Here is a 97,833-nt window from a genome sequence, read left to right on the forward strand (position 1 = left end):
AGTTCGACTGCCCGTCGTGACCGGTGACGGTGATCACGACGTTGCCGGTCTTGCGGCCCGAGTCGACGTAACGGCTGGTGGACCACCGCTCGCATACCGGTGATCCTGCGACGCCCCTGCTGTGACGGTGCTGAGCGGCGACTTATGCTGGCGCGGCAACAGAACACTGCGTGAGGAGCCGGGTTGGTGCGCACGACCGTGCAGGATGTCGCGCGTGCGGCCGGCGTCTCGGTCTCGACGGTGTCCCGCGCCCTGACCGGCGGCAGTGTCAGCCCGTCGACCCGCGAGGCGGTGGTGGCGGTCGCGCACCGGCTCGGCTACCAGCCCAACCGGGCCGCGCGGGGGCTCATCACCGGGCGTACCGGAAACCTGGGGTTGATCGTCCCCGACCTGCGTAATCCGTTCTTCGCCGACGTCGCCAAGGGGGTCACGGCGCGGGCCCGGGCGGTCGACTGCGGCGTGTTCATCAGCGACACCGACGAGGACCCGGTCGCCGAGCTGGAGGCGATCGCCACGCTGCGGCACAACACCGACGGCATCCTGCTGTGCTCGCCGCGGGCGAAGGACGCCGAGCTGCTGAAGGCGGCCGACCCGCAGAACACGGTGCTGCTGCACCGGCGGGTTCCCGGCCTGTCGTCGGTGGTGGCCGACATCGTCGACGGCACCCGGCAGGCGGTCCGGCACCTGCGGGCGCTCGGGCACCGGCGGATCGCGTACGTGTCCGGCCCCGAGGACTCGTGGGCGGCCCGGCAACGGCTGGCCGGTCTGGCCGAGTTCGCCTCCGACGGCGACCTGGAGATCCTGCCGGTCGGTTCGGTCGCACCCACCTTCGACGGCGGTGTGCTCGCCGGCGATCTGGTGCTGGCCGGCCCGGCGACGGCGGTGCTCGCCTACAACGACCTGGTCGCGATGGGCCTGCTGCACCGGCTGGCGGCCCGCGGCGCGGTCGTCCCGGAGCGGATGAGCGTGGTCGGCTACGACGACATCAGCCTCGCCGCGATGAGCCACCCGCCGCTGACCAGCGTCGCCGTGCCGAAGGACCGGGCCGGCGCGATCGCCCTCGACCTGCTGCTGGGCCGCGGCAGCATGACCGCAGCCCAGGGTGCCGAGGTCATCCTCCCCACCACCCTGGTCGTCCGGGCGTCCTCGGGTGTCACGGCCTAGGTGACCGCCCCGAGTTGCCACGGGATGAACTCGTCGCGGCCCAGGTCGAGGTCCTCGCTGCAGGTGACCTGGCCGGACGCGACTGCCAGGACGGCCTCGAAGATCTGCTCGCCGGCCCCGTCGATGGTCAGGGCGCCGGTGACGATGCCGCCGGTGTCGAGGTCCATGTCCTCGCGCATCCGCTGGAAGACGTCGGAGTTGGTGGCCACCTTCAGCACCGGCGCCGGTTTGCCGCCGAGGACCGAGCCGCGGCCGGTGGTGAACACGACGACTGTGGCACCACCCGCGACCAGGCCGGTCACCGACACCGGGTCGTAGCCGGGGGTGTCCATGAACGTGAAACCCGGGTCGGTGATCCTCTCGGCGTACTCGTAGACGGCGGTCAGCGGCGCCGAACCGCCCTTGGCGACGGCGCCCAGCGACTTCTCCAGGATCGTGGTGAGGCCGCCGGCCTTGTTGCCGGGGGAGGGGTTGTTGTCGAGGGTGCCGCCGCCGGCCTCCACATAGCGATGCCACCAGGCGATCCGGTCGAGCAGCCGCTGCCCGACCTCCTTGCTGACGGCCCGCCGGGTGAGCAGGTGCTCGGCGCCGAACACTTCGGGCGTCTCGGCCAGTACGGTCGTCGCGCCCTGCGCCACGAGCAGGTCGGAGGCGTGGCCGAGCGCCGGGTTGGCGGTGATGCCGGAGTAACCGTCGGAGCCGCCGCAGTTGAGGCCGACCACCAGTTTCGAGGCGGGGAACGTCTCGCGGCGGCGTTCGTTCAACCGCTCCAGCAGGGTACGGACGACGTCCGCCCCGGCCCGGACGGTGGCCCGCACCCCGCCGGTCTCCTGGATGGTGAGCCGCTCGACGATCGTGTCCGAGTCGTCCGGCAGTCCGGCGAGCAGCGTGTCGACGCCGATCATCTCGCAGCCCAGCCCGAGGACGAGGATCCCGCCGATGTTCGGGTGGCTCGCGTAGCCGCGCAGCGTGCGCAGCAGTATCTGCCCGCCCTCGCTGGCCGGCACCATGCCGCAGCCGGAGTCGTGGGCGAGCGCGACGACACCGTCCACGTTCGGGTAGACGTCCATGATCGGGCCGCGGAACTGGTCGGCGATCATCCGGGCCGTCGACGCGGAGCAGTTCACCGAGGTCACGATGCCGACGAAGTTGCGGGTGCCGACACTGCCGCCGGAGCGCCGGTAGCCCTGGAAGGTGCGCCCGTACGCGGCCGGCGGGATCTCGGTGACCGCGGTGCCGAACTCGTACTCGTGGTCGACCGCGGCCATCCCCAGGTTGTGCGCGTGCACGTGCTCGCCGGCCGTCACGGTGGTGGTGGTCCGCCCGATGACCTGCCCGTACTTGTGGATGGGCGCGCCCTCCGGCAGGTCCCGCAGCGCGATCTTGTGGCCGCGCGGCACCGCACCGGCGACGGTCAGCTCCCGTCCGTCGTGCCGCAGCACCTCCCCGGCGGCGAGGTCCCGGGTCGCGACGGCGACATCGTCGTGCTCACGCAGCAGCAGGGCCACTTCGCGCAGGTCGGATTGCGGCATGGGGATTCCTTGACGTTTTGTGGGAACGTTTGCACGCCATCCTGACACGCCTGCCGCGCCGGGTCGAGGGCGCCGGATGCCGCCGTCAGCCCAGCTGCCAGCTGACCTCGGGGTCGGCCGGGTCGGTGCCGACGATCAGCCGGTCGTAGCCGTCCGCGGCGAAGACCAGGGTGCGCGCCTGCGCGGTGCCGCCGAAGCCGGTCGAGCAGGCCACCACCGGTGGTGTCGGGCCGGCCGGGGTGAGCAGGAGGAAGGCGCTCATCGGCAGGGTGTCGGCGCCGGCGACCGTCTCCACGGTCAGGTCGACGGTCACGTGCGGGCCGGTGTCGCAGGGTGCGGCGGCGCCCGGGCCGGCCTTCGACGGGGTCACCAGCCACTCGGTGGTGTCCTTGTGGAGGTGGGTGCCCTGGCCGGCGGACTTGTTGAGTGGGTTCGCGTCGCGGGCGTAGATGCCCGGATCGGCGAGGAGGGCCCGGAGCGCCTCGGCCTGGCGTTCGGTTGCCGTGCCGTCGGCCCGTGCGTCCTCGCGCCGCTCCCGGGCCTCCATGCCCATCTGGATCATGAACGCCAGGAAGAAGGCTCCGGCGATCAGCAGTGAGACGACCTGTCGTGGTGTGGGCGACCCGCCCTGCTCGTTCATGATCACGAATGTTAGGGGTTTCCGGGCCCTCGCATACGCCCCGGCGGTCGCGCTGTCGGCCGGGACCGGCCGGCCGCGTCGCGGTGTAGCCCGGGAACTCGGCGTGGCTCGTACCAAAGGAAGGTCTTTGCCCTATCCTCATGCAAATGAAAATCGCTTTCACTGGCAAGGGTGGCAGTGGGAAGAGCACGCTCGCGGCCCTGTTCGTGCAGCACCTGCGGGCGGCCGGTCATCGGGTCCTGGCCGTCGACGCGGACGTCAACGTGCATCTCGCGCCGCTGCTGGGGGTGACCGCGCGTGCCGAGGACGCGCTGTCGCATCCGGAGAACGTCCGGCGGGTGCGCACCCATCTGCTCGGGGAGAACACGCGCATCGCGGGGGTCGAGCACTTCGTGGCGACGACACCGCCGGGGCCGGGGTCGCGGCTGGTGACGCTGGACGCCGGTGACCCGGTGCTGGCCGGGCACGCGACCGCGCTGGACGAGCACGCGCACGTCATGCACGTCGGGACCTACGAGGCGAAGGACATCGGGTCCGGCTGCTACCACGGGCATCTGGCGATCCTGGAGAACCTGCTGTCGCACCTCGACCCGGCCGGTGACGGCTGGGTGGTCTGCGACATGGTCGCCGGGACCGATGCGTTCGCGAACTCGCTGCACGCCCAGTTCGACACGATCGTGGTGGTCGCCGAGCCGACGCCCGAGTCGGTCTCGGTGGCCCGCCGCTACCGGGAGCTGGCCGAGGCGGCCGGCGTGCTGGACGCGGTCGCGATCGTCGGCAACAAGGTGTCCGACGCCGCCGACCTGGAGTATCTGGAGCGTGAGCTGGGTGCCGCGCCGATCGCGGTGCTCGGCGCGCAGACCGGTCTGCGCCGGGCGCGGCAGGCGGGGCGGTCACCGCTGCCGGAGGATCTCGACGACGCTTCCGCGCTGGCGCGCATCGCGGAGCACGCCGCGGTCCGGTCACTGTCCGCCGAGGATCAGGCTGCTCTGATGCGTACGCTCCACCTGCGCCTGGCCGGCAAGGGCTGGGTGCGGGCCGCCCACGGCGACGTGTCGACCCAGCTGGCGTGACCGCTCGCGGGGCGGGCGCCGCCCTCCGGGTAGGGAGAGCGGCGCCCGCCCGCGCTCAGTTGCCGCTGAGCGTCTCGATCACGCCACCGGACAGCAGGCCCTGGTAATAGGCACCGCCCGGGTAGTAGGAGGGGTCGCCCGCACCGGACGCCCAGTTCACCGCGAGTGTCTGCAGCGCCGTCACGTTGGCCGCCTGCGAGGTTCCGGCGGTCAGCGTGCACAGCGCGTTGGTGCTGGCGCCCTCGGCGTCGCAGTGCGAACCGGTGGTGAGCCGGACGCCGAGGAAGTCCCGGTCGAGGGTGCCGGTCAGCGCGACGGTGCCGCTGGCGTCGCTGTTGGCCAGGTAGGGCGGCGACGAGATGGTGAGGATCGGCAGGGAGGTGCCGGCCAGCCCGTTCAGCCCGGTCGCCATGTTGCTGCCGAAGATCGACTTCACCGGGTCGAGCAGCTGGAGGTGTTTCAGGTTCGCGAAGGCGGCCGGGAATGTGGTGCGCAGCCGGTTCGCGATGTAGGTGACCGCCTCGCCGCCGGCCGAGTGCCCGGCCAGCACGTAGCTGGTGGGCAGGGTGCTGCCGGACCGGCCGGCCTTGGCGGCGGCCGCGGCGTAGCTGGTGGCCAGGGCCCCGGACGGGCTGGTGGCGTTACCGATCCAGGCGGCCACGCTGTTCAGGAAGACGGTGTTGTTGCCGAGGTTGTTGACGGTGCAGCCGTAGATGTCGGCGGACGGCAGGGTCGGCGCGAAGACCAGGTAGCCGGCGGCCTGATACCTGCGGGCCAGGTCGGCGACGTTGTCGTTGGCGCGGGAGAAGCCGTGCTGCAGGTAGACGAGGGCCTTCGGGCTGGTGGTGGCCGGGAAGTACCAGTCGGCGTCGGGCTTGTAGGTGTAGATCCAGCAGGGCACCGAGATCTCACCGTCCACCTCGGCGGCGGTGGCGGCGTTCGCGGCCGTGGGTGCGGCGAAGAGGACGCTCGCGGACATCACGAGCGTGGCGAGGGCATGGCGAAGGGACAGAGACACGGGACCTCCAGAAGGTGGGTCGTAACGCTCTCCGAAACGGTGTTTCCCATTAGCGTGCCTCGAATGTGAACTGTCAACCCGCACCGCCGGTGAAATATGAACAGCCCGGACGAACTACCATGTGGCGCGATCTTCTTGGCGGCTGAGACGAGGCGACATGCGGTGGTTCCGGTTCGGGGCGGGTAGGCGACAGGCCGAGCAGGACCCCGGCCGCCAGCAGGAGATCTACCGTGAGCTGCTGCAACGGTTCGGGGCGCAGGTGCCGGCCCGGTTCGCCGACCAGGCCGCCGAGGCCGCCCGGGTCCTCGACGGTGACGACGGGATCATCGTGGCGGCGGTGGTGCTGCGCGAGTTCGCCGACGCCGCCTTCGCCGTCACCGCGGGGCAGGGCTTCCAGGCGGATCGCCGTGACTACCGATGGACCTGGCAGGGCGCCGGGCCGCGGTTGCGGTCACCGCTGGCCGGTGGTCCGGGAACGTCGCTTCATCCGTACGTGCATGTCGCGGCCGCCGCCACCGTGGCCGCCACCCGCGCCAGACAGTTCGTCAGGGTGACCTCGGCCGAGCCCGTCCTGACCCACGTCCTGGAGATCCTCGACCTGGTCACCGCCGCCTGGGAGTACGGCGGTGTCGCCCCGGACGCCGATGCCGCGAACCTGGCCGCCACCCTGATCGCCGCGGCCAAGGAGATCCGCAACGCGATGCCCGACGCGCCGCCGCTGCCGTCCGGCATCCGCGAGCAGATGCGCCGCAACAACACCGTCGACGTGTGGGACCCGGCCGCCAACCGGATCGTCGGCGGCTTCAACCCCGGCCGGGCGATGCGCGAGGCACTGCTGGCCTGACTCTCTGCTTGCCTATCCCAGCCGGAGCTTCTTCGCCGCCACGCCGATCCGGATCCGCTGACCCCAGGACAGTTCCAGGGCGTCGGACTCCAGGCCGTCGGCGAACACCACCAGACGCTCCGACTCGCTGGTCAACTCCAGCTCGGCACCGGCCGTGAGCAGGCCGGACGTCTGGCCGACACCGGTCGCGGGGGAGGGCCACGCCTCCCGGACGAACCAGCACAGCGCCGGATCGTCCGGAGCCGGCAGCGCGGGCGTCGCAGCCCGCTCCCGGGCGATCGACGCGCACCAGCCGGTCGCCCCGGTGCCGGTGCCGACGATCAGGCCGGACGACGACTGGCGCTCCCTCGCCCCCTCCGGAGTGGACAGCACGTACCGGGCCGACTGGTGACCGGCGTGACCGATGTAGACCTCGTTCAGCCCGTACAGCTCCTGGCCGTCGTCGAGCCGGGCCACCACCATGGTCCGCTCCCGGCTGCCGCCCAGCGGATCCCGCAGCCGCGCCGCCACCCCGCCGGCCCGGTGCCGGGCCAGCACCCCCGGATTGCGGCCCGGCTCCGGGTCGACGCCGATCACCGGCTGACCGTCCAGATACTTCGCCACGTTCGCCACCAGGCCGTCCTGGCCGACCGCCACGATCACGTCCTCCGGCGCGAACAGGAACCGCGGCAGATCACCGCGCTCCACGTGACCGCGCCGCCAGTCGGCCGGGACGGCCGCGCCCACCTCGGTGAGCGCGGCCTTCAGTGCCTCGTGCCGGGCCGTCACCTCGTCCAGATCGCGGCCCCGCTGGCGCAGGAAGTACGCCGCGGCGCCGAGCGTGCCGTGCCGGGCGAGCAGCTCGTCGAGCTCGCTGCGCCGCGACACGATCACGATCCTCGGGGTGAGGGTGCTCATTGGCCGAGCCGCCCGACCAGCTTGGTGAGCACGTCCGGGGTGATGGTGAGCTCGTTGACCGACGGCAGGTGACCGGCCAGCTCCTTGAGGGCCAGCGCCTGCAGGACGGCCGGCGGCAGGTCCTGGTAGGCGGCCAGGCGCGCGGCCTCGGCCTCCGCCTCGGCCAGACCGACGATCCGGGCACCGGCCGCGCGGGCCTCGTCGCGGACCCGGGTGCCCTCGGCCTCGCTCGCCGCGATCCGCTTCGCCCGCTCGGCGGCCGCGATGCTCGCCACCTCCTTGCGGCCGGCCTCCGCCTTCGCCGCGACCAGCTGCGTCTCGGCGTCCAGCTCGGCCTCCCGCCGGGTGTTGGCGCCGTGCTGCTCCACCAGCTCCTGCTGACGGCGGGCCAGCTCGATCTTGGACTGCAGCTCGTTCTCGGCGATCTGCCGCTCCTGCTGGACGGCGTGGGCGCGGCGGGCGTAGGTCGCCTTGTCGGCGTCCTGCTGCACCTGCTCCCGCGTCGGTGTCTGCAGCGCCCGCTCCAGGTCGGGCTCCGGGCGGATCGCCACCACGCGGGCGCTCACCACCGACACCCCCGTCTCGGTCAGCCGCGGATCGGTGGCCAGCGCGTCGGCGACCGACTGCCGGATCCCGGCGATCCCGGTGGTCAGCGCCTCGGCCAGCGGCACCCGGGCCAGCAGGTCCAGGGCCGGCTGCTGGGCCAGCCCGGCGAGCAGCGTGGCGACCTGGTCGAGCGGCTGGCCGCGCCACTTGCCCCGGTAGGGGTCGATGGAGAAGTCGAGGCGCCCCGCGGCCGCCGCCGGGTCGCTGAACCGGTAGGTGACGGTGGCCTGCACGGTCACATCGGCGAAGTCCTCGGTGCGGGCGTGGAACAGCAGCGGCAGCTCACGGTCGTCGACCGGAACCTCGGACAGGACCGCGGTGAGCGGCCGGTACCAGAACGAGAGCCCGGTGCCCGAGCGCTTCACCCTGCCCTTGAGGGTGTGGCTGACCCAGCTCGTCGGAGCGCCGCGCAGGTGCCGCAGGTGGAGGCGTCGCGTCACGTCGGCCATGGTGGGGGTCCCTTCGTTTTGTCGTCACCATGACGATAAAGGGGTGTGGGTATTATCGTCAACATGACGACAACCGTGGTGTCGGTCACCGTGGACCTGGTTCTGCTCACCATCCGGCAGGGCGAGCTGCAGGTCCTGCTGATCCGGCGCGGCATCGAGCCGTACCTCGGGAAGTGGGCCCTGCCCGGCGGTTTCGTCCTCGCCGACGAGAGCCTCGAGGAGGCCGCGGCGCGGGAGCTGCGCGAGGAGACCGGGCTCGATCCCCGAACCGGTCACTTCGAGCAACTCGCGACGTACGGGCAACCCGGCCGCGATCCACGCGGGCGCGTCATCACCGTCGCCTACCTGGCACTGCTCCCCGACCTGCCGTCACCGGTGGCCGGCAGCGACGCGGCCGGGGCGTCGTGGCAGCCGGTCGAGGGCCTGTCACTCGCCTTCGACCACGACCGGATCCTCGCCGACGGCGTCGAGCGGGCCCGCGCCAAGCTGGAGTATTCACCGCTGGCCACCGCGTTCTGCCCGCCCGAGTTCACCGTCGCCGACCTGCGGGCCGTCTACGAGACGGTGTGGCGGACCCGCCTCGACCCCCGCAACTTCCACCGCAAGGTCACCGGCGCCGAGGGTTTCGTCGAGCCGACCGGAGGCACGGTGATCCGCGATCGGGGCCGCCCGGCCCAGCTCTACCGCCGGGGACCGGCCACCCTCCTGCACCCACCGTTGCTGCGCTCCGCGGCCACTTGATCCCCGGTGAGCCGTCGACCCGCCGGCGGCCCGTACCCCTCAGTCTCGGCCCGTTCGGGCCGATGCGTGTGATGAAGGCCGTATTCAACCTGCCGGGAAGTGTTTCATGCCTCGTCTTGCTGACCTCAGCGTCGCCCAGCGACTCTCGTCGATCGTGGTGACCGGTGTGCTCGTCGCCGGTGCCCTGACCGGTATCGGGCTCTGGTCGCAGGATCAGCTCAGCGACAAGCAGGAGGCGCTCACCAGCTACACCCTCACCAAGGCCGCGCTCAACCACCTGGACACCCGGGAGGCGGAGCTGAAGGTGGACGCCTACCGTTCGACGCACGGTGACGACGTGACCGGGGACGCGGCCGACGACGTGGTGTCGGCGAACGAGGCCCTGGCGGCGGCCAGTGCCTCCGAGATCGGCGAGATCAGCGATGCGATCGATGCGCTGGGCAGCAAGGTGGAGGCGTTCAACGTCTTCGTCACCGACTTCGTGGCCGCCGCGGTGAAGGATCCGCGGAGCGTGACGCCGGCGGCGTACGAGTCGATCGCCGAGCAGAACGGGGTGGTGGACGACGCGATCAGTGCGATCCACGAGACGCTGGACGCCCAGATCATGGAGCGGCAGGCGGAGATGGAGTCGACGAAGTCGTCGGCGATGTGGTGGATGCTGGTGGTCGCGGCGGTCGGCCTGGTGCTGCTGGTGTTGCTGTCGGTGCCGTTGGTACGGTCGATCCTGGGTCCGGTGCGCCGGGTCGGCGCGGTCGTCGCGTCGCTGGCGCACGGTGATCTGACGCAGCGCACCGGGATCGTGGCCCGTGACGAGCTGGGCGTGATGGCCGCCGAGCTGGACGCCGCGGTGGAGAGTATCGGCACGACGATGCAGCGGATCGCGGAGAACGCCGGCACGCTCGCCGGTGCGGCCACCGAGCTGGCGGCGACGAGTCAGGAGATCGCCGGGGCGGCGGACCAGACCGACCAGCAGACGTCGACCGCGTCGACCGAGGCCGAGGAGATCTCCCGCAACGTGCAGACGGTAGCGGCCGGCAGTGAGGAGATGGGCGTCTCGATCCGGGAGATCTCGGAGAACACGAACCGGGCCGCGCAGATCGCCGGGGAGGCGGTGTCGGAGGCGGCGCTGGCCACGAAGCAGATCGAGCAGCTGGGCGCGTCGTCGGAGGAGATCGGGAACGTCGTCAAGCTGATCACGCAGATCGCCGAGCAGACGAACCTGCTGGCCCTGAACGCGACGATCGAGGCGGCCCGCGCGGGTGAGATGGGCAAGGGCTTCGCGGTGGTGGCCAGCGAGGTCAAGGATCTGGCGCAGGAGACGGCCCGGGCGACCGAGGACATCAGCAGCCGGGTGACGGCGATCCAGCAGGAGACCGGCGGTGTGGTCGAGGTGATCAGCCGGATCAGCGAGGTCATCGCGAAGATCAACGACTATCAGACGACGATTGCCAGCGCGGTCGAGGAGCAGACGGCGACGACGGCGGAGATGAGCCGGAGCATCAGCGAGGTGGCGGCGGGTAGCGGCCGGATCGCGGTGAGCATCGCCGAGGTGGCGCGGGCCAGTTCGATCTCGGTGGCCGGTACGAGCCAGACGAACCTGGCGAGCAACGAGGTGGCCCGTACGGCCGAGGAGTTGCGGGCCCTGGTGAGTTTGTTCCGCCTCTCCTGATCTCGGTGTCTGATTACTGTCGGACGTCCGTACCGTCGCGCGGTGTTGACATTGAACGGACGTTCGCGTCTACTTCCTGACGTCGATCGGACCGCACTCCACCAGGCCCGGCAGCCGGCTTTCCGGGCACTGTGGGAACGTGCACAGTCCGCCCGTCCGAGCCGCCCGGGAAGGTAGTAGGTACTCGATGTCTCTCACCGCAGCGCAGGTCGGCAGCATCGGGTTCGGCGAGCCGGCCGAGGGCGCGCGTGGCTACCACGAGGGACAGGTCGACGCGTTCATGGCCGAGGTGGCCGAGGAGATGCGGCGGCTGGAGGCGGAGAACCAGGGGCTGGCCGAGCAGCTGCAGCACTCCGACCTGGCCGGGCACCTGCGCCGGCTGGAGCGTGACCGGGACCGGGCCCTGGAGCGCGTCGAGGTGCTGCGGGCCGAGCTGGAGAAGGTCCGTTTCGACCGGCCGGCGCCATCCGCCGCGAGCGAGGCGCCCCGCCTGCTGGAACTGGCCGAGCAGACGGCCGAGGAACACATGACCGAGGCCCGGCGGGTGGCCGGGGACCTGCTCTACAAGGCGTCGGTCGAGGCGGCCCGCCTGACCAGCGACGCCGAGCTGCGGGCGTCGACCGTCGTCGCCGACGCCCGGCACGCCCACGCCGAGCGGCTCGCCGGTCTGGTCGTCAAGCGCCGGGAGACCCTGGCCCGGATCGACGCCCTCTGCGCCGAGGCCCGGGAGCGCCGGGCCGCGCTCATCGACGAGCTGGGGGTGCGCCTCCGGGGGATGGACCCGAAACCGGCCCCTCGATGACGGCGGCGATCAGCTCCTCCAGGACTCGCTGATCACTTGCGGACAAGTGGCCGACGATGGCGGGAAGCCTCACGGCCACCTCGGCATACAGCGCGTCACCGATCGTCTTGCCCAGCGGGGTGCTGGAGATCGTGCAGGCGCGGCGGTCGTGCTCGGAGGTGCACCGCTGCACCAGGCCGCGCTGCTCGGCCCGGTCGACCAGGCCGCTCATGCCCGGCTTGGCCAGGCCGAGGATCTGGCCCAGCTCGGACATGCCGCGCGGCTGGTCCTTGACCGAGCAGAGCAGCTGGGCCTGCGCGGTGGTCAGGTCGTGGTCGGCGCAGATCTGCGCGTAGTGCCGCTGGATCAGGACGGACAGGCACACCAGGGTGTTGCCGAATCCTGGGCCCTCTGTCATGGCGCCATCCTACCTTGCGTAAGTTCGTGCCGCGAACTACTTTGGTTCGTGCCGCGAACATTGATGGAGGGGCACTCTCATGGCTGACGCCTTCGACTCGTACGACCTGGCCGGCGCGAAGCTGACCAACCGCATCGCGATGGCGCCGATGACCCGCAGCCGTGCGTACGGCGCGGGCAACACCCCGACCGACCTGATGGCGACCTACTACGCCCAGCGTGCCTCGGCCGGCCTGATCATCACCGAGGGCACCCAGCCGTCGGTGGTCGGCCAGGGCTACACCAACACCCCGGGCCTGCACTCGGCCGAGCAGGTCGAGGCCTGGCGCAAGGTCACCGACGCGGTCCACGCCGAGGGGGGCGTGATCTTCGCCCAGATCATGCACAGCGGCCGGATCGGGCACCCGAGCCTGCTGCCGGACGGCCTGATCCCGGTCGCCCCGTCCAGCGTCAAGGCCGCCGGGCAGCTGCACACCCACGACGGCATGCAGGACTTCGTCGAGCCCAAGGAGCTCACCGACGAGGAGATCCGGGCGACCGTCGCCGACTTCGCCACCGCCGCCCGCAACGCCGTCGCGGCCGGTTTCGACGGCGTGGAGATCCACGGTGCCAACGGCTACCTGGTCCACCAGTTCCTCTCCGACAACGTCAACCAGCGCACCGACGCGTGGGGCGGCTCGGTCGAGGGCCGGATCCGCTTCGCCGTCGAGGTGGCCACCGCGATCGCCGAGGCCATCGGCGCCGAGCGCACCGGCATCCGGCTGTCCCCGGCCAACCCGTACAACGACATCACCGAGACCGGCGCCGAGGAGGTCTACCCGGCCCTGGTCGCCGCGCTGGCCCCGCTCGGCCTCGCCTACCTCCACCTGGTCGAGGGGGACCGGGAGCTGACCCGCAAGCTGCGTGCCGCCTGGCCCGGCACGTTCATCCTCAACCCGGCCACCCACCCGCAGCCGACCGGCCCGGACGCGCTCGCCCTGATCGAGGACGGCACCGCCGACCTCGTCTCCTACGGCGCGCTCTTCCTGGCCAACCCGGATCTGCCGGCCCGCCTCGCCACCGCCGGCCCGTTCAACACCCCGGACTTCTCCGCGGCGTTCGGCGGCGACCACCGCGGCTACACCGACTACCCGACCCTGGCCGGCTGACCTCCGAGGTTGGTCCCGCTGACGACAGTCGGCGGGACCGTCGGGTAATAGTGGTCTTTATGACCACATATACCCTCCCCACCTTCCTGGACTGGCTGGCCGAGCAACGCTCCCGCGGCCTCGTCCACTACGACGACCGGCAACAGGTCTGGCAGGTCCTCGGCCATCCCGAGGTCAGCGCCGTCCTCTCCGACCCGGCCCTGTTCTCCTCCGACCTGAGCAGCGTCATGCCCGCCCAGGACGAGTACCTGCTGTTCCAGAAGGGCAACTTCGTCCGGATGGACCCGCCCCGCCACCGCAAACTGCGCGGCCTGGTCAGCCAGGTGTTCACCCCGCGCATGGTGGCCGGCCTGGAGCCACGGATCGCCGCGATCACCACGGAACTCCTCGACGCCACCGGCGGCAGCGGCCGGCTCGACCTGATCGAGGCGCTCGCGTACCCCCTGCCGGTGATCGTGATCGCCGAGCTCCTCGGCATCCCCGCGGCCGACCGCCCGATCTTCCGCCGCTGGGCGGACGTGCTCTTCGACCAGGCCGACGTCGACCCGTCCGACCCGGTGCTGGAGGCCGGCCGCGCGACCATGAACCGGGTCGCCCCCACCATCCGGGAGATGAACTCCTACCTGCTCGACCACATCCGCTCCCGCCGCGCCGCACCCGGCGACGACCTGACCAGCCGGCTGCTGGCCGCCGAGGTCGACGGCGAACACCTCGACGACCAGGAGATCGTCGGCTTCGTCGGACTCCTGCTGCTGGCCGGGCACATCACCACCACGGCGACGCTCGGCAACACGGTCCTCAGCCTCGACGAACATCCCGGCGCGGCTGCGGAGGTCCGGGCCGACCCGGGCCTCCTGCCCGGCGCCATCGAGGAGGGCATCCGATGCCGTACGCCGTTCCCGCGCCTGGCCAGGAGGGCTACCATCGCCACTCGCGTGGGTACGACGATGGTCCCGTCCGGCGCGATCCTGCAACTCTGGGTGACCGCCGCGAACCGTGACAGCCGGGTCTTCGAGCACCCCGACCGGTTCGACATCCATCGCAGCCCGAACCCGCATCTCAGCTTCGGCCACGGCATCCACTTCTGCCTCGGCGCGCCACTGGCCCGGCTCGAAGCGCGGGTGGCACTGCGCATCCTGCTCGACCGCTACCGCGACATCGCCGTCGCCGAGCCGATCGAGGAGCGCAACCCGTGGATCATGGTGAGCATCAACCGGCTGCCGCTGGAGGTACGCGCCGCCTGAGCAAGATCGATGAACTCCACCGTGTCGATGTGTCGCACGTCCGCCTCGCCGGCAAGCAGCTGTTCCAGCTGCTCGACGCGACGTCCGGCCGGGTGCCGCACGAGGGCTCGGCCGCCGGTTCGATCGGCTACATCACCGTCTGCGTGTACGACGAGGCCGCTGTCACCGTCTGCGTGTACGACGAGGCCGCTGTCACCGTCTGCGTGTACGACGAGGCCGCTGTCACCGTCTGCGTGTACGACGAGGCCGCCGTCACCGTCTGCGTGTACGACGAGGCCGCTGTCACCGTCTGCCGGGCCGACCGGCCCAGCCAGTGGGCGGGAGCGTTCGACGACACCGGCAGGTGGCTGTGGGAACTGCCCGCCGAGGGCCGCCGTCCGGCCCGTTGCCGGTTCGCCCGTTGCTGGTTCGCCAGCGGCCGTCCCGTCTGCTGGCCGCTCGCCCGCTGCCGTCCCGCCTGAAGTCGCCACGCCGCTTGCTTGATCCAGACGTGGCTGCCCGCAGGTGGCGAAACTTGAGGGTGGCGAATCGGTCAAGATCGGCAGGCGGCGAGGGTTGCCGTGTACGCGGGAGCTCTACGCCGTTTCCGACCGTGACTGCGAGGAGGAATACGGTTTCCAGGTCGGCGACCCCGGGGGCTCCTCAGGGGTCTGCGTCGTTGCTGGTCAGCGCGGCGGGGTGCTGTCGCGCAGAACCACCTCGACCGGCACCTCGATGACGCCCGGCTCACCGGCCAGTGCCAGCTCGACGGCCCGGCGGCCTAGATCTCGCAGCGGCACCCGCACCGAAGTCAGCGTCGGGGTGACGTCACGGGCCGCGTCGATGTCGTCGAAACCGGCCACCGCCACATCCCGCCCCGGCCGGAGCCCGGCCTCCCGGAGGGCGGTCATCGCGCCGATGGCCATCACGTCGTTCACCGCGAAGATCGCCTCCAGCCCTCCGGTGCTGCCGAGCCGACCGCCGAGCCCGGCTGAGGAGTGGTCGCTGAGGTAGGCGGAGGCAGGGCCGGTGGGGGCGTGGCTGCTGTGTCCGGAGGAGGTATGGCTGCTGTGCTCGGGGGAGGTTTGGTTGCTGTGTCCGGGCGGGGTATGACTGCTGCGCTGAGGGGAGACGTGGTTGCCGGGTCCGTCGAAGGCGTGGCCGTTCAGCAGGGCAGTCGTCGCGCGGTGGCCGCCGTCGCGGTTCAGGTCGGCGGCGATCACGTGCTGGGGGCCGACCTCGATGCCGCCCCGGCGCAGCCCGTCGATGAACCCGCGCCGACGCTCGTGGGACATGCGGATCCGGTCATCGCCGTGCAGGACCGCGAACCGCCGGTACCCGAGGCCGGCCAGCGCCTGTGCCAGCCGGAACGCGCCACCGTAGTGATCGACGGCCAGGGTCGGGAACGACAGGTCGTTGCTGCTCAGCAGGGCTACCCGGCCGCCGGCCCGACGGTACTGGTCGAGTTCTTCGGCCAGTGCGGCGTAGACACCGTCGTCGTCTGCCCGGCTGCCGGCGATCAGGATCACTCTCGGACGGCGGCCGCGCAGGGTTCGTACGATATGAAGGCCCATGTCGGGAGAGCGGTCGGTGACCGCCGCGGTCAGGGTGAGGCCCGCCGCGGCCGCGCCCTCGGCGACCCCGTCGGCGATCGACGCGAAGTAGGGGTCGTCGACCGCGCCGACGACCAGTGCGACCGTGTTGCTGGAGCCGCGGGCGATGGCCTGCGCGGACACGTGCGGGGTGTAGCCGAGACGCGCGGCCGCTTCCCGGACCCGAGCGACGTTCTCGGCGCGGACGCTGCGGTCGCTCCCGTTGAGCGCACGGGAAGCGGTCGCGTAGGAGACACCCGCCTCACGGGCCACGTCGTGCAGGGTGACGGTCACGCCGTGATTCTGGCACGACGGGATACGGTTTCCGTCGCCCGCGTTATCCTTTCGCGGCGCCAACGATCACCGGAGCCGGCGCGAGGAACCGCACGGAACCGGCGCGAGGAACCGCGAGGAACCGCACGGAACCCCCGCGAACGATCGCACGGAGTGATCACCTGAAGGACCGCGCGACGCTCACGCGGCGTGCCCGACGCAGCTGGAGAGGACGCCTGGATGCCGCACCGCGCCCGAGACACCGTGACCCTCCGTGACGTCGCCGCGGAGGCGGGGGTGTCGCTGGCGACCGCGTCGCGGGCGCTCGGCGGGGGCCGTTCGGTCGCGCCGGAGAACGCGCGGAAGGTTCTGGAGGCGGCGACCCGCCTGCGTTACACGGTGGACGCCTCGGCCCGGGCGATGAACCGGGGCAGCGACGCGATCGCCCTGATCGCCGACGACCTGGCGACGCCCGCGGTGGCGGCTGTCGTCGCGGCGATGGAGCGCCAGGCCCGTACGGTCGACGCGTTCGTGACGGTCTCGTCCACCCGCGGTCTGCCCGAGTTGCAGGCCGCGACGATCCGTAATCTGGCCGGGTTCCGCCCGCGCGCGCTGGTGCTGACCAGTACCCGGATCAGTCAGGATCCGGCGGAGACCCGGGTGCTCGACGAGTTGCTGGCGTTCGAGCGCAACGGCGGCCGGGTGATCCTCTACGGCAGCGGGAGTGTGCATCTGCCGTTCGATGCGATCGCCGTCGACGACCGCGGGTCGGCCCGGCTGATGGGTGAGTATCTGGCGCGGACCGGGCACCGGCGGGTGATCATCCTGGCCGGGACCAGGGAGCGGGCGTACGCGGCGGCCCGCACCTCCGGCTATGTGGAGGGCCTGCTGGCCGCGGGCGCCGACGTGCAGGACATCCGGATCGTGAACTGTGCGGTCAGCCGGCAGGGCGGGTTCGACGCGACGGCCCAGCTGATCCGCGAGGGTCTGGGCGGCACGGACGTGCTGGTGGCGATCAACGACACGGTGGCGATCGGTGTGTTGTCGGCGTGCCGGGCGGCCGGGATCGACGTGCCGGGGCAGGTGTCGGTGACCGGGTTCGACGATGTGCCGCTGGCGCGTGACCTGACGCCGCGGCTGACCACTGTCGCGTTGCCGTTCACCGAGATCGGGATACGGGCGATCGAGATGGCGATGCGGGAGCGGCCGTCCGAGCCGGTGCGGGAGACGTTCCGGGGCACGCTCACCGTGCGGGGCAGCACCTCGGGGTAAGCGCTTTCCCAGAAGACGAATTCATCGACGCGAAACACTTGACCACCTCGTCGTAACGCCGCAGACTCCGGAATACGGTTTCCAACGCCACGAAGGGGGGTCGGGTGAGCGCCATCGGCGAACTCCAACGGCTCAACACCTCCACCGGCGGCCCGCCGCGTCAGCGGGACACCAAGGCCGCCCTGCTGTTCCTCCTGCCCTGGTTCGCCGGGATTCTGCTGATCACCGCCGGCCCCGTGGCCGCGTCGTTCGTCCTGGGCTTCACCGACTACAACCTGATCCAGCCGCCGGAGTTCAACGGCCTGGAGAACATCCAGCGGATGTTCACCGACGAGCGGCTGCACCACTCGCTCGGCGTCACCTTCACGTACGTCTTCGTCTCCGTGCCGCTCCAGCTCGCCGCCGCGCTGGGCCTGGCCATGCTGCTCGACCGGGGGATGCGCGGCCTGGCGTTCTACCGGTCGGCGTTCTACCTGCCGTCGCTGCTCGGCTCCAGCGTCGCCATCGCGGTGCTGTGGCGGCAGATCTTCGGCGCCGAGGGCCTGATCAACCAGATGCTCGGCTTCTTCGGCATCGAGGGCACCGGCTGGATCTCCGACCCGGACACCGCACTGTCGACACTGATCGTGCTGAACGTGTGGACCTTCGGCGCCCCGATGGTGATCTTCCTGGCCGGGCTGCGGCAGATCCCGGTGATGTACTACGAGGCGGCCCAGATCGACGGCGCCGGACGGTGGACCCAGTTCCGCCGGATCACCGTGCCGCTGCTGTCACCGATCATCTTCTTCAACCTGGTGCTGCAGATCATCCACGCCTTCCAGTCGTTCACCCAGGCGTTCGTGGTCTCCGGTGGCACCGGCGGTCCGTCCGACTCGACCATGTTCTACACGCTCTACCTCTACCAGCGGGGGTTCCACAGCTTCGACATGGGTTACGCCTCGGCGCTGGCCTGGCTGCTCCTGCTGATCATCGCCGCGTTCACCGCGGTCAACTTCTGGGCCGCCAAGCGATGGGTCTTCTACGATGACTGACCCGCGCGCAGTGACGCGCAGCGCCGCCAAGCACACCGGCCTGATCCTGCTCACCCTGGTGATGCTCTACCCGGTGATCTGGATGGTGGTCAGCTCCCTGCGCCCCAACGAGGAGATCTTCCGTTCCCCGGGCGTCATCCCGGACAGCTTCCGGTTCGCGAACTACAGCGAGGGCTGGACCGCGCTGTCCTCCCCGTTCGGCCACTACCTGATCAACTCGGCGATCGTCGTGATCGGCTGCATCGTCGGCAACCTGGTCTCCTGCTCGATGGCCGCCTACGCCTTCGCCCGCCTGGAGTTCACCGGCAAGAAGCTGTGGTTCGCGATCATGCTCGGGACCATCATGCTGCCGATCCACGTGATCATCGTCCCGCAGTACGTGATGTTCTCCCAGTTCGGATGGGTCAACACGTTCCTGCCGCTGATCGTGCCGAAACTGCTGGCCACCGACGCGTTCTTCGTCTTCCTGATGGTCCAGTTCATCCGCGGTCTGCCCCGCGAGCTGGACGAGGCGGCCCGCATCGACGGTGCCGGCCACCCGCGCATCTTCCTGCGGGTCATCCTGCCGCTGATGCTGCCGGCCCTGGCCACCACCACGATCTTCACGTTCATCTGGACCTGGAACGACTTCTTCAGCCAGCTCATCTACCTCACCGACCCGGAGATGTACACCGTCCCGGTCGCCCTGCGCTCCTATGTCGACGCCACGGTCTCGACGTCGTGGGGATCGATGTTCGCCATGAGCGTCGTGTCGTTGCTGCCGATCTTCCTCGCGTTCCTGGTCGGCCAGCGGTTCCTGATCAAGGGCATTGCGACCACCGGTATCAAATGAGCCCCCGGAGGAAATAACATGAAAAAAGTCCTGGTAGGAGCATTGGCCGCACTACTGCTCGCCGGATGCGGCGGCAGCGGCGGCGGCAAGGCCGACGGTGACCTGACCGCCGACCAGATCGAGCTGCGTTTCACCTGGTGGGGTTCGGACGCCCGGCACCAGCGCACCCAGCAGGTCATCGACCTGTGGCAGAAGGCCCACCCGAACATAACGGTCAAGGGCGAGTTCAAGGAGTGGAACGGCTACTGGGACAGCCTGGCCACGACCGTCGCCGCCAACGACGCGCCGGACGTCATCCAGATGGACGAGCTGTACCTCGCGTCCTACGCCGAGCGGGGCGCCCTGCTCGACCTGGCTACCGCCGGCAAGAACCTGGCGATCACCGACTTCGACGCCAAGGCCCTGGCCACCGGCGCGATCGACGGCAAACAGTACGGCCTGCCCACCGGCGTCACCACGTACTCCCTGGTCGCCAACACCGACCTGCTCGCCAAGTACGGCGTCACGCTGCCCGACGACGCGTCCTGGACCTGGGACGACCTGAAGAGCGTCGGCGATCAGATCTCCAAGGCCAGCAAGGGCGAGGTCACCGGCCTGCAGTCGTGGGGCTTCGACATCGGCGGCGTGAACATCTGGGCCCGCCAGAACGGCGCGTCGCTCTACGCCCCGGACGGCAAGGTCGCCATCCCGGCCGACATCCTCGCCAAGTACTGGCAGTACCTGCTCGACATCTCCCAGCAGGGCATCGCCCCGCCCGCCTCGGTCAGCGTCGAACGCGCCGGCGCCGGCCTCGACCAGTCCGGCACGGCCACCAACAAGTCGGCCATCGGCACCTGGTGGAACAGCCAGCTCACCTCACTGGCCAAGGCGTCCGGTCAAAACCTCAAACTTCTCAAGATCCCCGGCGAGGGTAGGGCCACCGGCGCGTACTACAAGCCGTCCATGTTCTGGTCGATCTCCTCGCGGTCGAAGCACCCGGCCGAGGCCGCCGCGTTCGTGAACTTCCTCGGCAACAGCCAGGAGGCCGCCGACATCATGCTCACCGACCGTGGCATCCCCGCCAACACGACGATCCGGACCGCGCTGACCGGCAAGCTCGAAGGCACCGACAAGGCCGCCGCCGAGTTCCTCGACTCGGTCAAGGTCGGTGAGGCCCCGCGCGTCACCCCGAACGGCGCCAGTGACGTCGAGGCCATCCTCAAACGCCACACCGAGTCGGTCCTGTTCGAGCGGGAGACCCCGCAGCAGGCCGCCGAAGCCTTCATCAAGGAACTCCAGGCCGGCATCGACGCCGCCTGACCGTTGGATCCACGCCCGCGCCGTTCCGGCGGCGCGGGCCGGCCCTTGAGGGAGCCATGTCTCAACCTCGCTATCGTGCGGCGATCGTCGGCGCCGGTGCCATCGCCGCCGTGCACGCGCAGGCACTCCAGCACCACGCCGACCGTGTCACCGTGACCGCCGTCGTCGACGTCGACCCCGATCTGGCCCGGCACTTCGCCGCGAAGTGGAACATCCCACGGGTCCACACCGACCTGGACTCCCTGGACTCCGTCGACCTCGTCCACCTCTGCACCCCGCCGGCCACCCACGCCCCGCTCGCCCTGAAATGCCTGGAGACCGGTGCGAACGTGCTGGTGGAGAAGCCGCCGACGCTGTCACTGGCCGAACTCGACACCCTCGCCGACGCGTCCCGGCGCACCGGCGCGCACGTCGCCACCGTCTTCCAGCACCGGTTCGGCACCGGCGCGCACCGGCTGCGCGAGATGATCGCCGCCGGCGAACTCGGCCGGCCGCTGCTGGCCACCTGCGCGACCCAGTGGTACCGCGACGACGACTACTACCGCGTCCCATGGCGTGGCAGGTGGGAGACCGAGGGCGGCGGCCCGACCATGGGACACGGCATCCACCAGTTCGACCTGCTGCTGTCCGTCCTCGGCCCGTGGGAACGGGTCTCCGCGGTCACCGCCACGCGCGCCCGCGACGTGGAGACCGAGGACGTGTCGATGGCACTGGTCACCTTCGCCGACGGCACCCTCGCCTCGGTGGTCAACTCGGTCGTCTCCCCACGGCAGACCTCCACGCTGCGGTTCGACTTCGAACACGCCACCGTCGAGCTCGCCCACCTGTACGGCTACCGCGACGCCGACTGGACGATCACCCCGGTGCCCGGCCACGAGGACCTGACCGCCCGCTGGAACCGGACCCGATCGGAGACGGTCAGCGGGCACATCGACCAGCTCGCCGCGGTCCTCGACGCGCTCGACGCGGGCCTCGCACCGCCGGTTTCGCTGCCGGACACCCGTACCACCATGGAGTTCATCGCCGCCCTCTATGCCTCGGCGGCCACCGGCCGCCCGGTCCGCGCCGGCGAGATCGGCCCCGGACATCCCTTCGCGGCCACGATGAACGGAGCAGGCCGATGAACCTCCAGGTCGACCACCGGCTGGGCGGGTCGGTCACCGTCTCGGCCGGCAGGATCGCCCTCTTCACGTACGTCTACCGGCCGGACACCCCGCGGCTGGAGTCGCCGAAGCCGTACCTGCATCCGATCCGCACCCTGGCCGGCGAGCAGGTGTCGCTGTACCGCCCGCACGACCACGTCTGGCACAAGGGCATCGCCTGGTCGCTGCCGTATGTCGGCGAGCACAACTTCTGGGGCGGCCCGACCTACGTGCACGGGCAGTCCTACGTGCAGAGGCCCAACAACGGCAGCGCCGTGCACCGCACCATGGACCGGCTCACCGGCTCGGATCTGACCCACACCCTCGACTGGACCTCCGAGCAGGGCGACCCGGTGATCACCGAGAGACGGCGGATCGGCTGGGCGGTCGCCGACGAGGTCAGCTGGGTGCTGACCTTCGCCACCACGATGACCAACGTGTCGGGGGCGACGCTGACCTTCGCGTCGCCGACGACGAAGGGCCGGGAGAACGCCGGGTACGGCGGGCTGTTCTGGCGTGGCCCGCGATCCTTCACCGACGGGCTGCTCCAGTCGCCGGCCGGAGTCGGCGGCGACGAACTGCGGGGGAGCCGGGGGCCGTGGTTCGCGTTCCGCGGCAGGCACGACGGGGTGGACCGGTCGTCGACCGTCGTGGTCGTGGACGACACCGCCAATCCACATCATCCGCCGCAGTGGTTCGCCCGTACCGAACAATTCGCCTGCCTCAACCCCGCGCCCTTCTTCAGCGAGGAGCTGGACCTTGCCGCCGGGGATTCCGTCACCTTCCGCTACGCCGTCGTGATCGCCGACGGTGACCACGGCGACGCAGGCACCGAGAAACTCGCCGCACTCGGGGCGGAGGCCCTTTCATGAGGACCTTTCCCGGTGGTACGTCGGTGAGCCGCCTGGCCGTCTATGACGACGGCGGCACACCACACCTGCACACGGTATCGACCGAGGCCTACGTGGTGACCGGGGGAACCGGCACGCTGCTGACCCTCGACACGAACGGGCTGCGCGAGACGCCGCTCGCCGCCGGCTCGACGGTCTGGTTCACGCCCGGCACCGTCCACCGTGCGGTCAACCACGACGACCTGCGAGTTCTCGTGATCATGTCGAACGCCGGGCTGCCCGAGGCCGGCGACGCGGTGATGACCTTCCCCACCGAGATCGTCGCCGACCCGGATCGCTACCGGGCGGCGGCCCACCTCGCCGGAGATCCCGGGCTCGCCGTTCGTCACCGGCGAGACCTGGCCCTCCAAGGCTTCCAGCGGCTGGTCGACGCGGCCGAGGCCGGCGACCCGCGGCCGCTGGAGGAACTCTACGACGCCGCCGTCGCACTGGTGCGCCCCCTGGTGGACGGCTGGCGATCGACAGCCGTCGACACGGACCTGCTCGACGCTCTCCAATCCGGTGACGGGCGGCACCTGCGCGCCTCGGCCGTCTTCGGCTCGGCCCCGAGCGGCCCTCCCCGCTGGGGGATGTGCGGACGGCTCGGCGCCCACGACGTCCACCACCCGGCCATTCTCTCGGAGGGGACCCGATGACCCGCCGCTACGCCATCGTCGGCCTCGGCCACCGCGCGCAGCTCTACATCGACGCGCTGTCAGGGGAGTGGAGCGACACCGGGAGGATTGTCGCGTTCTGTGACACCAACCGGACGCGGATGGCGTACCACAACAGCCGGATCCCCGCCCCGGTGCCGGTCTTCCACCCGGACCGCTACGCCGAGGTCCTGGCCCTCGCCGACGCGGTCGTGATCACCACGGTCGACGCCCGGCACGCCGACTACGTGTGTGCCGCCCTCGACGCCGGCGTCGACGTGATCGTCGAGAAGCCGCTCACCGTCGACGCCGAAGGATGCCGCCGGATCGCCGCCGCGGCCGAGCACGGCACCGCCCGGCTGATCGTCACGTTCAACTACCGATACTCGCCCCGCAACAGCGCGGTACGGCAGCTGCTCGCCGACGACCGCATCGGGCGCGTCACGTCGGTGCACTTCGAGTGGCTGCTCGACACCATCCACGGCGCCGACTACTTCCGCCGCTGGCACCGGGAGAAGGTCAACTCGGGCGGGCTGCTCGTGCACAAGTCCACCCACCACTTCGACCTGGTCAACTGGTGGCTCGGCAGTCATCCCGAGTCCGTCTTCGCCCAGGCGGGACTGCGGTTCTACGGCCCGGCGGGGAGCCCACGGCCCGAGCGGTCGCACGGAGCGCCGGGCCTCGGGGCCGACCCGTTCCTGCTGGACATGACGGCCGACCCGCGACTCAAGGCGCTCTACCTGGATGCCGAGCACGAGGACGGGTACATCCGCGACCGGGACGTCTTCGGCGCCGGGATCGACATCGACGACACCATGTCGGTGCTGGTCAGCTACGCCGACCGGACCACCATGACCTACTCGCTGACGGCGTACTCGCCGTGGGAGGGCTACCGGGTCGCGTTCAACGGCACCCGCGGCCGCATCGAGCTGGAGGTGTGCGAGCGGGAGTGGACGCCACCGCACGGGGCGGTCGACCCGAGTGCACTCGCCGACACCGGGGGTTTCGAGCGCCTGACCGTGCAGGAACACTGGCAGAAAGCCGAGGAGGTACCGATCGTCAACGGCGACGGCGGGCACGGCGGCGGTGACCGGTTGCTGCTCGACGACGTCTTCCGCGGACCCGGCGACGATCCACTGGCCCGGCAGGCCGGCTATCGCGACGGCATCCGCAGCGTGCTGACCGGCGTCGCGGCAGACCGGTCCGCACGGACCGGCCTGCCGGTGAAGCTGTCCGACCTCATGTGACCGGCGGTTCCGCCCGACCTCGTGTGACCGGCGGTTCCGCCCGACCTCGTGTGACCGGCGGCTCTGCCCGACGCTATTTGACCAGCGGTTTCAGGGCCGCGCCCACCGCGGCCACCACACCGGGGCGGTGGCCGTTGCGGATCAGGTTGATGGTGATTCCGTCGATACCGGCGGCGAGCACCCGCTCCTGGATCTGATCGGCCACCTGCTCGGGCGTACCGACGAAGGCCCGGTTGCGACGATCCTCCGGGATCGTCTCGCCGATCTCCTTGGCCTCCTGCTCGGTCTCGCCGACCCCGCCCATCACCAGGAAGCTGGTGGCCAGCGTGGCCGGGTCGCGGCCGATCTCCTCGCACCGCTCGCGCAGCACCGACACCTTGCGGGCCAGGTCGTCGACGTCGCAGATGATGTTCATGTGGTCGGCGAAACGGGCCGCCAGCCGGAACGTCTTCTGCTCTCCGGAACCGCCCAGCATCACCGGGATGTGCGGGCGCACCCGCGGGTTGTTCATGGCCGACCGGGCCGTGTACCACTTACCGTCGAGCGAGGCGGGCTCACCCTTCAGCATCGGGGTGATGATCTGCAGCGCCTCCTCGAGCCGCTCGAACCGCTGGCCGAACGTGCCGAACTCGAAGCCGTACGCGTCGTGCTCCAGCTCGAACCAGCCGGCGCCGATGCCGAGGATCGCGCGGCCCCTGGAGACCACGTCGAGTGTCGTCACCGTCTTGGCCAGGAACGCCGGGTTACGGTACGTATTGCCGGTGACCAGCGTCGACAGCTGGATCGTGGACGTCGCCGAGGCCAGCGCGCCCAGGGTGGTGTAGGCCTCCAGCATCGCGTTCTCCGCCGGGCCGATACCCGGCAGCTGATACAGGTGGTCCATCACGAGCACGGTGTCGAATCCGTTGGCCTCCGCCTCGCGGGCCTGCGCGGCGACGGTGTCGAAGGTGTCCTCGACCGGGATGCCGGGGTACGTGAAATTCGGGATTTGATAGCCGAGCTTGATGCTCACGTACGCCTCCGATGTTGATGTAAGAGGGCTCTCACTTGCTAATGTAAGAGCCTACTTACACGGAGGCAAGCGTGTCGGCGAAACGGGCCTATCATCACGGCGATCTGCGGGCCGCGCTGATCGCGGCCAGCTTCGAGCAACTCGCCGAGTGCGGGCTCCAGCGCTTCTCGGTCGCCGCCGTCGCCCGCCGGCTCGGAGTCAGTTCGGCCGCGCCGTACCGCCACTTCCCCGACCGTGACCACCTGCTCGCCGCCGTCTCCGCCGCCGCCGCACGGGATCTCGGCGCCGCGATCGTGTCCGCCGCCGAAGCGGCCGGCACCGACCCGGCCGACCGCCTCGCAGCCGCCGCGGGCGCCTATGTGCGCTATGTCACGCGCACCGGCGCGGGCCTGCCGGTCATCTACGCGCCCGAACTGGCACGGGTGCCCGACGAGGGCCGCCGCGAGCACACCCGGGCGCTGATGACCACGATGCTCGACCTCAGCGGCGCCACCGGCACCAGCACCTATCACGACACGGTGTTGCTGCTGGAGGCCACGATCGCGGTTGCGCACGGCTACACCTCGATGCTGGCCGAGGGTTTCTTCGCCCGCCGGGTCGACGACATCGCCGACCGTGCCGTCGAGGCCGCCCGCTCGCTGAATGTCCGCCGGACCTGACCCTCACCCTTTTTGTTGCTGGGTGTCATCTGGTGGGGGCTCGTCGTCTACGAGGCGAGACCATCCTGCTGACGTCATCTTCGCCTTCCAGCCGGCCGCGGCCACGACGTTCGAGCACCTTCGATCAAGCCCGTCGCCCTGCCTGACCTGAACCACCGACGAGCCGACCGACACCGACCTCGGCGCCCCCAACCTGGGGTGCACCCCCTCACGGCCTTCCCCCCCCGTGGTCTTTCCTAAGCGGTTTTTGCTTCGCGGTTCTCCCCTCACGTTTGCCTTCTGTGGTCTTTCTTACGCGGTTTTTGCTTCGCGGTTCTCCCCTCACGTTTTGCCTTCCGTGGTCTTTCCTACGCGGTTTTCGCTTCGCGGTTTTCGCTTCGCGGTTTTCGCTTCGCGGTTTTCGCTTCGCGGTCTTCCTCCCGTGGTTTTCCCCTCCGGTTCTCTTGCCTCGCGGCCCTTCCCAGCGAGGTGCTGGCGGCTTTGGATGACCGACGCAGCGGCCGGGTCTCTGCCCAGTCCTGCACGTTCAGCACTCCCGATGCTTAAGAAGTGGTCCCCCGGAACCACGTGGTCAGTTCTCAGGCGGAGCTGACAGCGACGTTGAGATCGCACAGCGGCACCCCGGGCGGATCGTGTCCCAGCGGAGGAGCCCGCGCCCACAGCGGCCCGACAGGAGAATCTGGCCCGCGGTGCTTCCGGCTTCCGCGCCTCCGGCCGGTGCTGGCCATGGCTCGGCAGCCTGGGCGGTAGAAGCCACGACTCGCCGATGCCAGCGGTGGGCAGCCATGGTTCGCTGACACCAGAGCCGGGCAGCCACGAATTGGTAGCTGCTGCCTGCCGGCACAGCATTGGTGGTGGTGGCGTAATGGCTGTGATCCGACGATCACGGCTTGGTGGTGCGGCGTGATGGCTGCGGTGCGGCTTGGCGATCACGGATTGATGGTTGCGGTGTGACTATTGCCTGGTCAGGCAGCTCTGGCCGGTGCACTCCAATGTGGTGGTCGTAGGCCGGTCGGCTCGGGCTGGTGGTTCGGGTTTGTTGCCGTGCGGTGCTGGTGGTTCGGGCTGGTGGTTCGGGTTTGTTGCCGTGCGGTGCTGGTGGTTCGGGCTGGTGGTTCGGGCTCGTTGCCGTGGGGTGCTCGTGCCCTGGTGAGTGATCAAATGGTCAGGGCTGGTGGGACCTCCAAATCCTCCGACTGGTAAAGGGTGGCCACGTCTTCCGGGTCGTCGGAGGCGCAAGTGGTGGCGATGGTGTCGATTAAGGTGTCGTAGTCGGCACCGGTGTGGCCCTGGTAGGAAGCCTCCATCCGGCCCCACTCGTCCCAGGGGAGGGTTTCGACACGGTTCAGGGCGGCCAAGTCTCGGATGGCGTTGCCTCGGATTTCGGCGGGACCGAAATTCTCTGTGCCCCACACGCCGAACTTCGCCGGGTCGATGTTGCCCGCCCGGAACTCGGACCAGGCCTCGCCGCCGGTCAGGAATTGGCCTGGGACCAGTGCCTCCGGGTTGGACAGCACCGTCAAACCCATGGCCTCCGGGTCGGCTCGGACCCATGACGTGCCGTCGACGGAGAACTCGATCACCCAGTGGTCGAGACCGAGGCCGGGCTGAAAATAGGTGGCGAACCCGCAACGGGCTCGGGCCGCTATCCCGCGGTGACGCAGCAGGGCGCATGTCAGGACCGCGAAGTGCCGGCAGGTGCCGACAACTCGACGCTCGGGTGGGCGGGGTGTGGTCAACGGGGACGGATCGAGATCGAGCAACCTGTTGACCAGGTCGGCGGCTGGGCGGATCTGGTTTTCGCCGAAGCGGCCCGGTGGCAGCTCCAGCCGGCCGGCGTCGTGTGGCTGGATGACGAGACGATGCGTGAGCCGGCAGATCTCGACCGCATCCTCGGGGAGGTCATCGAAAGCGCCGCGGCCGACCGCGGAGAGGTCGGTCAGCGGACCACCTGCCGTGTAATCGATCGTCGTCGTCATGCCCCGCATCGTAGGGCCAGGGTCCGACATTTTCCGGCCGGCGGAGATCTGCGACCGACATGATCATGAAGGAAGCCGTCGGGGGTCGGATGGTGACCCCGGTGACCCCGGTGACCCCGGTGACCCCGGTGACCCCGGTGACCCCGGTGACCCGGTGACCCGGGACCCGGTGCCCGGTGCCCGGTGAAGTGTGCGAGGGTCCGGGCTTGGTGGGCCCGGCGTGATCGAGGGGTGAGACGGAGCCGAGCAGGGCCGCCGGGCACGCCGGCGGCCCTGCTCGGTCACTTCTTCTTGTCCTTCTTGGACTTCTTGTCCTTCTTGGACTTCTTCGACGACTTCTTGGCCATGTCGAGCTCCCTTCGCTCCGGAACCTCCGCCCGGCAGCCCCAGAGGGGCACCCGGTGGATACGCTGCGTGAGCGCTCGGTTCACCGAAAGTTCACGCTAGCCCCTCGGTGTCATGCCGACATCCCCCGCCGCGGATTAGTCGAGGGGCGCTGACCTTTCGTTTTCCGATGATCTGCTGCGGCGACCACCTCGGGATGGACCGGTCCGGTGGGTTATCCCGCACGCCTCGACGGATAGGTCAGCGCCGACGGAAGGGCGGGGTGAAGGGGCAGCGGTGGAGGGGGAGGGCGGCGCAGCGACGAAAGGCGGAAGGGTTGTCGCGGAGGCAGGGGATGGGCGGGCCGATGAAGGGCGGAAGGGTTGTCGCGGAGGCAGGGGATGGGCGGGCCGATGAAGGGCGGAAGGGTTGTCGCGGAGGCAGGGGATGGGCGGGCCGATGAAGGGTGGAAGGGTTGTCGCGGAGGCAGGGGATGGGCGGGCCGATGAAGGGCGGAAAGCCGGCGCGGAGGGCTGCCACGAAGCAAGCCCGGCGGGGTGGGTGGACGGCGGCCGAGCGCGGCGAACAAGCGCGAAGGGGGCGCGGTGAATCAGCGCGAAGGTGGGTGCGTTGGAGAAGCCGAGGTTGGTGTGGTGGTGGAGGGGACGTGGGTGCGGCGGAGGATTGAGAACCGGACGGGGCGGATGCCGGGGAAGGGCCTACCGGCTTTCGGGGACCGTGATTCGGGACGGTGACGAATCGTTGAGGATGTCCAGCAGGTTGCCTGTGGCGTTGCGGAACGCCTGCTCGATGTCGTCGTCGAAATGGTTGCGCCAGTCGCCGGACTTGCCTTTGCGGTAGTGCGACACCTGCCCGGCCTTCTTGCGGTCGTTCATCCGGGAGAAGCTGTACTTCTCCAGGAGCGTGGTGAGTTCCGCGGATGGAATGTTGATTCCGCAATGACGCATCAGTGCGTCCATCTCGGGGAACTGCCGCTCGCCGGTGAGGTCCTCGTAGCGGACGATGCGGATCGTTTCCGACGGGGGTGCCTCGACCCAGGAGCGGACCGCGTTGAACATGCCCTTCTTGGTCAGGTGCTCGATGAGGTAGAGCATTCCGTCTTTCTGTGACCGCTCCTGCAGTGCGGCCCGCACCTCGAGCACGTCACCCATCGGGGTGTGCGAGTCGCGGGTCGAGAAGTAGCTGGAGACCAGCAGGTCACGCGGGTCGCGGTAGATGAAGAAGGTGCGGTGGCTCTCGGGTTTCGGCATCTTCTGGTAACGCTTGTACGGAAAGTACAGCGACAGGCCGATCCGCTGTGGCGGGCAGACCCGCGGGTCCTTCCAGCCGTAGTAGCGGGGGTCGTAGGTGACCAGCCCGGAATGGCGGTAGACGATCGGGTCGCTGAACACCGATTTCACCCACTGGCTGGCGGTCTTGCGCACCGCGCAGTGGTAGACGTTGACGAATTCGCAGCGGTCCTGGACCGGGACGGTGATCCGCAGTTTCGCGTTGTGCGCCTCGAGGAGGGCGCGGCGGCCGAGCACCCGCAGGGAATCGGGGGAGTGCTGCTTAGCGAACATCACCGTTCGATTGAACATCGTCAAAGTCCAATTCCTCGCCAGGCGGAACGGCACGCTGACGTCGCGCACGCCGTCGTGCGTTTGGGGGCACTTTACAAGAACATTGACATCGTTACGAGCGGGTCTCGTGTTGGACACAACCTGCGGGCTGTGAAAACGCTTGGAGCAGGCTGGGCCGGACGGAGACCCGGCTCGGCGCGGACACCCCTCACCTGCACAAACGATCGACCGGTCGGTCCGTCACGTCCCACCGCAACCTGAAGGAACTCACAGGTTGAACTGTTGCGGACTTCTAAACGAACAGAAGTCGCATCCGGGCCAGGGTGAGGTCGTCCGGCTCCTCGACCTCGATCGCACCGTCGCCGGCCTCGTCCACGAAGAACGGCACCGGACGGCCGCCGGGATGGCCGGTCCAGCAGGCCACCGGCGGGCAGTCGATCCAGCGGCGGCCCGACGGCAGGACGGCCTCGACGCGGGTGAACCAGTCGAGATCCGGAGTCGCGGCGACGTGCGCGGCCCACTCCTCGGCGGTGACCGGCCGGTCCAGGGTGATCGGCGTGATCTCCGGCAGGTCGGCCTCGTCCGAGGTCACCTCGCCGTTCTCCCAGGTGTAGATCTCGTCCTCGTCACCGGCGACCCAGGCGTCGAGGGCCGTCGCGATCTCGATCATGCGCCGGATCATCGGGTCGCCCGGATTCTTGGTGTGCAACCGCCCGCCGGTGAACGCCAGCCAGGAGTCGTCGCCGACCAGGATCTGGAACGACCCGGCGGCCTGATCATCCGGGATGACCAGGTCGGCGGTGTCGCGCACCAGCGACCGCACCTCACTCGCCGCGATCGGGTAACGGTGATCGAGGTAGAACGGAACAGCCCGGGTGATGTGGATGTCGTAGCCCATCAGGACCCCCGGAAGGTACGGCGGTACGTCTCCGGCGGGACGCCCAGCTGCTGACTGAAGTGACGGCGGAGCGTGGTCGCCGTACCCATGCCGGTCCTTGTGGCGATCTGCTCGACGCTCAGGTCGGAGATCTCCAGCAGCTCCTGGGCCCGCCGGACCCGCCGGTCGTGCAGCCAGCGTAGCGGGCTGCTGCCGGTGACCGCCTGGAAGTGCCGCGCCAGATTGCGGGAGCTCATGCCCGCCTCGCGGGCCAGATCACGGACCGTGAGGGACTCGCCGAGCCGGTCCTGCGCCCACGCCATCACCGCGGTCAGCACGTGGTTGCGGCCGTGACCGACCGCCGCCGGGATGAACTGGGCCTGCCCGCCGGGGCGATGGGGCGGCACGACGAGGGTACGGGCCAGCGCGTTCGCCACCGCCGTACCGTGATCGAGGCGCACCAGATGCAGGCACAGGTCCATGCCGGCGGCCTTCCCGGCGGAGGTCAGCACGTCGCCGTCGTCGATGTAGAGCACACCCGGGTCGACCGTCACCGACGGATAGCGGGACTGCAAGAGGTCGGTGTGCGCCCAGTGGGTGGTGGCCCGCCGCCCGTCCAGTAGCCCGGCCTCGGCCAGCGTGAACGCACCGGTGCACAGCGACGCCACCCGGGCGCCGCGGGCGTGGGCGGCGCGGACGGCCTCGACCAGGGCCGGCGCGGGGGGCTCCTCGGGGTCGCGGCAGGACGTGATGATCACCGTGTCGGCGGTGGCGACCGCGTCGAGCCCGTGCCGGATGCCGGCGGTCAGCCAGCCACCGACGGCGGCGCCGTCCTCGCCGCAGATGACCAGCTCATACCACCCCTCGGTGAGCTGCCGGTCGGCGCCGAAGACCTCGCACGCGGCGGCCAGCTCGTAGAGCGGCGTGCCGTCGGTGACGGGCAGGGCGACGCGGTGCATGTCCGAAACTGTACGGGAGGTGTCGCTCCGGACACTGTCCCGCTCCGGAGACTTTCACGACCATTGACGTCATGAACAAGCGCATCGCGGTCCTCGGGGCCTCCGGACACACCGGCCGTTTCGTCGTCGCCGAGCTGCGGCGGCGTGGCCTCACCCCGATCCCGTGCGGCCGCGGCACCGACCTCGGCCAGGCCTTCCACGACGCGGACGCGGTGATCAACTGTGCTGGGCCGTTCCACGCGACGGCCGCCGCGACCATCCGGGCGGCGATCCGGGCCGGCATCCCCTACCTGGACGTGACGGCCGAGGTCGAGGTGGTCGGTGACACGTTCGCCGCCTTCGGCGACGCCGGCATCCCGATCGTGCCGGCGGCGGCCTTCTTCGGCGGCCTCGGCGATCTGCTGGCCACCGCGGCCGCGTCTCGGTTCGCCTCGGTCGACGAGATGACCATCGCGTACGCCCTGAGCAGCTGGCATCCCACGAGCGGCACCCGCCGTACCGGCAAGGTCTCCGCGTCCCGCCGTGACGGCAACCGGATCGCCTTCGTCGACCACCGCCTGCGTGTCCGGGCCGGCGAGGCGCCCCGCGCCGAGTGGGACTTCCCCGCCCCGGTCGGCCGCCGCGCGGTGGTCGGCGAGTTCGTCACCGCCGACAGCGCCACGATCCCCACGCACATCGGCACCCCGGTGATCCACTCGTTCATGACCGCGAACGCCGTCGCCGACCTGCGCGACCCGGACGCCCCGGAGCCGGCCGCCGCCGACGGGTCGGGCCGGTCGACCCAGACGTTCCTGGTCGAGGTGGTGGCCCGGTCCGGTGATCGGGAGCACCGGGTGACGGCGAGCGGCCGCGACATCTACGCGGTGACCGCGCCGCTGGTGGCCGAGGCCGCGGTCCGGGTCCTGACCGGCGAGGGCGCGAAGGCCGGGGTCGCCACACTCGGCGCCCGGTTCGACCCGATCGGTTTCCTGACCGCGCTCGGCCCGGAGACGCTGGCGATCACGGAATCCCGATGACCGGGTGAGGATCGGGGATGCTGGGGGCGTGGAGTACGTGTCCCGAGTGCCGCGGCCGCCGCTGGACGGGCTGATCGACGACCTCTACTACCTGGAGGGCGCGCCGCCGTACGCCCGTCTGACCCTGCCGCCACCGGCGGTGTTGCTCATCCTCAACCTCGGGGACCCGTTCCGCGTCCGCGGCGGAGCCGACACCGCCGCCGCCGACCACGCCGACGGTTGCGTGGTCACGATGCCGACCCGCGCGTGGGAGTTCGGCTACCGCCCTGGACCCGGTCCGTCGGCGTGCACTTCAAACCGTGGGGGCTGGCGCCGTTCCTGCCGATGCCCGCGGCCGAGCTGTGCGACCGCGCGGTGACCGTGGAGCAGGTCTGGGGCCGGCCCGCCGTCGCCGAGCTCCGCGACCGGCTGGCCTCGGCGCCCGGGCCGCGCGAGATGCTGGCGCTGCTCGAGCGGGAGCTGACGCGACGGCTGTCCGGGACCGCCGGCCTGGGGCTGGTCCGGCACGCGAGCGGCCTGATCGCGGCGACCGCCGGAGCGGTGGCGATCGGCGACCTGCGGACGGCGGCCGGAGTCAGCAGCACCCACCTGGCGCAGCGGTTCAAGGAGCTGGTCGGCGTCACCCCGAAACGGCTGGCCCGGACCTACCGGTTCGCCACCGCCATGCTGGCGATCGACCCCGCCGCACCGATCGACTGGGGTGAGCTGGCCGCCGGCGCGGGCTACTTCGATCAGGCCCACTTCGGCCACGAGTTCCGGGCGTTCACCGGGCTCACCCCGACCCGGTACGTCGAGGCCCGGCGGCGGTTCCGGCGCGAGCATCCCGGTCACGTGCTGGACAGCTGGCCGCTGCCGGCCGATTGATTTCCTACAGGTGCGGCAGCTCACGGGACGCTAGCTTGAGGGCACCCGGAAGCAGAGGAGAGCCCCGTGGGCAAAGTGGTCCTGTACGGCTCGGTGTCGGTGGACGGTTTCGTCGCGGACGAGAACGATCAGCCCGGGCCGCTGTTCGACTGGCTGTCCAGCGGTGACGTCCCGCTGGACGAGAGCGGCGTGGTGAGGGTGTCGCAGACGTCCTACGACCACACCCGGGCGTACTGGGACCGGATCGGGGTGACGATCTGCGGCCGCCACGTCTTCGACATGACCGACGGGTGGGACGGGAAACCGCCGAGCGGGGTCGGCCACGTGGTCGTCGTGACCCACCGGCCGCCGCCCGACGGCTGGGACCCGACGGCCCCGTTCCACTTCGTCGACGGCGTCGAGGCGGCCGTGGCCAGGGCGCAGGAGCTCGCCGGCGACCGTATCGTCGAGGTCGCCGCCGGTGACGTCGGTGGCCAGGTGCTCGCCGCCGGCCTGGTCGACGAGGTGCGGATGGACGTCGTGCCGGTGGTGTTCGGCTCCGGCAAGCGGTTCTTCGGGCCGGTCGACGCGCAGCACCTGCTGGCCGACCCGGACGTGGTGATCCGGGGAAACCGGGTGCTCCACCTGACCTATCGGGTGCGCCGCTGATCGGCGGGAGCGGGCACCCGGGTGATCAGGGTGATCAACTGCTGCCGGAAGTGGTGGTAGTCGTCGACCGCGCCGAGCAGATCCTCCGACCGCTGCTCCTCGCGCCGCGCCACGGCCAGGGCCTCCGCACCGGCCGCCGTGATGGTGACGACGGTGCGCCGCCGGTCGCGGCCGTCGGCCGTCCGGTCGGCGTGCCCGGTCCGTGCGAGCCGCTCGATGGTCCGGCTGATCGTCTGATCGGTGACCCGGCACAGCTGGGCGAGCTCACGCTGCGACAACGGCCCGCCGGCCAGGTGGTGCAGAGCGATCAGCCCGGCGTGGGTGAGCCCCAGCCCGGCCAGGAACTGCTCGAACCGGCCCTCGACGAGCCGGGCCGCCACCGAGAGCAGCCGTCCGGTCGGCCAGCTCTCGACGTCGTCCTGCACCGCGTCACCCTACCGGGACCCCGTAGGGCATCCCGCTGACCGGTTCGGTGGCCGCGAGCGCGGACGCGATGGCCGCGGCCGCCGGGGGATAGGCCAGTTCCCCGAGACCACCGATCGGTGCCTCGGACGGCACCACGATCACCTCGATCTCCGGGCAGTCGGTGATCCGCGCCCACGCGAAGTCCCGGAACGACGACTGCACCACCGCGCCGTCCCGGACGGTGATCTGCGCGCCGAGGACCGTCGACAGCGCGTCCATGACCGCCCCTTCGACCTGCGCCGTCACACCCGAGGGGTGGACCGGGATGCCGACGTCGACGGCCGCGGTGACCCGGTGCACCCGGCGGGCGGCCGGATCCGCGTCCACGATCACGGCGATCGCCGACCCGTAGTCGAGGTGACACGCCACCCCGCGCCGCCCGCGGTTCGTGGACCGTGCGGCCGCGGCGTCGAGCACCCGCCGCAGGCGCGAGTCCGCGGGCAGCAGCCGCCGCCGGAACTCGACCTGATCGTGACCGCCCCGCTCGGCGATCTCGCTGAGGAAGCACTCCTCGGCATAGCCGAACTGTCCCGCGTAGACGCCCCGCCAGAACCCGGTCCGCAGCGGCGCCGGCCGCAGCGTGACCGTCACACTGCCCGGCACCGCATAGGGGAAGTGGTCGCCGCTGGCCCGGACCACGACCGGGCTGGCGAACGGCGGACTGACCGTCAGCGGCCAGGTCACCACCTGGTGCGCCCGCCCGGTGGGCAGACCGCCGGCGTCGAGGGTCGCGGTGAGCCGGTGCACCGACATCGGCCGGTACGAGTCGTGCCGCGTGTCGTCCTCCCGGGTCCACCGCACGCTCACCGGCTGTCCGGCGGCCCGCGAGCAGGCCACCGCCTCCATCACCACGTCGGTCTCGATGCGCCGCCCGAAACCGCCACCGGCCAGCGTCGGATGAACCACGGCACCGGCGCCGAGCTGGTTGCGCAGCCCGCCGGGGTCCTGCACCGGCGCCCACACCGTGATCCCGGAGCCGGTGACGTGCGCCGTGGCGTTCATCGGTTCCATCGGGGCGTGCGCGAGCAGTGGCAACCGGTAGACACGCTGCACCGCCGGTGCACCGGGAACCGCGGGCAGCGCCGCCTCCAGTTCGTCGAGCCAGACCCGGCTGTCCGCCGCCGGTGTGCCGCCGGTCCAGGTCACGGCCAGGGCGGCCCGCCCGCGCAGGGCCGTGTCGGTGGTGCGGGCGATCACCGCGACACCGCCCTGCCCGGCGGTCAGCGTGACGACCGCGGTCACACCGGGCACCGCCAGGGCGGCGGTGTCGTCGACGGTGGCGACCTTCGCGCCGATCCACGGCGGACGGGCGACGACGGCGATCAGGCTGCCCGGCGGCGCGTGCTCGGCGCCGTACCGGGCCTTGCCGGTGACGATGTCGCGGGCGTCGGCGCGGCCGGCCCCGGTACGCCCGATCAGCCGCCACCGCTCCGGCGGGGTGAGCGTGACCGCGACCGTGGCCGGGTCGATCGCGGCCGCATCCTCGACCAGGTCACGGTAGGGCAGTGGCCGGTGCGAGGGGTGCCGGATCCGGCCGTCGCGGGCCGTGCACTCGGCGAGCGGGACGTCCCAGCGGGCGGCCGCGGCGGCGATCAGCAGGCAGCGGGCGGTGGCGGCGGCGGTGCGCAGCGGCTCGGCCATCATCCGGCTGGACGTGGAGTTGGCGACGGCCTGGGAGCCGTAGCGGGTGGTGTCGCCGGGCGCCTGTTCGAGCCGGACGTCCTCGACGCCGATCGCGAGTTCCTCGGCGACCAGGACGGCGGCCATCGTGCGTACCCCCTGGCCGGTGTCCGGACGCGGAACCGTGACCGTGACCCGGCCGCGGCGGTCGACGCGGACGAAGACGTTCGGCACCAGCTCGGTGCCGCCCGGCAGGGGGACCGCCACCACCAGGGCGGCGCCCAGGAATCCGCGCCTCGTGATCGTCATCGGGCCAGCTCCGCGGCCCGGCGCACGGCGGCCCGGATGCGCTGGTACGTCCCGCACCGGCACACGTTGTCGCGTAGTGCCTCGTCGATCTCGGCGTCGGTCGGGTCGGGGTTGGCGGCGAGCAGCGCCACCACGGTCATGATCTGGCCCGGCTGGCAGTAGCCGCACTGCGCCACGTCGAGCTCCAGCCAGGCCCGCTGCACCGGATGGTCGCCGTCCGCCGACAGCCCCTCGATCGTGGTGATCCGCTCCCGGGTGGAGTCGGCGACGGTCCGCACGCACGGCCGTTCGGCCTGCCTGCCGATCAGTGAGGTGCAGGCCCCGCAGGCCCCGATGCCGCAGCCGTACCGCGGCCCGGTCAGCCCGAGTTCCTCCCGCAGCGCCCACAGCAGCGGCGTGTCGCCGGGTACGTCGACCGTCTCCCGGCGTCCGTTGACGTGTAAGCGGTACCGGCCCACGCTGCCCCCAACCATCGACGAACGCCCATTGTTCAGTCTGCTGAATATCCGCCATACTGCCCGCGTGGTCAACGACACGGCGGTACGCAGTGAGCGTGTCCTGCTCTGGGGAGTTCCGGCGGTCGCCCTGCTCACCGGCCTGGTCTGGATCCTCGGCCAGGGGCTGACCGGCGTCGCGCTGCTGCCCGACCAGGGCGCCGCGTGGTACGAGTGGAAACTCCCCGAACCCACCACGTGGACCCGGCTGTCGGCGTGGGCCGGATACGCCGCGCACCAGATCGTGTCGTGGGGGCTCATCTGGTACGCGCAGACCCGGGCACGGACGTGGACCCGCGGGCTGAAGACGGTCAACGTCGTCGCGATCGGGGCCAACCTCGGGTTCATCGCCCTGCACGAGATCCAGACGCAGGTCTTCTACGACGGGCTCGCGCAGGACGTCTCGATCTTCAGCTCGCAGGGTTCGGTCGTACTCCTGCTGGTCGCCGTCCTTCTGATGGAGAACCGCCGCCGCGGTCTGGTGGCCGGCAGGCCCGCGCCCATCCCCGCCCTCGTGGTCGACTTCGTGCGGCGCTATCACGGTTACCTGTTCAGCTGGGCGATCATCTACACGTTCTGGTACCACCCGATGGTCACCACCAGTGGCCACCTGATCGGCTTCTTCTACATGTTCCTGCTGCTCCTGCAGAGCAGCCTGTTCTTCACCACGGCACACACCAACCGCTGGTGGACGATCAGCCTCGAACTCATGGTCGCCGTCCACGGCACCCTGGTCGCCGTCATGAACTCCGGCCCGGACGGCGCCTGGCCGCGTTTCCTCTTCGGGTTCCTGGCCGTCTTCGTGATCACCCAGATGCACGGCCTCGGCCTGAGTGCCCGCACCCGCTGGCTGCTCCTGGCCCTCTGGCTGGCCGGCGCCTCCGCCGTCTACTGGAACCGCGGCCTTCAGCACCTCCACGAGCTGCTCCGCGTCCCGCTGGCCGAGTACCTCGTCCTCGGCGTCCTGGTCCTTCTGCTCTGGCCGCTGGCCCTGCTGGTCCGGGCCGTTCAGGACAGAAGGCCCGAATCAACCGATGGGAACGCTCCCGTAGCCGTGACCGGAAAAGTCCCGGACGACGCCATCTGAAAACGTGAACCAGGCCCGCCTCTCGTCGCGTATCTGCTGGTGGGGACACCGACAGACGGGAGTCGACCATGTTTCCCTCGAACAGCCTGGAGACCACGCTGCTGCACGTCCGGCGCGGTCAGTCACCACCCGACGCACTACTGGCCGCTCTCGCTGACGAGCCCGTCTGGGTGCCCCTGCCCGCCGATCGGCCGCTTCCGCTGACCACCATCAACGGGTTCGCCTACGTGACGGTCTACACCTCGGCCGAACAGCTGGCCCGCTCCGGCGCGGGCAACCGCACCCAGATCCGCCTCACCGGCCGCCAGCTCGCCGAGCGGATCCCCGCCGACCTGGGATTCGCCGTGAACCCCGGCTCCGCCTCCAGCCTCCCGGTCGCCGCCGAGAACATCGGCCGCATCCGTGGCCCCCACACCGCGATGGAGGCCCGCGTCGTGCTCGGCCTGCCGCACCCCGAGCCGTACCACTTCCTCCAGGCCCTGTCCGGCGGCTTCCAGGCGGTCCGCGGGATCATCGAGGCCCGCCGGGCGCTGCGCCGCATCGACGACGGCCCGGAGACCCTGATGATCGGCATCCGCCCGGACCGCCGGATCCCCACCTGGCCCCGCGAGATCCGCGCCGCCGTCGAGCAGGCCGCCCGGATGACACCGGTCGCCCACGATCTGGAGATCGTCATGCTGGACGAGGATTCCGCGGTGGCGACCTGGATGCTCGACCGCACGGCCCCGTTCTACGCCCGCCGCTGATCTCCGGCCGACCGGAATCGATCATTACGCGCGTGACCTCCTGAGATGCGGTGATCTTCTCTTTGTCCAGGAGGCGACAGCACCGCCGGTGCGGCGTCGCGGATCGGTAGCGTGTCCGCCACGGCGAGGGGGCGGTACACATGGGACTGAGCGGTCCACAGTGGCTGATCGACGGGGCGGAGGTGGGGACCTTCGTCTTCGGGCGCACGGCGCAGATGGCCGTCGACGTGTCCGACTTCGCCGGCGGTGAGCTGACCTTCAAGCTGTGGAAGGCGACCCAGGCGCCGCCGCTGGCCGTGGTCAGGGTGCAGGTCCCGGCGGTCGGTCCGGCACCCGTGACGGTGACCGCCGACGTGACGCTCGACCACCAGTGGAAGGTGCTGTTCGACCTCCCGACCACCTACAGCTACGTCAGCGAGTGCGTGGAGAAGCAGACCACCCTGCCCTACCGGTCGACGGCTTCGTTCCTGGCCGACCCGATCAGCGACGACCTGCTGTTCCCGCCGCTGCACTTCACCGTCTCCGCACCCGGTCAGACCACCGTCACCTCGGGCGTGATCCGGCGTGAGTCGCCCGCCTTCATCCCCGGCAACCGGGCCGAACTGCTGGTCGACGGCAACGAGATCCTGCCGCGGGTGATCGCCGACATCAACGCCGCCCAGCATCACGTCCATCTCAACTGGTTCTTCTTCGACGCCGGCGCGCTGATCGCGGAGGCGCTCGAACAGGCGGCGAACCGCGGCGTCGAGGTACGGCTCCTGTTCGACCTGCCGGCCACCGCCATGCCCGAGCCGCTCGGCCAGGGCATTCCGCTCGAGCGGTTCGACGCCGGTCTCGACCAGCTGAAGGCCGCCGGGGTCAAGGTCGTGTCGTCGAGCTTCCTGGTCGCGCCGCTGGACAACCTGCGGACCATCACCGACCCGGAGTACCGCGACCGCATCGATGTGCAGAAGGACTATGTCAGCCGTCTCATGCTGACGCACGGCGGCATCCTGGCCTGGAACGCCTTCCAGAACCGGATGACGAGCCGCGGCCTGCCGGTCACCATCCAGCGGATCTACCAGTCGGCCGGTGCGCTCGGGTCGGCCGGCATCGGCAGTCCGGCGCTGCTCGGCGGCTGCCGGGACCACACGAAACTGATCATCGTGGACGGGCGGATCGCGCACTGCGGCGGCGCGAACGGGCAGCGCTACTACCTCTACGACAATCCGATCGATCCGGCCCGCGACGCCAAGGAGGAGTCGGAGGACCCGGCCACCACCGAGAAATGGCCCAAGTGGCACGACTGCTTCATCCGCTACGAGGGCCCGGCCGTCGCGGCCGCGCAGCGCTACTTCGTCGAGCGGTGGGCGGTGTCCTCCGGGGAATACCTGGACCGGGCGTCGGCCGCCTACTTCCCGCCGCCGGTGTCCGTCGGGTCCGCCTCGATCAAGGTGATCAGCAACGTCCCCGGCCTGGAACGCGACATCGGCGCCGAATACCTGCGGATGTTCCGCAACGCCACCCAGCGGATCCGGATCGAGAACCCCTACGTCACCGACGACCTGATCGCCCACTACCTGGTGCACGCCGCCCAGGTCCGCAACATCCCGGTCGAGCTGTTCGTGCCGCACAAGTACCTCGACTTCGCCATCGCCCGCGACCTGATGGGCTACCGGCAGCCGGCGCTGGTCGCGGCCGGCATCCAGCTGTACGCCTACAACAGCCACATGCTGCACGTGAAGGTCGCCACCGCGGACGGCCACCTGACGATCGTGAGCAGCTACAACTTCGCCAAGAGCTCCGCCGCGCAGCTGTTCGAGCACGGGGTCGTCGTCGACGACGCGGCGTTCGCGGCGCAGGTGGAGCAGCGGCTGTTCGACGTGGACCGGCCGGTCAGCGTGCGGGTGACGGCTCCACCCGAACCGGACTGGGCCGAGGTCGGCCGCGGCCCGATGCGCCTGCTCGACCGGGTGGTCTGAATGAGCGACGTGGAGGACTTCCTCATCGAGGTCGCCGGACGGGTGCTGGAGGCGCTGCAGCCGCTGCCCCGGCTGGCCCGGTCGGCGCCGGAGTTCGCGGCCGTCGTCGCCGAGTTCGGCTGGCCCGCCCCGCCCGGCGCGGACCTGTCCGCCGTGCGTGCCCCGTTCGACATAGGCGATGCTCTCGACGATCTGGTCCGGCTGCTCACCACCGGCGACGCGAGCGACCCGGCGCTGGTGATCGGCCTGGTCGCGGACACCGCCGACCTCGCCGCGCTGGTGCAGGCGATGGTCGCCGGGCCACCGGACCGGGCCGCCCTGCCGGCGCCCTTCGACTCCGCCGAGTTCTGGGCGACGTTCCCGCCGGAGCTGTTCGAGTGGCTGTTCCTGCGTGTTCTGGAGCGCGACAGCCCCGGCATCGCGGCGGTGCTCGGCCTGATCGGGGTGATCGACGAGTTCGACGTTCCCGCGTCCGGGGCCCGCGGAGCGTACCGTCGCAAAGCTCTTGATCTCGGGAATCTGATCTCTTTTCTCACCGACCCGCTCACGCACCTGCGCGACCAGTTCGGGTGGGGCGACGGGCGGACCCTCGACCAGGACCGTGTCCTGACCAGGCTCGGCGGTCTCGTCCGGCTGCTCGGCCCGGCCCGCGTCGGGATGCCCCGCGATGGGGTGATCGAGCCCTACTGGACGCCGGCGGCCCGCCCCGGCCTGCGCGAGCTGACCGGGACCCTGGCCCAGTCCTACGACCCGGACACCGGCCTGTTCGGCGCGGTCACCGTCGCCGCGCTGCCCATCCCGGCGACCGGCACGCAGTCCGGCGATCCGGCCGGCCTGGCGCTCACCCTGGCGGCCGTGGGCGGGGTCGGCGTCACCGTCGAGTTCCCGCTCGGGCCGTTCGTGCTCGCCCTCGAAGGCGCCCTCCAGGGCGAGACGAGCCTCACCGTCGACCTGCGCCCGGACGGCGTCGCCGCCCACCTGGACGCCTCTGCCCGGGTCGAGGCCGGCATCGCGCTGCGCCGCGACGAACCGCTCGTGCTGCTCGGCTCACCCGGCGGCATGCGCCTGGAACTCGGGCGCCTCGAAGTGCGGGTGGGCGCGGCCGGCGAGCCGGACGACATCGAGTTCCTGGCCGGGTTCAGCGTCCAGGACCTGGCGTTCGTGCTCCAGGCGGCGTCGGCCGACTCGTTCCTCGGCCGGTTCCTCGGCACCGACCCGCAGGCGATCACCCTCGACGTCGAGCTGATGTGGTCGTCGAAGAAGGGACTGCGGCTGGCCGCCGCGGCCGGTTTCCGGTTCCTCATCGCGGCCCACCTGGAGATCGCGATCCTGCGGATCGAGACGATCCTGATCGAGCTGGTCGCCGACACCGAACGCGGCATCGTGCTCAACCTGGCCGTCGACACCGTCTTCACCCTCGGCCCGGTCGTGGTCACGGTCAGCCGGGTCGGCGCGAGCGCGGTCGCCACCCCGGTCGCGGCCGGCGGCACCGGCAACCTCGGGCCGCTCGACGTCGCCTTCGGCTTCAAACCACCCGACGGCGCCGGCCTGCTCATCGACGCGGCGGTGGTCAAGGGCGGCGGCTACGCACTGTTCGACCACACCGCCGGGCAGTACGCCGGCATCCTCCAGCTGTCCATCCAGGAGCTGGTGTCGATCACCGCGATCGGCCTGGTCGCCACGAAGATGCCGGACGGCTCCCGCGGCTTCAGCATGCTGGTGATCCTGACCGCCGAGTTCCCGCCGATCCAGCTCGGCCTCGGCTTCACCCTCAGCGGGCTCGGCGGCATCTTCGGGTTCAACCGGACGATGAACCTGGAAGCCCTGCGGGCCGGAGCCCGTACCGGCGTCCTGGACTCGATCCTGTTCCCCCGCGACCCGCTCGCCAACGTCCCCAAGGTGATCAGCGACGTCCAATCGGTGTTCCCGATCGCGCCCGGCCGGTTCGTCATCGGCCTGATGGCCCGGCTCGGATGGGGTTCCCCGCAACTGCTCGTCGTCGACCTCGGCATCGTCGTCGAGCTGCCCGCCCCGATCGTCATCGCCCTGCTCGGCCGGGTGTCGCTGGTGCTGCCCGAACCGGAGAACGCCGTCGTCGAGCTGCACCTGGACGTCATCGGCATCCTCGACCTGGGCCGCGGCGAGGTGTCCATCGACGCCTCCCTGTACGACTCGCGCATCGCCATGTTCACCATCTCCGGCGACATGGCGGCCCGGATCGGCTGGGGCGCCACCAAGATGTTCGCCGTGTCGGCCGGCGGGTTCCACCCCCGGTTCGACCCGCCGCCCGGCTTCCCGCAGCTGCGCCGCCTGGCGATCTCGCTGGCCACCGGCGACAACCCGCGGGTCCGGCTGGAGAGCTACTTCGCCACCACGTCCAACAGCGTGCAGACCGGCGCCCGGCTGGAGGTCTACGCCGAACTCGACGCCGGGTTCATCGGCCTGTTCAGCGCGCAGGCGTTCCTCGGCTTCGACGTGCTGATCATCCTGAAGCCGTTCAGTTTCGTCGCCGACATGTACGGCGGCGTCGAGATCCGCCGCAACGGCACCCCGATCCTGGCCGCCACCGTCTTCCTGTCGCTGTCCGGCCCGGAACCGTGGCACGCCTGGGGTTACGCCGAGCTCGTCTTCTTCGGCAAACACCGGATCCCGGTCGACGTCACCATCGGCGACGACCCCGACCCGGTCGCGCCGGAGCCGCTCGACCCGGTCGCCGACCTGCTCGCCGCCGTCGGCGACGCCGCCAACTGGGAGGCCCAGCTGCCCGACCCCGGCCAGGGCGTCGTCACGTTGCGCGAGTTCGACAGCCCGGCCGTGCTGGCCCACCCGCTGGGGCGGCTCACCGTCCGCCAGCAGATCGTCCCGCTCGGCGTCACCATCGACGTCTACGGCGGGCAGCCCGCACCGGCCGGAGCCGACCACTTCACCCTCGGCTTCCGAATCGGCGGCGAGCCGGCCGACGGCACCCGCACCGAGGTCCGCGCCGACCTCGCGGCCGGCCAGTTCTTCGCCCTCGCCGACGACGAGAAACTGTCCCGCCCGGCCTTCGAGCCGCTGCTCTGCGGCTACTCCGGGATCGGCACGCCGGCCACCACGCAGGGCCCCGCCGAGCCGGGCACGCAGGGCTACACCACCCGCATCGTCGACGACGACGAACCGTTGCCCGACTACACCGTCGCCACCCCGGTCCTCGGTTTCCTGTCGGCCACCGCCGCTCCCGGCTACCACGGCCCGTCGATGGGGATCACCGTCGCGGCGCCCGCCTACGCGATCGCGTCGACCACCGACCTGACCGGTGCCGGCGGACCCTTCCCGAGTCACGTCGAGGCGGCCGCCGCGCGGCCCGCCGGCACGGCCACCCAGATCGTCGGCGCCCACGAGGTGAACGCATGACCGCCCGCCGCTATCACCCCTGGACCCGGTCGGGCATCGCCGGGGCGATCTCCACCGTCGACCCGCTGACCGGACCGGTCCCGGCCCGCGCCACCCTGACCGTGACCACCGCGGTCAACGGGGGCCGTGACACCGGAGTCCCGGTCCGCCTCTACGGGCCCGGCGACGTGCTCGGCTTCGACGCCCGACAGGTGCTGCGCCGCGAACCCGGGCCGGACACCCCCGACGCCGAGCCCAACTACTTCACCCTCGTCGAGTTCACCCGGCCCGACCTGCCCTGGCTGTTCACCCCGGCCGCACCCAACGCCGACCGGCTGCGCCCGTGGATCGTCCTCGTCGTGGTCCGCCGCGACCGGGTCACCCTCGACGCCGCCGCCGGGTCACTGCCGGTGCTGCGGGTCGCCGACGCCACCCGCGACCTGCCCGACCTCACCGAATCGTGGGCGTGGGCACACACCCAGACCGGGACCGGTGAACTCAGCCGCCTGACCTGTCCGCGGATGCTCGAAGCCGGCACCCGCTACCTGGCCGCCGTGGTGCCCGCGTTCGAGCTGGGCCGCCGCGCCGGACTGGGCATGCCGGTCGACGAGGCGGCCACCACCAGCGACCCGGCGTGGACGGCCACGACCGGCGCGATCGACCTGCCGGCGTACCTCTGGTGGGAGTTCGTCACCGGCGCCGAAGGCGACTTCCAGGCCCTCGCCTCCCGTCTCACCCGCTCCGGCGCGACCGCACCGGCCGGGCGGCCCTTCACCGTCGAGGACCTGCCCGGCGGGCTGCCCGATCTGGAGGGCTGGCAACTTCCGGGTGCGCTCGGCGCACTGTCAGACCCTTCACCCCCGAGCGATTTCGGTACGGCCATGGCCGCGCTCCTGGACGCGCCCGGCGATCCTCTCCCGCCACCGTCCTACGGCCACCGGCACATCGCCCGCCGCCCGTCGGACCCGGCCGCCCCGGCCTGGCTGCGGCGGCTCAACCTGGACCCGCGCTACCGGGCCGCCGCCGCACTCGGGGCGAACCTCGTGCGCGACCACCAGGAGGACCTGATGGCCGCCGCCTGGCGACAGGCCGGCGAGATCGAGGCCGCCAACCGGCTGCTGCGCCTGGCCCAGCTCGCCCGGGGCGCCGGTGGGCGGGTCCACGACCGGCTCGCGCTGCTGCCCGCCGAACAGTTGCTGCTGGTCACCGCCGCCCTGCACACCCGGGTCCTGACCGGCGGCGTGACCGTGGCGAGTGTGGTCGCGGCCAGCCGGGTCCCGGCCGCGATGACCGGCGGCGCCTACCGCCGGGTGCTGCGGCCCCGCGGACCCCTCGCCCGGCGCACCGGACAGACCGCGGCCGGCCTGCTGACCCAGGTCAACGACGACCTGATCTCGGTACGCCGCCCGCCGGCCCGCCCCACCGGAACCGTCACCCCCGACGACGTCAACGGCAAGGAACGCACCCGCCTCTGCGAGATCACCGACAAGCGCCTGGCCGAGGTCGCGCGCACACCCCGCGGCCACGCGTCACCCGCCCAGTGGAAGGCGTTCGTCACCGCCGCGGCCGCACACCAGCGCGACATGCCCGGCTGCCAGCCGGTCGCCCCGCCCGCCCGGCCCGCCCTCGACCTGCCGAAACTACGCGCCGACGTGCTCGCCGCCGCCGACCCGGACGTGACCGTCACCCAGCGGCTGCACGCCCGGCTGACCCTCCCGCCCCGTCCGGCCGGCGACCCCCTGGAACCGGTGTGGGCGGCCCCGCGCTTCGACACCCCGCTGGCCCGCGACCTGATCGCCCTCTCGCCGGACCACCTGCTGCCCGGTATCGCCGGCCTGCCGCCGAACTCGGTGACCGCCCTGCCCACCAACCCGCGGTTCGTCGAGGCGCTGATGACCGGCGCCAACCACGAGATGAACGCCGAACTGCTGTGGCGCGGGTTCCCCACCGACCAGCGCGGCACCCCGTTCCGCCGTTTCTGGGACCGGTCCGGCTCGGTCACCGGCCCGGCCGACGACATCCCGGCGATCGACGGCTGGACCGGCGACCTCGGCGACCACCTGACCGGCGGCGAGCAGGTCTGCCTCGTCATCCGCGGCGAGGTCCTGCACCGCTATCCGCGGACCGTCGTCTACGCCGCCCGGGCCCGCTGGCAGGACGGCCGCCGGGTCCCGGTCATCCCGGATCCGGCCGCCGACCCGGCCGCTCCCGGCTATCCCGAGGTCTACCCGGTGTTCAGTGGCAGCATCCCGCCCGACGTCACGTTCCTCGGCTTCGCCCTCGACCCCGACGTGGCACGCGGCGACCCCGACCCGGCCGCCGGCGACCCGGGCTGGTTCTTCGTCCTCCAGCAGCCGCCCGCCGAACCCCGGCTCGGCCTGGACGCCACCTCACCCGACGCGGCCACCTCGCTGAGCTGGGACACCGTCGCCCGGACGGCCAGCGACCACGTGAACCTGGCCGGTGGACTGACCGGCGTCACCGTGCCCGGCTGGGGCGTGCAGACCACCAGCGCCGTCCTCGCCCGCCTCACCGAACAGCTGCCTTTCCGGATCTGTATTCACGCCTCCGACCTCTTCCCCACGGACAACTCATGACCAGCCCGTTGCCTTCTGTCGACATGTCCCGGCTCGACCCCGGCGTACCGCTGCTGCTGTTGCCGGTGCGACTGGAGACCCGGTTCCGCCCGGCCACCGCCGCCGGAGCGGTGCCGATCCTCGTCCGGGTCTACCCCGACACCGTGCACCTCGACGGTCACGAGCGCGGCCTGGTCGCCGACGAGATCCGGGCCGGCGAGCACTACTGGCGCACCACTCTCCAGGCCACCGGCCAGGACGAACGCGATGCCGCCTGGAAACAGCTCACCGACCGGACCGGCCCTCGACGGGCGGCCTGGATCGCCACCGCGTTGACCCCGCTGACCATCGGCCCCGACCCCACCTTCCCGGCACCGGCCGAACAGGCGAGCCGGTGGAGCCGGGCCGCCGTCGCCGAGGCGCTGCCGGACCGCTGGGTGGCCCTCGCCTACCGGGACGGCATCCGGATCGCCACCGCCACCGGCACCGCGATCACCCGGCCCCTGGCCGCCGGCCCGTCCCCGGTGGACAGCGGCGAACCCGCCGACCCGGCGATGCGCTGGATGGTCGACTTCGGTGCGGCCGAACGCGCCGGCATGGGCCTGACCCTGCACGTTCCCGCGCACCTCGCCGACCGGATCGACCTGCTGCTGGTCACCGGCGTCCGGGAGAACGGCGACCCGGCCGGCGGCGGCACCACCCTGACCGGGCTGCTGGACGCACACCGCTACCACTGGGGTCTCGACCTGCTCGCGACCGGCACGCCGACCAACAACACCACCGATCAGCGGGCCGCCGCCACCGTCACCGGCCCACCCACCGGAATCGTCCCGGATCCGGGATCCGACGCCGGGCTGCTGGCCCGCGCGCTCGGCGTCCGCGGTGGCGCCCTGGCCGACCTCACCGACCTGCACCGGCAGCGCGACGCCACCGACATGTCCACCCTGCTCTGGCCCGCCACCTGGGGATACTTCCTGACCCAGATCATGGCGCCCCGATTCGGCGACACCGACCTGACCGGCTGGCGGCAGTGGGTGACCACGACCGTGCGCGGCAGCGGTCCACTGCCCGCCCTGCGCGCCGGGGACCAGCCGTACGGCGTCCTGCCGGCCACCTCGCTCGACCGGTGGCGGCCCGCCGTACCCGCCCCCGACCTGCTGCTGCTCGACTCCGCCGACGACGGCGGACCCCGGACCGGGCTGCGCGTGCTGTGGGACCTCGACGCGAATCACACGTGGACCGCGCAGACACCACCGGCTGTGGTGCCCCTGCCGGCCGGCGCGTACGGCACCGGCCTGGCCCTGGCCGACCTCGACGGTGACGGCCGCCTCCAGGCGGTCACCGGCTGGCTGACCACCGACGGACGGCAGGCCGGATTCACCGTCCTCGCTCTCGGCGACTCCGGCACCGTCACCGGCCAGGCCGGCGCCGGCAGCCTGCCCGTCGGTGTCCCGGCGTCCGCGCTGGCCCTGGCCGTCAACCGCAACGAGATCGCGGTGGGCTGGCAGGACGCCCGCACCCGGCCGCCGCAGCGCACCACCCGCCTGGTCGTCGGCTCCGGGCTCAGCGCCGACGGCACGGTCGGCCGGTGGGGGACCGTCACCACCCTCACCACCGTCGGACCCGACGAGAAACTGCTCGGCCTGGCCTCCGGCCCCGGCACGTTCTACCTGCTCACCGCCGTCGGCGGCCGCCTGCAATACCGGACCGGCAGCCGCAAGCGCGCCGACGTCATCTGGTCGGCACCGATGACGATCGTCTCCGGCACCGTCGACATCCTCACCGGCGGCATCACCGTCGCCGGCGACGACGGTCGACTGATCGTGCGGTACGGCTGGGACGGCGGCGGTGCCTACACGATCGGCCAGGAGACCGCCTGGACGTTCGTCGGCAACACCGGGACCACCCCGCCCGGCCGGGCCCTCGCCGGTGGACTGGCGATCGGGAACCTCGGCCGTGCAACCGGCGCCGGCTGGCACAGCAGCGCCGCCCGTATCGACCTGCTGCGCCAGGCCCGGGACCGCTGGCTGACCGCCGCCTCGCTGGTGCCCCGCGCCGACACCAGCGCCGGCCTGCTGGAACTGCTCGCCACCGACGCCGTCTCCGCCTCCCTGGCGGTCCGCCCCGCGATCGGCCCGGTCTACGCCCGGAACCTGTGGTTCGCGATGAACCAGGCGCTCACCGACTACACCGGCAGCCTCGCCCAGCGTCTCCAGCCCGCGCTGACCCCGTGGGACGTGGACACCTCCGCCCGGATCGCGTCGCTGGCCTTCACCGCCCAGGCCGAGCCGGTCGACGACCCGGACACCCCGCTGGACCTGGCCGCCCTGGTCAAGGCCACCCCACGGGAACTGCACGACAACTGGTGGGACGCCCGTACGCCGGTGCCCACCCGGCTGATCCGGCACGCGCTGCTCCAGGCGTACGCCGACGCCGCGTTCCTTCTCGTCCCGGTCACGGACGTCCCGCTGCCCGAACCGGAACTCGTCGACCTCGCCGACGTCACCGCCCCCGACCCGGTCACGCCGAAGACCCTCACCTCGTGGCGGCACCTCGACCAGGCACGGTTCCAGGGCCGGCCGGTCGCCGACGTGCTCCACGAACTCGCCCGCAAACCGCAGCCGCCGGCCGAGGTCCAGCCGCTCGCCGAGTCGCTCGCCGCCCTGGAACGCCTGGCCACCCTGCCCGACGCGACGGTGCGGCGGCTGTTCACCGAAACCCTCGACCTGTCCTCGCACCGCCTCGACGCGTGGATTACCGCGGTCGCCGTCCAGCGCCTCACCGAACTGCGCGACGCCCGCCCCGACGGCGTCCAGCTCGGCGGATACGGACTGGTCACCGACCTGCACCCGGCCACCCGGCCGCCGACCACCGGATACGTCCACGCCCCGTCGATCGGCCAGGCCGCCACCGCCGCCGTGCTGCGCAGCGGCCACCTCAGCCACCCCGACGGGTCGCTCGCCGTCGACCTCGGGTCGGCCCGCGCCCGGCTCGCCCTCGACCTGCTCGACGGCGTCCGCTCCGGCCAGACCCTCGGCGCGCTCCTCGGTCACCTCCTGGAACGCGAACTGACAGGCCGCGGCCTGGCCCGGTATCTGCCCGCGCTGCGCCGGATCGCCCCCGAGGCGGCCGGACCGGACACCGGCCCGTTCGCCACCGTCGACGGTCTCGCCCTGCTGCGGCTGCCCGCCGTGCCGTGGGGCGGCGACCTGCCCGAGGAGGGCAAAGCCGACCAGCTCGCGATCGCCGCCGCCATCGCTGTCGTCGCCGACGCCGTCGACGCGGTCGGTGACGTCGGCCTGGCCGAAAGCGTTCACCAGGCGCTGATGGGGAACCACGTGCGCTCCGGTGCCACCCTCGACGCCCTGTCCCGCGGCGAACTGCCCCCACCGGAACCCGACGTGCTGCGCTCACCGCGCACCGGCGTCGCCCAGACCCACCGGATCGTCCTGCTGATCGGCGACGACCTCGCGACACCGCACTGGCGCGGCACGAAGGAACAGCGCGAACTCTGGTCCAGGGCCCGCGCCGAACCGCGCCTCAACGCCTGGGCGGCGGCGGTGCTCGGCGACCCGGCCCGGGTACGGCTGCGCGTCGGCGACAAGGTCCACACCCTCGACGCGGCCGGGCTCTGCCCTCTCGACCTGCTCTACGGCCCGTCTCCGTCGGTGGCCACCCTGTCCGAAACAGATCTCGGACGACGGATCGCCGCGAACCTGGGGACCGGCACGCTGGACACCGGCCGCGCCGACGACTGGCCGCCGGACGTCCTCAGCCTCGACGAGCTGCTCACCCTCGCCGAGGTCGCCCGCGACGTGGTGCGCGGCTCCCGGGCCGCCGACGCCCGCGACCTCGGCCCGGCCGGGCGCGCCACCGATCCCGGCCTGATCCCCGACGAGCGCCTGGCCGAGGCGACCGACCGGCTCACCGCCGCGATCGAGGCGCTGTGCGAACCCTTCGGCCTGACGGCCACCGACCTGACCGCACTGGGTACGGCGTTCGGCGCCGCCAACCTGCCCGGCGGACTCGCGAACCTGCTGGACCTCCCCGCCCACCTGGACATCGGCCTGGCCTGCGGCATCCTCGACCGTCCCGCACCGGACGGCATCGAGGCCGTGTCTGCGGCACTGACCGTGATCAGCACGTTCGGTGTCGACGGCGCGGCGCCACCACCCGGTGCCGACCGGGCCGGACTGGCCGTACAGGCCCGGACCGTGTCCGCCGCCGCCCGCGCCCGCCTCGACACCGCCCGCGACGGCACCGGCACGGCCCGCCTGGAGGCCCTGTTCGGGCCGGGTTTCCGGGTGCTGCCACTGTTCGACGCGGGCGACCCGCGCGACCTCACCGCACCCGGCGAGCACGACCTGCGTGACTGGCTCGACGGCGTCGCCGAGGTCCGGCCCGGTGCGGCCCGGCTCGCCGACCTGCGACTGCTCAGCACCGGAACCGGCGAGTTCACCGCCCTGCAGCTGCCCGTCGGCGACGACGAATGGATCGGAGCGGCCGGTGTCACCCCGCTCGGCGGGCGCACCGGCATCGTCGTGGCCGGACCGATCGCCCCGGGAGAGCTGGCCGGACTGATGATCGACGAATGGGTCGAGGTACTGCCCGGTGAGTCCGAGACCACCGGTGTGGTGTTCCACTTCGACAGCCCCGGTGCCACCGCCCCGCAGGCCCTGCTGCTGGCCGTCGCCCCCGACCCGGCAGCGCCATGGACTCTCGGCACGCTCGAATCGGTGCTGCTCGAAACGTACGACACCACCCGCATCCGGACGGTCCGGCCCGGACAGGCGGCCGGCCTCGGCCACCTGCTGCCCGCCCTGATGTTCGCCCGGAACGTCGGCGGCGACCCGGCCGGCGACACCATCGCCACCCGATTCGGGAGCTGACATGGGATCGATCACGAGCTGGGGACGGCTCGAACCGCAGCCGTTCGACCCGGAACTGGGCGGTCTCGCGGCCCGCATCGGTGATCCGCTGTGGATGCTCAGCCGCCAGTGGCAGACGGGGGAGTGGCAGGGCGAGGACGCCGGATCACCCGTCGGCGTGCGGATGGCCTACGAGACGACACCGGTCACCCGCTACCAGGCGGGCCCGGCCGCATCCGTGCCGCTGACCGGCGACCGGCCGTGGGAACGCCTCGCCGAGCAGCCGACCGGCGTGCCGCGGCAGGACCGGCGGACCGCGGCCACCGGCGGGCGGCGGTTCCTCGACCTGCTCGGGCCGCTCGCCGACCGCTACGGCGACCAGTTGAGCCGCGACCTCCCCCTGAGGGCGCTCGCCGCCGGCGACGAGGCCGACGACCGGTCCCGGCGCGTGGTGGCACTGCTCGCCGGGCGGGTGCCCGACGGATACGCCCTGTTCGCGGCACTCACCGGCGCGGGGCTGCCGGACACCGTGGAAATCCGGAAAGAGGACCGGGAGGCCGTACGCCGAATCGCCGTTGACTGGCTCTCCTGGTTTGGTCCTCGCGTCTCGCCGGACGAAGCCGGCGGCGGGTGGGAGCCGCAACGTCTCGCCCACCGTTTCCGCCTCGCCGCGCCGGTGCCCGGTGGCGAGACCGTGCTGTCCGCGCCCGCCTACCGCGATCGCCGCGTCGACTGGACCGACTTCGACGTCGTGCCCGGCGACGAGCTCGGCGCCGCCAAGGACGCGCCCGTCACCACCGGTGAACTCGCCACCCTCCCGACCGGGCTGCTGTTCCCCGGCATGCCGGCGCCCCGCTGGTGGGAGTTCGAGGACGCGGTCCTCGATTTCGGCCGGGTCAGCGCCGCCCCCGAGGACCTCGGCCGGCTGCTGCTCGTCGAGTTCGCCTTCGTCTACGGCAACGACTTCCACCCGCTGCCGCTGCCCGTCCCCGCCGGAGCGCTCGGCCGGGTCACGTCACTGGAGGTGACCAACTCGTTCGGCGAGACCGTGACGATCCCCGCCGCCTCCACCGTCGACCCGGGATGGGGCATGTTCGGCCTCACCGGCGACGACCAGGGCTGGATCCTCGTCCCGGCCACCGCCGCCGACGTGATGGACGGCGAGCCCGTCGAGGAGGTGCTGTTCAGCCGCGACGAGATGGCCAACCTCGGCTGGGCCGTCGAGCAGCGGGCCGTCGGCGCGTCCGGCTGGACCGTGCGCCGCCGCGAGACGAGGCCGTCCGAGGATCCCGGCCCGCCGGCCGCGGACGCGGTCGCCCGCTACCGCCTGATGACACCGGTCCCGCCGCACTGGCTGCCGCTGCGTCCGGTCGACGGCGGTACCCGCCTCGAACTCGCCGGCCCGGCTCCGCTCGGTGACCTCCTCACCGCCGTCGCCGGCACCGGACTGACCAGCGCCGAACTGCCCCGATCCGGTCGCCTGGTCACCCGCCGGGCCCGCCGCGCCCGCTGGTCGGACGGCGGCACTCACGTGTGGACGGCCCACGAGGTCCGCGCCGGACGCGGCGAGAGCACCGCCGGACTGACCTTCGACACCATCGAGCGGAGTTAGCGACTGTTTCGGAGTTTCTCCCGCTGGGCTACTCTGACCAGACGGTCAGCGGGCCGAAAAGGTTTTCTGGGAGATAATTTCTTGACACGAGCTACTCTTCGCGACGTCGCCAAACTCGCCGGTGTCTCGGTCGCGACCGCGTCCAAAGCGCTCAACGGGCAGCCACAGGTCCGCGCCGAGACCCGCGAACGAGTCATCCGCGCCGCCGAGCAGCTCTCCTTCTCGCCCAACACGCTCGCACAGGGCCTCATCACCCAGCGCAGCGGCACCGTCGGGCTGCTCACGTCCGACCTCGAAGGACGATTCTCCATCCCGATCCTGATGGGCGCCGAGGACGCGTTCGGCTCCGACCAGACCTCGGTGTTCCTCTGCGACGCCCGCGGCGACACCATCCGCGAGAAACATCATCTGCGGGCCCTGCTGTCCCGCCGGGTCGACGGGTTGATAGTGGTCGGTGCCCGTCCCGACACCCGCCCGTCCCTCGGCGACCTGCCCGTCCCCGTCGTCTATGCGTACGCGCCGTCCGACGATCCGGCCGACCTGTCCCTCGTCACCGACAACACCGGCGGCGGGCGTACGGCCGTCGACCACCTGATCCGCTGTGGACGCCGCCGGATCGCCCACATCACCGGCGACCCCGGATACAGCGCCGCCCAGGACCGGGCCCGTGGTGCCGTCGACCGGCTCACCGAGGAGGGCCTCACCCTGGCCGGCGGCGAGGTCTGGTTCGGCATGTGGTCCGAGGCGTGGGGTCGCGGCGCCACCCGGATGCTCCTCGACCGCTGCCCCGACGTCGACGCCATCTTCGCCGGCTCCGACGAGATCGCCCGCGGGGTCCTCGACGTCCTCCACGAGGAGCGCATCGACGTACCGTCCCGCGTCGCCGTCATCGGCTTCGACAACTGGAGCGTCCTGGCCGTCAACTCGCGGCCACCATTGACCACGATCGACCTCAACCTGGAACATCTCGGCCGGATCGCGGCCCAGCGCCTGTCCGCCGCCATGGAGGGCACCGCCACCTCCGGCGTCGAGACGTTCCCGGTGCGCCTCATCACGCGCGAGTCGACCGCACCGTTGCGCTGAGGAGCCCGGATGAGCGACCTGGCCAGATCCGGGACGATGTTGGCCTTCACCATCTGCCTGGCGCCCGAGCGCATCCTCGACGGCGGGTGGCGGGGCTGGGCGGCGGCCGTCTGCAGTGCGGGCGTCGTGCTGTGGTTCCTCAGCGACCTCCGCGAGACCGTCCGCCGGCGCCGGGCCGCCCGATCGACAGGCTGATGTCGGACATCGCCGGGCGCGCCGTGATGTGCGATTGACGGATGTGTTCGGCCATGTCGTGAGCACGACACCGCCCGGGCCGGTGGCGGGTGTAGCTTGACGTCGTCTCCGGGCATCGCCGAACTGATCGTTTCCCATCGGTGATCGGCATCGGCTCGGGCAATCCATGTGATCCGCAAATCATTCGCCGACAGCGGTGCGTCTCGTGTACCGGCAGACGGCGGTGACGGAGGCAGAGATGAGTCATGCGACATTCGGAAAACAGGCCACCTATGTGAGCACCGAGACCTGCGAACTCGCCGTCAGCGACGACCGCCGGGCGTTCACCCTGACGTTCGCCGACCTGGTGGCCGAGGCCGGCACCGACACGTCGGCACATTCTTTCGGGATGCACACGTTCTCGATGGTCCTGCCCTTGGACAGCGCCCCGGACACCGTGCAGATAAGGTTTTCGATCCTGGAGACCGTCATAGTCTCCGAGGCCGGCGCGGGTGCCACCGTCGTTTTCAGCGTCAACGGCCAGACCGATGTGATGCATTTCCCGCCGGGTTCCGACGACCTTTTCACCCAGGTTTTCGATTTCGAATCGGAACCGACGGCCGAGTTGCGCATCTCCTTCTTCCTCCTCGCCGACCGGGAGAGCGGGAATCCCTCGGCATTCGCGTCGATCACCACCGGATCGCTGGACGCCTCGATCCTCCCGCTCCCGGTGTGACCTCCGCGGAGACCGGTCGGCTGCGGGTGGTGGCTGTCTCCCGGCCTTGAGAGGCAGCCACCTTCCACAGCCGGCATGCCGCGAGCCGCGCGATCCGGTTCCGGCCCGATGCCTGGGAGCGGGCGGCTCACGGCGGAGTCAGGAACCGGCCCGGTCGAGGCTTCGCGGGTCGTCGGTGGCCTGGTAGGACGTGTAGAGGCCGCCTCGGGCGACTCGCCGCCAAGGCCGGGCGAGGTTCTCGGCGGCGAGGTCCAGGTCGGTGGTGACGACGGCGTAGTCCGCCGACGGGGCGCACCGGGCCAGCCAGTTCCCGCCCGGCCCGACGATGCCGGACGGGGCGTTCGGGGCGTCCTGCGCGGTGCCCGCGTAGCTGACCCAGTAGCTGTTGGCGGCCGCGTGTGCCTGCGCCTGCAACGCGAACGGAACCCCCGGCCCGTGCGTGGAGAACAGGACACAGTCCACGTCGAGACGTTCGTATTCGAGGAACACCTCCGGGAAGGTGGCCTCCATGCCGAGCGCCAGCCCGAACCGCACCCCGTCGACGGTGCAGGTGACCGGCGCCGCCCCGGGCGTGTACATGTGGCTGACCTTGGTGTTCGACAGCATCCGCTCGTCGTACCGGGTGACGATCCGCCCCTTGTCGGAGATGACGTAGAGGCTCAGATGCGGTCGGCGGGGCGGGGTGAGTGGATGGACCGACCCGAGAACGGTCCACAGCCGCAGTTCGGCGGCGAGGGCCCGGATCTCCCGGAGTTCGACGATGAGCTGGGTGACGGACAGTCGCATCGGTTCTCCTTGCGGAGTCGTGCGGAAGTGCCGCAGCGCAGCGGTGTAGGACTCGCCGGTCTTGGCGGCGCGGGCGCGAACCCGGCGTTTGAGGTTCCTGTCGGCTGTCATCTGGCCCTCCGCTGTCTCGGGCGCCGACCCCCCGAGCGATCGGATCGTCCGAGACGAACGAACCAGGACAGCGACCCGAGATCTGGATCCCTTTGCCTCCGTCGAGGGACCGCGCGTCGGGGACGGTCGCTGGAGGTTGGGCGTGGGCCACGCCGATCCCGACGTTAGCAGAGAATCACGCGACGGTAATCCTCACTGTGGTGACGACCCGGATTCGGGAGGCGCTCTAGAGTGTGGACGGTGGGGCATGATCAGGAGCGGGTGGCCCGGCATGACGGGCTGTCACGGCGGCTGGCCGCGCTGGACGACGCCGGCATCACGGCGCTGCTGGGGGAGACGACGGCGGGTTTCGGTGGGCGCACGGCACGTGTGATCGTCGACGGTGTGCCGGTCTTCGCGAAGCTCGTGCCGCTCACCGACCGGGAGCGGCTCCCGGCGAACGCCGGATCGACCGCGAACCTCTTCGGCCTGCCGCCCTTCTACCAGTACGGCATCGGCTCGGCCGGTTTCGGCGCCTGGCGGGAACTCGCCACGCACACGATGACGACCCGGTGGGTGCTGGACGGCGGGTACCACGGTTTCCCGCTCGTCCACCACTGGCGCGTGATCCCGCAGACGCCGGCCCCGATGGACCCGGCCGAACTGGACCGCTGGGTGGAGCACTGGGACGGCGACGAGGCGGTCCGCACACGGCTGACCGGGATCGGCGCGGCGTCGGCGGCGGTGGTCCTGTTCATGGAGTGCTTCCCGCACACCGTCGACGAGTGGCTGACCGGACGTGCGGCCGCCGGCGACCATGACGCGTACGCGTTCGTCGAGCGTGCTCTGGACGAGGGTGTCACGTTCATGCGCTCGCGGGGCCTCACCCATTTCGACGCGCACTTCCGTAATCTGCTGACCGACGGGCAGCGGATCTACTTCGCCGATTTCGGGCTGGCGGCCCATTCCGGGTTCGATTTCGACGCCGCCGAGGCGGAGTTCCAGCGCCGCCACGACGGCTACGACGACGCCTACACGCGTAGCCACCTGACCCGCTGGCTGGTCGCGAAGTTGCTCGACGTCCCGTGGCCGGAGGTCAAGGACCGCCTCCGGCGGCATGCCGCGGATCCGGCGGGTCTCGGTCTGCCGGACGCGGCCACCGAGGTCGTGGTACGCCATCTGCCGGTCACGCTGGTCCTCGGCGACTTCTTCGACGAACTCTGGCACGGCGGTAAGCGCACCCCGTACCCCGCGGAGGATCTCAGGCGGTGACGGCGCCCTGGTCCAGGGAGAGCATCCCGGCCACGCCGGCGGCCAGCAGTGCGGCCCGGACGTTGTCCCGCGCGTTGGCCACGGTGAAGTGCCGGCCGTGCCGGAGCGCCACCTGGCGGCCGGTGAGCAGGCTGCGCACCCCTGCCGCGTCCATGAACGTCGTGGTCCCGAGGTCGACCACGAGGTGGCGGACCGTGTTCTGCTCGGCGGCGTTGATGAGGATGAGGCTGAGGGCCTCGCTGACGTCGTGGTCGATCTCGCCGCTGACCATGATCCGTACGCCGCCGTCGCCGTCGTCGTGCTTGCACACCGTGAACGGGCCGGTCATCTTCTTGTCCCCTCCGTTGAAGCCCTGATTCTCCGGTACCGGTGGCGGGTTCCGGGGCCGGTTCACCTGGTTGGTGGGTAAGTCGGACCGCTTGCCGGTCCCGGTTCGGGGCGACTAGGCTGCCGGAAAGCGCTTTCCTGAAATGGTGGGGGACGAATGACCGAGCTGCACGTGGACGGCACCCGGGTGGCCACCTATGTGGACGCCCCCGAGCTGGACGTCCGTCTCGCGCCCCGCCCCTATCTGCACCCGGTCCGCACGCTCGGCGGGGCCGTGGTCACCGACGAGCTTCCGCAGGACCACCCCTGGCACCTCGGGGTCTCGGTCACCATGCAGGACGTCGACGGCGTCAACGTCTGGGGCGGCCGCACCTACGTGCGCGACGAGGGCTACGTCTGGCGCGACGATCACGGCCGCGTCGTCTCCGACGGCCGCACGCCGCTTCCCGGCGGCTTCTCCGAGAACCTGCGGTGGACCGACGCCGCCGGCCGGCTCCTGCTGCGCGAGCAGCGTTCGGTCACCGCCCGCCCGGCGGCGCGAGGCTGGCGGCTCTTCTTCCGGTACGCGCTGAGCGCCCCCGCCCAGGCGGAGGTCACGATCGGCAGCCCCGCCACGAACGGGCGCACCGGCGGAGCGGGTTACGGTGGTTTCTTCTGGCGCGCCACCGAGGGCGAGGCGGTGGCGTTCACCCCGTCCGGTGGCGAGTCGCACGGTTCGGCCGACCCCTGGCTGGCACTGTCCGTCGAGGACGCGTACACCCTGGTCTTCACCGGTCTCGACGGTGCCGACCGCTGGTTCGCCCGGACCGGCGACTACAACGGCGTCTGCGCCGCCCTGGCCTGGGAGGACGTCCTCACGGTGAAACCGGGCGTGCCCCTGACCAGGGAGATCACCGTCGTGGTGGCGGACGGCCGGCTCACCCGCGACGAGGTCGCCGCCGTCGTGTAGCGGTCCGGCTACCGCGTGTCCGGTGGATCGACCGTGGCGACTATCGTGCTCCGGATGGACGTCGAACACGGCCGGGCGATCCCCGGTTTCGAGCAGCCCGAGCGTTTCGCCAACCTGGTCAGCGCCCGCGACAGCCTGGTCCGCTGGCTTCCGACCGGCCTGGTGCTGTTCGTCGCGATCTGGGTGCTGTCGCTCATCGTGGTCGGCATTCTCTTCAGCGTCCCGCACGACGTGCTGTGGGGTGCCGTCGTCGCGATCGTGTCCACCGGCGTGTGGCTGCTGCTGGTCCGCACCGATCACCGCCGCAATCTGGCCCGCCGGGCGCTGGTCGTCTCGCCGGACGGCATCACGTTCGAGGAGAGGGTGACGATCACCGAGATCCCGTGGTCGGGGGTGACCGCTGTCACCCGGGCCGGGGCGACCGGCACGGCTGGGCGGGGCGACGACGGCGTGGTCGGCGTCGGCGCGGTCACCGTCCGTCCCGAGGCGTCCCCGTTCGCGCAGGAGCTGGCGCGGGCGGCGGAGAGACGCCGACCGCGCCGGCCGGGTACGGACGAGCCGCTGCGCGAGGTCCCGTTCACCCCGTTCGAGGCTGACTGGGAGTCCGGCCGGCTCGGCGCCTGGCTGCATGCCTACCGCCCCGACCTGACCCCCGACCGCCGGTCCTCGGACGCTCCGGTGGACTGACATGACCGGGTGGCCGTCACCGACCGGTTCCGCTGAGAGGAAGGTCATGGCCTTCGTCACCGCCTCCATGTCCGTCTCGGTCGACGGGTTCGGCGCCGGCGTCGACGCCGCGTCGCTGACCACCCACGTGCGGTACCGGGTGATCCGCTGACCGCACGACCCTGGTGCACCGGCGCCCGTGCCGATGCGCGAAGCTCGACGGCTATGGGGACGAGTTCACTCCGGTGGCTGGGGCTGGCCGGATCGCTGATGCTGGCCGGCGCCGGCTGGCTGGGCGGTGCGCTGCCCGGCGCCGATCTGGAGGCCACGCCGCTCAGTGTCGCCCGTGGCACCTACGGGCCGATCATTCTCGGACTCTGGCTCCTCGGGACGGGCCTCGCCGCCTACGCCTGGTGGACCCTGCGTGACCGTGTCCCGTCCCTGCGCTGGGCGACCGTGACGGCGTTCCTCTGGTTGCTGCCGTTCCTGTTCGTGCCGCCGATGGGCAGCCGCGACGTGTATTCCTACGCCTGTCAGGGTGAGATGTTCACGCACGGGCTCGACCCCTACCGGCTCGGCGTCTCGGCGCTGCCGTGCACCTGGCTCGGGACGGTCGCCGAGATCTGGCGGGACACCGTCACCCCGTACGGCCCGTTGTTCCTCCTGATCGCCGGCGCCGCGGTCGCCGTGGGCCAGTCGCTGACCGGCACCATCGTCGTGTTCCGCCTGATCACCCTGGCCGCGATCGTCGTCGTCGCGGCCTGCCTGCCGGCGCTGGCGCGCCGCTGCGGCATCGCGCCGGAGCGCGCGATCTGGGTGGCGCTCGCCGGGCCGCTGATCGGCGCGCACATGCTGGCCGCGCCGCACAACGACGCGGTCATGATCGGATTGCTGGTGGCCGGCCTCTTCCTGGTGGTACGAGCGGACGCGCGCCCGCTCCCGCTGATCACCGGAGGTGTCCTGCTCGGACTCGCGTTCGCCGTGAAGGCCACCGCGATCGTCGTGATCCCGTTCGCGGCCCTGATCGCGACCCACCGGGCGATCGGTACCGGAGAGGGAGACGAGCAAGCGGGCGGCTGGCGGGGGATGCGCGCCGAGATCGGCCCGCTCGCCCGGGCGGCGGCACTGGTCGGCGGCGCGTCGGTGGCGGCCCTGCTCGCGGTGACCGCGGCGAGCGGACTGGGCTTCGGCTGGGTGCCGGCCATGCAGGGCAGCACCACGATCATCCAGTTCACCTCGCCGCCGACCGCGATCGGCATGACCCTCACCTACGCGGGCCAGGCCCTGTTCCCCGGCTTCGACGCGGTGCCGGCCGTCCGCGCCGTCGCGTTGGTGGCGCTCACGACCGTACTCGTCATGCTCGTCGTCGCGACCCTGCGCGCCGCGGACCGGGAGCGGGCCGCCCTGCGGGGAGCGGCCTTCGGGATGGCCGCCGTGGTCCTGCTCTCGCCGGTCTTCCACCCGTGGTATGTGATGTGGCCGCTCACCCTGCTCGCCGCCGTCACCGTGCGGACCAGCGCGTTCATGTGGATCACCATCGTCGCCGCCTTCTCGGTCCTGCCCGACGGCGGCGGTCTGCCCCGTTTCGTGAAGTTCCCCGGCGCGCCACTCATGACCGTCTTCCTGATCGTGCTGGCGGTCCGGTTTTACAGGCGACGCACAGCCTCGGCACAACCAGATCCTCAGCAAGCGGCCTTTCCTTGAGTCGTCAAGCTCCCTGACGACGAAGGACGGCCCGCATGCCCGCTCACACCCTGTCCCGCCGGTCCTTCGGAGCGGCCCTCCTCGGGGCCGTCGGCCTGGCCGTCGCCGGCGGATGCTCGAACGGCTCCTCCGCCGCCGGGTCGTCCGGATCGACCACCGCCACCGCGGGCAGCGGCCTCTTCGACGCCACCCAGGTCCACGACATCGAGTTCACCTTCGACCAGGACGCCTACGACAAGGTGATCGACGCCTACCTCAACGACCAGTCGAAGGAGTGGCTGGAGGCGACCGTCACCATCGACGGGACCACCTTCGAGAAGGCCGGGATGCGCCTCAAGGGCAACTCGACCCTGCGCGGGCTGACCAAGTCGGGCGCGACCGCGAGCACCGGCAACCGGGGCGGCGGCGGGCCGGGCGGCAGCATCTCCGCGGAGAACCCACAGGACCTGCCGTGGCTGGTCCGGCTCGACAAGTACAACGACGGGCAGGAGCTCGGCGGATACACCGAGTTCGTGGTCCGTTCCAACAACACCGACAGCGCCCTCAACGAGGCCGTCGCCCTGGAACTGCTCGCCGTGGCCGGGCTCGCCACCCAGAAGTCGGCCTCCACCCGGCTCAGTGTCAACGGCGGCAGCGAGGTACTGCGCCTCATCATCGAGAACCCGGCCGACAAGTGGGACGCCGACAACTTCTCGTCGGCCGGCATCCTCTACAAGGCGGAGAGCGGTGGGGACTACTCCTACCGCGGTGACGACGCCGACAGCTACCAGGACGTCTTCGACCAGGAGACCGATTCCGACAATCCGAACATCGCCCCGCTCGCCGCGTTCCTGAAGTTCATCAACGAGTCCGACGACGACACGTTCGCCTCCGATCTGTCCAAGCACCTGGACGTCGCGGCGTTCGCCAACTACCTGGCCTTCCAGGAGCTGATCAAGAACACCGACGACATCGACGGGCCGGGCAACAACTCCTACCTGCGGTACACGACCGACAAGGATCAGTTCACGGTGGTCGCGTGGGACCACAACCTGGCGTTCGGCGGCATGGGTGGTGGTGGCGGCAACCGCGGTGGGGGCGGCGCTCCCGCCGGCGGTGGCGGTCAGGGCCAGCCGCCGGCCGGCGGCCAGCAGCAGGGCGGCCGCAACGGCGGGGGTGGTGGTTTCGGCGGGCGCAGCAACATCCTGGTCACCCGGTTCAACGCCGACAAGAGCTTCAAGGCGTCGTACGACAAAGCGCTCACCGACCTCAAAGCGAGCCTGTACACCAGTGGCAAGGCGGCGTCGATCCTGGCGACCCGGGCCGCGGTCCTCACCGCCAAGGCGAGCGATCTGATCAGCGCCGACACCGTGACCAGCGAGTCCGACACCATCAAGGCCGTCCTGGCCTGACGTTCCACTTCGCCGGCCGTCGTTCAGGCGGGTTTGCGGGGTGTTCGGAGGGTGTCTGGGTGACGGCTCGCGAAGTGGCCAGGACGTTCGGATTGGACCGCGGTGGTGGCGACGCCGGCGTCGTACCGTCAGAGCGTGACCGTGGGATTCGTCGGGCTCGGGGTGATGGGCCAGCCGATGGCGCTCAACCTGGCCAGGGCCGGTACCGACCTGATCGTGTGGAACCGGAGCCCGGAGCGGACCGTGCCGCTCCGGGAGGCCGGGGCGGTGGTCGCCGGCGACGTGGCGGAGGTGTTCGCCACGGCCGGGACGATCATCCTGATGCTGGCCGACGACCGGGTCATCGACCACGTGCTGGGACGGGGGACCGGGTCCTTCGCGAAGCTGGTCGCCGGGCGGACGGTCGTGCACATGGGCACCACCGCTCCGGCGTACTCGGCCGGGCTCGCCGCTGATGTGATCGGCGCCGGTGGGGCGTACGCCGAAGCTCCGGTCTCGGGGTCCCGCGGCCCGGCGGAGACCGGCGACCTGGTGGTGATGATCGCCGGAGGCGGCCCGGAGGTCGAGGACGTGCTGCGGCCGATGTGCCGGGAGATCGTGCGCTGCGGCGACGTGCCCGGGGCGCTGCTGATGAAACTGGCCGTCAACACGTTCCTGATCAGCATGGTCACCGGGCTGGCCGAGTCGTTCCACTTCGCCCGGCGGCACGGCCTCGACCCGGCGACGCTGCTGGCCGCGCTCGACGCCGGGCCGATGGCCAGCGTGGTCTCTCGCGTCAAGGGCCGCAAGCTGCGCGACCGCGACTTCGACGTGCAGGCGGCGATCCGCGACGTGCTCTACAACAGCCGCCTCGTGGTCGGCGCCGCACGACAGGCCGGGATCGCGTCGCCGCTGCTCGACGTGTGCCGGGACCTCTACGCCGAGACCGACGCCGCCGGGTTCGGCGGTGAGGACATGGCCGCGGTGATCCGCGCCCTGGAGGCGCGTTCCACCCGCTGACCCCACCAGGTCCCGGCGAGCACCAGCACGATGCCGATCCCCGCGAGAACGCTCAGGTGCTCCCCGCCGAGACTGATTCCGATCAGTACGGCCCAGACCGGCTCGGTGCCCAGCAGGAGACTCGCCCGCGCCGGGGACGTCCGCCGGATCGCCCACAGCTGCACCACGAACGCGAAGACACTGCACCCCAGCGCCAGGTAGAGCACGCCCATCCACTCGCCGGCCCCGAGGCCACGGGTGGTCAGCGGCCACGCCGCGACGCTGAAGACGACCGCGCCGACCACGGTCTGCAGGGTGGTGAGGGTGACCGTGTCGAACGACGGCCGGCTCAGCCGCCCGGACAGGTTGACGTGCGCGGCACGGACCACCGCGGCGGCGAGCATCAGAAGATCACCCACCGAGGGGGTACGCAACCCGGGCCCCGCCACCAGCAGGAACACCCCGAGGGTCGCGACACCGGCGGCGGCGAAGAACCGTCCCGGAAGACCGCCCTGCATGATCGGCGTGAGCAGGATGGTCAGGCTGATCAGCACCCCGGCGTTGGTGGCGCTGGTCAGCGACACCCCGTAGGTCTCCAGCACCAGGATCGACGCCTGGGTGCAGCCGAGCAGCACCCCGACCCCGAGCTCGCGCCGGGTCACCCGCCGCCCGGACATCAGCGGCAGCATCGCGAGCATCGACACGAGGTAGCGCAACGCCAGCACGACGAGCACGCCGGCCGCCGCCACCAGGGTCTTGGCGGCGAGATAGCTGCTGCCCCAGACGACGGCCACGGCCAGCAGGAGAAGGTCACCGGTCACGTCCGCCAAGCCTGGTACCCGCCGATACGGTAGACAAGACGCCAACCACTGAACCGACGATGTAGTGGGGCCTTGTGGATCCGCATCACCTGAGACTGTTGCGGGAGCTCGGCGAGCGGGGGAGTGTCGCCGCGGTGGCCCGTGCGATGCACATCACCCCGTCCGCGGTGTCCCAGCAGCTGAACACCCTCCAGCGGACCGCCCCGGTCCCGCTCACCGAACGCCGTGGCCGCCGCCTGGTGCTGACCGCCGCCGGCCGGGCTCTCGCCACCGCCGCCGTCGAGGTGATGACCGCTTTGGATCGGGCCGCCCGTGCGGTCGGCGACCACCTGGACGACCCCGGCACACCGGTGAGCGTCGCCGCGTTCCACAGCGCCGGCCTGACCTGGTTCGGCCCGCTGATCACCCGGCTCGCCGCGACCGGTGGGCCGCCGGTCCGATTCGCCGACCGGGACGTGGCCCACGCCGACTTCCCGGCCCTGGTCGGCGACCACGACCTGGTGGTGGCCCACCGGCTGGCGCACAGTCCACCGTGGCCCACCGGCCGTCTCACGGTGATCCCGTTGATCGCGGAGCCGCTGTACGTCGCGATGTCCGCCGGCCACCCCCTCGCCACCCGCTCCCCGATCACCGCCGCCCGCTCCCCGATCACCGCCGCCGGGTCGCCGTTGCCCGCCGCCGGGTTGCCGGTCACCGCCACCGACGCCGCTGCATGGCCGTGGATCAGCGTGCACGACGGGTTCCCGCTGACCGGGGTGCTGACGGCGATCGCGGCGGCCGCCGGCCGGCCACTGGAGATCCGGCACCGGATCAACGAGTTCACCGTCGCGGCGTCGGTGGTCGCGGCCGGGGAGGTGCTGGCGCTGCTTCCCGGTCGCACCACGACACCGGATCCACGGCTGGTGCTACGGCCACTCGCCGGGATCCCCGCGGTCCGGCACATCGACGTCCTGACCAGGCCGGAGACGCTGCACCGGGCAGCGGTCCGCACAGTCCTGGAAACCCTACGCACGATCGCCACCTGACACCGCGCGGCACCGTCCCTTTCGCGCCGCTTTCCGGACACCTCCCGCGGTCATCGCTCGCCGTACCGTCACCGCGAGTTCGCGAGCCGTCGCCCAGACAGTTTCGAGTGGCCGATGGGGTGCCCCAGCGACAGCTCGCGAACGCGGATCACGATCCCGGCAGCTCGCTACAGCCACCCGCACTTCCCGCCAGGCTCGCGCTCTTCTCGCCCTCGTGTTTCCCGTGCGTCCGCGTTTTTCGTGCGTCCGCGTTTCTCTTTGCGTCCGCGTTTCTCTTCGCGCCCGCGTTTCTCTTTGCGTCCGTGCTCCTCTTCGCGCAGGCGCGATCGGGTTCAGCAGGCGCCGGGGGCGGGTCTGTCGCCCAGGCACGAGGACAAATGGGGTGCGGCTGACATCAGGAGCTGGCGGCCGATCGCGGCCAACTGGGTGACCTGGTCCGGGGTGAGGACGTCGAAGACGAGGCGGCGCGCCTCGCGGACGTGATCGGGCGCGGTGGCGACGACCGCCTCCCACCCGGCGTCGGTGAGAACCGCTTCGACGCAGCGTGTCTCGGTGGAGTCGGTCGACGTCCGCCGGGCGACCCAGCCGTGTTTCTCCAGGCGGGAGACGGCGTGCGAGAGGCGCGAGGGCGATCCGGCGGCCAGGTGGGCGAGATTCCCCATACGTACGGCACGACCCGGCGCCATCGACAGCGAGGACAGGATCGTGTACTCGAAGAAGTTGATCCCGGCGTCCCGCTTGAGCTGGGCGTCGATCGCCGGCGGAAGACTGGTGAGCACCGCGGTGAGCGCCATCCAGGCGGTGCGCTCGTCGTCGGAGAGCCAGGGTGCGGCTGTGGGATCGCTCACGGTTCAGAAGAATACGCGATCAACATCTTGAACGTTCAACACTTGCGGTGTCATGCTTCGTCTTGAACGTTCAAGTCCACCTGATCCGGACTTGGCATGATATTTGGAGAATTCGATGGCCGTTCTGCGTATCGACGCCAGCATCCTGGGCCCGAACTCCGCGAGCACCGAGCTCGCCGACCTCGTCGAGAAGGAACTGGGCGACGTCTCGATCGTCCGCCGCCACATCGGAGCCAGCCCGCTGCCCGCCGACGCCTGGGCCACCGCCATCCAGGCCGCCTACGTGCCCGCCGACCAGCGCAGTGATGCCCACCACAGTGCGGTCGCCCTGGCCGGCGAACTGGCCGACGAACTGCGTTCCGCCGACGCCGCGATCCTGGCGCTGCCGTTCTACAACTACGGCGTATCGCAGCACGTCAAGACCTGGTTCGACCTCGCCATGGCCGGCGGCGAGAACGGCGAGAAGTTCCTCGACGGCAAGCCCGTCGTCGTCCTGACCACCCGCGGAGGCGCGTACGGCCCCGGCACCCCGCGCGACGGCTGGGACCACAACACCGACTACCTGCGCCGCGTGGTCGGCGACATCTGGGGCGCCGACCTGACCCTGATCGAGCGCGAGTTCACCCTGGTCGGCGTCAACCCGGCCCTCGACGCCTTCACCGAGACCGCGGCCGTGATGCGCAAGTCCGCCCACGAGGCCGCCGTCGAGGCGGGCCGAGCCCTCGCCGCCCGCGCCTGACAAACCCGCCACCACGCGGAACACTCACCGCGTCACTTGTTTGCGCTGCCACGCGGAACACTCACCGCGTCACGCAACCGCGATCCGGCTAAGCGCCGTCCGCGCCCGTCCTGGCCCGTCGGCGCGCCGCCCGCCGAACCCGCCGATCTTGAGTGGATTTCCACCGGAAGCGGTGGTCTATCGATCAAGATCGGCGGCGGGAGGGTTGCCGTCGGTAAAGGCTGGGGCGGGTGGGCAGCCGGCGGCCGTTCGGGGAAGCGACCGGCCGTGCCGCCCTGGTCGCCCGCTGATCCCGCCGGGTTCGTTCGCCGCCCGCCAGGGGGCGGCAAACGCACCCGGAGAGCCAGGGGGCGCGGCAAGCGCGCCCCGGGAGGCTCACGGTCGGCAATCACGCCCAAAGGTTCAGGCGGCGGCGAGCGCGCCTGGGGCGGTAGGCGCACCCGGGAGGGTATTGGGGCGGCGATCGCGCCCCGTAGGCCGGCGGCGGAAGTTGCGCCCGAAGGGCCAGCGGCGGCAAGCGCGCCTGGGGAGCCGGGGCGGTATGCGCGCCCGGAGAGCCGGGGCGGCAAGCGCGCCTGGGGAGCCGGGGCGGCAAGCGCGCCTGGGGAGCCGGGGCGGTATGCGCGCCCGGAGAGCCCGCGGGCGGCAACCGTGCCCGGAGGGCCGGCGGCGGATGTCAGGTGCCGGGAGTGGTGTGGTGGGCCGCCTGCTGGAGGTCGAGTTCCTCGATCAGTTCGCGGGCGACGTCCTCGGTCAGCCGCTGCTCGTGGACGGCCCGGCCGAGGGCCAGCCGCTGGGCCTCGAACGACGCGTCGACGTCGGTGGCCGGTGTGGTGGCTGCCGCGGCCGCGATCTCACGGCCGCGGGAGCGGAGGCGTTCCTCCTCGGCGTGTTCGCCGGCCAGGTCGAATCGGAGGCGCCGGGCCAGCCAGCCGACGGTGGTGCCCTGGATCAGCAGCGTGCCGAGGGTGACGATCAGCGCGATGACCTGGATGGCGTCCCGCCCGGGGAAGGGTTCGCCCGAGGCGGTCAGCGCGGGCACGGCTGCCGCGGCGGCGAGGGTCAGGATGCCGCGCATGCCGGTCCAGCTGACCAGCACCGTCTCCTTCGTCGTGGGTGGTGGCAGCGGCCGGCTGCGGCGTCGCTGGAGGCGGGCCTCGCGTGCCTGCCGGTAGCGTGGATCGCGGTCGGCCCGCCGCAGAGCCATCCGGTGCCGCAGCCGCCACCGTCCGAAGAGCGCGAACACCGCCACGAACCGGAACAGGATCGCGGCCACGAGCAGCGCCCCGGCCGCGACCAGGGTGCGGACGAGTCCGGGGTCGCCGTCCTCGGAGAGTTCGTCGAGGACGAACTTCACCTGCAGTCCGATGTACGCGAACACGAACGTCTCGAGCAGGAAGTCCAGCACCCGCCACACCTGCTCCTCCTGGAGCCGGGTGAGATAGCCGCCGGGGTACTGGTGTTTCGGGTCGAGTGTCAGGTTGACGCTCATCGAGAAGGCTGCCATGACGACGGCGAGGATGCCGGACGCGTGCAGTTCCTCGGCGGTCAGGAACGCGGTGAACGGCAGCAGCAGCACCAGTGACGTCTCCAGCGTCGGGTTCCCGAGTCGTTTCCGGATGAACAGGCCGACCAGGGCGTACGCCGCACCGATGCCCAGTCCGACCGAGGCGGCGTGCAGCAGTTCCCGGAATCCGCCCTGCCAGGTGGTGTGCGCCCCGTCGACGGCGGCCAGTGCCAGGGTGAACAGGGTCAGCGCGGTGGCGTCGTTGACCAGGCTCTCGCCGGTGAGGATCGAGGTGGCCCGCCGGGGCAGCCCGATCTCGTGGCCGTGCGACACGGTGGTGATGGTGTCCGGCGGGGCGAGGATCGCGCCGAGCACGAATGCGGCGGCGACCCCGATGGACGGCAGCAGCAGCGTCGACAGCCAGCCGAGGAACCCGGCGGTCAGCACCACGACGACGACACCGAGGTAGATGATGGCCCGCAGGTTGGCCCCGAACGCGGCGAACGACGCCCCGCGGGTGGCCGAGTAGAGCAGCGGCGGGATGACCAGCGCCAGGATGAGCTCGCTGTCGAGCTCCAGCCGGGGCATCCCGGGGAGGAACGAGGCCGCGGCGGCCAGCACGACGATCACCCAGCCAGGCTCGATGCGGTGCCGCCGGGCGACCGCTGTGACGGCGATCCCGACTCCGATGATGAGAAGAAGCTGGACGCCATCCACGGTGATCAGATTAGTGGCGGCAGCGCGGCGATGAACGCCGCCACGGCGGGATGCGCGGCCGTGCCCGTGCGGTAGGCGATCCGGGTGCGGCGCCGGGTCGGCAGGGGCAGCAGGCGTACGCCTGGCGGCATCCGGTCGGTGGCCAGCTGCGGCACGAGTGCGACTCCCTGTCCGGCGGCGACCAGGGCGAGGACGGTGCCGAAGTCGTCGACCCGGTGCCGGGCGCGGGGCGTGAACCCGGCCGTGTCGCACAGTTTCAGCGTGGCGGTGTGGCAGAGGGTGCCGGGGCCGGCGAGGATCCAGCCGGACCGGGCGGCTTCGCGCAGTGTGCCGATGCCGGAGCCGGCGGCGACGGCCAGGTGGACGGTCTCGTCGAGCAGCGGGACGCTGGACAGCCCCGGGCCGGTCTCCAGCGGCACGACGTCGTAGTCCTGGGTGAGTCCCACGTCGAGCCGGCGTTCCAGCAGGGCGGCCGGGACGTCGGCCGGGTCGAGCTCGGTCAGTTGCAGGTCGAGGGCGGTGTGCTGCTCGCCGAGCGTGATCAGGGCCGGGGTGAGCAGGGTGCGGATCGCCGACGGGAACGCACCGATGCGCAGTTCGCCGGTGAGCCCGGTGCGGGCGGCGGCCAGGGCGGCGTCGGTGTGTTCGAGGGCGGCCAGGACGGTCTCGGCGTGCTGGACCAGCAGGCGGCCGGCGGCGGTGAGGGCGACCCGGCGGCCGGTGCGTTCGAGCAGGGGCAGCCCGGCTTCCCGCTCCAGGGCGGACAGCTGCTGGGAGACGGCCGACGGGGTGTACGTGTGTGCGGTCGCGACGGCGGCGATGGTCCCGAGGCGGGACAGGTCGCGGAGCAGGCGGAGACGGCGCACGTCGAGCATCAGCTCAGCTTACGTATCACTTCAGGAACGTGAACTGGACCTGATGCTCGATCCGGTCGAGGCTTTCGGCATGGAATTGCACGGGATCTTCGTACCCCTGATCACGCCCTTTGGTCTTGATGGCACGATCGCGCTCGATGCCCTCGGACGTCTCGCCCGGGAGGTCCTCGACGACGGAGCGTCGGGGCTGGTGGCGCTCGGGACGACCGGTGAGCCGGGGTCGCTGACCGCGGCCGAGCAGGAGGCCGTCGTCGAGGTGGCGGCCGAGGTGGCGCGGGAGCGCGGGGTGCCGCTGATCGTCGGCGCGCGCCCTGATCTGGCGGCCCGGCCCGGTGTGACGGCGGCGCTCAGCCTGGTGCCGCCGTTCGTGCGGCCGGGTGAGGCCGGGGTGGTCGCGCATTTCGAGGCGCTGACCGGGGACGTGCCGCTGGTGATCTATCACGTGCCGTACCGGACCGGGCAGGAGCTGTCGATCACCGCGATCCGCCGGCTGGCCGCGATCCCCGGGGTGATCGGCATGAAGTACGCGACCGGGACCGTCGAGGTCCTCGGCGATCTGCCGGCCGGGTTCGCGCTGCTCGGCGGGGACGATCCGCTGATCTCGCCGATGCTCGCGGCCGGTGCGCACGGTGGTGTCCTCGCTTCCGCGCACGTGGCGACCCGGTCCTTCGCCGACCTGGCGGACGCCTGGCGAGACGGCGACGTCAGCCGGGCCCGGCGTCTCGGCGGGCCGCTCGCGGACCTCTCCCGGGCGCTGTTCGCCGAGCCCAACCCCACGGTGGTCAAGGGGGTCCTGCACGCGCAGGGTCGCATTCCGACTTCGGCGGTACGGCTACCGCTGCTCCCCGCCACGCAGGCGAGTGTCACGCAGGCCGTCCGCCTGATCGGTCACCACCTGGAGGAAAGCGGTCAGCGCCGGTGACCGCGGCCCCTCCCGGGTCACGGTGAACAGCCGCCGCCCCAGATCGGTCTCGGCCACCGGCCGGTAGGCCAGTGTCGCGTCCACCGGAGGCAGGTTGAGCAGCGGCAACAGGGCGACGGCGGCCGCGTGCCGGACCACCGCGAGCTGCACGTCGGCGTCATTGGAGTGGTGCCGCACGTCCGGCTCGTAGCCGCCGAGCGTCCGGCAGTTGCCGACGATCATCGCGTGGTGACCGGTCGTCTCGTCCGAGGACACCCACACCGTGTCCCGCAGGTCGGCCAGCGCGACCGGGCCACCGGGTGCGGCCAGCGGATGATCGGCCGGTAGCACCACGAGCAGCCGCTCGGACAGCAGCTGTGCGAACCGCATGCCGGGCGGGCGCGGGCGGGGATGACCGTCGTACTCGTCGCTGATCACCAGGTCGACCGAACCGGTGCGCAGACCGGGCAGGGCCTGCTCCAGCTCCAGCTCGGACACCTCCATCCGGACCAGCGGATGCTCGGCGGCCATCCGGGCCAGCGACGGGACGAGCAGGTGGCGGGCGGCCGACTGGACGCCGCCGGCCCGGACCGTACCCCGGACGTCGCCGCCGAGCGCCGCCAGGTCGGACGTCGCCGCCTCGGCCGCGGCCAGCAGGATCCGGGCGTGCTGCGCCAGCAGCCGCCCCGCGTCGGTGAGCCGCACCCCGCGCCCGGCCCGCTCCAGCAGCGGCGTGCCGACCTCCTTCTCCAGGACGGTCAGCTGCTGCGAGACCGCTGACGGACTGTAGCCGAGCGCGGTTGCGACAGCACCGAGAGTGCCGCGCTCCTCGAACTCGCGCAGGAACCGGAGGCGGCGCAGATCCAACCCGACCATGCACGAATCCTAACGATTCATCTCCAGGAATCGTCACTGGACCTGCATAGTTGTAGGCCCGATGCTTTCCGCATGGGTCCACTGCTCTGCCTGCTCTCGGCCGCCGGTTTCGGTGCCATGCCGATCTTCGGAAAGTTCGCGTACGACGCCGGAGTCTCCCCGTCCGCCCTGCTCCTGGTGCGGTTCGTGCTCGCCGCCCTGATCCTCGCCGGGCTCCTGGCGATGCGGCCCGTGCCCCGGCCCGGCACACGGACCGTGGTCGTCGCCCTGGCCCTCGGCGCGGTCGGGTTCGCCACCCAGGCGACGCTCTACTTCGAGGCGCTGCGGGTGATGGACGCCTCGCTGCTGTCGCTGATCCTCTACACGTACCCCCTGATGGTCACCGCCGCCGCGGTGCTGCTGCGCCGCGACCGGATGACCCGCAGCCGGGGCCTCGCCCTGGCCGTCGCCTCCGCCGGAACCCTGCTCGTCCTGCTCGGCGCCGGCGCCGGCGCGCTCAGCCCGCTCGGTGCCGCGCTCGGCTTCGGGGCGGCGCTGACCTACACGATCTACATCCTCGCCTCGGACCGCGTCCTGCAGAGCGTGTCACCCGTCCTGCTGGCCACCCTGGTGATGACCGGCGCCGCGATCGCCCTGGCCGGCAAGTCCATGATCACCGGGGGAGTGGACCTCGGCTTCGGCGCGGCCGGCTGGTTCTGGGTGGCCTGCATCGCCGTCGTCTCCACCGTGCTCGCGTCCCTGACGTTCTTCGCCGGGCTGCGCCGCACCGGCCCGTCGACGGCCGCCATCCTCTCCACCGTGGAACCCGTCGTCACCACCACCCTGGCCACCGTCGTCCTCGGCGAATTCCTGACACCCGCCCAGCTCATCGGTGGTGTGCTGGTGCTTGCCTCGGTCGCCGTCGTGCAGCTGCGGCCCCGCCGTGTGCGCCGCCCGCTCATCGCTGTGAGATCAACTGTGGACAGTCGGTGATCCCCGTCCCCCGGGGGACTACGATGACGGTTCGTCATTTCACCCCGGGGGAAGGCGGCACCGTTGCGGCAGGCGCTGGTCATCGGGATCAGCACGTTCGGCTCGGACGGCTGGCGGGGCCTCGCCTTCGCACCCGATCGGACCGCCGCCATGGCCGCGATGCTCACCCGGTTCGGCTACCTCCCGGCCACCCCGCCCGACACCGCGCTCACCGGCGCCACCCTCGCCGAGGGCATCTGGTCGGCCGCGCGATCCCTCGGCCCCGACGGTGTCCTCGTCGTCCACCTGCTCACCCACGGTTTCGTCTCCTCGACCGGCGGGCTCTACGCCGTCGGCGTCGACGGCAGTCATCACGAGTCCACCGAGATCGGCCACTGGTTGCGGCAGATCACCGACATCCCCGGCGCGCCACTCACCCTGTTCCTGCTCGACCTGTGCAACTCCGGCGCCGCGGCCCGGCTGAGCTGGCAGATGTCGGTCGCCGGCGGCGGCAACCGGGCCTGGGTGATCGCCGCCTGCGGCCCCGACCGGGCCGCCTTCAACGGCCGGTTCAGCGAGGCCGTGGTCAACGTCCTCGGCGACTTCGCCGAGCGCCGCATCGAGATCGACCCGGCGCTGCGGCACATCCCGTTGACCACCGTCGCCCGGGAGGTCCGGCGGGAGGTGCGCCGCCTCGCCGAGGAGCGGGACGCCCTGCCCCAGGAGGTCACCGGCAGCGTCGTCGACATCTCCGCCGAGCCTGACGAGCTGCCGTTCTTCCCCAATCCCGGCTACCAGGAGGCCGGCGCCCGGGCCCGGCCCGGTGTCGACCGGGCGCTCGCCCCGTTCCTCGAGGACCTCGACGAGGCCGTCGACCCGTGGCATTTCGCCGAGCGCGCCGGCGGTCAGGGCCCGTTCGGCCGCGGCCACCTCCAGCAGGGCGCCTTCCAGGGCCGCCGCCGCGAGGTCCTGCTGCTCGCCGGCTGGCTCGACGGCCGCGACGACGTGCGTGTCCGGGTCGTCACCGGCAGCCCCGGCGTCGGCAAGTCCGCCCTGCTCGGCGTCCTGGTCTGCGCCGCCCACCCGGTGCTGCGCGAGCCGACCCGCCCGATCTGGGACCACATCGACCGCCCACCCGACGCCAACCCCGCCCTGGCGGCGTTGCACGCCCGGCAGCGCTCCCTCGACGACCTGCGGCAGTCCCTGGTCCGGCAGCTCTCCCTGCCCGGCGAGCACGCCGACCCGGTCGCCGCGATCGCTGCCCGGCGTGAGCCGCCAGTCATCGTCATCGACGCCCTGGACGAGGCGGTCGACCCGCAGGCGGTGATGTCGGGGCTGCTCATGCCCCTGGCCGAGGGGGTGCGGGCGGACGGGCGGCCGATCTGCCGGCTGCTCGTGGCGATGCGCCCGTGGAAGGATTTCGAGCCGCTGCGCGAGATCGCCGCCGAGGCCGGCGGGCTCGTCGACCTCGACCTGGTGCCGGCCGATCAGCTGCGCTACGACCTGGAGTATTACGTCAGTCACCTGCTGCGCCGGGCCCAGCCGTATGACTCCCCCGAGTACTCGGGGGCCCGCCAGGCCTTCGCGTCGGCCGTCGCCGAGACCCTGACCCGCGACGACGGCAACCGGCGGGCCTGGGGTGAGTTCCTGGTCGCCGGCCTCTACACCCATCATCTCGTCGTCGGGCATCCACCCATCTCGGCCAACGAGGACGCGTTGCGGCTCGGGCGGCAGGTCCCGCTGACCCTGCCCGAACTGCTCGAACTCGACCTCGCCGGCCAGTCCGGCAACCGATGGTTGCGGCCGGTCCTGGCGGCGGTGGCCCACGCCAAGGGCGACGGCATGCCGGTCCGGCTGATCGGTCAGGTGGCTCGGGCCCTCGCCGCAGCGTCGGGTGACACCCCGGCGCTGGACGACGGTGCGCCGACCATCTCCGGCAGCCCTCTGACGAAGGATGACGTCGCCGCTCTCGTCGATATCGTCGAGAAGAACGGCACGCTGGCTCATTTCGAGAAGACCCTGAAGAAGTTCTACGAATCCAAGTCGGCTGACTACTCCGGGCCTGGGGGCGAGACCTCGCCCGAGGACATTCCGGAGCTTGCACGCGCCTTCCGGTCGGCGCTTCACTCCCACGCGCGGGGGAGTTCCCGGCCGGCCGACGGCTCCCGGTCCACCGCTGACCTGGAGATCGTCGAGGCGCTGGACAAGGCGCGCTTCTATCTGCACCGGGCCACCGATGTGGACGGCACGACCCTGTACCGGCTGTTTCATCAAGGGCTCGCCGATCACCTCCGCGCCCGGCCTTCGCAGCGGGAGGGCGCCGGGGCGGCCGACCTCGGGGTGCTCTTCGAGGCGCTGGCCGGGCCGCGCTGCCGATGGGATCTCGCCGAGCCCTACCTGCTGCGGCACGCCGGCCAGCACGCCGCGGACGCCGGCCGTCTCGAAGCGCTGACCGGCGACCCGGAGTACCTCGTGCATGCCGACCCGGCCGCCCTCGCCCCGCTGCTCGACGGCCATCCGTGGCTGTCCGCCGACGATCTGCGGCGGGTGACCGGGCTCGCCGGGTCCGCGGTGCCGCGGCGACGGCGGTTGCTGGCGGTGTTCGCGGTGCGCCGGGGAGCGGCGGACGCGGCCCTGCGGTTGTCGGATCCGCCCGGCGGCCCGCCGTCGCTGTGGCGGCCGATCTGGTCGGTGGGGGGTGACGTCACGGCCGTGGCCGCCGCTCCCGGGGCCGACCTGATCGCGATCGGCGACCGGACCGGGTGCCTGCGCATCCATCGTCGCAGCGGAGAGTTGCTCGCGGAGCAGCGCGGCGGCGGGGGCGTTCCGATCCTGGAGCTGGCATACGGCTATCACGACGGCCGGCTCTATCTGGCGTCGGTCGAGCGGCGCAACGTGCTGCGGCTCTGGGACGGCCGGACCGGAGCGCCGCTGAGTGCGGTGCGGCTCGAACGCCGCCGGGGCCGCCACCTCGGCCTGGTCTCGATGGGCGGCCGGCTGGTCGCCTCACTCGACCTCGACGGGTGGCGCGGCCTCCTGATCGACATGGCGAGCGGCCGGACGATCCTGACGGACGAGTTCGGTGACCGCCCGTCGGCCTACGTCGACGGCCGGCCGGTGACGGTGTCGGTCGACGCCGCCGGCGGTCTCACGGTCACCGACAGCGCCGATGACCCGGGCCAGGCGGTGGGTGGTGCGGGATCGCGGCGGGCGGCGCTGTGCTTCCACGCTGACGACCGGCTGATCGCGCTGGTCGGCGGTGGGGACGAGCTGGCGGTCTGGGACGTCGCCGAGCGGCGGGTCGTCGACATGGTCTCGCTGCCGACGGCGGCGCGGGGAGTGGCGGCCACCGGTGGCGGTGATCTCGTGGTTCTGGCCGACGGACAGGCGGTGTTCCTGGGCTACCGCGAGCGGACGGCCGTCGTCGCACCCGGGCCGGCCACGGGTGAGCGGGCCGGGTCCGGGACGGTGGAGCGGCCTGTGGTGGAGAAGGCCGACGGGGCCGATGCGACGGTGCGGCTGGATGTGGATCTCGAGGACGTCGTCTCCGGGATCGAGGCTCCGGTCACCTACGACACGGCCGTGCTCTGTCAGCACCGGCCCGCCGGCGAGCATGCGGCCTGTCCGGCGTGCGGTGGCAGCGGGCGGGTCACGGCGAGCCGGACGGTCATGGTCACGGTGCCGGCCGGGGTGCGGAGTGGTTCGCAGATCCGGATGGCCGGTCGTGGCGGTGCGGGGCTGGGCGGCGGGACCAGCGGTGACCTGATCGTCGAGGTCCACGAGCGGCCGCACGAGCTGTTCGTGCGTCGAGGTGACGACCTGCACTGCCGGGTCGACCTGTCGATGACGGCGGGGGCGCTCGGGACCTGGCGGACCCTGCGGACCCTCGACGGTGACGAGGTCGTCCAGGTCTCGCCCGGTGTCAGGACGGGTACCACGCACCGGATTCCCGGCCGGGGACTGCCGCGCCGCCGCGGGAGTGGCCGCGGCGACCTGATCGTGGAACTGTGCGTGCGGACGCCGAGGAACCCGACCGACCAGGAGCAGCGGCTGCTCCGGCAGATCTCCGAGCACCGCAAGGAGAGCGCCGCGCTCGTGGGTTCGTCGTCCGGAGGCTCCGGGACCGACGTCCACGTCCGGGTGGCCGTGCCGATGGTCCTGGCCGCCCTGGGCACCCAGATCCAGATCACCACGGTGCCCGGCCAACCCCATGTGCTGATCCCGGCCGGTGTGCAGGACGGTGACGAGTTGCTCTTCGACCGCCGGGGCCGGTCGCTCCGGGGTGGGCAGGGCCGCGGTGACATCCACGTCGAGGTGGAGGTGGCGGTGCCGCAGTCCCCGGACGCCGCCACCCGTGACCTGCTGCGCAAGCTGGAGATGCTCCGCCAGGAGGAGACGCCGCCGGCGGGCGGGCTGCTCGCCCGCCGGCCAGGGCTGGGGAACGGGAATCAGACGTAGGAGGTGTCCGCGCCGATGCGCAGCGCCTCGACGAGACGGCGGTAGAGGTCGTCGGAGGCGTACAGATCGGCGTGGGTGCCCTGGGCGCGGACCCGGCCGTCCTCCAGCACCACGATGCGGTCGGCGTCGAGGACCGTGGACAGGCGGTGGGCGATCGTCACGACCGCTCCGGACGCCGCGCGGTCGCGAATGCAGTCCTGCACGGCGGCCTCGGTCAGGCCGTCGACCTGGGCGGTCGCCTCGTCCAGCAGGAGCACCTCGGGGGTGCGCAGCAACGCACGGGCCAGCGCGATCCGCTGCCGCTGACCGCCGGACACGTCGGTGGCACCGAGGGCGGGGTCGATGCCTTCGAGCCGGACGGCGGACAACACCGCCCGTACCTCATCGTCTGTCGCGTCGGGATGGGTGAACCGTAAGTTGTCCGCGATCGTGCCCGGCAGCACCGGGGTCTCCTGCTCGACGTAGGCGAGCCGGCCCCGGACGTCGGAATGGCTCCACTCGGTGTAGGGGCGGCCGTCCAGCAGGATGCGGCCGTGCTCCGGCTCCAGGAAGCGCAGCAGCAGCGAGAACACCGTGGTCTTGCCGGCGCCGGACGGGCCGACGATCGCGGTGTGACCGAGCCGGGGGATCTCCAGGTCGATGCCGCGGACCGCGGGTGCCGCCTCCGGACCGTAACGGGCGGTGACCCCCTGCAGCGCCAGGACCGGGCCGGCCGTCGAGGACGGGGGCGCCGGGCGCGCCGGGGGATCGGACGGCTCCAGGCCGATCGCGTCGAGCTCGTTGATCCGGCCGGCCGCGGCCATGCCGGACTGGAGGGCCGTCAGGTTCTGTGTCAGCTCGCTGATCGGGCCCATCAGCTGGAACACGTAGAGCAGGAACGCGACCAGCGTCGACACCTCGAGCAGGCCCAGGTGGGCGCGCCAGGCGCCGACGGCCAGGATCAGCATGACCGACAGCTGGACACCGGACCACGAGATGGTCCACACGACCGCCGAGACCCGGGCCGCGCGGACACTGTGCGCGGCGGCGTCACTCGCGGCGGCGATGATCCGGCCGCTCTGGCGGGTCTCGGCGCGGCTCGCCTTGACCGTCCGGATGGCGCGCAGCGAGCCCTCCAGGTCGGCGCCGAGCCGGCCCACCGACTCCTGCGCGGCGGTCTGGGCGATCCCGATGCGGGGCAGGAGCCGGCTCATCACGGCACCGACCACGATGACGGCGGCGAGCGTGCAGGCCAGCAGCGGCAGGTCGAGGACGCCCATCAGGATCAGCGTGCCGATCAGGCCGACCCCGGCGTTGATCAGCCCGACCAGGCTGCCGGACGCCGCGTGCAGCAGGCCGGTGTCCGAGGTGACCCGGGTGACGAGCTCACCGGTCGGACGTTTCAGCAGGTCGAGGACCCGCGCCTGGAAGTAGCGGCGGACGATCGAGGTGCGGGCGTCGAGGACGATCTGCTCGGCGAGGGTGCCCATCAGGATCCACTGCCACAGGCCGATGGCCGCGCCGATGACGACGAGACAGGCCAGGACGGCGACCGGGCGGGCCAGGTCGATGCCGCCGGAGAAGCTGTCGAGCACCCACTTGGTGACCAGCGGGGTGGCCAGACCGGCGGCATTGGCGGCCAGGCCGAGGATCAGGCCGAGCAGCATGGTGCGGCGGTGCGGGCGGAGCACGGTGAGGAGGGTTCTCAGTCGCGTGGAATCCGGCATTCCCATAGTGGAACACTGCTGTTCCATTCTGGGCAAGTGTTATTCTGCGGCCGTGACGAGCGTCCCCACCGGCAGCCGGGCCCGAACGAGGCAGGCGATCCTCGACGCCGCGATCGAGGTGCTGGCCCGCAACCCGGCGGCCTCCCTCGGCGACGTCGCCGAGGCCGCCGACGTCGGACGCACCACCCTGCACCGCTACTTCCCGGAGCGCGGAGACCTGCTCAGCGCCCTGCGTGACGAGGCCACCGCCCGCCTCGACCGGGCCGGCGCCCGCGCCCGCATGGACGAGGGCACCGGCGCGACCGCGCTCGTCCGCCTCTGCCAGGAGTATTTCGATCTGGGTGACGTGCTGTCGCTGCTGTTCCGGGAGCAGGTCGCCTTCGAGGACGCGGATCCCGCCGAGGGCGGCTGCGACGACGGGTTCGACGCGATGGTCCGGCGCGGGCACGCCGACGGCACCATCGACCCCGAGCTGCCGCCCGTCTGGGTGCAGAACCTGGTGTGGTCGCAGCTCTATGCCGGGTGGAACTATCTGGCCGAGTGCGGGGCGTCCCGGCACGACACCCTGCGGCTCGTGCTGCGATGCGTGTCCGGAGCCGTGCGCCCGCATCCCTGACCGGGCAGGATCGGTGACATGAGCATCGATCTCGACGCCGCCGCCACGTTCGTCGCGAAGCACGGCCGCACCCTCGACTGGCGACGCTTCCGTCACCTCCTCGGAGCGGCCGGCACCGAGCAGGTCCTGGCCGCGCTGGATGCCTATCGCAACCCCGACGAGGGGTACGGCTGGGGCCTCGAACCCGACCTGCGTTCGGTGACCAGTCAGCCGGTCGCCGCCATGCACGCTCTCGAGGTGCTGGCCGAGGTCGGTGAGACCGGGTCACGGACGGTCCGGCTGTTCGACTGGCTCGGAGCGCACTCCCTCGGGGACGGTGGGATCCCGTTCGCGCTGCCGTTCGCCGACATCGACGGCAGCGCGCCGCACTGGACCACCGCGGATCCGGACGAGTCGTCGCTGCAGATGACCACCCAGCTGGCCGCCCAGGCACATCGGATCGCGCGGCACCGGCCCGAGCTCGCCGGGCATCCGTGGCTGGCCGGCGCCACCGGCTACTGCCTGGGCGTGATCGACGGACTGGCGGGGGCGCCGAGTGCGTATGAGCTGATGTTCGTGATGCGGTTCCTGGACGCGGTGCCCGATGCGGGCGCACTGCTGGAGCGGATGGCCGCCTTCGTGCGCACCGACGGGCCGACGCCGGTCGGTGGTACGGACGGTGAGGTGCTGCATCCACTGGCCTTCACCCCGCACCCCGACGGGCCGTCGCGGGAGTTGTTCAGCAAGGAGGCGATCGCCGCTGATGTCGAACGGCTCTCCGCCGGTCAGCAGGCCGACGGCGGGTGGACTGTCGACTTCCCCGCCTACAGCGCGGTGGCCGCTCTCGAATGGCGGGCTTACGCCACCGTCGAGTCCGTCCGCATCCTCCGCGGTTCGCTGTCCTGACCGGTGCGCAACCGGGCCCGTCCCGACGGTGCGGGGCGGGCCCGGTCTGGGCGGAGTGGGGTCTGGACGGGATCCTACGGAGTCCGGGCCGCGACCCGTGCCTCCGGAGCCGTCCGCCTCATTTGGTGCGAACACCCACCGGTGTTCAGAGTGACGGCGGTGCGCTGCCGCCCTGCGGTTCGGCGGCCGTCATCAGGGCGATGATCGTCTCCTGGTCGGCCTTCGACGGCAGCCCCCAGCCGGGCCGGTAGTCGTAGACCCGGTCCAGCGGTGTCGCCGCCGTCCGCCCGTCGAGGATCTCCACCGACGACGTCTCGATCAGCCCCGGATGTTCGACACCGCACGCCTCGGCGACCTTCAGCAGGTCCCGGCGCAGCGTCTTGACATAGTTCGCGGCCCGCACCGACTTCAGGCCCGGGTCGAGGCCCCTGGTCAGCCACTTGTTCTGGGTGGCGACGCCGGTCGGGCAGGTGTCGGTGTGGCACTTCTGCGCCTGGATGCAGCCGATCGCCAGCATCGCCTCGCGGGCCACGTTGACCATGTCGCAGCCGAGCGCGAACGCGACGATCGCGTTGTCCGGCAGCCCCAGTTTGCCGGCGCCGATGAACACGACCCGGTCGTGCAGGCCGCGTTCGGCGAACATCCGGTACACCCGGGCGAACCCGACCTGGAACGGCAGCGACACCGAATCGGAGAAGATCAGCGGTGCCGCGCCGGTGCCGCCTTCGCCGCCGTCGATCGTCACGAAGTCGACGCCCCGGCCGGTGGTCAGCATCAGGTGGGTCAGCTCGTCCCAGAAGTCCAGGTCGCCGACGGCCGACTTGATGCCGACCGGCAGCCCGGTCTCGGTGGCCAGCAGTTCCACCCAGTCGAGCAGGCTGTCGGTGTCGGAGAACTCGGCGTGCCGCGACGGGCTGACACAGTCGACACCCTGCGGGATGCCCCGGGTCTCGGCGATCTCCGTGGACACCTTCGCGCCCGGCAGGAGCCCACCGAGGCTCGGCTTCGCACCCTGACTGAGTTTGATCTCCAGCGCCCGGACCGGATGCGCCGCGACGACGGCCTTCAGTTTCTCCAGATCGAACCGGCCCTGCTCGTCCCGGCACCCGAAGTACGACGTTCCGATCTGGAAGACCAGCTCACCGCCGTGCCGGTGGTGCGGCGACAGCGCGCCCTCCCCGGTGTTGTGCAGGCATCCGGCGATCGCCGCGCCCCGGTTCAGTGCCTCCACCGCAGCGCCGGACAGCGACCCGAAACTCATCCCGGAGATGTTGACGACCGATTCCGGCCGGAACGCCTTCGCCCGCCCGCGCGCCGCCCCGAGCACCTTCGCGCACGGCACCGACGCCTCGTAGCCGGCCTCCGGATGCGACAGTGGCACCGCCCGCCCGAACGTGCGGTGCTTGATGATCGGATATCCGGCGGTGAACTCCATGTCGTTGTCGGTGCCGAACCCGAAGTAGTTGTTCTCCTTCTTCGCCGACGCGTAGACCCATCGGCGCTGGTCACGCGTGAACGGCCGCTCCTCGTCGTTGGCGGCCACCACGTACTGCCGCAATTCCGGTCCGATCGCCTCGATCAGATACCGGCCGTGCCCGATCACCGGAAAATTGCGCAGCAGCGCATGCCGGCGCTGCGTCAGATCCCGCACCGCCACGGCCGCCACCGCCGCCAGGGCGGCACCGGCCGCCACGAAACCCCGCCTCATGCCTCACGATTTTGCCGACGGCGTCAATGCCAAACCTTTCGGCGGTACGGTCCACCCGCCCCGATCCCACGCAAGAGGCGTCCACTCAGCCCCCGGTGGCGGCCAGACGGCGGGGCCGGACCCGGCTGTACCTCCCGACCACCCCGAGAGCGACGGCGACCACCATGGCGGCCAGCCACCCGGGCGTACCGAGCAGCGCCCCGCCCTGTGGCGCCGGTCCCGTGGCGGTGACCGGGATCCGGGCCACCGGCCGTTTCCGCGTGATCAGCCCGGTCATCTCGGTGCTCGCGCCGATGTGCCGCCCGATGAACACCCTGTGCGTGTAGACGACGTCCCCGACGACCCGCCACCGCAGGTCGGCAGCCCCGCGCCGGGCGTCCGCCGGGGGAGTGGCGGTCAGCTCCACCCGCGCCGTGTCGAACCCTTCGAGGCGGTCGCTGATGACCGAGTCCACCCGCAGCGGCCACGTCCGGCCGTCCGGCCCGGTCAGCGCGGCCCGGTCCAGCACCAGCGCGCTCAGCCAGTTCTGTGACTCCTCGACCGTGCGCTTCGGGTCCCCGGCCAGCCGGGTGTGATAGGCGAAGTCGATCCGGGACAGTGGGATCTGCGCGGTCAGCCCCACGTCGTCGTAGCCGGGCGTGACCGTGATCAGCGTCGACCCGGCGTCGTGGGCGGCGGCCGGCGCCGGGACGAGGACCAGCAGCAGGCCGGTCAGGACGGCGGCGCGCATCAGCTCACGCCGGTGCCGTAGTCGATGAGCTTGTCCCGGTAGACGGTGTGGTAGTGGAATCCGGCCGCCTCCGTGTTGATCCACTCGATCCACACCCGGGGGCCGTCGATCCGCATGTACGCCCCGGTGGTCTGCTCCTCGATCGTCCCCGAGAAGGCGATCGTGGTCTGGTCGAGCTGCGAGTAGTAGAGATCGAGCAGCGGCTTCGCGAAGGCGTCGGCGGCGTCACCGACCCAGTCCTTGATCGCCGCCTTGACCAGGGCCTGCTGCTTGCTGTCCAGCTTGCTGTAGGACAGGCCCTCCTGGTCGGGGTAGTCGGTGTCGGTGCCCGGCCCCATCACGATGTCGTCGTAGGCGTCGGCCGTCTCCGCCGCCGTCCGCTGCTCGGCGGTCAGTGACGTGAACAGCCCGAACAGGTCCGCGGTCTCCTGCTTCATCCCCTGCACGGTCTTCCCGCCGGACTCGAAACTGATCGGCTGGATGCCACTGAAGTGCGGGGACACGCTCAGCGCCCCGCCACCGACGGAGACGTGATGGGCCAGGTGGTGCCCGCCGAACTGCAGCGTCCACGGCGTGTCCGCGGACGGCTCCCCGAAGAACACGATGTGGTAGTAGTCCTCGCCCATGTTGCCGGGCGCCCCGCCCTGGTTCGCGAGCTGCTCGTCACCGGCGATCTCGTTCTGCACCTGGGTGAACCCGTCGGCGGACAGCACGCTCTGCACGGCGGCGTACGCGGCCTTCTTCTGCGCGTCGTCCAGGTCGCCGAGCTTGAGCCCGATCCGGCCGTTGAACAGGCCGTCCGGGAAGTTCGACCAGGTGCACTGCTTGGTGCCGAGCGCGTTGTACCGCTGCGTCACCGTCGTCCTCTGCTCGGCCGAGAGGGTGGCGAGGAACGCCTCCGCCTTGGCCACGGCGGCGGCCACCGCCGTCGTCGTCCCTGAGGCCGGCACCGCTCCGGTCGCGGCCGTCGCCGGGGTGGCGGTGGAGCCGGTGCAGCTCTGGCCCATGCCGCCGCCGGGACCGCCGGCCCCCGGACCGCCAGTCGGTGCCATGGAGGCCGCGGTCGTCGCCGTGCCCGTCGTCCCGGACTCGTCGGAGCCCCCACATCCGGCGCTGAGCATCAACAGTGCGACCGACACAACGGCCCGGCGAGATCTCGACATGGTTCGCACCGTATGGCGCATTAGAAGCTACTTACTACTTTTCACCCCGAAGATCATGCCCCGGCGGTACGGGTTGACGCGCTCTGCCAGGATCAGCCGGGTGACAGCCCGTACCCGTACCGGAATCCTCGTGGCCGTCGCCCTCCTCGCCGTCGCCGCGCTGATCGCCGTGATCGTGCCGAGGTTGCGCACCCCCGGCCCGCGCCCCGACTTCCAGTTGCCGGTCGCGTGCGGGGAGACCTGGATCCTCGGCACCTACCCCGGCCACGACGACTACGACATCGACTTCTTCCCGTCCTCGGGTTCCGCGTGGGGCCGCCCGATCCACGCCTCCTACGCCGGCACCGTCGTGGAGGCCGGCGTCAACGGCACGCTGGGCTCCCGCACCCCCGACAACCCGAAGGGTCCCCACGGCACCGGCGCCGGCTACTGGGTGAAGATCGACCACGGCGGCCTGTGGGAGACCCAGTACCTGCACATGCTCGAACCCCCGCTGGTGTCCGAGGGTGATCAGGTGACACAGGGCCAGCAGCTGGGCCGGATCGGCAGCACCGGCAAGTCCGGGGCACCGCACCTGCATTACGAGCAGCGGGCGGCCGGCCGCAAGATGGAGGCCCACTTCGCGGGTCAGCCCGCGGGCATCACCACCGACGACCGCGAGTACTCGGTGGAGGCCAAGAGCCAGAACTGCCCACCCGGTCCGGCCTCCTGACGACGGGGTGGGGCGGGCAACCCGGGGGAGGGTGGGTGCGTCTCAGCGTGGAGTCCTGCCCGCTACATGGAGGAGCACACCATGCGCACACGCGCGACCGCGACGACCGTCGCCCTGTTGGCCGTACTCGCCGGTGGTTGTGCCCGGGACGAGGGCGGGAGTGTTCCCGGGCCGAGTCGCAGCGGGCCGGCGGCGCCCGTCGTCCAGGACCGGTGGGAGTCCTGCGAGGTGGCCTCGCCCGTGGCCGACGACAACTGGCACAAGGCGTCGCAGGAGGGGCTCACCCTGCCGCTGCTCGGTGACGAGTTCCAGCCCGTGTCCGCGGTCGTCTGCCGGACCGGTGTCCACAAGCGGTCCGCCGGCGGCACCGAGATGATCGCCGAGGAGGTGCGCGCCGACGATCTGACCGCGCTGCTGGCGGCGCTGCGCCTGCCCGATGAGGCGGCCATCACCGACCAGGTCTGCACCGCGGATCTTCCAGGGGTTCCGTGGGTCGCGCTGCTCGACCGGGAGGGCCGCTGGGTCCGGCCGGGAATCCCGGTCGACTCCTGCATGAAGCCACGGGCCGAGTTCCGCCGGGCCTACGACGCTCTCGTGACCGTTCCGGTGAAGAGCCGGGTGATCAGGCAGCTGGAGTCGGACGAGGCCGGCAGCGCGGGCTGTTCGCAGACCTACGGGGACATGACGTGGGCCGGCGGTGGCGTCGAGAACGTGCGGGAGGCCGACCTGCCGCCGGTGCCGGCGAGCACCTCGGTGAAGCGTTGCGTCTACGACGTGCCGGTGGAGGAGCGGGGTGGCGGCAAGCCGGCCGGTGGCTTCCGCGACGGTGGCCCGGTCACCGCGGCGGACTGGACCGCGATGCGTGCCGAGATCGAGTCGTCGGCCGCCGGTTCCGCCGCGTGTGACACTCCGGCCAGCCGGTTCGCGGTCCTGTTCCTGGAGCCCGGCGGCACGGTCAACGTCGAGGCCGACGGCTGCCGGCGTGTCCTGCTCGAGGTCGGGGACGGCCCCGGCGTCTACCGGCAGAGCACCGAGCGCCTGACCACCTTGATCTTCGGCTGAAACGCGCCGGCGCGCACGTTGCCGGACCGGCCGGTGGGTGTCCGGCGGAACGGGTGGTGGCGCGCCGACGCGCGGGCGGCTTGACCGGCCCATCGCGTCCGACTAAATACGATTTGTCGCGTGATGAGGAGAAACCTTCTGGCCGTGACCGGCGGCGTCCTGACCGGCATGGCGACCGCACCGTCAGCGGTCACCGCCGCCCCCGTGGCGAAACCGATCAGGAAGCACGTGCGGACCGGCATGGATCGCCTGGCCGCGTCGAAGTGGGACGCCCTCGACGGCGAACGGGTCGCCGTGGTCTCCAACCTGACGGCCGTGGACCGCGAGTACCGCCACCTCGTCGACCGGATGCACGCCGACAAGGTCCGGATCGCGGGCATCATCGGCCCCGAGCACGGTTTCCGCGGCTCGGCACCGGTCGGCGGCAACGAGGGCATGGGTACGGATCCCCGCACCGGCCTGCGCGTCTACGACGGATACCTGGCGACTCTGGACCGCTGGAAGTCGATGTTCACCGAGTCGGGCGCGACCACCGTGGTGTTCGACATCCAGGACGTGGGCGCGCGCTTCTACACGTACATCTGGACGCTCTACGACTCGATGGCCGCGGCCGCCGAACTGAACCTGCGGTACCTGGTGCTGGACCGCCCGAACCCGATCGGCGGCTCCGCGTCGGGCCCCATGCTGACCCCGGCGTGGGCGTCGGGCGTGGGCAAGAAGGAGATCGTCCAGCGGCACGGCATGACCGTCGGCGAACTGGCCCGCTTCTATCAGGGCGAATGGCTCCCGAAGGTACGGCTGGAGGTGATCGCCTGCGAGGGCTGGAACGGCGGCCTGTTCGCCGCCGACACCGACGTCCCGTGGGTGATGCCGAGCCCGAACATGCCGACCCCGGACACCGCACTGGTCTACCCCGGGACGTGCCTGTTCGAGGGCGTGGCGTCGCTGTCGGAGGGCCGCGGGACGACCCGCCCGTTCGAGCTGTCCGGTGCCCCGGATCTGGACTTCCACTGGCAGGAGCGGCTGGCCGCACTCGACCTTCCGGGCGCTGAGTTCCGGGAGGCCTACTTCCTGCCCCGGGTCGGCAAGTTCGTCGACCAGCTCTGCGTGGGTGTCGAGCTCCGGGTCAGCGATCCCGGCGTCTTCGACCCGATCGCCGCGGCCACCGCCATGCTGATCGAGGCGAAGCGTTACCCCGGTTTCGCCTGGCGCAAGGACCCCGACACCCGCCCGTTCTTCGTCGACAAACTGGCCGGCACCGACCGTTTCCGCACCATGATCGACGCCGGCGCCTCGGTGGCCGACGTGACCGGCTCCTGGCAGGACGACCTGGCCGCTTTCCTTCGCAAGCGCCGCCCCTACCTGTTGTACTCCCGCCCATGATCGGAGCCGTTACCGTGAGGATGTGCGAACGGCGGCGTTGCGGTACGCGGGCGGCACGGTGTCGTGCCTCCTGCTGTCCGCCGCCGCCGGATGCGTCGTGGGCGGGGTTCAGCAGGTGCGGTCGGTACGCACTGGTTCGACCCGCCGGGGGTGACCGACACCGATGTCCTGCGCCAGCTTCCGGCCGGGACCAGGAAATCGTTGCCCACCGGCCTCAGCCCCGGCCTCGAAGAGCTGACCGTCTTCATGTCCGGGCAGCCTCTGAGGGACGGGACCTTCGTCGGCTACGCGATTGTCACGCCGGTCAGCATCCCCATCTCGCTGACCTGTCCCGACGACGGCCTGCTGGACGGCGCTCTGAACTACTGGGCCGAGCCGAGGTTCGGTGTCGTGGAATGCGGCCGGCCGCTGGGCGACGGCGCGCCGGCGGGAAGCGGCTACGCCCTGGCGAAATGGTGCTGAGCGAAAGGGTCAGCGGGCCGTCAGGGCGGGCAGGGCGCCGAGGATGAGGGTGAGGCCCAGCTCGAAGGCGCGGTCGGCTCGTTCGCGGCCGTGGCCGGCGGCGTTGATGGCGGCCACCAGGATCGGCGTGCGGGCCTGTGTGGGGTCCCAGACCTGGTCGGGGGCGGCGATGTCGAGTGCCGAGCCGATGACGAAGCTGTCCAGGACGGTGATCACGTCGAGGAGCTGTCCGGTCGGGATGCCGGCGGAGTGCAGGACCGTGGCGATGTCGTCGTACATGTGCACGACGTCGGGGGAGGAGACGGTGTGTGCGGTCAGCATCGGGATCAGGCGCGGGTGGCGGGCGAACGCGTCCCGGTAGCGGAGCAGCAGCGAACGTAGTGCGAGGCGCCAGTCGCCGGAGATGTCGGCCGGTGGGTCCTCGCTGAAGATCAGCGCACGCATCGCCTCGATGATCTCGGTCTTGCCGCTGAGGTGGTTGTAGATCGACGACGGGCGGACCGAGAGTGCCGCCGCGACCTCGCCCAGCGTGAACTCGCCCTTGGCGTCGACCAGGGCCAGCGCGGCCGCGGCGATCTTCTCGACCGACAGCTTCGGTGTGGCGGGACGGGCCACCGGCGAACCCCCTTGCGTTCTGGTGAGGTGGACCACCATAGTAAAACGAATGCCGTTCGTTAAAGTGCGGTGCAATGCTGAAAGTCGAGGATGGTCATGGAACTGATCCGGTCCGCGGTGTATGACTCACCCGCTCGCGTCGACGAGCCGACCCGGCCGCCGTTGCGGGTGGGCCTGGTCCAGCACTACTGGCGGCCGGACGCGGGCGAGCTGCGGGCGGCGCTGCTCGGCGGGATCGCGCAGGCCGCTGACGCCGGGGCCGAGGTGGTGTTCCTGCCGGAGCTGACCCTGTCGAAGTATCCGGCGTTCGAGGAGCCGTCCGGTAAGCCGGTCGACCTCGCCGAGGATCTGCTCGACGGGCCCACGGTGACTCTCGCGGCCGAGGCGGCCCGGCGGCACGGGATCATGGTGCACGCTTCGCTCTACGAGAACGTCGATCTGGGGGACGGGCTGGGCTTCAACACCGCGGTCCTGGTCGACAAGAGCGGAAATGTCGTAGCCAAGACCCGCAAAACGCACATCCCTGTCACGGAGGGGTATGTCGAGGACAAGTACTTCCGGCCGGGCCCAGCGGACGAAGCCTACCCGATCCACCAAGTCGGAGATGTCCGATACGGTCTGCCGACCTGCTGGGATGAATGGTTCCCCGAGGTCGCCCGCTCCTACGCGCTCCAGGAAGCCGACATCCTCGCCTACCCCACGGCGATCGGCTCCGAGCCCGACCACCCCGACTTCGACACCCAGCCTCTCTGGCAGCAGGTCATCGTCGGTCACGCGATCGCCAACGGCCTGTTCATGGTCGTCCCCAACCGCACCGGCGACGAGGGGCGGATCAGCTTCTACGGCTCGTCGTTCATCGCCGACCCGTACGGCCGGATCCTCGCCCAGGCGCCCCGCGACCGGGAGGCCGTGCTCGTCGCCGACCTGGACCTGAACCAGCGCAAGGACTGGCTGACCCTGTTCCCGTTCCTGCGGACCCGGCGCCCGGACACCTACGGTGGTCTGTCATGACCTGGCGCATGCCGGCCGAGACCGAGCCGCACACCTGCACCTGGATGGCCTGGCCGTCCTCGGGTTACACCGACGGTGACGACGCCCGTCAGGCCTGGGCCTCGGTGGCCCTGGCCGTCGCCGAGTTCGAGCCGGTCCGCCTGGTCGTCGACGCGTCGGCGATCCGCGACGCCAGGAACTGGCTGGGCGACGCCGTCGAGTACTTCCAGGCGCCGCTCGACGACGCCTGGATGCGCGACATCGGTCCCACGTTCGTCGTCGGCCCGGACGGTCTCGGCGCCGTCGACTGGGTGTTCAACGGCTGGGGCGGCCAGAGCTGGGCGCAGTGGGAGAAGGACGCCGCGATCGCCCGGCGGGTCGCCGAGTGGGCCGGTGCCACGATCATCGGCTCGGAGATGGTGAACGAGGGCGGCGGCATCCACGTCGACGGGCACGGGACGGTGCTGGTCACCGAGACGGTGCAGCTCGACCCGGGCCGTAACCCCGGGTGGACCCGGGAGCGGGTCGAGGGTGAGCTGCGACGCACCCTCGGGGTCCGTGAGGTGGTGTGGCTGCCGCGCGGCCTGACCCGTGACTACGAGGAGTTCGGCACCCGTGGGCACGTCGACATCGTGGCGACACCGGTGCGGGAGAAAACCGTGTTGCTGCACGTCCAGCCGTCGCCGGAGCATCCGGATCACGCGCTGGAAGGGCTGCTCAAGAACGCCTTCCCCCGCGACTGGACGATCATCGATCTACCGGCTCCGGAGGGGATCCGGGACGAGCACGGTCCAGTTGATCACTCGTACGTCAATCACCTAGTGTGCAACGCCGGTGTGGTCGCCTGCACGTTCGACGATCCCCGGGACGCCGAGGCGCTCGACATCCTGGCCGCCGCCTACCCCGGCCGGCGGGTCGTCGGCGTCGACGCCCGGGCGATCTTCGCCCGTGGTGGTGGCATCCACTGCATCACCCAGCAGGAACCCGCTATACCTGGAGGAGAGTCGTGACCGACTTCGACGTCGTGGTGGTCGGGGCCGGTGTCACCGGGCTGACCGTCGCGAACCGCCTGCACGCGGCCGGCCGCAGCGTGCTCGTCCTGGAGGCCCGTGACCGCGTCGGCGGCCGGCTGCTGACCGAGGACGTCGAGGGCGTCCGTCTCGAGGTCGGCGGCCAGTGGGTCTCCCCGGACCAGACCGCCCTGCTCGCGCTGATCGACGAACTGCAGCTGGAGATGTACTCGCGCTACCGGGCCGGCGACTCGGTCTACATCGGGCGGGACGGGGTGCGCCGTACCTTCGAGGGTGAGAAGTTCCCGGTCTCCGAGAGCACCGCCGCCGAGGTGGAACGCCTGGTCAAGGAACTGGACCGGCTCGCCGCACTGATGGACCCGCTCTCGCCGTGGGAGCACCCGGACGCCGAGGAACTCGACCGGATCTCGTTCGCCGCCTGGCTGGCCGAGCAGACCGACGACCCGGAGGCCCGCGACAACGTCGGCCTCTACGTCGGCCCGGCGATGCTGACCAAGCCGGCGCACTCGTTCTCGGCCCTGTCGGCGGTGCTGATGGCGGCCAGTGCCGGCGGCTTCAGTCACCTGGTCGACGCCGACTTCATCCTGGACCGGCGGGTCGTCGGCGGCCTCCAGCGGGTGCCGCTGGCGCTCGCGTCCCGGCTGCCGGAGGGCACGGTCCGGCTCGACGAGGCGGTCACCAAGATCGAGTGGACCGACGGCGGGGCGACCGTCTTCACCGGTCAGGGCAGCTACCACGGCCGCAACGTGGTCCTCGCGGTCCCGCCGACCCTGGTCAGCCGCGTGCAGTACATCCCGGCCCTGCCGCCGGTGCAGGCCCAGATGCGTCAGCACATCTCGTTCGGCCTGGTGATCAAGCTGCACATCACCTACGAGACCCCGTTCTGGCGCGAACTCGGGCTCTCCGGGACGGCGTTCAGTCCGTACTCGCTGGTCCACGAGGCGTACGACAACACCAACGAGGACGTCGAGGGCGAGACCCGCGGCACGCTCGTCGGGTTCGTCTCCGACGTGAAGGCCGACGGGCTGCTGTCGCTCACGCCCGAGGAGCGCCGGGCGAAGGTCCTGGAGTCACTCGCCGCCTACTACGGCGAGCAGGCGCTCACACCGGTCCACTACTACGAGAGCCCGTGGATGGCCGACGAGTGGACGGTCGGCGCCTTCGGCACCTCCTTCGACATCGGTTCGCTCACCCGGTACGGCCGGCACCTCCGGTCCGACGTCGGCCCGCTGGCCTTCGCCAGCAGCGACATCGCCGGCCTCGGCTTCCAGCACGTCGACGGTGCGATCCGGATGGGCGAGGCGGTCGCCGCCCGCATTCTCATTTAAAACCCTATTTGGTACGGCTATCCGCCCCCGATCGGCCATGAGGCTGCCGGGGGCGGGCAATGCTTGGGAAGATGATCGTCTAGATTCCGGAGTATGCCCGAGCGCACGCACATGGTGGATGCCGTCAACTGGGCATCCCTGACGCGCGATCCCCGCGCCTCCACGGGGGTGCCCGCCGCCCTGCACGCGCTCTGGTCCGGTGACGAGTTTCTCCGGCGCAGCGCCTACAACTATCTGGCCGGGACCCTCGTCCAGCAGGGCAGCCGGTTCCCGACCAGCATCGCGGCGATCCCGTTCCTGCTCGACGTGATCGCCGACCCGTCGGCCGGCGACCGTTTCGGCGCCTGCCAGCTGTTGCGGCGGATCGCGATCGGCGACGAGACGTACTGGCTGATCGAGCGTCCCGAACCAGCCGTGCTCCGCGCCGCCGTCGCGCCCGAACAGTGGGACATGGCGGCCTATGATGCGGTTCGCGCGCGCATTCCGGCATTCCTGGCGGCGCTGAACGACCACGACCCCGCCGTCCGGATGCACACCGCGCACCTGCTCGCCTGGTTCCCGGAGGAGCGCCACGTGGTGGTGCCGGCCCTCACCCGGGTCGTCGCCTCGGAGCCCCCCGAGCACGTGGCCGTGGCCGCCGTCGCCTCGGTGGCCGCGGCCCTGGGCGGCGGGGTGGCCGCCGACCGGGCACTGACCGGCGCGCTGGCCATGCGCCTGTCCGGCCCGGTGCCGACCGAGCGCTGGGCGGCCGCGATCGCCGTCGCCACCCTCTACAGCCGGCCGCCCCACGAGGTGATCGAGCAGGTCTACGACTGTCTGCTCGACGCCGACGATCCGGTGCCGGACTGGCCGTTCCTCGAGGGCGACATGCGGACGATGGCGGCCCTGACCCTGTCCCGCCTCGACCCGTCGACCGCCGCCGACCGGGTCGAGCTGCTGATCGGCCGGCTCCGCCGGACCCGTCCCGGCCAGGAGCGGACCACCCTGATCGGCGCCCTGCTCGACTCGGTGTTCCCGCGGACCAGCACCCTGATCAGCCGGTTCACCGACCTGCAGCTCGCGGTGGTGCGTGCCCTCATCGAGGCCGACGCCTGGGGCGACGGACCGTACGTGGTGTCGCTGATGGCCGCCGCGGGGCTGCCCCGGGACGGCGATTTCCAGTCGTGACCGTGGTGGGCCGGGAGAGCCGCAACCGATCCCCGGTGACCCGGCGCGACGCCGCACCCGGACGGGAGCCCTCAGCGCCCCGGACGGGACGCCGCACCCGGGCGGGAGCCCTCAGCGCCCCGGACGGGACGCCGCACCCGGGCGGGAGCCCTCAGCGCCTCGACGAGTGCCGGCCACCCTGAGGTGTGAACGGCGCCCGAGTGCTTGAGCGTCCGCTCAAACGGCGCTAGATTATCGCTTGAGCGTTCGCTCAAACGGGGGGAGATCGGTGATGGCGAGTACTCCGGGCGCGTCAGGTCACGGCCGGACCGCCTTCATCGATCTGTCAGCGCCGCTCCGGCCGTACCGCCGAGGGGTTGTGGGTCTGCCCGACCTGGACCACCGGCTCGCCGGAGCCCTGCGGCAGAATGTCGCGTCATGAGCGACACCAAGCAGCGACTCCTCGACGGCGCCCTGGCCGCGCTGCGCGAACACGGTGTCACCGGCGTCTCGGCCCGGACCATCGCGGCGGCCGCCGGCGTCAACCAGGCGCTCGTCTTCTATCACTACGGTTCGGTCGACGAGCTGCTCGGCACCGCCTGTGAGCAGGCGACCCGCCAGCGGGTGGCGGCCTATGCGGACCGTTTCGGCGCCGTGACGTCGTTGCGCGAGCTGCTGGCGGTGGGCCGTGAGCTGCACGAGTCCGAGCTGGAGGCGGGCAACGTCTCGGTGCTGGCGCAGATGCTCGCCGCGGCGCAGGCGGGGGAGAGGCTGGCCGCTCCGACGGCGGCGGCGCTGCGGATGTGGTCCGACGAGATCGAGTCGGTGCTGCGGCGGCTGCTGGCGGGTTCGCCGGTGGCCGAGGTCGCCGACCTGCCGGGCCTGGCCAAGGCGGTGGCGGCGGCGTTCGTCGGGCTGGAGCTCTACGAGGGCGTCGACAAGCAGGGCGGTCATCAGGCGATGGCGGCCCTCGACCAGCTCGCCGTGCTGGTCGAGGTGGTGGACGAGCTGGGGCCGCTGGCCCGCCGGGCGCTGCGGTCGCGGATCCGGAGTCACCTGAAAGACGGATCCGCAGCGATCTGAAGACGGACACGCAGCACTCTGCAAGGCGGATCCGCAGCACTCTTCAAGACGGATCCGCAGTCACTGGAAAGGCGGATCCGGAGTCACTTGAAAGACGGATCTCGGGAACCGCTCGCCCAGTCGCGACGACTACCCGGTGTGCCTATTCCCGATTTGACCACCTATGCCCCACACCGCTCGACGGCGGACGCCGAGTTCGAGGGCACGATCGTTCCCGGCCTGCGGGCCGACTTCTACCGCCGGCCCGACGGCGACCGCATCGCCTCGGTGGGCCGATACTCCTACCGCGGCCGGGACGTGCTGATGGCCTGGGGCTACGTCGACGAGAAACATTGCCGCCAGCACGCCGTCCACACCGCCGACGACGGCTGGAGCACGGTCACCGACGGCTGCCCCGACGTGCGGTTCGACGACGGATTCGAGGTACGGACCCCGGACGGGCAGTGGCTACGAGCCTGACCGGGACGTGCGGCCGGCCCGGCGCGCGGCGTCGATCACCGGGTCGGTCTCATCGTCGAACTGCCCGATCACCTGCTCCAGCAGATCCTCCAGCGCGACCAGCCCGATCAGCTCGTCGGCCTCGGTGACCAGCGCGACCTGGTTGCGCTCCTGACGCATCGTCGCGATCGCGTCCAGCCCGCTCGTACCGGCCGCCAGCCGCAACGGCGACGTCATCAGTTCAGCCGCCGAGGCGCCACTGCCGGTGCCGACCGCCTTCGCCGCCTCGCGCACGTGCACGATCCCGGCGATCACCCCGTCCTCCGACATGACCGCCAGCCGGGACCGCCCCGACTCGATGCTGCGCAGCTCCACGTCACGGGCACCGGCCACGGTCGGCACCGACACGATCCGTGCCGTCGGCGTCATCACGTCGCGGACCGTCGTCGACTCCACCGCCAGCATCGCCGTCAGCAACTCGTGCTCGGCGTCCGGGATCGTGCCGTGCTCCTTCGACGTCTCGATCAGCATCCGCAGCTGCTCGGCGCTGTGCACCTGCGCCAGCTCGTCCTGCGGTGTCACCTTGACCAGTCTCAGACAGGCGTTGGCCAGCCCGTTCAGTGCCGCCAGCACCGGCCGCAGCATCGTGGTGAACCCCACGAACGGGATCGCCAGCAGCTGCGCCGACGACTCCGGGTGACTGATCGCCCACGACTTCGGGGCCATCTCACCGACCACCACGTGCAGGAAGCCGACCAGCGCCACCGCCAGCACGAACGCCACCGCGTAGGCGGCGTCCTCCGGCAGCCCCGTCGCGGTGAACACCGGCTCCAGCAGGTGCGCCACCGTCGGCTTGGCCAGCGCACCCAGTCCCAGCGTGCACAGGGTGATGCCGAGCTGCGCGCCGGCCAGCATCATCGACAGGCGCCGGGTGCCGGCCAGAGCCGCCCGGGCGCCGCGCGAGCCCTCGGCCGCGGCCGTCTCCAGCCGGTGCCGTTTCGCCGCGACCAGCGCGAACTCGGCCGCCACGAAGAACCCGTTGAACACCAGCAGCGCCAGCGAGATCAGCAGGGCCGGGGTGGTGCTCATGCGTCGTCCTTCACGGTCAGGGCGATCCGGTCCGGTACGCGCCTGCGCACCGACAGCACGGTCAGCGTCGCCACACCCTGGGGCAGCGGCTCGCCGTCGTCATCGATCAGCGGCGCCAGCTCCAGGTCGATGCTCTCCTGCACCGCGGGCAGCCGGCCGAGTCGCGCCATCAGCAGGCCGGACACCGTGTCGTACAGGTCGTCCTCCGGCAGCCGGACCCCGGTGGCCTCGGCGACCTCGTCGATCCGCGCCCGGCCCGGCACGAACCAGCCGTCACCGTCACGCTCGATCACCGGCTCCGGCAGGTCGTCCTCGTCGCGGATCTCACCGACCAGCTCCTCGGCCACGTCCTCCAGCGTGATGATCCCGGCGAACCCGCCGAACTCGTCGACCACCACCGCCATCTGCCGGTGCGCCGCCTTCAGCCGGTCCAGCACCACCGGCAGCGTGCACGACTCGGGCAGCGCCACCGGATCGGTCGCCAGCTGCCGCACCGGCGTCGTCGACCGGACCGCCGGGTCCAGCGTGACCACGTCGTTGATCGACACGACACCGATCACGTCGTCCAGGCCGTCACCGATCACCGGGAACCGGGAATGCCCCGTGTCCAGCAGATCCACCACCCGGGAGGCCGGCTCACCCGCGCCGATCGACGTCACGTCCACCCGCGGCCGCATCACCTCGGCCGCCGTCCGGCTCCGGAAGTCCAGCCCGTGATCCAGCAGCCGGGCCGCCTGCGCGTCCAGCGCGCCGTGCGTCCGGGACGTCTCGATGATCCGGTCCAGATCCTCGGAGGTCGCACCCTGCGGCAGCTCCTCGACCGGCTCGATGCCGATCGCCCGCAGCAGCCGCGTCGCCGTCGCGTCGAACACCCGGATCAGCGGCCCCACCACGGTCAGGTAGATCACGGTCGACCGGGACAGCGCCCGCGCCACCGCCTCCGGCTTCGCGATCGCCAGGTTCTTCGGCGCCAGCTCACCCAGCACCATCTGCACGACGGTCGCGAACAGCAGCGCGAACACCATGGAGATCGAGGTCGTCACCGACTCCGGCAGACCGGTCGCGCCGAGCAGCTCGGCGGTGCCCTCACCCAGGTAGGGCTCGGCGACGTAGCCGGCGAGCAGCGCGGTCACCGTGATCCCGACCTGCGAGCCGGACAGCACGAATGAGAGCCGCTGCGTCACCCCGAGCGCCCGCTCGGCGGCCGCGTCACCCTCGTCGGCGAGGGCCCGCAGGCGCTCCCGGTCGACGGCGACGTAGGCGAACTCCTGGGCCACGAAATAGCCCGTAGCCGCAGTCAACAGGACAATAGCTACAATGCCGATCGTGATCAGCACGAACAGTCACCGCTCCAACGATCAAACACGTTCCGTAACCTAGCAGGTCCGCCGACGACCCATGCAGCGCCGGGCGGTCCGGTTCCGCTCACCACCCTTCCTCCGGTACGGCCGCGGGGCGAACGGGACAGCCGGCGTGCGGCGGGTACCGTCCCGGCATGCGTCTGCCCCCGTTGCCGCCGCCGTCCGTCTTCGCGACTCCGGAACAGATGGCGCAACGTGCCGTCGGCGACCGGTCACCGGATACGCCGAAGGAGCCGATCAGCATCAGTCCGTACGATCCGGCGTGGCCGGCGCGCTACCGGAGGGAGGAGACCCGCATCCGGGCAGCACTCCCCGGACGGGTCCTCGGGCTGGAACATGTCGGCTCCACCGCCGTTCCGGGGCTTCCCGCGAAAGACCGCATCGACATCGATCTGATCGTGGCCGACCCGGCCGACGAGAGCGTCTACGTGCCGGCGCTGACCGCTGCCGGCTATCGGCTGCGCGCCCGGGATCCCCACTGGTACGAGCATCGCTGCCTGTGGACCGACAATCACGACGTCAACCTGCATGTCTTCGGCCCCGACTGCGACGAGCACCTGCGCCACATCATCTTCCGGGACTGGCTCCGTACCCACCCGGAGGACCGGGATCGCTACGCCGCCCAGAAGAGTGTCGCGGCCGCGCGGAATCCGCTCTCGGTGTCGGGCTACGTCCAGGGCAAGGCCGCCGTCATCGTGGAGATCCTCCAGCGAGCGGGATTGCGCTGACACCCGAACCTGCCGTGCCATCGCGCTCCGCCGCCGCCGGTCGGTCAGCAGCCAGCCAGCCGTCAGCCGTCACCAGCCAGCCGTCACCAGCCAGCCGTCACCAGCCAGCCGTCAGCCGTCAGGTGTCAGCCGTCACCAGCAAGCCGTCACCAGCCAGCCGTCAGGCGTCACTAGCAGCCGTTAGCCCTCAGCTGTCACCAGCAGCCGTCAGCCCTCAGCTGTCACCAGCAGCCGTCAGCTGCCAGCCGACCGTCGGGGG

General features: G+C 71.4%; 87 protein-coding genes (1 of these 87 running past the window's edge). 57 read left to right on the top strand and 30 right to left on the bottom strand.

Features of this window, described 5'->3' with window-relative positions; all coding sequences use genetic code 11:
• Both ACFO0C_RS15895 and ACFO0C_RS15900 read left to right on the top strand, forming a co-directional pair.
• Nucleotides 1–20 carry the 3' portion of a hypothetical protein gene (locus tag ACFO0C_RS15895; protein WP_378067386.1) on the top strand. Its footprint begins 238 nt before the window's first position, so only the last 20 of its 258 coding nucleotides appear in the window; its start codon lies beyond the left edge, outside the window; it ends in the stop codon at nucleotides 18–20.
• A gap of 166 nt (nucleotides 21–186) precedes the next feature.
• Complete coding sequence (locus ACFO0C_RS15900; protein ID WP_378067387.1) at nucleotides 187–1,164, top strand: LacI family DNA-binding transcriptional regulator; 978 nt, start codon at nucleotides 187–189, stop codon at nucleotides 1,162–1,164.
• On the opposite strand, the gene ACFO0C_RS15905 is transcribed toward ACFO0C_RS15900, so the two are convergent.
• A complete protein-coding gene (locus ACFO0C_RS15905; protein ID WP_378067388.1) occupies nucleotides 1,161–2,696 on the bottom strand; it encodes a UxaA family hydrolase in 1,536 nt (511 codons plus the stop codon). The two genes, ACFO0C_RS15900 and ACFO0C_RS15905, sit on opposite strands and share 4 nt — an antisense overlap.
• Before the next feature lie 85 nt (nucleotides 2,697–2,781).
• Nucleotides 2,782–3,336 (bottom strand): hypothetical protein, encoded by a 555-nt coding sequence (locus ACFO0C_RS15910; RefSeq protein WP_378067389.1) that lies wholly within the window; start codon nucleotides 3,334–3,336, stop codon nucleotides 2,782–2,784.
• Nucleotides 3,337–3,482: 146 nt separating this feature from the next.
• Here ACFO0C_RS15910 and ACFO0C_RS15915 point away from each other — a divergent pair, with 146 nt between their 5' ends.
• A complete protein-coding gene (locus ACFO0C_RS15915) occupies nucleotides 3,483–4,409 on the top strand; it encodes an ATP-binding protein (RefSeq protein WP_378067390.1) in 927 nt (308 codons plus the stop codon).
• A 55-nt stretch (nucleotides 4,410–4,464) separates the two neighbouring features.
• On the opposite strand, the gene ACFO0C_RS15920 is transcribed toward ACFO0C_RS15915, so the two are convergent.
• Complete coding sequence (locus ACFO0C_RS15920; protein ID WP_378067391.1) at nucleotides 4,465–5,427, bottom strand: alpha/beta hydrolase; 963 nt, start codon at nucleotides 5,425–5,427, stop codon at nucleotides 4,465–4,467.
• A 157-nt stretch (nucleotides 5,428–5,584) separates the two neighbouring features.
• Between ACFO0C_RS15920 and ACFO0C_RS15925 the strand changes: the two genes are divergently transcribed.
• The gene (locus ACFO0C_RS15925) at nucleotides 5,585–6,271 is read left to right on the top strand and encodes a hypothetical protein (protein ID WP_378067392.1); all 687 of its coding nucleotides are present in this window, start codon (nucleotides 5,585–5,587) and stop codon (nucleotides 6,269–6,271) included.
• Nucleotides 6,272–6,283: 12 nt separating this feature from the next.
• On the opposite strand, the gene ACFO0C_RS15930 is transcribed toward ACFO0C_RS15925, so the two are convergent.
• Together ACFO0C_RS15930 and ACFO0C_RS15935 are read right to left on the bottom strand one after the other, a co-directional pair.
• On the bottom strand, nucleotides 6,284–7,168 hold the full coding sequence (locus ACFO0C_RS15930) for a hypothetical protein (RefSeq protein WP_378067393.1): 885 nt from the start codon (nucleotides 7,166–7,168) through the stop codon (nucleotides 6,284–6,286).
• Nucleotides 7,165–8,223, bottom strand: a complete 1,059-nt coding sequence (locus ACFO0C_RS15935; protein ID WP_378067394.1) for an SPFH domain-containing protein — start codon at nucleotides 8,221–8,223, stop codon at nucleotides 7,165–7,167. The genes ACFO0C_RS15930 and ACFO0C_RS15935 overlap by 4 nt, the downstream gene beginning before the upstream one ends.
• A gap of 63 nt (nucleotides 8,224–8,286) precedes the next feature.
• On the opposite strand from ACFO0C_RS15935, the gene ACFO0C_RS15940 reads away from it, so the two are divergent.
• The 3 genes from ACFO0C_RS15940 (at nucleotide 8,287) to ACFO0C_RS15950 (ending at nucleotide 11,435) form a co-directional block, all read left to right on the top strand.
• Nucleotides 8,287–8,964, top strand: a complete 678-nt coding sequence (locus ACFO0C_RS15940; RefSeq protein ID WP_378067395.1) for an NUDIX hydrolase — start codon at nucleotides 8,287–8,289, stop codon at nucleotides 8,962–8,964.
• 106 nt (nucleotides 8,965–9,070) lie between these two features.
• Nucleotides 9,071–10,633, top strand: coding sequence for a methyl-accepting chemotaxis protein (locus tag ACFO0C_RS15945; RefSeq protein ID WP_378067396.1), 1,563 nt, complete (start codon nucleotides 9,071–9,073; stop codon nucleotides 10,631–10,633).
• Nucleotides 10,634–10,820: 187 nt separating this feature from the next.
• Nucleotides 10,821–11,435 (top strand): DivIVA domain-containing protein, encoded by a 615-nt coding sequence (locus ACFO0C_RS15950; RefSeq protein WP_378067397.1) that lies wholly within the window; start codon nucleotides 10,821–10,823, stop codon nucleotides 11,433–11,435.
• Here ACFO0C_RS15950 and ACFO0C_RS15955 read toward each other — a convergent pair.
• On the bottom strand, nucleotides 11,377–11,832 hold the full coding sequence (locus ACFO0C_RS15955; protein WP_378067398.1) for a MarR family winged helix-turn-helix transcriptional regulator: 456 nt from the start codon (nucleotides 11,830–11,832) through the stop codon (nucleotides 11,377–11,379). The two genes, ACFO0C_RS15950 and ACFO0C_RS15955, sit on opposite strands and share 59 nt — an antisense overlap.
• Nucleotides 11,833–11,911: 79 nt before the next feature.
• Here ACFO0C_RS15955 and ACFO0C_RS15960 point away from each other — a divergent pair, with 79 nt between their 5' ends.
• Genes ACFO0C_RS15960 through ACFO0C_RS15970 form a run of 3 tightly spaced genes read left to right on the top strand, consistent with a single transcriptional unit; the run spans nucleotide 11,912 to nucleotide 14,684 of the window.
• Nucleotides 11,912–12,979 carry an alkene reductase gene (locus ACFO0C_RS15960; RefSeq protein WP_378067399.1) on the top strand — a complete coding sequence of 356 codons (1,068 nt, stop codon included), beginning with the start codon at nucleotides 11,912–11,914 and terminating at the stop codon, nucleotides 12,977–12,979.
• A gap of 59 nt (nucleotides 12,980–13,038) precedes the next feature.
• On the top strand, nucleotides 13,039–14,223 hold the full coding sequence (locus tag ACFO0C_RS15965) for a cytochrome P450 (RefSeq protein ID WP_378067400.1): 1,185 nt from the start codon (nucleotides 13,039–13,041) through the stop codon (nucleotides 14,221–14,223).
• Between the two features lie 29 nt (nucleotides 14,224–14,252).
• Nucleotides 14,253–14,684: a hypothetical protein gene (locus ACFO0C_RS15970; protein ID WP_378067401.1), complete on the top strand. Its 432-nt coding sequence runs from the start codon at nucleotides 14,253–14,255 to the stop codon at nucleotides 14,682–14,684.
• Nucleotides 14,685–14,888: 204 nt separating this feature from the next.
• Here ACFO0C_RS15970 and ACFO0C_RS15975 read toward each other — a convergent pair whose 3' ends face one another.
• Nucleotides 14,889–16,088: a LacI family DNA-binding transcriptional regulator gene (locus tag ACFO0C_RS15975; protein WP_378067402.1), complete on the bottom strand. Its 1,200-nt coding sequence runs from the start codon at nucleotides 16,086–16,088 to the stop codon at nucleotides 14,889–14,891.
• Between the two features lie 189 nt (nucleotides 16,089–16,277).
• Here ACFO0C_RS15975 and ACFO0C_RS15980 point away from each other — a divergent pair, with 189 nt between their 5' ends.
• From ACFO0C_RS15980 to ACFO0C_RS16015, 8 genes are all read left to right on the top strand, one after another.
• Entirely contained in the window at nucleotides 16,278–17,339 is a 1,062-nt protein-coding gene (locus tag ACFO0C_RS15980; protein ID WP_378067403.1) for a LacI family DNA-binding transcriptional regulator, read from the top strand.
• A gap of 104 nt (nucleotides 17,340–17,443) precedes the next feature.
• On the top strand, nucleotides 17,444–18,370 hold the full coding sequence (locus ACFO0C_RS15985) for a carbohydrate ABC transporter permease (RefSeq protein ID WP_378067404.1): 927 nt from the start codon (nucleotides 17,444–17,446) through the stop codon (nucleotides 18,368–18,370).
• Nucleotides 18,363–19,202: a carbohydrate ABC transporter permease gene (locus tag ACFO0C_RS15990; RefSeq protein WP_378067405.1), complete on the top strand. Its 840-nt coding sequence runs from the start codon at nucleotides 18,363–18,365 to the stop codon at nucleotides 19,200–19,202. Before ACFO0C_RS15985 ends, ACFO0C_RS15990 begins: the two co-directional genes overlap by 8 nt.
• A gap of 18 nt (nucleotides 19,203–19,220) precedes the next feature.
• Nucleotides 19,221–20,501 carry an ABC transporter substrate-binding protein gene (locus tag ACFO0C_RS15995; RefSeq protein ID WP_378067406.1) on the top strand — a complete coding sequence of 427 codons (1,281 nt, stop codon included), beginning with the start codon at nucleotides 19,221–19,223 and terminating at the stop codon, nucleotides 20,499–20,501.
• A gap of 56 nt (nucleotides 20,502–20,557) precedes the next feature.
• On the top strand, nucleotides 20,558–21,625 hold the full coding sequence (locus ACFO0C_RS16000; protein WP_378067407.1) for a Gfo/Idh/MocA family protein: 1,068 nt from the start codon (nucleotides 20,558–20,560) through the stop codon (nucleotides 21,623–21,625).
• A complete protein-coding gene (locus tag ACFO0C_RS16005; protein WP_378067408.1) occupies nucleotides 21,622–22,515 on the top strand; it encodes a DUF6807 domain-containing protein in 894 nt (297 codons plus the stop codon). The genes ACFO0C_RS16000 and ACFO0C_RS16005 overlap by 4 nt, the downstream gene beginning before the upstream one ends.
• Complete coding sequence (locus tag ACFO0C_RS16010) at nucleotides 22,512–23,189, top strand: cupin domain-containing protein (RefSeq protein WP_378067409.1); 678 nt, start codon at nucleotides 22,512–22,514, stop codon at nucleotides 23,187–23,189. The genes ACFO0C_RS16005 and ACFO0C_RS16010 overlap by 4 nt, the downstream gene beginning before the upstream one ends.
• Nucleotides 23,186–24,433 carry a Gfo/Idh/MocA family protein gene (locus ACFO0C_RS16015; RefSeq protein ID WP_378067410.1) on the top strand — a complete coding sequence of 416 codons (1,248 nt, stop codon included), beginning with the start codon at nucleotides 23,186–23,188 and terminating at the stop codon, nucleotides 24,431–24,433. Before ACFO0C_RS16010 ends, ACFO0C_RS16015 begins: the two co-directional genes overlap by 4 nt.
• 73 nt (nucleotides 24,434–24,506) lie before the next feature.
• On the opposite strand, the gene ACFO0C_RS16020 is transcribed toward ACFO0C_RS16015, so the two are convergent.
• A complete protein-coding gene (locus tag ACFO0C_RS16020; protein ID WP_378067411.1) occupies nucleotides 24,507–25,445 on the bottom strand; it encodes an LLM class F420-dependent oxidoreductase in 939 nt (312 codons plus the stop codon).
• Nucleotides 25,446–25,516: 71 nt separating this feature from the next.
• Here ACFO0C_RS16020 and ACFO0C_RS16025 point away from each other — a divergent pair, with 71 nt between their 5' ends.
• Nucleotides 25,517–26,104, top strand: a complete 588-nt coding sequence (locus ACFO0C_RS16025) for a TetR/AcrR family transcriptional regulator (RefSeq protein ID WP_378067412.1) — start codon at nucleotides 25,517–25,519, stop codon at nucleotides 26,102–26,104.
• 1,157 nt (nucleotides 26,105–27,261) lie between these two features.
• Here the strand turns inward: ACFO0C_RS16025 and ACFO0C_RS16030 are convergent.
• From ACFO0C_RS16030 to ACFO0C_RS16050, 5 genes are all read right to left on the bottom strand, one after another.
• A complete protein-coding gene (locus ACFO0C_RS16030; protein WP_378067413.1) occupies nucleotides 27,262–28,083 on the bottom strand; it encodes a transglutaminase-like domain-containing protein in 822 nt (273 codons plus the stop codon).
• 281 nt (nucleotides 28,084–28,364) lie between these two features.
• Nucleotides 28,365–28,514 carry a hypothetical protein gene (locus tag ACFO0C_RS16035; RefSeq protein WP_378067414.1) on the bottom strand — a complete coding sequence of 50 codons (150 nt, stop codon included), beginning with the start codon at nucleotides 28,512–28,514 and terminating at the stop codon, nucleotides 28,365–28,367.
• Between the two features lie 612 nt (nucleotides 28,515–29,126).
• Entirely contained in the window at nucleotides 29,127–30,008 is an 882-nt protein-coding gene (locus tag ACFO0C_RS16040) for a sulfotransferase domain-containing protein (protein ID WP_378067415.1), read from the bottom strand.
• A gap of 274 nt (nucleotides 30,009–30,282) precedes the next feature.
• Nucleotides 30,283–30,888: a hypothetical protein gene (locus ACFO0C_RS16045; RefSeq protein WP_378067416.1), complete on the bottom strand. Its 606-nt coding sequence runs from the start codon at nucleotides 30,886–30,888 to the stop codon at nucleotides 30,283–30,285.
• Nucleotides 30,888–31,826, bottom strand: coding sequence for a helix-turn-helix domain-containing protein (locus ACFO0C_RS16050; RefSeq protein ID WP_378067417.1), 939 nt, complete (start codon nucleotides 31,824–31,826; stop codon nucleotides 30,888–30,890). Before ACFO0C_RS16050 ends, ACFO0C_RS16045 begins: the two co-directional genes overlap by 1 nt.
• A 71-nt stretch (nucleotides 31,827–31,897) precedes the next feature.
• Between ACFO0C_RS16050 and ACFO0C_RS16055 the strand changes: the two genes are divergently transcribed.
• The 4 genes from ACFO0C_RS16055 to ACFO0C_RS16070 all read left to right on the top strand — a co-directional run bounded on the left by ACFO0C_RS16055 (nucleotide 31,898) and on the right by ACFO0C_RS16070 (nucleotide 34,354).
• Nucleotides 31,898–32,842 carry a saccharopine dehydrogenase gene (locus tag ACFO0C_RS16055; protein WP_378067418.1) on the top strand — a complete coding sequence of 315 codons (945 nt, stop codon included), beginning with the start codon at nucleotides 31,898–31,900 and terminating at the stop codon, nucleotides 32,840–32,842.
• 28 nt (nucleotides 32,843–32,870) lie between these two features.
• Nucleotides 32,871–33,200, top strand: a complete 330-nt coding sequence (locus ACFO0C_RS16060; protein WP_378067419.1) for a hypothetical protein — start codon at nucleotides 32,871–32,873, stop codon at nucleotides 33,198–33,200.
• Nucleotides 33,128–33,706, top strand: coding sequence for an AraC family transcriptional regulator (locus ACFO0C_RS16065; RefSeq protein ID WP_378067420.1), 579 nt, complete (start codon nucleotides 33,128–33,130; stop codon nucleotides 33,704–33,706). The genes ACFO0C_RS16060 and ACFO0C_RS16065 overlap by 73 nt, the downstream gene beginning before the upstream one ends.
• A 66-nt stretch (nucleotides 33,707–33,772) precedes the next feature.
• Nucleotides 33,773–34,354, top strand: a complete 582-nt coding sequence (locus tag ACFO0C_RS16070; RefSeq protein WP_378067421.1) for a dihydrofolate reductase family protein — start codon at nucleotides 33,773–33,775, stop codon at nucleotides 34,352–34,354.
• Here ACFO0C_RS16070 and ACFO0C_RS16075 read toward each other — a convergent pair.
• From ACFO0C_RS16075 to ACFO0C_RS16085, 3 genes are read right to left on the bottom strand one after another with little or no spacing between them, the layout of a single operon-like run.
• Nucleotides 34,336–34,779, bottom strand: a complete 444-nt coding sequence (locus tag ACFO0C_RS16075) for a MarR family winged helix-turn-helix transcriptional regulator (protein ID WP_378067422.1) — start codon at nucleotides 34,777–34,779, stop codon at nucleotides 34,336–34,338. The two genes, ACFO0C_RS16070 and ACFO0C_RS16075, sit on opposite strands and share 19 nt — an antisense overlap.
• A 4-nt stretch (nucleotides 34,780–34,783) precedes the next feature.
• Nucleotides 34,784–36,748, bottom strand: a complete 1,965-nt coding sequence (locus ACFO0C_RS16080; protein WP_378067423.1) for a xanthine dehydrogenase family protein molybdopterin-binding subunit — start codon at nucleotides 36,746–36,748, stop codon at nucleotides 34,784–34,786.
• Nucleotides 36,745–37,206 carry a (2Fe-2S)-binding protein gene (locus ACFO0C_RS16085; protein ID WP_378067424.1) on the bottom strand — a complete coding sequence of 154 codons (462 nt, stop codon included), beginning with the start codon at nucleotides 37,204–37,206 and terminating at the stop codon, nucleotides 36,745–36,747. The genes ACFO0C_RS16080 and ACFO0C_RS16085 overlap by 4 nt, the downstream gene beginning before the upstream one ends.
• A gap of 64 nt (nucleotides 37,207–37,270) precedes the next feature.
• Between ACFO0C_RS16085 and ACFO0C_RS16090 the strand changes: the two genes are divergently transcribed.
• The 10 genes from ACFO0C_RS16090 (at nucleotide 37,271) to ACFO0C_RS16135 (ending at nucleotide 55,457) form a co-directional block, all read left to right on the top strand.
• Nucleotides 37,271–38,329: a hypothetical protein gene (locus ACFO0C_RS16090; RefSeq protein ID WP_378067425.1), complete on the top strand. Its 1,059-nt coding sequence runs from the start codon at nucleotides 37,271–37,273 to the stop codon at nucleotides 38,327–38,329.
• Between the two features lie 68 nt (nucleotides 38,330–38,397).
• Complete coding sequence (locus ACFO0C_RS16095; protein ID WP_378067426.1) at nucleotides 38,398–39,075, top strand: enhanced serine sensitivity protein SseB C-terminal domain-containing protein; 678 nt, start codon at nucleotides 38,398–38,400, stop codon at nucleotides 39,073–39,075.
• Nucleotides 39,076–39,215: 140 nt separating this feature from the next.
• Nucleotides 39,216–41,036, top strand: a complete 1,821-nt coding sequence (locus tag ACFO0C_RS16100) for a phospholipase D-like domain-containing protein (RefSeq protein ID WP_378067427.1) — start codon at nucleotides 39,216–39,218, stop codon at nucleotides 41,034–41,036.
• A complete protein-coding gene (locus ACFO0C_RS16105) occupies nucleotides 41,037–44,429 on the top strand; it encodes a DUF6603 domain-containing protein (protein ID WP_378067428.1) in 3,393 nt (1,130 codons plus the stop codon).
• Nucleotides 44,426–47,005: a hypothetical protein gene (locus ACFO0C_RS16110; protein ID WP_378067429.1), complete on the top strand. Its 2,580-nt coding sequence runs from the start codon at nucleotides 44,426–44,428 to the stop codon at nucleotides 47,003–47,005. Before ACFO0C_RS16105 ends, ACFO0C_RS16110 begins: the two co-directional genes overlap by 4 nt.
• Nucleotides 47,002–51,873, top strand: a complete 4,872-nt coding sequence (locus ACFO0C_RS16115) for a hypothetical protein (RefSeq protein WP_378067430.1) — start codon at nucleotides 47,002–47,004, stop codon at nucleotides 51,871–51,873. The genes ACFO0C_RS16110 and ACFO0C_RS16115 overlap by 4 nt, the downstream gene beginning before the upstream one ends.
• 1 nt (nucleotide 51,874) lies before the next feature.
• Nucleotides 51,875–53,464 (top strand): hypothetical protein, encoded by a 1,590-nt coding sequence (locus tag ACFO0C_RS16120; protein WP_378067431.1) that lies wholly within the window; start codon nucleotides 51,875–51,877, stop codon nucleotides 53,462–53,464.
• An 81-nt stretch (nucleotides 53,465–53,545) separates the two neighbouring features.
• The gene (locus ACFO0C_RS16125) at nucleotides 53,546–54,547 is read left to right on the top strand and encodes a LacI family DNA-binding transcriptional regulator (protein ID WP_378067432.1); all 1,002 of its coding nucleotides are present in this window, start codon (nucleotides 53,546–53,548) and stop codon (nucleotides 54,545–54,547) included.
• 9 nt (nucleotides 54,548–54,556) lie between these two features.
• Nucleotides 54,557–54,742 (top strand): hypothetical protein, encoded by a 186-nt coding sequence (locus ACFO0C_RS16130; protein WP_378067433.1) that lies wholly within the window; start codon nucleotides 54,557–54,559, stop codon nucleotides 54,740–54,742.
• Nucleotides 54,743–54,980: 238 nt separating this feature from the next.
• The gene (locus ACFO0C_RS16135; RefSeq protein ID WP_378067434.1) at nucleotides 54,981–55,457 is read left to right on the top strand and encodes a hypothetical protein; all 477 of its coding nucleotides are present in this window, start codon (nucleotides 54,981–54,983) and stop codon (nucleotides 55,455–55,457) included.
• Nucleotides 55,458–55,595: 138 nt separating this feature from the next.
• Here the strand turns inward: ACFO0C_RS16135 and ACFO0C_RS16140 are convergent, their stop codons facing one another.
• Nucleotides 55,596–56,354, bottom strand: coding sequence for a carbon-nitrogen hydrolase family protein (locus ACFO0C_RS16140; protein ID WP_378067435.1), 759 nt, complete (start codon nucleotides 56,352–56,354; stop codon nucleotides 55,596–55,598).
• A 240-nt stretch (nucleotides 56,355–56,594) separates the two neighbouring features.
• On the opposite strand from ACFO0C_RS16140, the gene ACFO0C_RS16145 reads away from it, so the two are divergent.
• Complete coding sequence (locus tag ACFO0C_RS16145) at nucleotides 56,595–57,605, top strand: serine/threonine protein phosphatase (protein WP_378067436.1); 1,011 nt, start codon at nucleotides 56,595–56,597, stop codon at nucleotides 57,603–57,605.
• On the opposite strand, the gene ACFO0C_RS16150 is transcribed toward ACFO0C_RS16145, so the two are convergent.
• On the bottom strand, nucleotides 57,595–57,933 hold the full coding sequence (locus ACFO0C_RS16150; RefSeq protein WP_378067437.1) for an STAS domain-containing protein: 339 nt from the start codon (nucleotides 57,931–57,933) through the stop codon (nucleotides 57,595–57,597). The genes ACFO0C_RS16145 and ACFO0C_RS16150 overlap by 11 nt on opposite strands.
• A 156-nt stretch (nucleotides 57,934–58,089) precedes the next feature.
• On the opposite strand from ACFO0C_RS16150, the gene ACFO0C_RS16155 reads away from it, so the two are divergent.
• The 5 genes from ACFO0C_RS16155 to ACFO0C_RS16175 all read left to right on the top strand — a co-directional run bounded on the left by ACFO0C_RS16155 (nucleotide 58,090) and on the right by ACFO0C_RS16175 (nucleotide 63,641).
• Complete coding sequence (locus ACFO0C_RS16155) at nucleotides 58,090–58,881, top strand: DUF6807 domain-containing protein (protein WP_378067438.1); 792 nt, start codon at nucleotides 58,090–58,092, stop codon at nucleotides 58,879–58,881.
• 54 nt (nucleotides 58,882–58,935) lie between these two features.
• On the top strand, nucleotides 58,936–59,568 hold the full coding sequence (locus ACFO0C_RS16160; RefSeq protein WP_378067439.1) for a hypothetical protein: 633 nt from the start codon (nucleotides 58,936–58,938) through the stop codon (nucleotides 59,566–59,568).
• Between the two features lie 204 nt (nucleotides 59,569–59,772).
• Complete coding sequence (mptB, locus tag ACFO0C_RS16165) at nucleotides 59,773–61,251, top strand: polyprenol phosphomannose-dependent alpha 1,6 mannosyltransferase MptB (protein ID WP_378067440.1); 1,479 nt, start codon at nucleotides 59,773–59,775, stop codon at nucleotides 61,249–61,251.
• A 35-nt stretch (nucleotides 61,252–61,286) separates the two neighbouring features.
• On the top strand, nucleotides 61,287–62,642 hold the full coding sequence (locus ACFO0C_RS16170; RefSeq protein WP_378067441.1) for a CotH kinase family protein: 1,356 nt from the start codon (nucleotides 61,287–61,289) through the stop codon (nucleotides 62,640–62,642).
• A gap of 105 nt (nucleotides 62,643–62,747) precedes the next feature.
• Complete coding sequence (locus ACFO0C_RS16175; RefSeq protein ID WP_378067442.1) at nucleotides 62,748–63,641, top strand: NAD(P)-dependent oxidoreductase; 894 nt, start codon at nucleotides 62,748–62,750, stop codon at nucleotides 63,639–63,641.
• Here ACFO0C_RS16175 and ACFO0C_RS16180 read toward each other — a convergent pair.
• On the bottom strand, nucleotides 63,557–64,441 hold the full coding sequence (locus ACFO0C_RS16180) for a DMT family transporter (protein ID WP_378067443.1): 885 nt from the start codon (nucleotides 64,439–64,441) through the stop codon (nucleotides 63,557–63,559). The genes ACFO0C_RS16175 and ACFO0C_RS16180 overlap by 85 nt on opposite strands.
• A 74-nt stretch (nucleotides 64,442–64,515) precedes the next feature.
• On the opposite strand from ACFO0C_RS16180, the gene ACFO0C_RS16185 reads away from it, so the two are divergent.
• Nucleotides 64,516–65,466: a LysR family transcriptional regulator gene (locus tag ACFO0C_RS16185; protein ID WP_378067444.1), complete on the top strand. Its 951-nt coding sequence runs from the start codon at nucleotides 64,516–64,518 to the stop codon at nucleotides 65,464–65,466.
• Between the two features lie 332 nt (nucleotides 65,467–65,798).
• On the opposite strand, the gene ACFO0C_RS16190 is transcribed toward ACFO0C_RS16185, so the two are convergent.
• Nucleotides 65,799–66,314, bottom strand: coding sequence for a MarR family winged helix-turn-helix transcriptional regulator (locus ACFO0C_RS16190; protein ID WP_378067445.1), 516 nt, complete (start codon nucleotides 66,312–66,314; stop codon nucleotides 65,799–65,801).
• Nucleotides 66,315–66,429: 115 nt separating this feature from the next.
• Here ACFO0C_RS16190 and ACFO0C_RS16195 point away from each other — a divergent pair, with 115 nt between their 5' ends.
• Entirely contained in the window at nucleotides 66,430–67,053 is a 624-nt protein-coding gene (locus tag ACFO0C_RS16195; RefSeq protein ID WP_378067446.1) for an FMN-dependent NADH-azoreductase, read from the top strand.
• Nucleotides 67,054–67,729: 676 nt separating this feature from the next.
• On the opposite strand, the gene ACFO0C_RS16200 is transcribed toward ACFO0C_RS16195, so the two are convergent.
• The gene (locus tag ACFO0C_RS16200; protein ID WP_378067447.1) at nucleotides 67,730–69,277 is read right to left on the bottom strand and encodes a cation:proton antiporter; all 1,548 of its coding nucleotides are present in this window, start codon (nucleotides 69,275–69,277) and stop codon (nucleotides 67,730–67,732) included.
• Between the two features lie 5 nt (nucleotides 69,278–69,282).
• Complete coding sequence (locus tag ACFO0C_RS16205) at nucleotides 69,283–70,152, bottom strand: LysR family transcriptional regulator (RefSeq protein ID WP_378067448.1); 870 nt, start codon at nucleotides 70,150–70,152, stop codon at nucleotides 69,283–69,285.
• A gap of 70 nt (nucleotides 70,153–70,222) precedes the next feature.
• Between ACFO0C_RS16205 and ACFO0C_RS16210 the strand changes: the two genes are divergently transcribed.
• Nucleotides 70,223–71,074, top strand: a complete 852-nt coding sequence (locus tag ACFO0C_RS16210) for a dihydrodipicolinate synthase family protein (protein WP_378067670.1) — start codon at nucleotides 70,223–70,225, stop codon at nucleotides 71,072–71,074.
• Here the strand turns inward: ACFO0C_RS16210 and ACFO0C_RS16215 are convergent.
• Nucleotides 70,985–71,929: a LysR family transcriptional regulator gene (locus ACFO0C_RS16215; RefSeq protein ID WP_378067449.1), complete on the bottom strand. Its 945-nt coding sequence runs from the start codon at nucleotides 71,927–71,929 to the stop codon at nucleotides 70,985–70,987. The two genes, ACFO0C_RS16210 and ACFO0C_RS16215, sit on opposite strands and share 90 nt — an antisense overlap.
• A 72-nt stretch (nucleotides 71,930–72,001) precedes the next feature.
• On the opposite strand from ACFO0C_RS16215, the gene ACFO0C_RS16220 reads away from it, so the two are divergent.
• Nucleotides 72,002–72,901, top strand: coding sequence for a DMT family transporter (locus ACFO0C_RS16220; protein WP_378067450.1), 900 nt, complete (start codon nucleotides 72,002–72,004; stop codon nucleotides 72,899–72,901).
• Nucleotides 72,902–72,964: 63 nt separating this feature from the next.
• Nucleotides 72,965–77,338, top strand: a complete 4,374-nt coding sequence (locus ACFO0C_RS16225) for a DnaJ C-terminal domain-containing protein (protein ID WP_378067451.1) — start codon at nucleotides 72,965–72,967, stop codon at nucleotides 77,336–77,338.
• Here ACFO0C_RS16225 and ACFO0C_RS16230 read toward each other — a convergent pair.
• Complete coding sequence (locus ACFO0C_RS16230) at nucleotides 77,329–79,008, bottom strand: ABC transporter ATP-binding protein (RefSeq protein ID WP_378067452.1); 1,680 nt, start codon at nucleotides 79,006–79,008, stop codon at nucleotides 77,329–77,331. The genes ACFO0C_RS16225 and ACFO0C_RS16230 overlap by 10 nt on opposite strands.
• Before the next feature lie 88 nt (nucleotides 79,009–79,096).
• On the opposite strand from ACFO0C_RS16230, the gene ACFO0C_RS16235 reads away from it, so the two are divergent.
• Both ACFO0C_RS16235 and ACFO0C_RS16240 read left to right on the top strand, forming a co-directional pair.
• Nucleotides 79,097–79,660 carry a TetR/AcrR family transcriptional regulator gene (locus ACFO0C_RS16235; RefSeq protein WP_378067453.1) on the top strand — a complete coding sequence of 188 codons (564 nt, stop codon included), beginning with the start codon at nucleotides 79,097–79,099 and terminating at the stop codon, nucleotides 79,658–79,660.
• Between the two features lie 18 nt (nucleotides 79,661–79,678).
• Entirely contained in the window at nucleotides 79,679–80,545 is an 867-nt protein-coding gene (locus ACFO0C_RS16240) for a hypothetical protein (RefSeq protein ID WP_378067454.1), read from the top strand.
• Nucleotides 80,546–80,690: 145 nt separating this feature from the next.
• Here the strand turns inward: ACFO0C_RS16240 and ACFO0C_RS16245 are convergent, their stop codons facing one another.
• From ACFO0C_RS16245 to ACFO0C_RS16255, 3 genes are all read right to left on the bottom strand, one after another.
• Nucleotides 80,691–82,253, bottom strand: coding sequence for an FMN-binding glutamate synthase family protein (locus ACFO0C_RS16245; protein ID WP_378067455.1), 1,563 nt, complete (start codon nucleotides 82,251–82,253; stop codon nucleotides 80,691–80,693).
• 85 nt (nucleotides 82,254–82,338) lie between these two features.
• Nucleotides 82,339–82,983: a hypothetical protein gene (locus ACFO0C_RS16250; RefSeq protein ID WP_378067456.1), complete on the bottom strand. Its 645-nt coding sequence runs from the start codon at nucleotides 82,981–82,983 to the stop codon at nucleotides 82,339–82,341.
• Nucleotides 82,983–84,146: a DUF3500 domain-containing protein gene (locus ACFO0C_RS16255; protein WP_378067457.1), complete on the bottom strand. Its 1,164-nt coding sequence runs from the start codon at nucleotides 84,144–84,146 to the stop codon at nucleotides 82,983–82,985. The genes ACFO0C_RS16250 and ACFO0C_RS16255 overlap by 1 nt, the downstream gene beginning before the upstream one ends.
• Before the next feature lie 100 nt (nucleotides 84,147–84,246).
• Between ACFO0C_RS16255 and ACFO0C_RS16260 the strand changes: the two genes are divergently transcribed.
• The 4 genes from ACFO0C_RS16260 to ACFO0C_RS16275 all read left to right on the top strand — a co-directional run bounded on the left by ACFO0C_RS16260 (nucleotide 84,247) and on the right by ACFO0C_RS16275 (nucleotide 87,765).
• A complete protein-coding gene (locus ACFO0C_RS16260) occupies nucleotides 84,247–84,858 on the top strand; it encodes a M23 family metallopeptidase (protein WP_378067458.1) in 612 nt (203 codons plus the stop codon).
• Nucleotides 84,859–84,939: 81 nt separating this feature from the next.
• Nucleotides 84,940–85,920 (top strand): hypothetical protein, encoded by a 981-nt coding sequence (locus ACFO0C_RS16265; protein ID WP_378067459.1) that lies wholly within the window; start codon nucleotides 84,940–84,942, stop codon nucleotides 85,918–85,920.
• 123 nt (nucleotides 85,921–86,043) lie between these two features.
• On the top strand, nucleotides 86,044–87,303 hold the full coding sequence (locus ACFO0C_RS16270; protein ID WP_378067460.1) for an exo-beta-N-acetylmuramidase NamZ family protein: 1,260 nt from the start codon (nucleotides 86,044–86,046) through the stop codon (nucleotides 87,301–87,303).
• 150 nt (nucleotides 87,304–87,453) lie between these two features.
• Nucleotides 87,454–87,765 (top strand): hypothetical protein, encoded by a 312-nt coding sequence (locus ACFO0C_RS16275; protein WP_378067461.1) that lies wholly within the window; start codon nucleotides 87,454–87,456, stop codon nucleotides 87,763–87,765.
• A gap of 9 nt (nucleotides 87,766–87,774) precedes the next feature.
• Here ACFO0C_RS16275 and ACFO0C_RS16280 read toward each other — a convergent pair whose 3' ends face one another.
• Complete coding sequence (locus ACFO0C_RS16280) at nucleotides 87,775–88,380, bottom strand: TetR/AcrR family transcriptional regulator C-terminal domain-containing protein (protein WP_378067462.1); 606 nt, start codon at nucleotides 88,378–88,380, stop codon at nucleotides 87,775–87,777.
• Between the two features lie 96 nt (nucleotides 88,381–88,476).
• Here ACFO0C_RS16280 and ACFO0C_RS16285 point away from each other — a divergent pair, with 96 nt between their 5' ends.
• The 6 genes from ACFO0C_RS16285 to ACFO0C_RS16310 all read left to right on the top strand — a co-directional run bounded on the left by ACFO0C_RS16285 (nucleotide 88,477) and on the right by ACFO0C_RS16310 (nucleotide 94,417).
• Nucleotides 88,477–89,391 (top strand): nitrilase-related carbon-nitrogen hydrolase, encoded by a 915-nt coding sequence (locus tag ACFO0C_RS16285; protein ID WP_378067463.1) that lies wholly within the window; start codon nucleotides 88,477–88,479, stop codon nucleotides 89,389–89,391.
• On the top strand, nucleotides 89,388–90,380 hold the full coding sequence (locus tag ACFO0C_RS16290) for an agmatine deiminase family protein (protein ID WP_378067464.1): 993 nt from the start codon (nucleotides 89,388–89,390) through the stop codon (nucleotides 90,378–90,380). Before ACFO0C_RS16285 ends, ACFO0C_RS16290 begins: the two co-directional genes overlap by 4 nt.
• Nucleotides 90,377–91,729: a flavin monoamine oxidase family protein gene (locus ACFO0C_RS16295; protein ID WP_378067465.1), complete on the top strand. Its 1,353-nt coding sequence runs from the start codon at nucleotides 90,377–90,379 to the stop codon at nucleotides 91,727–91,729. Before ACFO0C_RS16290 ends, ACFO0C_RS16295 begins: the two co-directional genes overlap by 4 nt.
• Before the next feature lie 93 nt (nucleotides 91,730–91,822).
• Nucleotides 91,823–92,896 (top strand): HEAT repeat domain-containing protein, encoded by a 1,074-nt coding sequence (locus tag ACFO0C_RS16300; protein WP_378067466.1) that lies wholly within the window; start codon nucleotides 91,823–91,825, stop codon nucleotides 92,894–92,896.
• A gap of 417 nt (nucleotides 92,897–93,313) precedes the next feature.
• Nucleotides 93,314–93,958: a TetR/AcrR family transcriptional regulator gene (locus tag ACFO0C_RS16305; RefSeq protein ID WP_378067467.1), complete on the top strand. Its 645-nt coding sequence runs from the start codon at nucleotides 93,314–93,316 to the stop codon at nucleotides 93,956–93,958.
• Nucleotides 93,959–94,096: 138 nt separating this feature from the next.
• On the top strand, nucleotides 94,097–94,417 hold the full coding sequence (locus ACFO0C_RS16310) for a hypothetical protein (protein WP_378067468.1): 321 nt from the start codon (nucleotides 94,097–94,099) through the stop codon (nucleotides 94,415–94,417).
• Here the strand turns inward: ACFO0C_RS16310 and ACFO0C_RS16315 are convergent.
• Both ACFO0C_RS16315 and ACFO0C_RS16320 read right to left on the bottom strand, forming a co-directional pair.
• The gene (locus ACFO0C_RS16315) at nucleotides 94,406–95,485 is read right to left on the bottom strand and encodes a hemolysin family protein (protein WP_378067469.1); all 1,080 of its coding nucleotides are present in this window, start codon (nucleotides 95,483–95,485) and stop codon (nucleotides 94,406–94,408) included. The genes ACFO0C_RS16310 and ACFO0C_RS16315 overlap by 12 nt on opposite strands.
• Entirely contained in the window at nucleotides 95,482–96,822 is a 1,341-nt protein-coding gene (locus ACFO0C_RS16320) for a hemolysin family protein (protein WP_378067470.1), read from the bottom strand. The genes ACFO0C_RS16315 and ACFO0C_RS16320 overlap by 4 nt, the downstream gene beginning before the upstream one ends.
• Nucleotides 96,823–96,980: 158 nt before the next feature.
• On the opposite strand from ACFO0C_RS16320, the gene ACFO0C_RS16325 reads away from it, so the two are divergent.
• Complete coding sequence (locus tag ACFO0C_RS16325; RefSeq protein WP_378067471.1) at nucleotides 96,981–97,574, top strand: GrpB family protein; 594 nt, start codon at nucleotides 96,981–96,983, stop codon at nucleotides 97,572–97,574.
• The last annotated feature ends 259 nt before the right edge of the window (nucleotides 97,575–97,833 follow it).

Source organism: Actinoplanes subglobosus, from assembly GCF_042650585.1.
Taxonomy (GTDB): Bacteria; Actinomycetota; Actinomycetes; order Mycobacteriales; family Micromonosporaceae; genus Actinoplanes; species Actinoplanes subglobosus.

Excerpts from the sequence above, each read along its gene's own strand:
- ACFO0C_RS15990 (WP_378067405.1), top strand. The coding sequence starts at position 18,363 with ATGACTGACCCGCGCGCAGTGACGCGCAGCGCCGCCAAGCACACCGGC.
- ACFO0C_RS15955 (WP_378067398.1), bottom strand. The coding sequence starts at position 11,832 with ATGACAGAGGGCCCAGGATTCGGCAACACCCTGGTGTGCCTGTCCGTC.
- ACFO0C_RS16100 (WP_378067427.1), top strand. The coding sequence starts at position 39,216 with ATGGGACTGAGCGGTCCACAGTGGCTGATCGACGGGGCGGAGGTGGGG.
- ACFO0C_RS16130 (WP_378067433.1), top strand. The coding sequence starts at position 54,557 with ATGAGCGACCTGGCCAGATCCGGGACGATGTTGGCCTTCACCATCTGC.
- ACFO0C_RS16010 (WP_378067409.1), top strand. The coding sequence starts at position 22,512 with ATGAGGACCTTTCCCGGTGGTACGTCGGTGAGCCGCCTGGCCGTCTAT.
- ACFO0C_RS16205 (WP_378067448.1), bottom strand. The coding sequence starts at position 70,152 with ATGCTCGACGTGCGCCGTCTCCGCCTGCTCCGCGACCTGTCCCGCCTC.
- ACFO0C_RS16105 (WP_378067428.1), top strand. The coding sequence starts at position 41,037 with ATGAGCGACGTGGAGGACTTCCTCATCGAGGTCGCCGGACGGGTGCTG.
- ACFO0C_RS16325 (WP_378067471.1), top strand. The coding sequence starts at position 96,981 with ATGCGTCTGCCCCCGTTGCCGCCGCCGTCCGTCTTCGCGACTCCGGAA.
- ACFO0C_RS16015 (WP_378067410.1), top strand. The coding sequence starts at position 23,186 with ATGACCCGCCGCTACGCCATCGTCGGCCTCGGCCACCGCGCGCAGCTC.
- ACFO0C_RS15935 (WP_378067394.1), bottom strand. The coding sequence starts at position 8,223 with ATGGCCGACGTGACGCGACGCCTCCACCTGCGGCACCTGCGCGGCGCT.
- ACFO0C_RS16290 (WP_378067464.1), top strand. The coding sequence starts at position 89,388 with ATGACCTGGCGCATGCCGGCCGAGACCGAGCCGCACACCTGCACCTGG.
- ACFO0C_RS16160 (WP_378067439.1), top strand. The coding sequence starts at position 58,936 with ATGGACGTCGAACACGGCCGGGCGATCCCCGGTTTCGAGCAGCCCGAG.
- ACFO0C_RS16155 (WP_378067438.1), top strand. The coding sequence starts at position 58,090 with ATGACCGAGCTGCACGTGGACGGCACCCGGGTGGCCACCTATGTGGAC.
- ACFO0C_RS16285 (WP_378067463.1), top strand. The coding sequence starts at position 88,477 with ATGGAACTGATCCGGTCCGCGGTGTATGACTCACCCGCTCGCGTCGAC.
- ACFO0C_RS16210 (WP_378067670.1), top strand. The coding sequence starts at position 70,223 with ATGGAATTGCACGGGATCTTCGTACCCCTGATCACGCCCTTTGGTCTT.
- ACFO0C_RS16000 (WP_378067407.1), top strand. The coding sequence starts at position 20,558 with ATGTCTCAACCTCGCTATCGTGCGGCGATCGTCGGCGCCGGTGCCATC.
- ACFO0C_RS15925 (WP_378067392.1), top strand. The coding sequence starts at position 5,585 with ATGCGGTGGTTCCGGTTCGGGGCGGGTAGGCGACAGGCCGAGCAGGAC.
- ACFO0C_RS16030 (WP_378067413.1), bottom strand. The coding sequence starts at position 28,083 with ATGACGACGACGATCGATTACACGGCAGGTGGTCCGCTGACCGACCTC.
- ACFO0C_RS15940 (WP_378067395.1), top strand. The coding sequence starts at position 8,287 with ATGACGACAACCGTGGTGTCGGTCACCGTGGACCTGGTTCTGCTCACC.
- ACFO0C_RS16265 (WP_378067459.1), top strand. The coding sequence starts at position 84,940 with ATGCGCACACGCGCGACCGCGACGACCGTCGCCCTGTTGGCCGTACTC.
- ACFO0C_RS16215 (WP_378067449.1), bottom strand. The coding sequence starts at position 71,929 with ATGGTCGGGTTGGATCTGCGCCGCCTCCGGTTCCTGCGCGAGTTCGAG.
- ACFO0C_RS16120 (WP_378067431.1), top strand. The coding sequence starts at position 51,875 with ATGGGATCGATCACGAGCTGGGGACGGCTCGAACCGCAGCCGTTCGAC.
- ACFO0C_RS16095 (WP_378067426.1), top strand. The coding sequence starts at position 38,398 with ATGTTTCCCTCGAACAGCCTGGAGACCACGCTGCTGCACGTCCGGCGC.
- ACFO0C_RS15995 (WP_378067406.1), top strand. The coding sequence starts at position 19,221 with ATGAAAAAAGTCCTGGTAGGAGCATTGGCCGCACTACTGCTCGCCGGA.
- ACFO0C_RS16080 (WP_378067423.1), bottom strand. The coding sequence starts at position 36,748 with ATGACGATCACGAGGCGCGGATTCCTGGGCGCCGCCCTGGTGGTGGCG.
- ACFO0C_RS16050 (WP_378067417.1), bottom strand. The coding sequence starts at position 31,826 with ATGCACCGCGTCGCCCTGCCCGTCACCGACGGCACGCCGCTCTACGAG.
- ACFO0C_RS16300 (WP_378067466.1), top strand. The coding sequence starts at position 91,823 with ATGCCCGAGCGCACGCACATGGTGGATGCCGTCAACTGGGCATCCCTG.
- ACFO0C_RS16135 (WP_378067434.1), top strand. The coding sequence starts at position 54,981 with ATGAGTCATGCGACATTCGGAAAACAGGCCACCTATGTGAGCACCGAG.
- ACFO0C_RS16270 (WP_378067460.1), top strand. The coding sequence starts at position 86,044 with ATGAGGAGAAACCTTCTGGCCGTGACCGGCGGCGTCCTGACCGGCATG.
- ACFO0C_RS16240 (WP_378067454.1), top strand. The coding sequence starts at position 79,679 with ATGAGCATCGATCTCGACGCCGCCGCCACGTTCGTCGCGAAGCACGGC.
- ACFO0C_RS15930 (WP_378067393.1), bottom strand. The coding sequence starts at position 7,168 with ATGAGCACCCTCACCCCGAGGATCGTGATCGTGTCGCGGCGCAGCGAG.
- ACFO0C_RS16315 (WP_378067469.1), bottom strand. The coding sequence starts at position 95,485 with ATGAGCACCACCCCGGCCCTGCTGATCTCGCTGGCGCTGCTGGTGTTC.
- mptB (WP_378067440.1), top strand. The coding sequence starts at position 59,773 with ATGGGGACGAGTTCACTCCGGTGGCTGGGGCTGGCCGGATCGCTGATG.
- ACFO0C_RS16040 (WP_378067415.1), bottom strand. The coding sequence starts at position 30,008 with ATGTTCAATCGAACGGTGATGTTCGCTAAGCAGCACTCCCCCGATTCC.
- ACFO0C_RS16115 (WP_378067430.1), top strand. The coding sequence starts at position 47,002 with ATGACCAGCCCGTTGCCTTCTGTCGACATGTCCCGGCTCGACCCCGGC.
- ACFO0C_RS15945 (WP_378067396.1), top strand. The coding sequence starts at position 9,071 with ATGCCTCGTCTTGCTGACCTCAGCGTCGCCCAGCGACTCTCGTCGATC.
- ACFO0C_RS15915 (WP_378067390.1), top strand. The coding sequence starts at position 3,483 with ATGAAAATCGCTTTCACTGGCAAGGGTGGCAGTGGGAAGAGCACGCTC.
- ACFO0C_RS15965 (WP_378067400.1), top strand. The coding sequence starts at position 13,039 with ATGACCACATATACCCTCCCCACCTTCCTGGACTGGCTGGCCGAGCAA.
- ACFO0C_RS16005 (WP_378067408.1), top strand. The coding sequence starts at position 21,622 with ATGAACCTCCAGGTCGACCACCGGCTGGGCGGGTCGGTCACCGTCTCG.
- ACFO0C_RS16250 (WP_378067456.1), bottom strand. The coding sequence starts at position 82,983 with ATGCGCGCCGCCGTCCTGACCGGCCTGCTGCTGGTCCTCGTCCCGGCG.
- ACFO0C_RS16245 (WP_378067455.1), bottom strand. The coding sequence starts at position 82,253 with ATGAGGCGGGGTTTCGTGGCGGCCGGTGCCGCCCTGGCGGCGGTGGCG.
- ACFO0C_RS15960 (WP_378067399.1), top strand. The coding sequence starts at position 11,912 with ATGGCTGACGCCTTCGACTCGTACGACCTGGCCGGCGCGAAGCTGACC.
- ACFO0C_RS16140 (WP_378067435.1), bottom strand. The coding sequence starts at position 56,354 with ATGACAGCCGACAGGAACCTCAAACGCCGGGTTCGCGCCCGCGCCGCC.
- ACFO0C_RS15905 (WP_378067388.1), bottom strand. The coding sequence starts at position 2,696 with ATGCCGCAATCCGACCTGCGCGAAGTGGCCCTGCTGCTGCGTGAGCAC.
- ACFO0C_RS16220 (WP_378067450.1), top strand. The coding sequence starts at position 72,002 with ATGGGTCCACTGCTCTGCCTGCTCTCGGCCGCCGGTTTCGGTGCCATG.
- ACFO0C_RS16045 (WP_378067416.1), bottom strand. The coding sequence starts at position 30,888 with ATGGGCTACGACATCCACATCACCCGGGCTGTTCCGTTCTACCTCGAT.
- ACFO0C_RS16255 (WP_378067457.1), bottom strand. The coding sequence starts at position 84,146 with ATGTCGAGATCTCGCCGGGCCGTTGTGTCGGTCGCACTGTTGATGCTC.
- ACFO0C_RS16150 (WP_378067437.1), bottom strand. The coding sequence starts at position 57,933 with ATGACCGGCCCGTTCACGGTGTGCAAGCACGACGACGGCGACGGCGGC.
- ACFO0C_RS16195 (WP_378067446.1), top strand. The coding sequence starts at position 66,430 with ATGGCCGTTCTGCGTATCGACGCCAGCATCCTGGGCCCGAACTCCGCG.
- ACFO0C_RS16055 (WP_378067418.1), top strand. The coding sequence starts at position 31,898 with ATGAACAAGCGCATCGCGGTCCTCGGGGCCTCCGGACACACCGGCCGT.
- ACFO0C_RS16305 (WP_378067467.1), top strand. The coding sequence starts at position 93,314 with ATGAGCGACACCAAGCAGCGACTCCTCGACGGCGCCCTGGCCGCGCTG.
- ACFO0C_RS15950 (WP_378067397.1), top strand. The coding sequence starts at position 10,821 with ATGTCTCTCACCGCAGCGCAGGTCGGCAGCATCGGGTTCGGCGAGCCG.
- ACFO0C_RS16170 (WP_378067441.1), top strand. The coding sequence starts at position 61,287 with ATGCCCGCTCACACCCTGTCCCGCCGGTCCTTCGGAGCGGCCCTCCTC.
- ACFO0C_RS15910 (WP_378067389.1), bottom strand. The coding sequence starts at position 3,336 with ATGAACGAGCAGGGCGGGTCGCCCACACCACGACAGGTCGTCTCACTG.
- ACFO0C_RS16110 (WP_378067429.1), top strand. The coding sequence starts at position 44,426 with ATGACCGCCCGCCGCTATCACCCCTGGACCCGGTCGGGCATCGCCGGG.